Origin of the sequence: Nocardia sichangensis, from assembly GCF_047200615.1 — a bacterium.
Lineage (GTDB): Bacteria > Actinomycetota > Actinomycetes > Mycobacteriales > Mycobacteriaceae > Nocardia > Nocardia sichangensis.
On sequence record NZ_JBJZOK010000001.1, the window covers coordinates 1 to 111,350 of the forward strand.

At 68.8% G+C, this 111,350-nt stretch carries 120 protein-coding genes (1 of these 120 running past the window's edge); 47 read left to right on the top strand and 73 right to left on the bottom strand.

Going from position 1 to position 111,350, the window contains the following annotated elements; translation table 11 throughout:
• Positions 1–129: 129 nt before the first annotated feature.
• The 9 genes from ACL03I_RS00005 to ACL03I_RS00045 all read right to left on the bottom strand — a co-directional run bounded on the left by ACL03I_RS00005 (position 130) and on the right by ACL03I_RS00045 (position 8,692).
• Positions 130–1,137 (bottom strand): lysophospholipid acyltransferase family protein, encoded by a 1,008-nt coding sequence (locus ACL03I_RS00005; RefSeq protein ID WP_355071927.1) that lies wholly within the window; start codon positions 1,135–1,137, stop codon positions 130–132.
• Positions 1,134–2,207 carry an NAD-dependent epimerase/dehydratase family protein gene (locus tag ACL03I_RS00010; protein WP_355071925.1) on the bottom strand — a complete coding sequence of 358 codons (1,074 nt, stop codon included), beginning with the start codon at positions 2,205–2,207 and terminating at the stop codon, positions 1,134–1,136. Before ACL03I_RS00010 ends, ACL03I_RS00005 begins: the two co-directional genes overlap by 4 nt.
• Before the next feature lie 209 nt (positions 2,208–2,416).
• Positions 2,417–2,518 carry a 30S ribosomal protein bS22 gene (locus ACL03I_RS00015; protein ID WP_003402602.1) on the bottom strand — a complete coding sequence of 34 codons (102 nt, stop codon included), beginning with the start codon at positions 2,516–2,518 and terminating at the stop codon, positions 2,417–2,419.
• Between the two features lie 226 nt (positions 2,519–2,744).
• Entirely contained in the window at positions 2,745–3,047 is a 303-nt protein-coding gene (locus ACL03I_RS00020; protein ID WP_412804828.1) for a helix-turn-helix domain-containing protein, read from the bottom strand.
• A 145-nt stretch (positions 3,048–3,192) separates the two neighbouring features.
• Positions 3,193–4,011, bottom strand: coding sequence for a pyrroline-5-carboxylate reductase (gene proC / locus ACL03I_RS00025; protein ID WP_355071923.1), 819 nt, complete (start codon positions 4,009–4,011; stop codon positions 3,193–3,195).
• 32 nt (positions 4,012–4,043) lie between these two features.
• Complete coding sequence (locus ACL03I_RS00030; RefSeq protein ID WP_355071921.1) at positions 4,044–4,931, bottom strand: thioesterase family protein; 888 nt, start codon at positions 4,929–4,931, stop codon at positions 4,044–4,046.
• A 139-nt stretch (positions 4,932–5,070) separates the two neighbouring features.
• Positions 5,071–5,949 carry a sugar phosphate isomerase/epimerase family protein gene (locus ACL03I_RS00035; protein ID WP_355071920.1) on the bottom strand — a complete coding sequence of 293 codons (879 nt, stop codon included), beginning with the start codon at positions 5,947–5,949 and terminating at the stop codon, positions 5,071–5,073.
• 110 nt (positions 5,950–6,059) lie between these two features.
• Positions 6,060–7,664 carry an ABC transporter permease gene (locus ACL03I_RS00040; protein WP_412804829.1) on the bottom strand — a complete coding sequence of 535 codons (1,605 nt, stop codon included), beginning with the start codon at positions 7,662–7,664 and terminating at the stop codon, positions 6,060–6,062.
• Positions 7,661–8,692, bottom strand: a complete 1,032-nt coding sequence (locus tag ACL03I_RS00045) for a Ppx/GppA family phosphatase (RefSeq protein ID WP_355071917.1) — start codon at positions 8,690–8,692, stop codon at positions 7,661–7,663. The genes ACL03I_RS00040 and ACL03I_RS00045 overlap by 4 nt, the downstream gene beginning before the upstream one ends.
• A gap of 65 nt (positions 8,693–8,757) precedes the next feature.
• Between ACL03I_RS00045 and ACL03I_RS00050 the strand changes: the two genes are divergently transcribed.
• Both ACL03I_RS00050 and ACL03I_RS00055 read left to right on the top strand, forming a co-directional pair.
• The gene (locus ACL03I_RS00050; protein WP_356962593.1) at positions 8,758–9,630 is read left to right on the top strand and encodes a hypothetical protein; all 873 of its coding nucleotides are present in this window, start codon (positions 8,758–8,760) and stop codon (positions 9,628–9,630) included.
• A gap of 109 nt (positions 9,631–9,739) precedes the next feature.
• Positions 9,740–10,069, top strand: a complete 330-nt coding sequence (locus tag ACL03I_RS00055; protein WP_355071913.1) for a hypothetical protein — start codon at positions 9,740–9,742, stop codon at positions 10,067–10,069.
• A 73-nt stretch (positions 10,070–10,142) separates the two neighbouring features.
• Here ACL03I_RS00055 and ACL03I_RS00060 read toward each other — a convergent pair whose 3' ends face one another.
• The 3 genes from ACL03I_RS00060 to ACL03I_RS00070 all read right to left on the bottom strand — a co-directional run bounded on the left by ACL03I_RS00060 (position 10,143) and on the right by ACL03I_RS00070 (position 12,613).
• Positions 10,143–10,832 (bottom strand): response regulator transcription factor, encoded by a 690-nt coding sequence (locus ACL03I_RS00060; protein WP_355071912.1) that lies wholly within the window; start codon positions 10,830–10,832, stop codon positions 10,143–10,145.
• Positions 10,829–12,064, bottom strand: a complete 1,236-nt coding sequence (locus tag ACL03I_RS00065) for a sensor histidine kinase (protein WP_355071911.1) — start codon at positions 12,062–12,064, stop codon at positions 10,829–10,831. The genes ACL03I_RS00060 and ACL03I_RS00065 overlap by 4 nt, the downstream gene beginning before the upstream one ends.
• A 111-nt stretch (positions 12,065–12,175) precedes the next feature.
• Complete coding sequence (locus tag ACL03I_RS00070; RefSeq protein WP_355071910.1) at positions 12,176–12,613, bottom strand: winged helix-turn-helix transcriptional regulator; 438 nt, start codon at positions 12,611–12,613, stop codon at positions 12,176–12,178.
• Positions 12,614–12,704: 91 nt separating this feature from the next.
• Here ACL03I_RS00070 and ACL03I_RS00075 point away from each other — a divergent pair, with 91 nt between their 5' ends.
• A complete protein-coding gene (locus tag ACL03I_RS00075; RefSeq protein ID WP_364424332.1) occupies positions 12,705–13,364 on the top strand; it encodes an NADPH-dependent F420 reductase in 660 nt (219 codons plus the stop codon).
• A gap of 87 nt (positions 13,365–13,451) precedes the next feature.
• On the opposite strand, the gene ACL03I_RS00080 is transcribed toward ACL03I_RS00075, so the two are convergent.
• The 6 genes from ACL03I_RS00080 to ACL03I_RS00105 all read right to left on the bottom strand — a co-directional run bounded on the left by ACL03I_RS00080 (position 13,452) and on the right by ACL03I_RS00105 (position 20,348).
• Entirely contained in the window at positions 13,452–15,506 is a 2,055-nt protein-coding gene (locus ACL03I_RS00080) for a CocE/NonD family hydrolase (RefSeq protein ID WP_412804830.1), read from the bottom strand.
• Positions 15,507–15,713: 207 nt separating this feature from the next.
• Positions 15,714–16,451: a phosphoglyceromutase gene (locus ACL03I_RS00085; protein ID WP_412804831.1), complete on the bottom strand. Its 738-nt coding sequence runs from the start codon at positions 16,449–16,451 to the stop codon at positions 15,714–15,716.
• Positions 16,452–16,533: 82 nt separating this feature from the next.
• On the bottom strand, positions 16,534–17,436 hold the full coding sequence (locus ACL03I_RS00090; RefSeq protein WP_412804832.1) for an ROK family protein: 903 nt from the start codon (positions 17,434–17,436) through the stop codon (positions 16,534–16,536).
• Between the two features lie 67 nt (positions 17,437–17,503).
• Entirely contained in the window at positions 17,504–18,007 is a 504-nt protein-coding gene (locus tag ACL03I_RS00095; RefSeq protein WP_355071902.1) for a type III secretion system chaperone family protein, read from the bottom strand.
• Positions 18,004–19,449 carry a D-inositol-3-phosphate glycosyltransferase gene (gene mshA / locus ACL03I_RS00100; RefSeq protein WP_379254021.1) on the bottom strand — a complete coding sequence of 482 codons (1,446 nt, stop codon included), beginning with the start codon at positions 19,447–19,449 and terminating at the stop codon, positions 18,004–18,006. The genes ACL03I_RS00095 and mshA overlap by 4 nt, the downstream gene beginning before the upstream one ends.
• A gap of 77 nt (positions 19,450–19,526) precedes the next feature.
• On the bottom strand, positions 19,527–20,348 hold the full coding sequence (locus tag ACL03I_RS00105; protein ID WP_355071900.1) for an alpha/beta fold hydrolase: 822 nt from the start codon (positions 20,346–20,348) through the stop codon (positions 19,527–19,529).
• A 70-nt stretch (positions 20,349–20,418) separates the two neighbouring features.
• On the opposite strand from ACL03I_RS00105, the gene ACL03I_RS00110 reads away from it, so the two are divergent.
• Positions 20,419–21,156: an SDR family NAD(P)-dependent oxidoreductase gene (locus ACL03I_RS00110; RefSeq protein WP_355071899.1), complete on the top strand. Its 738-nt coding sequence runs from the start codon at positions 20,419–20,421 to the stop codon at positions 21,154–21,156.
• Positions 21,157–21,266: 110 nt separating this feature from the next.
• On the top strand, positions 21,267–21,755 hold the full coding sequence (mscL, locus tag ACL03I_RS00115; protein ID WP_355071897.1) for a large conductance mechanosensitive channel protein MscL: 489 nt from the start codon (positions 21,267–21,269) through the stop codon (positions 21,753–21,755).
• Between the two features lie 6 nt (positions 21,756–21,761).
• Here mscL and ACL03I_RS00120 read toward each other — a convergent pair whose 3' ends face one another.
• Together ACL03I_RS00120 and ACL03I_RS00125 are read right to left on the bottom strand one after the other, a co-directional pair.
• Positions 21,762–22,985, bottom strand: coding sequence for a L,D-transpeptidase (locus ACL03I_RS00120; protein ID WP_412805059.1), 1,224 nt, complete (start codon positions 22,983–22,985; stop codon positions 21,762–21,764).
• An 83-nt stretch (positions 22,986–23,068) separates the two neighbouring features.
• Positions 23,069–24,163 (bottom strand): UDP-N-acetylmuramate dehydrogenase, encoded by a 1,095-nt coding sequence (locus ACL03I_RS00125; RefSeq protein ID WP_412804833.1) that lies wholly within the window; start codon positions 24,161–24,163, stop codon positions 23,069–23,071.
• Between the two features lie 201 nt (positions 24,164–24,364).
• On the opposite strand from ACL03I_RS00125, the gene ACL03I_RS00130 reads away from it, so the two are divergent.
• The 3 genes from ACL03I_RS00130 to ACL03I_RS00140 all read left to right on the top strand — a co-directional run bounded on the left by ACL03I_RS00130 (position 24,365) and on the right by ACL03I_RS00140 (position 26,269).
• A complete protein-coding gene (locus tag ACL03I_RS00130) occupies positions 24,365–24,850 on the top strand; it encodes a DUF2505 domain-containing protein (protein WP_412804834.1) in 486 nt (161 codons plus the stop codon).
• Between the two features lie 121 nt (positions 24,851–24,971).
• Complete coding sequence (locus tag ACL03I_RS00135) at positions 24,972–25,493, top strand: DUF2505 domain-containing protein (protein ID WP_355071895.1); 522 nt, start codon at positions 24,972–24,974, stop codon at positions 25,491–25,493.
• Positions 25,463–26,269 (top strand): class I SAM-dependent methyltransferase, encoded by an 807-nt coding sequence (locus tag ACL03I_RS00140; protein WP_412804835.1) that lies wholly within the window; start codon positions 25,463–25,465, stop codon positions 26,267–26,269. The genes ACL03I_RS00135 and ACL03I_RS00140 overlap by 31 nt, the downstream gene beginning before the upstream one ends.
• 10 nt (positions 26,270–26,279) lie before the next feature.
• Here the strand turns inward: ACL03I_RS00140 and ACL03I_RS00145 are convergent, their stop codons facing one another.
• Positions 26,280–26,888, bottom strand: coding sequence for a hypothetical protein (locus ACL03I_RS00145; RefSeq protein ID WP_355071891.1), 609 nt, complete (start codon positions 26,886–26,888; stop codon positions 26,280–26,282).
• 99 nt (positions 26,889–26,987) lie between these two features.
• On the opposite strand from ACL03I_RS00145, the gene ACL03I_RS00150 reads away from it, so the two are divergent.
• On the top strand, positions 26,988–27,710 hold the full coding sequence (locus tag ACL03I_RS00150) for an LmeA family phospholipid-binding protein (RefSeq protein WP_355071890.1): 723 nt from the start codon (positions 26,988–26,990) through the stop codon (positions 27,708–27,710).
• Positions 27,711–27,752: 42 nt separating this feature from the next.
• Here ACL03I_RS00150 and deoC read toward each other — a convergent pair whose 3' ends face one another.
• Entirely contained in the window at positions 27,753–28,421 is a 669-nt protein-coding gene (gene deoC, locus ACL03I_RS00155; RefSeq protein WP_412804836.1) for a deoxyribose-phosphate aldolase, read from the bottom strand.
• Between the two features lie 154 nt (positions 28,422–28,575).
• Here deoC and ACL03I_RS00160 point away from each other — a divergent pair, with 154 nt between their 5' ends.
• A complete protein-coding gene (locus ACL03I_RS00160; RefSeq protein WP_355071887.1) occupies positions 28,576–29,118 on the top strand; it encodes a GNAT family N-acetyltransferase in 543 nt (180 codons plus the stop codon).
• Positions 29,119–29,192: 74 nt separating this feature from the next.
• On the opposite strand, the gene ACL03I_RS00165 is transcribed toward ACL03I_RS00160, so the two are convergent.
• The gene (locus ACL03I_RS00165; RefSeq protein ID WP_412804837.1) at positions 29,193–29,345 is read right to left on the bottom strand and encodes a PIN domain-containing protein; all 153 of its coding nucleotides are present in this window, start codon (positions 29,343–29,345) and stop codon (positions 29,193–29,195) included.
• 73 nt (positions 29,346–29,418) lie between these two features.
• Between ACL03I_RS00165 and purU the strand changes: the two genes are divergently transcribed.
• A complete protein-coding gene (purU, locus tag ACL03I_RS00170; RefSeq protein ID WP_355071886.1) occupies positions 29,419–30,309 on the top strand; it encodes a formyltetrahydrofolate deformylase in 891 nt (296 codons plus the stop codon).
• A gap of 22 nt (positions 30,310–30,331) precedes the next feature.
• On the opposite strand, the gene ACL03I_RS00175 is transcribed toward purU, so the two are convergent.
• The 5 genes from ACL03I_RS00175 to ACL03I_RS00195 form a co-directional block, all read right to left on the bottom strand.
• The gene (locus tag ACL03I_RS00175) at positions 30,332–31,375 is read right to left on the bottom strand and encodes an alpha/beta fold hydrolase (RefSeq protein WP_412804838.1); all 1,044 of its coding nucleotides are present in this window, start codon (positions 31,373–31,375) and stop codon (positions 30,332–30,334) included.
• 92 nt (positions 31,376–31,467) lie between these two features.
• Complete coding sequence (locus ACL03I_RS00180; RefSeq protein WP_040870424.1) at positions 31,468–31,758, bottom strand: DUF2516 family protein; 291 nt, start codon at positions 31,756–31,758, stop codon at positions 31,468–31,470.
• Between the two features lie 82 nt (positions 31,759–31,840).
• Complete coding sequence (locus ACL03I_RS00185) at positions 31,841–32,515, bottom strand: heparin-binding hemagglutinin (RefSeq protein WP_355071883.1); 675 nt, start codon at positions 32,513–32,515, stop codon at positions 31,841–31,843.
• Positions 32,512–33,018 (bottom strand): helix-turn-helix domain-containing protein, encoded by a 507-nt coding sequence (locus tag ACL03I_RS00190; protein ID WP_355071881.1) that lies wholly within the window; start codon positions 33,016–33,018, stop codon positions 32,512–32,514. Before ACL03I_RS00190 ends, ACL03I_RS00185 begins: the two co-directional genes overlap by 4 nt.
• A gap of 104 nt (positions 33,019–33,122) precedes the next feature.
• Positions 33,123–34,466 carry a DUF445 domain-containing protein gene (locus tag ACL03I_RS00195; protein ID WP_355071879.1) on the bottom strand — a complete coding sequence of 448 codons (1,344 nt, stop codon included), beginning with the start codon at positions 34,464–34,466 and terminating at the stop codon, positions 33,123–33,125.
• A gap of 249 nt (positions 34,467–34,715) precedes the next feature.
• Here ACL03I_RS00195 and ACL03I_RS00200 point away from each other — a divergent pair, with 249 nt between their 5' ends.
• From ACL03I_RS00200 to ACL03I_RS00215, 4 genes are all read left to right on the top strand, one after another.
• Entirely contained in the window at positions 34,716–35,384 is a 669-nt protein-coding gene (locus ACL03I_RS00200) for a TetR/AcrR family transcriptional regulator (protein ID WP_355071877.1), read from the top strand.
• Positions 35,385–35,597: 213 nt separating this feature from the next.
• Positions 35,598–37,010, top strand: coding sequence for an ABC1 kinase family protein (locus ACL03I_RS00205; protein WP_355071875.1), 1,413 nt, complete (start codon positions 35,598–35,600; stop codon positions 37,008–37,010).
• Between the two features lie 36 nt (positions 37,011–37,046).
• A complete protein-coding gene (locus tag ACL03I_RS00210; protein WP_355071874.1) occupies positions 37,047–38,297 on the top strand; it encodes a saccharopine dehydrogenase family protein in 1,251 nt (416 codons plus the stop codon).
• 13 nt (positions 38,298–38,310) lie between these two features.
• Positions 38,311–38,946, top strand: coding sequence for a class I SAM-dependent methyltransferase (locus ACL03I_RS00215; protein ID WP_364424360.1), 636 nt, complete (start codon positions 38,311–38,313; stop codon positions 38,944–38,946).
• Here the strand turns inward: ACL03I_RS00215 and ACL03I_RS00220 are convergent.
• Together ACL03I_RS00220 and ACL03I_RS00225 are read right to left on the bottom strand one after the other, a co-directional pair.
• Entirely contained in the window at positions 38,943–39,491 is a 549-nt protein-coding gene (locus ACL03I_RS00220; protein WP_412805060.1) for a TetR/AcrR family transcriptional regulator, read from the bottom strand. The genes ACL03I_RS00215 and ACL03I_RS00220 overlap by 4 nt on opposite strands.
• 124 nt (positions 39,492–39,615) lie before the next feature.
• Positions 39,616–40,386 (bottom strand): hypothetical protein, encoded by a 771-nt coding sequence (locus tag ACL03I_RS00225; RefSeq protein WP_412804839.1) that lies wholly within the window; start codon positions 40,384–40,386, stop codon positions 39,616–39,618.
• 318 nt (positions 40,387–40,704) lie between these two features.
• Here ACL03I_RS00225 and ACL03I_RS00230 point away from each other — a divergent pair, with 318 nt between their 5' ends.
• The gene (locus ACL03I_RS00230; protein ID WP_412804840.1) at positions 40,705–41,595 is read left to right on the top strand and encodes an SDR family oxidoreductase; all 891 of its coding nucleotides are present in this window, start codon (positions 40,705–40,707) and stop codon (positions 41,593–41,595) included.
• Positions 41,596–41,736: 141 nt separating this feature from the next.
• Here ACL03I_RS00230 and ACL03I_RS00235 read toward each other — a convergent pair whose 3' ends face one another.
• On the bottom strand, positions 41,737–41,928 hold the full coding sequence (locus ACL03I_RS00235; protein ID WP_356962625.1) for a hypothetical protein: 192 nt from the start codon (positions 41,926–41,928) through the stop codon (positions 41,737–41,739).
• Positions 41,929–41,989: 61 nt separating this feature from the next.
• On the bottom strand, positions 41,990–42,736 hold the full coding sequence (locus tag ACL03I_RS00240) for a GntR family transcriptional regulator (protein ID WP_355071865.1): 747 nt from the start codon (positions 42,734–42,736) through the stop codon (positions 41,990–41,992).
• Positions 42,737–42,913: 177 nt separating this feature from the next.
• On the opposite strand from ACL03I_RS00240, the gene ACL03I_RS00245 reads away from it, so the two are divergent.
• The 4 genes from ACL03I_RS00245 to ACL03I_RS00260 are packed head-to-tail and all read left to right on the top strand — an operon-like array spanning position 42,914 to position 45,615.
• Complete coding sequence (locus ACL03I_RS00245) at positions 42,914–43,306, top strand: hypothetical protein (RefSeq protein ID WP_355071864.1); 393 nt, start codon at positions 42,914–42,916, stop codon at positions 43,304–43,306.
• Between the two features lie 41 nt (positions 43,307–43,347).
• Positions 43,348–44,010: a hypothetical protein gene (locus ACL03I_RS00250; RefSeq protein WP_412804841.1), complete on the top strand. Its 663-nt coding sequence runs from the start codon at positions 43,348–43,350 to the stop codon at positions 44,008–44,010.
• On the top strand, positions 44,007–44,732 hold the full coding sequence (locus ACL03I_RS00255; RefSeq protein WP_355071861.1) for an ESX secretion-associated protein EspG: 726 nt from the start codon (positions 44,007–44,009) through the stop codon (positions 44,730–44,732). The genes ACL03I_RS00250 and ACL03I_RS00255 overlap by 4 nt, the downstream gene beginning before the upstream one ends.
• A gap of 34 nt (positions 44,733–44,766) precedes the next feature.
• Entirely contained in the window at positions 44,767–45,615 is an 849-nt protein-coding gene (locus ACL03I_RS00260) for a polyphosphate kinase 2 family protein (protein ID WP_355071859.1), read from the top strand.
• A 2-nt stretch (positions 45,616–45,617) separates the two neighbouring features.
• On the opposite strand, the gene ACL03I_RS00265 is transcribed toward ACL03I_RS00260, so the two are convergent.
• The gene (locus tag ACL03I_RS00265) at positions 45,618–46,481 is read right to left on the bottom strand and encodes an LLM class flavin-dependent oxidoreductase (RefSeq protein ID WP_355071858.1); all 864 of its coding nucleotides are present in this window, start codon (positions 46,479–46,481) and stop codon (positions 45,618–45,620) included.
• A gap of 194 nt (positions 46,482–46,675) precedes the next feature.
• Between ACL03I_RS00265 and ACL03I_RS00270 the strand changes: the two genes are divergently transcribed.
• Positions 46,676–47,455, top strand: coding sequence for a DsbA family protein (locus ACL03I_RS00270; protein WP_355071857.1), 780 nt, complete (start codon positions 46,676–46,678; stop codon positions 47,453–47,455).
• Positions 47,452–48,018 (top strand): vitamin K epoxide reductase family protein, encoded by a 567-nt coding sequence (locus ACL03I_RS00275; protein ID WP_355071856.1) that lies wholly within the window; start codon positions 47,452–47,454, stop codon positions 48,016–48,018. The genes ACL03I_RS00270 and ACL03I_RS00275 overlap by 4 nt, the downstream gene beginning before the upstream one ends.
• 6 nt (positions 48,019–48,024) lie before the next feature.
• On the opposite strand, the gene ACL03I_RS00280 is transcribed toward ACL03I_RS00275, so the two are convergent.
• Positions 48,025–49,149 (bottom strand): S1C family serine protease, encoded by a 1,125-nt coding sequence (locus ACL03I_RS00280; protein ID WP_412804842.1) that lies wholly within the window; start codon positions 49,147–49,149, stop codon positions 48,025–48,027.
• 158 nt (positions 49,150–49,307) lie between these two features.
• Between ACL03I_RS00280 and ACL03I_RS00285 the strand changes: the two genes are divergently transcribed.
• Both ACL03I_RS00285 and ACL03I_RS00290 read left to right on the top strand, forming a co-directional pair.
• On the top strand, positions 49,308–50,360 hold the full coding sequence (locus tag ACL03I_RS00285) for an NAD(P)-dependent alcohol dehydrogenase (RefSeq protein WP_364424378.1): 1,053 nt from the start codon (positions 49,308–49,310) through the stop codon (positions 50,358–50,360).
• A gap of 72 nt (positions 50,361–50,432) precedes the next feature.
• Complete coding sequence (locus tag ACL03I_RS00290; protein ID WP_412804843.1) at positions 50,433–51,629, top strand: AI-2E family transporter; 1,197 nt, start codon at positions 50,433–50,435, stop codon at positions 51,627–51,629.
• A 120-nt stretch (positions 51,630–51,749) separates the two neighbouring features.
• On the opposite strand, the gene ACL03I_RS00295 is transcribed toward ACL03I_RS00290, so the two are convergent.
• Positions 51,750–53,042, bottom strand: a complete 1,293-nt coding sequence (locus ACL03I_RS00295) for a phthiocerol/phthiodiolone dimycocerosyl transferase family protein (protein ID WP_412804844.1) — start codon at positions 53,040–53,042, stop codon at positions 51,750–51,752.
• 120 nt (positions 53,043–53,162) lie between these two features.
• Between ACL03I_RS00295 and ACL03I_RS00300 the strand changes: the two genes are divergently transcribed.
• Together ACL03I_RS00300 and ACL03I_RS00305 are read left to right on the top strand one after the other, a co-directional pair.
• A complete protein-coding gene (locus ACL03I_RS00300) occupies positions 53,163–53,729 on the top strand; it encodes a TetR/AcrR family transcriptional regulator (RefSeq protein WP_412804845.1) in 567 nt (188 codons plus the stop codon).
• Positions 53,730–53,841: 112 nt separating this feature from the next.
• Complete coding sequence (locus ACL03I_RS00305; protein WP_364424386.1) at positions 53,842–55,167, top strand: tetratricopeptide repeat protein; 1,326 nt, start codon at positions 53,842–53,844, stop codon at positions 55,165–55,167.
• Here ACL03I_RS00305 and ACL03I_RS00310 read toward each other — a convergent pair.
• From ACL03I_RS00310 to ACL03I_RS00345, 8 genes are all read right to left on the bottom strand, one after another.
• Complete coding sequence (locus ACL03I_RS00310) at positions 55,157–55,723, bottom strand: TetR/AcrR family transcriptional regulator (protein WP_355071845.1); 567 nt, start codon at positions 55,721–55,723, stop codon at positions 55,157–55,159. The genes ACL03I_RS00305 and ACL03I_RS00310 overlap by 11 nt on opposite strands.
• A complete protein-coding gene (locus tag ACL03I_RS00315) occupies positions 55,723–56,145 on the bottom strand; it encodes a VOC family protein (RefSeq protein ID WP_364424389.1) in 423 nt (140 codons plus the stop codon). Before ACL03I_RS00315 ends, ACL03I_RS00310 begins: the two co-directional genes overlap by 1 nt.
• Positions 56,146–56,251: 106 nt before the next feature.
• Positions 56,252–58,558, bottom strand: a complete 2,307-nt coding sequence (gene metE, locus ACL03I_RS00320) for a 5-methyltetrahydropteroyltriglutamate--homocysteine S-methyltransferase (protein WP_355071842.1) — start codon at positions 58,556–58,558, stop codon at positions 56,252–56,254.
• 286 nt (positions 58,559–58,844) lie between these two features.
• A complete protein-coding gene (locus ACL03I_RS00325) occupies positions 58,845–59,717 on the bottom strand; it encodes a 3-hydroxybutyryl-CoA dehydrogenase (RefSeq protein WP_355071840.1) in 873 nt (290 codons plus the stop codon).
• Between the two features lie 222 nt (positions 59,718–59,939).
• On the bottom strand, positions 59,940–61,229 hold the full coding sequence (gene aceA / locus ACL03I_RS00330) for an isocitrate lyase (protein WP_355071838.1): 1,290 nt from the start codon (positions 61,227–61,229) through the stop codon (positions 59,940–59,942).
• Positions 61,230–61,744: 515 nt separating this feature from the next.
• On the bottom strand, positions 61,745–61,876 hold the full coding sequence (locus tag ACL03I_RS00335; RefSeq protein ID WP_355071836.1) for a hypothetical protein: 132 nt from the start codon (positions 61,874–61,876) through the stop codon (positions 61,745–61,747).
• 206 nt (positions 61,877–62,082) lie between these two features.
• Positions 62,083–62,454, bottom strand: coding sequence for a hypothetical protein (locus tag ACL03I_RS00340; RefSeq protein ID WP_355071835.1), 372 nt, complete (start codon positions 62,452–62,454; stop codon positions 62,083–62,085).
• Positions 62,454–62,843: a hypothetical protein gene (locus ACL03I_RS00345; RefSeq protein ID WP_412804846.1), complete on the bottom strand. Its 390-nt coding sequence runs from the start codon at positions 62,841–62,843 to the stop codon at positions 62,454–62,456. Before ACL03I_RS00345 ends, ACL03I_RS00340 begins: the two co-directional genes overlap by 1 nt.
• A gap of 255 nt (positions 62,844–63,098) precedes the next feature.
• Here ACL03I_RS00345 and ACL03I_RS00350 point away from each other — a divergent pair, with 255 nt between their 5' ends.
• From ACL03I_RS00350 to ACL03I_RS00360, 3 genes are all read left to right on the top strand, one after another.
• Complete coding sequence (locus ACL03I_RS00350) at positions 63,099–63,932, top strand: helix-turn-helix domain-containing protein (RefSeq protein ID WP_412804847.1); 834 nt, start codon at positions 63,099–63,101, stop codon at positions 63,930–63,932.
• Positions 63,929–64,138, top strand: coding sequence for a DUF397 domain-containing protein (locus ACL03I_RS00355; protein WP_397279632.1), 210 nt, complete (start codon positions 63,929–63,931; stop codon positions 64,136–64,138). Before ACL03I_RS00350 ends, ACL03I_RS00355 begins: the two co-directional genes overlap by 4 nt.
• Positions 64,139–64,242: 104 nt before the next feature.
• Positions 64,243–64,641, top strand: coding sequence for a hypothetical protein (locus ACL03I_RS00360; RefSeq protein WP_412804848.1), 399 nt, complete (start codon positions 64,243–64,245; stop codon positions 64,639–64,641).
• An 84-nt stretch (positions 64,642–64,725) separates the two neighbouring features.
• Here the strand turns inward: ACL03I_RS00360 and ACL03I_RS00365 are convergent, their stop codons facing one another.
• On the bottom strand, positions 64,726–65,574 hold the full coding sequence (locus ACL03I_RS00365; protein ID WP_412804849.1) for an alpha/beta hydrolase: 849 nt from the start codon (positions 65,572–65,574) through the stop codon (positions 64,726–64,728).
• Between the two features lie 72 nt (positions 65,575–65,646).
• On the opposite strand from ACL03I_RS00365, the gene ACL03I_RS00370 reads away from it, so the two are divergent.
• Complete coding sequence (locus ACL03I_RS00370) at positions 65,647–66,087, top strand: MarR family winged helix-turn-helix transcriptional regulator (protein ID WP_412804850.1); 441 nt, start codon at positions 65,647–65,649, stop codon at positions 66,085–66,087.
• A gap of 87 nt (positions 66,088–66,174) precedes the next feature.
• Here ACL03I_RS00370 and ACL03I_RS00375 read toward each other — a convergent pair whose 3' ends face one another.
• The 10 genes from ACL03I_RS00375 to uraD all read right to left on the bottom strand — a co-directional run bounded on the left by ACL03I_RS00375 (position 66,175) and on the right by uraD (position 77,110).
• Positions 66,175–66,366, bottom strand: coding sequence for a hypothetical protein (locus tag ACL03I_RS00375; protein ID WP_412804851.1), 192 nt, complete (start codon positions 66,364–66,366; stop codon positions 66,175–66,177).
• A gap of 207 nt (positions 66,367–66,573) precedes the next feature.
• Positions 66,574–67,476 (bottom strand): allantoinase PuuE, encoded by a 903-nt coding sequence (puuE, locus tag ACL03I_RS00380; RefSeq protein ID WP_412804852.1) that lies wholly within the window; start codon positions 67,474–67,476, stop codon positions 66,574–66,576.
• A 157-nt stretch (positions 67,477–67,633) separates the two neighbouring features.
• The gene (gene alc, locus ACL03I_RS00385; protein WP_412804853.1) at positions 67,634–68,611 is read right to left on the bottom strand and encodes an allantoicase; all 978 of its coding nucleotides are present in this window, start codon (positions 68,609–68,611) and stop codon (positions 67,634–67,636) included.
• Positions 68,612–68,655: 44 nt separating this feature from the next.
• Positions 68,656–69,870: a DUF6986 family protein gene (locus ACL03I_RS00390; RefSeq protein ID WP_355071819.1), complete on the bottom strand. Its 1,215-nt coding sequence runs from the start codon at positions 69,868–69,870 to the stop codon at positions 68,656–68,658.
• Positions 69,867–72,629 (bottom strand): molybdopterin-dependent oxidoreductase, encoded by a 2,763-nt coding sequence (locus ACL03I_RS00395; RefSeq protein ID WP_412804854.1) that lies wholly within the window; start codon positions 72,627–72,629, stop codon positions 69,867–69,869. Before ACL03I_RS00395 ends, ACL03I_RS00390 begins: the two co-directional genes overlap by 4 nt.
• A complete protein-coding gene (locus tag ACL03I_RS00400) occupies positions 72,629–73,471 on the bottom strand; it encodes an FAD binding domain-containing protein (protein WP_356962653.1) in 843 nt (280 codons plus the stop codon). The genes ACL03I_RS00395 and ACL03I_RS00400 overlap by 1 nt, the downstream gene beginning before the upstream one ends.
• A 564-nt stretch (positions 73,472–74,035) precedes the next feature.
• The gene (locus ACL03I_RS00405; protein WP_412804855.1) at positions 74,036–75,397 is read right to left on the bottom strand and encodes an 8-oxoguanine deaminase; all 1,362 of its coding nucleotides are present in this window, start codon (positions 75,395–75,397) and stop codon (positions 74,036–74,038) included.
• Positions 75,385–76,290 (bottom strand): factor-independent urate hydroxylase, encoded by a 906-nt coding sequence (pucL, locus tag ACL03I_RS00410; protein WP_412804856.1) that lies wholly within the window; start codon positions 76,288–76,290, stop codon positions 75,385–75,387. The genes ACL03I_RS00405 and pucL overlap by 13 nt, the downstream gene beginning before the upstream one ends.
• A 2-nt stretch (positions 76,291–76,292) precedes the next feature.
• Complete coding sequence (gene uraH, locus ACL03I_RS00415) at positions 76,293–76,610, bottom strand: hydroxyisourate hydrolase (protein WP_355071813.1); 318 nt, start codon at positions 76,608–76,610, stop codon at positions 76,293–76,295.
• Positions 76,607–77,110: a 2-oxo-4-hydroxy-4-carboxy-5-ureidoimidazoline decarboxylase gene (gene uraD, locus ACL03I_RS00420; RefSeq protein WP_355071811.1), complete on the bottom strand. Its 504-nt coding sequence runs from the start codon at positions 77,108–77,110 to the stop codon at positions 76,607–76,609. The genes uraH and uraD overlap by 4 nt, the downstream gene beginning before the upstream one ends.
• A gap of 136 nt (positions 77,111–77,246) precedes the next feature.
• Between uraD and ACL03I_RS00425 the strand changes: the two genes are divergently transcribed.
• Entirely contained in the window at positions 77,247–77,843 is a 597-nt protein-coding gene (locus tag ACL03I_RS00425) for a nucleotidyltransferase family protein (RefSeq protein ID WP_355071810.1), read from the top strand.
• 13 nt (positions 77,844–77,856) lie between these two features.
• A complete protein-coding gene (locus ACL03I_RS00430; RefSeq protein ID WP_355071809.1) occupies positions 77,857–78,888 on the top strand; it encodes an XdhC family protein in 1,032 nt (343 codons plus the stop codon).
• Here ACL03I_RS00430 and ACL03I_RS00435 read toward each other — a convergent pair whose 3' ends face one another.
• From ACL03I_RS00435 to ACL03I_RS00450, 4 genes are all read right to left on the bottom strand, one after another.
• Entirely contained in the window at positions 78,889–79,977 is a 1,089-nt protein-coding gene (locus tag ACL03I_RS00435; protein ID WP_412804857.1) for an ABC transporter substrate-binding protein, read from the bottom strand.
• A 69-nt stretch (positions 79,978–80,046) separates the two neighbouring features.
• Positions 80,047–80,844 carry an ABC transporter permease gene (locus ACL03I_RS00440; protein WP_355071806.1) on the bottom strand — a complete coding sequence of 266 codons (798 nt, stop codon included), beginning with the start codon at positions 80,842–80,844 and terminating at the stop codon, positions 80,047–80,049.
• A 49-nt stretch (positions 80,845–80,893) separates the two neighbouring features.
• Positions 80,894–81,637 (bottom strand): ABC transporter permease, encoded by a 744-nt coding sequence (locus ACL03I_RS00445; protein ID WP_412804858.1) that lies wholly within the window; start codon positions 81,635–81,637, stop codon positions 80,894–80,896.
• Positions 81,638–81,752: 115 nt separating this feature from the next.
• Entirely contained in the window at positions 81,753–82,556 is an 804-nt protein-coding gene (locus ACL03I_RS00450) for an ABC transporter ATP-binding protein (RefSeq protein ID WP_355071802.1), read from the bottom strand.
• A 143-nt stretch (positions 82,557–82,699) separates the two neighbouring features.
• On the opposite strand from ACL03I_RS00450, the gene pnuC reads away from it, so the two are divergent.
• From pnuC to ACL03I_RS00465, 3 genes are all read left to right on the top strand, one after another.
• Complete coding sequence (gene pnuC / locus ACL03I_RS00455; protein ID WP_356962661.1) at positions 82,700–83,395, top strand: nicotinamide riboside transporter PnuC; 696 nt, start codon at positions 82,700–82,702, stop codon at positions 83,393–83,395.
• Between the two features lie 258 nt (positions 83,396–83,653).
• A complete protein-coding gene (locus tag ACL03I_RS00460) occupies positions 83,654–84,130 on the top strand; it encodes a hypothetical protein (protein WP_412804859.1) in 477 nt (158 codons plus the stop codon).
• Positions 84,127–84,945: a hypothetical protein gene (locus ACL03I_RS00465; protein ID WP_355071797.1), complete on the top strand. Its 819-nt coding sequence runs from the start codon at positions 84,127–84,129 to the stop codon at positions 84,943–84,945. Before ACL03I_RS00460 ends, ACL03I_RS00465 begins: the two co-directional genes overlap by 4 nt.
• 4 nt (positions 84,946–84,949) lie before the next feature.
• On the opposite strand, the gene ACL03I_RS00470 is transcribed toward ACL03I_RS00465, so the two are convergent.
• The 5 genes from ACL03I_RS00470 to ACL03I_RS00490 form a co-directional block, all read right to left on the bottom strand.
• Positions 84,950–85,741, bottom strand: coding sequence for a DeoR/GlpR family DNA-binding transcription regulator (locus tag ACL03I_RS00470; protein ID WP_355071795.1), 792 nt, complete (start codon positions 85,739–85,741; stop codon positions 84,950–84,952).
• A gap of 111 nt (positions 85,742–85,852) precedes the next feature.
• A complete protein-coding gene (locus tag ACL03I_RS00475) occupies positions 85,853–86,587 on the bottom strand; it encodes a TetR/AcrR family transcriptional regulator (RefSeq protein WP_364424434.1) in 735 nt (244 codons plus the stop codon).
• A gap of 92 nt (positions 86,588–86,679) precedes the next feature.
• Entirely contained in the window at positions 86,680–87,573 is an 894-nt protein-coding gene (locus tag ACL03I_RS00480) for a carbohydrate ABC transporter permease (protein WP_412804860.1), read from the bottom strand.
• Positions 87,570–88,451 (bottom strand): carbohydrate ABC transporter permease, encoded by an 882-nt coding sequence (locus ACL03I_RS00485; RefSeq protein WP_412804861.1) that lies wholly within the window; start codon positions 88,449–88,451, stop codon positions 87,570–87,572. Before ACL03I_RS00485 ends, ACL03I_RS00480 begins: the two co-directional genes overlap by 4 nt.
• A 1-nt stretch (position 88,452) precedes the next feature.
• Positions 88,453–89,703 (bottom strand): extracellular solute-binding protein, encoded by a 1,251-nt coding sequence (locus ACL03I_RS00490; protein ID WP_355071787.1) that lies wholly within the window; start codon positions 89,701–89,703, stop codon positions 88,453–88,455.
• 160 nt (positions 89,704–89,863) lie between these two features.
• On the opposite strand from ACL03I_RS00490, the gene ACL03I_RS00495 reads away from it, so the two are divergent.
• The 6 genes from ACL03I_RS00495 to ACL03I_RS00520 all read left to right on the top strand — a co-directional run bounded on the left by ACL03I_RS00495 (position 89,864) and on the right by ACL03I_RS00520 (position 96,535).
• Positions 89,864–90,775, top strand: coding sequence for an SIS domain-containing protein (locus ACL03I_RS00495; RefSeq protein WP_355071785.1), 912 nt, complete (start codon positions 89,864–89,866; stop codon positions 90,773–90,775).
• A 160-nt stretch (positions 90,776–90,935) separates the two neighbouring features.
• Entirely contained in the window at positions 90,936–92,006 is a 1,071-nt protein-coding gene (locus ACL03I_RS00500; RefSeq protein ID WP_412804862.1) for an ROK family protein, read from the top strand.
• A 385-nt stretch (positions 92,007–92,391) separates the two neighbouring features.
• Positions 92,392–93,549, top strand: coding sequence for an N-acetylglucosamine-6-phosphate deacetylase (locus ACL03I_RS00505; protein WP_412804863.1), 1,158 nt, complete (start codon positions 92,392–92,394; stop codon positions 93,547–93,549).
• Entirely contained in the window at positions 93,546–94,499 is a 954-nt protein-coding gene (locus tag ACL03I_RS00510) for a hexose kinase (RefSeq protein WP_355071779.1), read from the top strand. The genes ACL03I_RS00505 and ACL03I_RS00510 overlap by 4 nt, the downstream gene beginning before the upstream one ends.
• Positions 94,500–94,742: 243 nt before the next feature.
• The gene (locus ACL03I_RS00515) at positions 94,743–95,570 is read left to right on the top strand and encodes a class II fructose-bisphosphate aldolase (protein ID WP_364424451.1); all 828 of its coding nucleotides are present in this window, start codon (positions 94,743–94,745) and stop codon (positions 95,568–95,570) included.
• Between the two features lie 98 nt (positions 95,571–95,668).
• A complete protein-coding gene (locus ACL03I_RS00520) occupies positions 95,669–96,535 on the top strand; it encodes a DUF559 domain-containing protein (protein ID WP_412804864.1) in 867 nt (288 codons plus the stop codon).
• A gap of 237 nt (positions 96,536–96,772) precedes the next feature.
• Here the strand turns inward: ACL03I_RS00520 and ACL03I_RS00525 are convergent, their stop codons facing one another.
• On the bottom strand, positions 96,773–96,985 hold the full coding sequence (locus tag ACL03I_RS00525; RefSeq protein ID WP_412804865.1) for a DUF397 domain-containing protein: 213 nt from the start codon (positions 96,983–96,985) through the stop codon (positions 96,773–96,775).
• Between the two features lie 9 nt (positions 96,986–96,994).
• The gene (locus ACL03I_RS00530) at positions 96,995–97,855 is read right to left on the bottom strand and encodes a helix-turn-helix domain-containing protein (protein ID WP_412804866.1); all 861 of its coding nucleotides are present in this window, start codon (positions 97,853–97,855) and stop codon (positions 96,995–96,997) included.
• A gap of 185 nt (positions 97,856–98,040) precedes the next feature.
• Between ACL03I_RS00530 and ACL03I_RS00535 the strand changes: the two genes are divergently transcribed.
• Both ACL03I_RS00535 and ACL03I_RS00540 read left to right on the top strand, forming a co-directional pair.
• Positions 98,041–98,343, top strand: a complete 303-nt coding sequence (locus ACL03I_RS00535; protein WP_355071772.1) for a hypothetical protein — start codon at positions 98,041–98,043, stop codon at positions 98,341–98,343.
• 49 nt (positions 98,344–98,392) lie between these two features.
• Positions 98,393–98,833, top strand: coding sequence for a DUF4254 domain-containing protein (locus ACL03I_RS00540; RefSeq protein ID WP_412804867.1), 441 nt, complete (start codon positions 98,393–98,395; stop codon positions 98,831–98,833).
• Here ACL03I_RS00540 and ACL03I_RS00545 read toward each other — a convergent pair whose 3' ends face one another.
• The 6 genes from ACL03I_RS00545 to ACL03I_RS00570 form a co-directional block, all read right to left on the bottom strand.
• The gene (locus tag ACL03I_RS00545) at positions 98,834–99,118 is read right to left on the bottom strand and encodes a DUF3349 domain-containing protein (RefSeq protein ID WP_355071768.1); all 285 of its coding nucleotides are present in this window, start codon (positions 99,116–99,118) and stop codon (positions 98,834–98,836) included.
• A 15-nt stretch (positions 99,119–99,133) separates the two neighbouring features.
• Positions 99,134–99,469: a DUF3349 domain-containing protein gene (locus ACL03I_RS00550; protein WP_355071767.1), complete on the bottom strand. Its 336-nt coding sequence runs from the start codon at positions 99,467–99,469 to the stop codon at positions 99,134–99,136.
• Between the two features lie 11 nt (positions 99,470–99,480).
• Complete coding sequence (locus ACL03I_RS00555) at positions 99,481–99,759, bottom strand: hypothetical protein (RefSeq protein ID WP_412804868.1); 279 nt, start codon at positions 99,757–99,759, stop codon at positions 99,481–99,483.
• 11 nt (positions 99,760–99,770) lie between these two features.
• A complete protein-coding gene (locus tag ACL03I_RS00560; protein ID WP_355071763.1) occupies positions 99,771–101,009 on the bottom strand; it encodes an inorganic phosphate transporter in 1,239 nt (412 codons plus the stop codon).
• Between the two features lie 90 nt (positions 101,010–101,099).
• Positions 101,100–102,356, bottom strand: coding sequence for a lipase family protein (locus ACL03I_RS00565; RefSeq protein ID WP_412804869.1), 1,257 nt, complete (start codon positions 102,354–102,356; stop codon positions 101,100–101,102).
• Between the two features lie 156 nt (positions 102,357–102,512).
• Positions 102,513–104,024, bottom strand: coding sequence for an ATP-dependent DNA ligase (locus ACL03I_RS00570; protein WP_355071759.1), 1,512 nt, complete (start codon positions 104,022–104,024; stop codon positions 102,513–102,515).
• Between the two features lie 93 nt (positions 104,025–104,117).
• Between ACL03I_RS00570 and ramB the strand changes: the two genes are divergently transcribed.
• Together ramB and ACL03I_RS00580 are read left to right on the top strand one after the other, a co-directional pair.
• Positions 104,118–105,524 carry an acetate metabolism transcriptional regulator RamB gene (ramB, locus tag ACL03I_RS00575; protein WP_355071757.1) on the top strand — a complete coding sequence of 469 codons (1,407 nt, stop codon included), beginning with the start codon at positions 104,118–104,120 and terminating at the stop codon, positions 105,522–105,524.
• A gap of 26 nt (positions 105,525–105,550) precedes the next feature.
• Positions 105,551–105,835, top strand: coding sequence for a hypothetical protein (locus tag ACL03I_RS00580; protein ID WP_412804870.1), 285 nt, complete (start codon positions 105,551–105,553; stop codon positions 105,833–105,835).
• Positions 105,836–105,888: 53 nt separating this feature from the next.
• Here the strand turns inward: ACL03I_RS00580 and ACL03I_RS00585 are convergent, their stop codons facing one another.
• Positions 105,889–107,112 (bottom strand): MFS transporter, encoded by a 1,224-nt coding sequence (locus ACL03I_RS00585; protein WP_412804871.1) that lies wholly within the window; start codon positions 107,110–107,112, stop codon positions 105,889–105,891.
• A gap of 74 nt (positions 107,113–107,186) precedes the next feature.
• On the opposite strand from ACL03I_RS00585, the gene ACL03I_RS00590 reads away from it, so the two are divergent.
• Positions 107,187–108,032: a TetR/AcrR family transcriptional regulator gene (locus ACL03I_RS00590; RefSeq protein WP_412804872.1), complete on the top strand. Its 846-nt coding sequence runs from the start codon at positions 107,187–107,189 to the stop codon at positions 108,030–108,032.
• A gap of 237 nt (positions 108,033–108,269) precedes the next feature.
• Here ACL03I_RS00590 and ACL03I_RS00595 read toward each other — a convergent pair whose 3' ends face one another.
• Positions 108,270–110,099, bottom strand: a complete 1,830-nt coding sequence (locus ACL03I_RS00595) for an acyl-CoA dehydrogenase (RefSeq protein ID WP_412804873.1) — start codon at positions 110,097–110,099, stop codon at positions 108,270–108,272.
• Between the two features lie 373 nt (positions 110,100–110,472).
• Here ACL03I_RS00595 and urtA point away from each other — a divergent pair, with 373 nt between their 5' ends.
• Positions 110,473–111,350: the 5' portion of an urea ABC transporter substrate-binding protein gene (gene urtA / locus ACL03I_RS00600; RefSeq protein WP_355071748.1), read on the top strand. It continues 397 nt past the right edge of the window; the window shows 878 of its 1,275 coding nt (coding positions 1–878); it begins with the start codon at positions 110,473–110,475; the stop codon falls past the right edge of the window.

Genomic DNA, 111,350 nt, shown 5'->3' on the forward strand with positions numbered 1-111,350 from the left:
GACCCGCCACGTCCGAACCGCCCCCACGGCGGAAAACCGCGGCGACCCCCCCGCCCGGGCCCGCGGCCCGGCGGGGGGGGCGGGCGGGGCGGGGTTACCCCCCCCCCGCGACGGTCACTAGCGCATCCGCTACCCCGTGAAAACGTTGCGGCGTTTGGTGAGCAGTTTGTAGAGCGTCTGCTGGATGGTCTCGCGCACTTGGTCGGTGACCTCGAACATGGTCATCGGGTCGTCGGCGGCCTCGGGCTCGTACGGCGCGGTCGGGATGGGGGCGCCGAATTCGATGTACCACTTCGACGGCAGCGGCACCGCCCCCAGCGGGCCGAGGTGCGGGAAAAGCGGCGTCACGGGGAAATACGGGAGACCCAGGAGTCGGGCCAGCGGCTTGAGGTCGGCCAGCTTCGGGTAGATCTCCTCGGAGCCGACGATGGAGCACGGGATGATCGGCACGCCGGTGCGCACCGCGGCGGCGACGAAGCCGCCGCGACCGAAGCGCTGCAGCTTGTAGCGATCGGTGTACTGCTTGCCGACGCCCTTGAACCCTTCGGGGAACACGCCGGTCAGCTCGCCGGAGCGCAGCAGCCGTTCGGCGTCCTCCCGGCAGGCCAGCGTGTGGCCCGCCCGGCGAGCCAGCACCCCGAGCACGGGCGTCTCGAAGATCAGGTCGGCCGCCAGCAAGCGCAACGCGCGCTGCTTGGGATGCCGATCGTGCACGGCCAGCTGCAGCATCAGACCGTCGATCGGCACGGTGCCCGCGTGGTTGGCCACGATCAGCGCGCCGCCGGCTTCCGGGAGATTGTCCATGCCGCTGACCTCCACCCGGAACCACAGGTCCGACAGCGGACGCAGGGCGGGCAGGATGACCGACTCGAGCAGATGCTCGTCGAAACCGAACTCGTCGACCTGGTAGTCGCCGGTGAGCCTGCGGCGCGCGAAATCCGCGGTCTTGGAGATCTGCTTGCCGAGCGCGCCGCGCAGCATTCCCGACAGCGACTGGGGCGCGGCGGGCGCGACCGCCGCGCGCCGCTCCACCAGCGACGTCACCGGACTCGGAGCGGCCAGCCTGCGTGGCGCCGGCCGCTGGCGCGCCTCGGTCTGGAGGTCGTGGAGTCGGATGACTTTCGCTACGTCGTTCATTGGTGTGCTCCCGTACCGGCCCCGAGCAGGCCGAGCAGTTTGTGTTCTGCGGCGTCGATCCACGCTGGATCGACCACGGGCCGCAACGCTGCGCCCCCGATGAAGTCGTCGAATGCCTGCACGGTCGTCCAGCGCGGCACGAACCCGAATTCGGTGCGCATGCGCGTGGTGTCCAGGCCACAACCGAAGTGGAAATAGTCGAGCTGTTCGGCGGAGAACTCCCGCAGCACCGGGCCCATGAGCAGGCGACCCGCGGTGCGGAACACCGTGAAGGGAACGGGCAACTCGATCCGGCCCGCCCGCCGGACCGCCTGCGACAGCGACAGCGCGCCGTCGCCCGCGATGTTGTACGTGCCACCTGCCGCGCCGCGCGCCGCGTGGGTCAACGCGGCCACCGCGTCCTCCTCGTGCAGCAGCTGCATTCTGGCGTCCCGGCCGAATACGGTTGGGGTCACCGGCGAACGCAGATATTGCGCGCCGCGGGCGGCCAGCCGCGGGCCGACGATGGGTGCGAATCGCAGAATTGACGTGGCGATATCGGGGCGCCGCCGGGCCAGCCCGCGAACATAACCCTCTATATCGATCATGTCCCGCGCGAAGCCACCGCGCGGCGGTGTGCGCGCGCTCATTTCCTCGGTGAATTTCGCGGGATCCTTGGCGCTGCAACCGTAAACCGCCGACGAGGAGCGCAGCACCACCCGGCGCACCGAAGCCACCTTCTGGCACACCGCGAACAGCTGCATCGCGCCGAGGACGTTGTAATCCTTCATCACCGCGCGACCGCCGCCCGCGGGCGGGCGCGTCAGCAGCGCGGTGTGCACCACGGTATCCACCTCGCCACCATCGATCACCTTACGGATCAACGGATTTCGAATGTCCGCCCGGACGAATTCCGCGCGGCCCATGCGCCGCTGCAACTCTCGGCTCGGCGTCATCGTGTCGACGGCGAGGATCCGTTCGATCGCGGGTTGCTGGGCGAGGCGGGCGACGACCGTGCCGCCGAAGAACCGGCTGGCCCCGGTGACCAGCACGACCTTCGGCGCGTACACTTCCCGACCCTCAGAACTCACCGGCACCCGCTTTCCCTTGCCAGCCGCCCTTGTGATTATTCCCAGTGCCCAGCGTAGCGGTTACCTACCCGCGCACCGAGAGTATTAACCAGGATCTAACGATGACTTCAGTCACGTGATACAAACGGTGATTCCAAAATTTCAAGTTTCAAATAAAAGAGCCCGTCACCTATTGGTGACGGGCTCGCGCAGCTACCACGCAGCGATGCCTACTTGCCGAGTTTGCGCCGCTGAACACGCGTGCGGCGAAGCAGCTTGCGGTGCTTCTTCTTCGACATGCGCTTGCGGCGCTTCTTGATCACAGAACCCATAGGGTTGTCCTCGCGTTCTCTCTACTCGGCGCGCACGCTGCCCGTGCGCGATTGCCGGACGCCCGTCTGCCGCGCCCCGGCCGACGGGCCGGGGTCACTCGGCAAGCCTCACGCCCCGTGTTCGCGCCGCCGGATACCACGGGGCAACGAACTACGATGCCACCGGCGGGCGAACACGAACCGAGGAGCTATCGTACCGTCACGCCCCAGCGGTACCGAAACCGCCTCATCCGGCGTCGAAATAGGACGTTTCCAGATAGTCGTGCACCGCCTTGGCGTGCACCCGGAACGATCGTCCGACACGCACGGCGGGCAACTCGCCCGAGTGCACGAGCCGGTAGACCGTCATCTTGGACACCCGCATCAGACTCGCCACTTCGGCGACGGTGAGAAACTGGGTGCCGCCGCCGAGCACAGGTTGCCCCTGTGTCGCGGCTTCACGCTGTGCGCGGGAATTCCCCCGACTTGCTGCGGGACCGGAGCCGCCGGACGCTCCGGAATTCGCAGACATCTTGTTCGCAGACATCATTGCACCATTGACCTCCGGCACGTCCGCGCCGCCGGCTTCCCCACCGGCGGAACAGACACGCACGTGCTCCTTGAAGCTTAGCGGGACCAGTGGTGTTACTGCGACGGGTGTGAGAAATCGGGTTTTCCGATTTTAAACAGACCGGTCACTCCGCTGATGCGCCCTGTTCGACCGACCGTTCCTTCGATGCGAAGAGGGCTTCCCAGAATGCCGAGCGTAGTCCTCCGCGCTCGAGTTCGCGGATCGCGGCCGCGGTGGTGCCCGCGGGCGAGGTCACCGCGGCGCGCAATTCCGCCGCGGTCTGGGTCGAACTGTCCAGCAGGGCGGCCGAGCCGACCATGGTCTGCACGACGAGCTGGGTGGCCACATCCCTGGTGAGCCCGAGCCCGACGCCCGCGTCCACCAAGGCCTCGACGACCAGGAAGAAGTAGGCGGGCCCGGATCCGGACACCGCGGTGACGGCGTCCATCTGGCTCTCCGCCACGGTGACCACCTTGCCGACCGCGCCGAGCACCTCGGTCACCAGTTCCAGATGCCGCTCGCGCGCATAGCGCCCCGGCGCGATGACGCTCATCCCCTGCCCCACCAGCATCGGCGTATTCGCCATCACCCGCACCACGGGGAACCCGGCGGGCATTTTGCCCTCCAGTCGAGCGGTCGGCACACCGGCGGCAAGCGACACCAGCACCTGATCGCGGTCGCTGCCGATCTCCGCCTTGCCCAGCGGCGCGAGCACGGCGTCCACATCGCCCGGTTTCACCGCGATCACCAGCAGATCCGCGCCGACCGCGGCATCGGCGAGGTCGTCGGTGACCCGGACGCCGAAGCGGTCGGCGAGCTGATGGGCCCGTTCCCGATGCGTCTCCACGACGACCAAATCCTTGGTCAGCCGCCCGGACTCCAGCAACCCGGCGACCAACGCCTCCCCGATGCGCCCGCCACCGATCACCGCAATTCTCGTCATGGGCCTCAAGGCTAGACGGCGCGCGCGGCGGCTCAGCGCTGGGGAACGAGCGCCAGCTGACGACTCTGCGCCACGACCGCGCCGGTCGAGTCCAGCACCAGCTGATCTTCGTCGAACATGCGCTCGCCCACCTCGTGCGTGGTGGCGACGATCCGCAGCCAGCCCGGCGCGGGCCTACGACGCAGGTAGGTGGTCATCTGCACGGTGGGCGCCCAGCCGAAGTGGCCGAGGTTCATCGGGACCGGCGGGCTCATGTCGGCGCTCATCATGGCGAAGTACATCGCGACGTCCGGGTCCTGCTCGTCGCCCGGTCGCGGACGAATCCACAGCCGCAGGCGCGGCTCGCCCTTCGCGCCCGCGAGGAAGCGGGCCCAGTCGCGGTCGAGATAGATGTCGGCGCCTCGGCCGACGTGCACGATGTCGCCCATCTGGGAGCCGGGCTCGTAGCCGATGGCATCGGCGGGCGGCTCCGTGGGCATGTCGGAGTGCTCGGGCGCGTAGATCGGGTTCGCGTCGTCGAGGCGGCTGAACGTCAGCGCCGTGCGCACCAGGACGCGGCCGTTCTGGACGAGGTCGGCGTCGGCCAGGCAGATCTGGCGACCGATCTTCCGCAGGCGCACCTCGTATTCGACCTCGCCGGGGTTCGGCGCGCCGAGGAAATCGGAACTCGCGGCGACCGGCGCCATCCCGACCAGCGCGGGATCGGCGGCGCGCAGCCAATTTGTCGCCGCGGCCGCGCTGCCCGCGACCATCGTCCCGCCGTGCACCTTCGGGCCGATGGTCCAGATGTCGTCGATGAAGCCCAGGTAGCGGCCGGTGTCCGGCGTCCGCGGCGGCGCCGGTTCCAGCGCGCACACCTGGCTGAACGGTGCGTCGGTCGTGGCCGCCGGGCCGAATTCGGCCGTCAGCTCCGTCGTCATCCTCACTCCTGTCCTGCGTCGACCGCACCCGATGGCGTCGTTCGCGGCCTCGCGACCACACTGTCGGCAACGGGTTCGTACAACGTACAACGCAACCGGCGACCAACCCCATGGCCACATACCGGAGTAGCGACGAGCGTCACATCGGCGGTTCGGGCGAGCTGTGCCGCGCGCCGGCGGGAGTGGGCGCGGCGGCCTCGGTCAGATGCTTGCGGGCGAAGGCCAGCGTGCGATGCAACATCTCGGCCCGCTCCTTGGTCGTGCGCGCGTTCTGCGTGTTGATCTCGGCGACGACCTGGCCGGTGAAACCGCTGCGGACCATGCTCGCGCACACTTCCACGCACGGCTGGGTGCCATCGCCGGGAACGAGATGTTCGTCGTGCGCGGCGCCTCGGCCGTCGGCAAGGTGCAGATGGACCAGACCCGCGCCCATGCGGGCCGCCAGCGCCAATGGGTCGGCTCCTGCGGTGGCGGTATGGGACAGGTCCAGGGTGTAGTGGCGGAACCCGGTGTCGGTCGGGTCGTAGGAGGGGCTGAAGGCGGTGAGCGCCGGACCCGGGCCACCACGGCGCTCCAGTCGGCGCACCGCGCCTTCGCGTCGACCGAACAGCGTGTCCGCCCGCATCGGGAACATGTTCTCCACTGCCACGATCACCGGGCTGCTCTCCTCGAGCTCGGCCACTTGCGCCGCGAACCCGGCCGCATAGCGGCGCTGCCAGCGGAACGGCGGGTGCACGACGACAGTGCCCGCGCCGAGCGCCTGGGCGGTGTGCACGCTGCGCTCGAGCTTGGCCACCGGATCCGAACCCCATACCCGCTGCGAGATCAGCAGGCACGGAGCGTGCAACGCGAGCACCGGAACGCCGTATCTGCGCGAATACGCCTGCACGGTGGCGATGCTCTGGCTGGCGGGCTCGGCCCAGACCATCAGCTCGACGCCGTCGTAGCCGAGTTCGGCGGCGTAACGGAACGCGGCCTCCGTGTTCTGCGGGTACACCGAGGCGGTCGAGAGCCCCACCCGGATCTCCTTCGGCCGGGATGCGCCCCCGGTATCTCCTGGCGATCCCTCGCCCGTACGCGACCCGGTCTCGTTCGCCTGCCCGATATTCGCCACGACTTGCTCCATGCTCAGTTCGTGCTGAGAAGAAAGGCCAGTGGCCCCAGGGTGACGAAGATGCCCACGACGACGGCGATCACCGTGCTGAGGATGTCGTCGGTCCTGCGCAGGATCCGCACGAGGGCCACCAGGCCGAGAATCACGATCATCGCCAGGGCCAGCGCGACCCAGGGCAGCATCTCCCACATCCGCTCGAAGCCCTTGAACAGCAGCATGCCCGCGACGGCGGCGCCGGTGCTCTGGCCGCCGAGGATCATCCACTGGCGCCGGTTCTCGTCGTCCTCCGCCTTCTTGACGGCCCGGGACCGGCGCGAGGTGGCCCGGCTGGTGACGCGAGGTTCGTCGACGATGTCGTCCTCGTCGTCTTCGTCCTCGTCCAGCGCGATCGGCTCGTAGACGTCGGTGACGCCGTCCAGTTCCGCGGCCTCGGCCGCGGCACGCCTACCGCGACCGCCTCTGCCGTTGCGCGCCGCCGCGCCGCGTTCGGCCCGGTCGACGCCGTCGCGCAGCAGGTCGCCCGCGACCGTCTGGCCGGAGAGCAACTGCTGATCCTGGCTGGCCAGCGACCACGCGGCGGTCGGGATGCCGACGGATTCCGGCGCGGAATCGGCCTGCGGCTTGTGCCGGCGGGCCGACCAGGCCGGTAGTCCGTTCTCGCCGACGCCCTCGCGGCGGGCTGATCTTCGATGTGCCTCCTGCTGCGGCTCGGGCGGAGCGGGCCTGGTCGGCTTCGGTCTCGGATCGGGCGGCGGCGGAAGGGGCAGCGGTTCCGATTCCGGGGCGAAACCGCCGGTGGACGGGGACCAGGCCGCGGTGGACGGACCGAGATCCTCGGCGGCTTCCGCGGCCTCCGCCGCTCTGCGCCTGGCCGCGCGCCCTCCCCTGGCGCCGTTGCGTTCGGGCAGCGGCGAACGGCCGAAGCCGGGTGCGTCCCGCTCTCCGTGGCCGTTGCGGCCCGGTTCACCGACCCCGCGGTCGGACAGCGCGTCCCGGCCGAACGGCTCGTGCGGGGCCTCGTGCCAGGACCGTACCTGGGTGGCCTCTTCTTCGGGTTCCTCCCGCCTGCGCCTGCGCCCCGAGCGCGGGGGCGTCTCGGGCACACCCGCCAGTGGGTCGGGGGCGTACGGACCGGGCGCGACCGAGAACAGATCGGACACCGGAGTATCCGGCGACAGCGGATCGAAGGACGTGCCGTGCCGCGAAGAGGGCATCTCCCGGCCGGGCATGACCCGGTTGGATCGCCCGGGCGGCGGATCGGCCTGCGGCGGGTCCGGCTGCGCGTAACCGGCCAGCGGGTCGTACATCGAAATCGGGCCCGACATGGGCGAATACGACGACGGATCGGGCTGTGGCTCGGGCGAGTAGGAAACCGGTTCCGGCGCGGGCGGATCGAACGAGGGGGGCGCGTAGGCGGGCTCCTCCGCGTCGGAATCCGGCGCCGCGTGCGCGGAGTGGCCACCGCCGTCCCGGATGACCGGCAGGTCGCCGGTCAGTTCGGCGACGGAGATGCCACGGCCACTGCGGCGACGTCTGCCACCGCCGGACGAGCCTCCGCTCTGCTGGCCGTTACGCGCCAGCAGTTCCGCGACCGACAGCTGTTTGGAATCCTCGCTCATGACGACACCGTCCCGATCGAGCCCGGCGAAGGCGCGCCGCCGGGCGCGGGCCGACCGTCACCGGTCGCCGTGCCCGCTGAGTACGTTGCTTCGGGTCCACCATTCATATCGGTATCCAGTTTGCGCAGGATCAGCCCTTCACGCAGCGCCCACGGGCAAATCTCCAAAGTATCGAGCGAAAGTGCCCGCATACTCGCCTCCGCGACCAGTGCGCCGGCCACCAATTGCTGTGACCGATCGGAACTTACGCCTTCCAATTCTGCACGGTCCGCCGCCGTCATCCGCGAGATGAACGCAATCAGTTGGCGCAGACCCGAGCTCGTGAGTGTACGACGCACCCGCGGACCCGCCGCGGAGGGTGCCGCTCCGGTGAGCCGTGCCAGCGACCGGAAGGTCTTCGAGGTGCCAACGGCGAGATCGGGCTTGCCCGGCTCGAGCAGCTTCTTCGCCGGTACCACCAGCTCGGCGTCGAGCCAGTCCCGCAGCACGGCGACCCGGCGCTTGCCCGGCGGGTCCTCGCGCAGCCACTCCCTGGTCAACCGGCCCGCACCCAGCTGCAAGGACAGCGCGACGTCGGGTTCCTCGTCGCCGCCGTTGGTCATCTCAAGCGATCCGCCGCCGATGTCCAGGTTGAGAATGCGCCCGGCGCTCCAGCCGTACCAGCGGCGCACCGCGAGGAAGGTCAGCCGCGCCTCGTCGACGCCGGACAGCACCCGCAGGTCGACTCCGGTCGACTCGCGCACGCGACCGAGTACCTCCTCGGAATTGGCCGCCTCCCGCAGCGCCGAGGTGGCGAACGGCATCAGTTCGACGCATCTGGACGTCTCGGCGATGCTGGCGAATTCGGCCACGGTGTCGATCAGCCGCTGCGCGCCCGCCTCGGTGATTCGACCGGCGACGTCGATGTTCTCCGCGAGCCGCAAGGTGGCTTTCGTCGAGCTCATCGGCAGGGGGTGACCGCCACGATGCGCGTCCACCACGAGCAGGTGAACGGTATTGCTTCCGACATCGAGTACCCCAAGCCGCACATGAACACGGTACTGGGTGGTGTGGCACTTCAGCCCAGGCGACTGAACTGTTAGCGTCCTATTTCGTGACGGTAGGCGCATCACCGAGCAGCCCGACCCGGCCCCGACCAGCGGGGAAGATCGACCCGGCCCCGGAAGTCGATCCGGACTTTCCCCGTGAGTGGATCGAGTTCGTAGATCCGGCAAATGACGAGCATCTGATCGTCGCGGATCTGACTTGGTTGCTGTCGCGGTGGACGTGCGTGTTCGGCACCCCAGCCTGTCAGGGCATCCTGGCCGACCGGCCGGACGACGGCTGCTGCTCGCACGGCGCGTTCCTCTCCGACGAGGACGACCGCAAACGACTGAGCCGCGCTGTGAAGATGCTCACACCCGAGGACTGGCAGCTGCGGGACGAGGCGACCAACGCGCAGGGCAAAGTCACCAAGAGCGGCTACCTGGAACTCGACGAACTGGACGACGAGCCCGCGCTGCGCACGCGCCGGTTCGACGGCGCGTGCATCTTCCTCAACCGTCCCGGCTTCGCAGGAGGCATCGGCTGCGCCCTGCACTCCATGGCGCTGCGGCGCGGCATCGAGCCGCTGGAGGTGAAGCCGGACGTGTGCTGGCAGCTGCCGATCCGCCGCACCCAGGACTGGGTGGACCGGCCCGACGGCGTGCAGATCCTGCGCACCGTGATCACCGAATACGACCGCCGCGGCTGGGGGCCGGGCGGCGCCGATCTGGACTGGTACTGCTCCGGCTCTCCCGACGCCCATGTCGGCAGCAAGCCGGTGTGGCAGTCCTACGCACCGGAGCTGACCGAACTGATCGGCGCGCCCGCCTACGCGGAGCTGGCCAGGCACTGCAAGCGCCGCGAGGGCCTCGGCCTGATCGCCGTCCACCCGGCGACGGTGCACGCCGAGCGGATGCGCGAATCCACGGATCCGTTCGCCTGACCAGTTTGCCGGTCGGGCGCTCGGTCGGCCGCGGTCGGCGGACCGATTCGCCGGGCGGTTCACCCCGTCGCCATGCGAGCTTTACCCGGATCGGGTTTGATGTGCCGTTATGTCCAAGAAAGTTCTCACCGCGGCCACCATCGCCCTGGGCGCCGCCCTCTCGCTGACCGGAGTAGCCCACGCCGAGCCGAACGGCGACCCGCACAAGTTCTTCGACTTCACCACGGAGTTCGTGTCGGCCACCGATCCGGCCGCGGTCAACGCCAAGGCCGCGGGCAAGCTCCTGATCGCGAGCCCGTACGGCACCTCCCACACCATCGCCTGCCGCGGTACCAACACCGTCGATCTCTACGACTGCATGCAGGAAGACGATCTGGGCTGGATCACCCTGCAGAAGACCGAGACCCCCCTCGGCACCACGTGGATCTACGTCCCCTGACACACCGCTGAACGCAACGGCCGAGAGCACCGCAGTGCTCTCGGCCGTTTCGGGTTCTCGCCGCGCGGAGCGCTCACGCCTCCAGTTTGTAGCCCAAGCCGCGCACGGTGACCAGGTGTTCCGGCTTGGCCGGATCCGTCTCGATCTTCGAGCGCAGCCGCTTGACGTGCACGTCGAGGGTCTTGGTGTCGCCGACGTAGTCGGCGCCCCACACGCGGTCGATCAGCTGGCCGCGGGTGAGCACCCGCCCGGAGTTGCGCAGCAGGTATTCGAGCAGGTCGAACTCCTTGAGCGGCAAGGTGACCGGCTTGCCGTTCACCATCACGGTGTGCCGGTCGACGTCCATCCGGACCGGACCCGCTTCCAGCACGCCGCTCTCGTTGGAGCCCTCCAGCTCGTCGCCGGCGCCCCGGCGCAGTACGGCGCGGATGCGCGCGATGAGCTCGCGGGCTGAATACGGTTTGGTGACATAGTCGTCGGCGCCCAGCTCCAAGCCGACCACCTTGTCGATCTCGCTGTCGCGCGCGGTGACCATGATCACCGGGACGCCGCTGCGGGTGCGCAACTGCTTGCACACGTCGGTGCCGCTCATGCCGGGCAGCATCAAGTCGAGCAGGACGATGTCCGCACCGGACCGGTCGAACTCGGCGAGCGCGGATGGCCCGTCACCGACGACGGTGACCTCGAAACCCTCCTTGCGCAGCAGGAACGCGAGCGGATCGGCCAGCGACTCCTCATCCTCGACGATCAGAACACTCGTCATCTGCGTGCCTCCACACCATTCGGTCGGCCCGGTCCCGGAGGACGCGGGCTTGTTTCATTCGTGCCAACCACGGCGTCGTCGTGGTCGTCGTCGGCGCCTGCTTCGTGATGGGCGGGTATGCGCAAGGTGAACGTCGATCCGGTGCCCAACTTGCTCCACAGGGTGATTTCCCCGTTGTGGTTGGCGGCCACGTGTTTGACGATAGCCAGGCCTAGACCGGTGCCGCCCGTCTGGCGCGAACGCGCCTTGTCGGACCGGAAGAATCGCTCGAACACCCGCTCCTGGTCCTCTTTGGCGATGCCGATGCCGCGGTCGGTGACCGCCATCGCCACGTGATCGCCGCGCAGTGAGCGGCTCACCGACACGTGGGAACCGGCCGGCGAGTAGGCGATCGCGTTCTCCACCAGGTTGGACAGGGCGGTGACCAGCAGGGTTTCGTCGCCGAGCACCTCGAGCCCGCTCGGGCGGTCGGTGCTGACCGTGATCCCGGCGGCTTCGGCGGCGGTGCGGGAACGGTCGACCGCCTGCATCACCACGGTGTCCACGTCCACCACCTCGAGTTCGGGCAGTTTCTCCGCGCCTTGCAGGCGGGAGAGCGCGATGAGCTCGGTCACCATCTTGCCGAGGCGGCGGGATTCACCGAGCACGCGCTGACCGAAGTGTCGCACGGCGTCGGGGTCTTCGGCGGATTCCAGCAAAGCTTCGGCCAGCAGGCTCATGGCGCCGACCGGGGTCTTGAGTTCATGACTGACGTTGGCCACGAAGTCGCGCCGGGTGGCCTCCATGCGCGCCTGTTCGGAATCGTCGTCGGCGAACAGCACGGTGAAGGTGGTCTCCTCGCGCGACAGTTGCCTGGCGACGCCGCGCACCGCGATGCGGCCGCGGCCGGGGACCGGATTCTTGGCGGTGAGGTCGAACTCCGCGGATTCGCCGGTGGCCAGCACCTTCTCCACCGCGGCCCAGGCCCGCTCGTCGAGCAGGCGATTGCGGACCAGGCCGAGTTCCTCCGCGCGCGGATTGACCAGCACTACGTCGCGGTACTCGTCGACGACCGCGATCCCGCTCTCGGAGGCGAGCACGATCAGGTCGAGAACCTGGGACATGGTGAGACCGGAGTCGGCCTGCCTGCGCGCGGCCTGCCTGGCATTCACATACGGGATCAGTAGCCCGCCGACTGCCAGGCCGACGACAGCCGCCAAGATGGCCAGCAGCACGGCCTGGGGAACACTCACACTTGAATCGTACGGTCGCCGACCGGTCGGCCAACGCGGGGTACACGAAGTTTCGCGCAGGTCATAGGCCCTTCCGGCCCCGTTAGCCGCATGTTTACGCGCTGTTCGACGTCACGTATCCGCCTCGTATTCACCGAGCGGTCGGTTTTCTTCGTCGTCGGCCTCGGCCTGGGCCGCGTTCACCGACGCACCGTGCTTGTCCACCCACTCGCCCAGGGCGTAGATCGGGGTCAACAGGTCCACGCCCGCCTCGGTCAGCTCGTATTCGACCCGCGGCGGGGCCTCGGCGTAGCGGTGCCTGCGCACCAGCGTCATCTGTTCCATCCGGCGCAGCGTCTGCGTCAGCATCTTCTGACTGATGCCGCCGATGGCCGCGCGCAGCTCGCCCGGACGCATCGGCCCCTCGCGCAGCAGGTAGACGAGCACCGGTAGCCAGGAGTTGCCGAAGATGTCCACACCCATCCGGGCCGGGCAGTCGGATTCGAAGTCGCCGTAGGGCGCGTATTCCACCCGCTCGGCGCTGACCGGGTCGATCGGTGCTGCGTTCACGGCTCCAGCTTGCCAGCGCCGTTGCGCACCTCCGGGTGCCTTTCGGATTTCCTAGCGTCGTCGTCGAACACATTTCGAGTCAGGAGTTCGAATGCGAATCGGAATCATCGGTGCGGGCGCGATGGCGCGGGCGCTCGGCGGCGGCTGGAGCGCGGCGGGGCACGAAGTACTCATCGGCGCCCGCACCGCCGCCGCCGCGGCGGAATCGGCGGCCTCGATCGGCGGGCGCGCCGGGAGCATCACCGACGCGGCGACATTCGGCGACGTCGTGCTGCTCGCGTTACCGGTGCCCGCGCTGTCGGAGGTGCTGCACGCGACCGGAGAGCTGCTGGCCGGACGCACGGTGGTCGACTGCACCAACGCCTTCGCCCCGGATGCGGCGGCGCCGGAAGGAGCCACCGCCTTCGTCCTGGCGGAAGACGCTGTCGCGGAACGGGTCGCTGCGCTGGCGCCGGGAGCGCACGTGGTGAAGGCCTTCAACCTGTGCGCCGCCGAGGTGTGGCAGGCGAAGGCGCGCGTCTTCGACGAGCGCCGCCTGGCGGTGCCGCTGTGCGGTGACGACGAGGCCGCGCTGCGGGTGGTCGCGGGGCTGGCGGAAGACCTGGGATCGCGGGCGCTCCCGGCGGGCGGGCTGCACCGGGCCCGGTACCTGGAGGCGATGTCGGTGTTCACCGTCGGTCTCTGGTTCGCCGGGCACGACGCCCGCGCGATGTTCCCGCCCGTGGAGGCCGCGTTCGCCGTCGTCGACTGACCGCACGACGATGAGGCCGGAGCGTGCACCCTCGCCCATACCCCGCGACGTCGATGCGCGGGGTGCACGCCCGGACCCGCCCCGGATCTACCAGCCCGGATCGCCGCTGACCGGGATGTTGACGAAGCTCGGACGGCCGGGGTCCAGCTCCAGATGCTGAGGCCGCAAGCCGGTGTCGATCAGCATCGGCAGGATCGGCAAGCCCTTGGGGAAGTTGCCCGCGTAGACGTCGACGCGCAGACGGTGACCGGGTTGCAGGATCGCCTCGGTGGCGGGCAGCGCGATGTCCAGCGTGGTCACCTCGCCGGGGACCGTGGGCTGCCGCTGCTCCAGCGAGGTGTACGGCCGCGGATCGGTGTAGTCGCCGTTGGCCGACTTGCTGCTGTTCGCCTCATCGATCGCCCGCAGCGAAGCCATGAGCTGACCGGACGACAGCACGCTGGACTGCCCGTCCGGCGCGACATCGTTCACCGTGACCACCCAGTACCCATCGGCGGCATCTTGAACGGTGTTGAGCCGCACCGCGATCCGCCCCGAAATCGTGGTCGGCTCGCCGACCGGGGCGCTGGTGAAGGTCAGCCCGTTGAGTTCCTCGACCCTGGAGTCCTTCGCACAGCCGTCGATGACCGAAAGCACACCGGCACTGCCCTGGGCGGCGTCGTTGGAACACAGGCTGGTCAGGCCGGGCGCCACGGTCAGACGCGCGGGCTCGCCGGTGCCCGTGGCATCGAGCGAACCGTCGTAGCGGCTGTTCGCGGTGCCGCTGGCGGCGGCGGACAGGTACATCCTGCGATGCACCGCCTGCCCCGGATTCGCGGCGGTCGACGCGGCGAACGAGTCGGTGGTGATCCAGCCACCGCCCTGCTGACGCAGGGTGATCGGGCCGTACTGCTCGATGCCGTTGTCGATGTCTTTGAGCCACCGGTCGAACCACGCGCGCTGCAACACGTCCAGCCGCGGCGGCAGGCCCGGCTTGCCGTACTCGTTGCCCGAGTTGAGGTGATAGGTGTTGCCCATCAGCAGCTGCTTCTGGCCCGGCGGCAGCGGAATCTCGTTGTAGATCTTGGATTCCGAGTAGGTGAACAGGTCGTGCCAGCCGCCGGTGACGAAGGTCGGCGTCCGGATACCGCTGGGATCACCGAGCCAGTCCTGGCGCGGGCCGGAGCCGTCGGTCAGCAGTTCCTTGGCGCGCGGGTCGAGATCCTCGATGCGCGCGGTGGTGTAGACGTTGAGCAGGACGTCCATGAAGGTCAACGGATCGCGGGCGCGGTCGGCCAGCCACGTGGTGTCCAGTTGCCCGTTGAGCACCGAGGCGAGATCGGGAATCAGCTTGAGCCCGTTGACCGCGGTGAGCCACAGCGGGATGAAGTTGAAGCCGAAGCCGCCGCCGGGTGCGAGCACGTCGTTGACCAGGTCGCTGCCCGGCACGACCGGGAAGATCGCCTGCAAGGCGGGCGGGCGCTTCTGCGCGACCTGCACCTGATTGATCCCGGAGTAGGAGATGCCGTTCATGCCGACGCGTCCGTTGGACCACGGCTGCCGGGACGCCCAGTCGATCACCTCGAGCGTGTCCTGTTGTTCGCGTCCGCGCAGCATGTCCCAGACGCCCTGAGAGAAACCGGTGCCGCGCACGTCGACGACCACCTGCGAGTAGCCGCTCTTGATCAGTTGCCGGTCGACGGTGAAGTTGCGCAGTTCGCCCCCGCCGAACGCCTTCGTCAGGTCGGTGACGCCGGACAGCGGCGTGCCGCTCATGTCGATCCGCCGGAAGAATTCGATCAGCGCGTCGGACAGGCCGGGGATCGACTGCGCGTGATCGGCCAGATTCGACACCAGCTTGGTGTACGGCGTGAGATTGACGATCGTCGGCGTAGGGGTGTCGACGGGGCGGCCGGAGGCGTCCGCGGGCCGGTAGACGTTGCCCTTCAGGACCGTTCCGTCACTCATCGTGATGGGGACGTCCCACTGGATGTTGATGTTCGGGTACTGCTGCGGATCATCTTGGGTGGCAGTCCAAGCCGCTCCGGCAGCGCCGCCGTCCGGGCCGGTGGGCGGCACGACGGCATCGGCGCCGGCGGCGAGCAAGGGGACGAGCATCGTGACGGCAACCGCCGCCACCGTGGCCCGCAGCGCGTTCTTCATCGGACGTGATCCACCTCTCGGCTGGTCGAACGACCAGAGTGTACCTACTTACTTGCCGGTAGAAATAGTGGGTAACTTAAATCGCCGACATAGCGCCGCGGATCGACCGGCATCCCTCCGGCGTGTCGCACGGCAACACCTCATCGAAACGACGACGCGCTGCCACCCGGGCGGGTGACAGCGCGTCGAGAGTGCTCGGTATGCGGGTTACTTGCCGCCCTGACCGGCGACGGCGGCGGCGCCCGCGGCGGCCGCCTCCGGGTCGAGGTACTCGTGCGGGCGCACCGGGCGCAGGTTCTCGTCCAGCTCGTACCGCAGCGGGATGCCGGTGGGGATGTTCAGGCCCGCGATGTCCTCGTCGGAGATCTGGTCGAGGTGCTTGACCAGCGCGCGCAGCGAGTTGCCGTGCGCGGCGACCAGCACGGTCTTGCCGGACAGCAGGTCCTTGGAGATGGTCGACTCCCAGTACGGCACCATCCGGTTGACCACGTCGAGCAGGCATTCGGTCTTCGGGACATCGATGCCCGCGTAGCGCGCGTCGCCCTCTTGGCTGTACTCGTTGGCCGGGTCGATCGGCGGCGGCGGGGTGTCGTAGCTGCGGCGCCACAGCATGAACTGCTCGTCGCCGTACTTCTCCCTGACCTGCGCCTTGTTCTTGCCTTGCAGCTCACCGTAGTGGCGCTCGTTGAGCCGCCAGTCCCGGATCACGGGGATCCAGTGCCGGTCGGCGGCGTCCAGCGCGATGTTCGCGGTGGAGATCGCGCGACGCAGCAACGAGGTGTAGACGACGTCCGGCAGGATGCCGTGCTCGGCCAGCATTTCCCCGGCACGCTTGCCCTCGGCGATGCCCTTGTCGGTCAGGTGCACGTCCACCCAGCCGGTGAACAGGTTCAGGGCGTTCCATTCGCTTTCGCCGTGGCGCAGCAGCACGAGGGTGTACGTCATGCGGCCATCCTCCCATGCGCGCTGCGCCGGGTCGCATCGGTTCCCGCCTCCACCGCCCCGGTCCTGGCGCGAAAGCGCGATGTCAGACCGGTTCGTCGGCGGTGCGCTCCGCGGCGAGCACGCCCGCGCCCGCCAGGGTGGCCCCGTGGGTGATCTCGGAGAGTTCCACGCGCAGTCCGCGCAGGAATTTCAGCCCGGCGTGCGCGTCCACCGCGGCCCGCAACGGATCCCACAGCGGCGCACCGGATTGCGCGAACCCGCCGCCGATCACCACCCGGTCGACGTCGAGCAGGGCGGCGGCCGAGGCGACCGCCGCGCCGAGCGCGGTGCCAGCCCGGTGCAGCGCGGCGACGGCGATCTCGTCGCCCGCGTGCGCGTCCGCGGCCAGCCGCACCCCCGTGGCGCCGGGCCAACCCTGCTCGCGCGCCCAGCGCACCGACGACATGCCACTCGCGACCGCCTCGACGCAGCCGCGGCCGCCGCAGCCGCAGGGCGTGTCCCACCCGGGCACGACGATGTGACCCACGTGCCCGGCGTTGCCGGTGCGCCCGAGCAGCACCTTGCCGCCCGCGACGATCCCTCCGCCGATGCCCGACGACACCGTCATGCCCAGCGCGTCGGGCACCCCGCGCAGCGCGCCGAGGCGATGTTCGGCCAGCGCGAGACAAGCGCCGTCGATGGCGAAACGAATCGTGGCGGCGGGAAAGAGTTCCCGCACGGCGGCGACGATCGGGAATCCCGTCTTCCACTCCGGGATGTTCAACGGACCCGTGACGCCGGTGCGCACATCCACCGGCCCGGCCGCACCGATACCTACGGCGCTGACGCGTTCCGGCCCCGCGACCGTGCGCAGCAGTTCGCGACAGACGTCCCACACACCCGCGTCCGGCACGTCCACCCGGCGCACGTCGCGCACCTCGGCACCGGGGCCGACCACCCCGGCCGCGAACTTCGTCGCGCCGATGTCCAGAGCAAGAATCGCCAATGCCGTCCCTTCGCCGATCCGAGCCACCTGCGATTGTCACCCGGGAACCGGACGGGGCGACGACCGGCTACGGCTTGTCGGCGGAATCGACCAGATGCTCGAAGGCGCGCAGGTTCTGCAGCGACTCGCCGCGCGAGACGCGCCACTTCCATTCCCGCCGAATGGATTCGGCGAAGCCGAGTTCCAGCAGCACGTTGAAGTCGGCGTCGACGGCCTCGAGAATCTGGCCGAACACCCGGTCCAGTTCGTCGGCGGTGACGGCGTGCGCGGACATCCGGCCCACCAGATAGATGTCGCCGACCCGGTCGAGGGTGTACGCGACGGCGTAGAGCCTGCGGTTGCGGCGCAGCAGGAACTTGTACACGCCTTCGAAGTTCTCGTCGGGCTTGCGGCAGACGAACGCTTCGAAGCGGACCCCGTGCTTGCCCACCGTGACCATCACCGTGGTCTTCAGTTTGCGCTCACCGGGCAGGACGACGACGAAGGTCTCCTCCCCCGGCCGGGTGTATTCGATCTCCCTGTCCCGCAGCGTCTCATCGATGAGCCGCGCGGTCGTCTGTACCTCGTTCACCGGCGCACTCCCATCCGGCGCCGCCACAGCGCCCGCGATCTCGCCTGACTGTTCTCGCCGAGCAGGGCGGCCGTCCGCTCCGCGGCGAGACCGGTGTGGTCGTCGGACACCCGGTCGTAGGCATCCTCCCGCACAGCGCTGTGCGCCAGGCCGCGTCCGCCGAAAGCCGCCCGCTCGTCCCGGAAACCGGCCATGGCCGCGGCGTAGCTGGCGAGCAGCCCGTCGGCCGTGTGCGCCCAGGAGAAGTTGGCCGCGTGCGCGACGGCCTGCTCGCCCATCCGGTGCAGCCGGTCCGGGTCGTCCAGCAGGTGGCGCAGCGCGTTCGCCCAGTCCACGGTGCGGTGGCCGGGGACGAGCAGGCCGGACACCTCGTGCCGTACGGCCGTGCCGAGACCGCCCACGTCGGCGGCGAGCACCGGGGTGCCACTGGCCTGCGCCTCGATCGCGACCAGGCCGAAGGACTCGTTGTAGCTCGGCACCGCGACCAGATCGGCGGCGCGGTAGACCAGCACCAGCCGTTGCGGCGGCTGCGGGGGCAGGAAACTGACCCGCTCGGCGATGCCGAGTTCGGCGGCCAGATCGATCAGCGCGTCCGGCCGCTCCAGCCCGCTGCCGGACGGGCCGCCCACGATCAGCACGCGCAGTTTGCGCTCCGGGTCGGCGCGCAAGACCTCGGCCGCGGCGCGCACCAGCACATCGGGCGCCTTCAGCGGCTGGATCCGGCCGACGAACGCGACGATCCGCTCGTCGGCGGCCAGCCCGAGCGCGGCGCGGGCGGCGGCCTTGTCACCGGGGCGGTAGCAGGTCAAGTCGGCACCCGGCGGGACGACATCGATGCGCTCGGGGTCGGCGCCATAGAGTTCCACCAGCTGGCGGGCTTCCTCAGCGGTGTTGGCGACCAGGCGGTCGGATTCGGCGATCACCTGCTTCTCGCCGATCTCGCGGGTCGCCGGTTCGGGACAGTCGCCCTCGGCCAGCGCGGCGTTCTTCACCGCCGCCAGGGTGTGCGCGGTGTGCACCAGCGGCACCCGCCACCGGTCCCTGGTCAGCCAGCCGACCTGGCCGGACAACCAGTAGTGCGAGTGCACCAGGTCGTAGTGGCCGGGCAGGTGCCTGGCCTCCTGACGCAGCACCTCCGCGGTGAAGGGGCACAGCTGGGTGGGCAGATCGTGCTTGTCCAGCCCCTCGAACGGGCCTGCCACCACGGTGCGCACCAGCACGCCGGGCGCGGCCTCCTGGACCGGCGGGACGTTCGACGCGGTGGCCCGGGTGAAGATCTCCACCTCGGTGCCGCGCCGGGCCAGCTCGACGGCCGTTTGCAGGACGTAGACGTTCATGCCGCCCGCGTCGCCGGTGCCCGGCTGAGCGAGTGGTGAGGTGTGCACCGATAACACGGCGATACGGTTCGGCCGTAGGTCCAGGCGCTGACTCACACTATCCATAGTGCACGTTGCGTTCCCCGGCCCAGACACGCTATCCGCGGCAAGTGAGAGCTATCACAGAGCAGACATGAATCCGATCACAGACTCTCGATGAACGCGCGCACCTCGGCGACGAACCGGGAACGGTCCTCGATGAACAGGCCGTGCTGGGCGTCCTCCCAGAACGACACACGCGCGTCCGGCACGGCCTCGGCGATGTAGCGGCCGTTGTCGACGGGAACGACCCGGTCGGCGGTCCCGTGCAGGACGAGCACCGGAACGTCCAGTGTGCGCAGGGTCTCGGTGTTGTCGACGGTCCGGTAGAACAGCGCTTTGCGCACCGCGGGCGGGGTGGCGAGACTGGCCCCGAACAAGCGCTGCGCGTCCGGCCCCTTGTCCGCGCCCGGTCCGGTGTTCGCATTGCCGAACACACCGAAGGCGCGCACCGCCCGCCCCGCGCTCTCCTCGAAGACGCCCGGAATCGCCTCCCGCATCATGCTGCCGGTCGCCGCGCCGGGCACACCGGGGCCGATATTCGCCATCGAGCCGGTGTAGACGACGCCCGCCACGGCGCCGGTGCCATAGGCGGTCAAGTAGTCGGTCAGCACGATCCCGCCGTAGGACCAGCCGAGCAGCACCGCCCCGGACGCGATGCCCTCGGCCGCCAGCACCGCCGCGACGTCGGCCGCCCAGTTCTTCGGATCGTCGTAGCCCGCCGCGGGCGCGTCGGAGTAACCGTGGCCACGCAGGTCGACGGCGACCACCCGCATGTGCGCGGCGAGGTCGTCGGCGGCTCCACCCCAGCAGCGCAGATTCGCCGACCAGCCGTGCAGCAGCACCAGCGGCCTGCCGTGCGCCGGGCCGCTCACCCGGTAGACGATGTTGGTTCCGTCCGCGCTCACCACGTCCCGAATAGCCATGCACCGAGGCTAACCGTGCTCGCGGGACCGCCAGGACCCGGCAAACCTCGCGCACCTAGGATCTGTTCGCATGAGCACTCGCACCGCCGTCGTGACCGGAGCCAGCTCGGGGATCGGGGAGGCCACCGCCCGTGAGCTGGCCGAGCAGGGCTATCACGTCTACGTCGGTGCGCGCAGGCTCGATCGCCTGGGCCGCCTCGCCGACGAGATCGGCGGCACCGCACTGGAACTCGACGTCACCTCGGACGAGTCGGTGCGGGCGTTCACCGAAGCGGTCGAGCGCGTCGACGTGCTGGTCAACAACGCGGGCGGCGCGAAGGGCCTGGCTCCGGTGGCCGAGGCCGACCTGGACGACTGGCGCTGGATGTGGGAGACCAACGTGCTCGGCACACTGCGCGTCACCAAGGCGCTGCTGCCGAAGCTGATCGCCTCCGGTGACGGGCTGATCGTCACCGTCACGTCGGTGGCCGCGTTCACCGCCTACGACAACGGCGCCGGGTACACCTCCGCCAAGCACGCGCAGGCCGTGCTGCACCGCACGCTGCGCGGAGAGCTGCTCGGGCAGCCGGTGCGCCTCACCGAGATCGCGCCCGGCGCGGTGGAGACCGAGTTCTCGCTGGTGCGTTTCGGCGGCGACGCCGAACGCGCGGCCAAGGTGTACGAGGGCATCGATCCGCTGGTCGCCCAGGACATCGCGGAGGTCATCGGGTTCGTCGCGTCGCGACCGGCGCACGTCGATCTGGACCAGATCATCATCAAGCCGCGCGACCAGGCCGACGCGGGTCGGTTCGCCCGCCGCACTTCATAGCTGAAGCGCATTACTCGTTCGGCAGCGCTGGCCCGGCCGCGAATCGCTGGGCCTTCGCTGTTCGCCCGTAGCCGTTAACATCCGAGAAGCCGCACGCGTAAGGACATCGGATGGGAGTGATTCGGCTCATGTTCAAGGGCTTCAAAGAGTTCCTGATGCGCGGGAACGTCATCGATCTCGCGGTCGCCGTCGTCATGGGCACCGCGTTCACCTCCGTGGTGACCTCGGTGACGAAAGGTGTCGTGAATCCGCTGCTCGCGGTGTTCGGCAGCACCAACCAGCTGGGCCTCGGCGTGCAGCTGATCCCCTCCAAGCCCGCCACCTTCATCGCCGTCGGCCCGATCATCACGGCCGCCATCGATTTCTTCATGGTCGCCGCGGTGCTGTACTTCGTGCTGATCCTGCCCATGAAGACGATCAAGAATCGCTTCGGCACGCCGAAGGCGGCCGAGCCCACCCAGATCGAACTGCTGACCGAGATTCGCGACCTGCTCGCCGAGCGGCACGAGGCGGTCCGCGCCCAACGCCAGGCCGACCGAGAGGTCGAAGAGGAACACGCCGACGACGCGACCGAAGAACAGAACGTGAAGGTGCGCTAGAACCGGTCAGCGCGCCCCCGCGGGCTGCGGGGGCAGGGGTGTGGCGGAGACCACGGCGGACGGCGCGCCCCGCAACGCCGTCATGGTTTTCCAGGTGTCCCAGTCGATGGTCCAGTCGTAGAGGTCGCCGTCGGCGGCCGAGAGCGGGATCGAGGTTCCGGTCACCTCGACCGGATCGCCGTACAGGGACGTGGGGAAATAAGCCTGGGCATCACCGGGCGACAGATTGATGCAGCCGTTGGTGACGTTCGCCGACCCTTGCGCCGACAGCGATTCCGGGTTGGCGTGGATGAATTCGCCGTTGTTGGAGATGCGTACCGCCCAGCGTTCGCGAACATTGGTGTAGAACGGCGGGTTCGACATCATGAAGTCTTCGTACTTCTCGGTGACCACGTGGACACCGGAACGAGTCACGTTGCGCGCCTCGTTGCCCTCGCCGTAACTGACGGCGAAATCGAAGACCGTCCGTCCGTCGCGGACGACCTGCATGCGGTGACTCGGGGCGCTCGCCTTGACGATCTGGCTGCGGCCGATGCGGAAATCGGTGGTCAGATCGGAATCGCCGTAGTTGCCGCCACCGAGGTCGAGGCCGTAGAGGCGGGCCGAGACGTGCACGGCGGTCCCCGGTGTCCAGTAGTTCTTCGGACGCCAGTGCAGGCGGGAGCCGCCGTCGTCCGGGAACCAGGCCCACGCGCCCTCGGTGGGCGGGTCGGTGGTGATCGTGAGCGCCTTCTCCACCGCCGCCTTGTTCGTGACGGAGGACTTGAACTGCAGGATGATCGGCGCCGCGATGCCGACCTCCTGGTTGTCGCCGATGTTCAGGGTCGCGGGGACGGTGCTCTTGGGCTTCAGGGTGTGGAACGAGCCGTCGATCGGGATCGGCTTGCCGTCGGCGCCGACGGCGGTGCCGGACCAGGCGTAGGTGGCGTCGTAGCCGAGCGGCTCGGTGATGGTGTAAGCGCGCCGGTCCGGCGCGAGTTCGCCGCGGACCTGCTTGCCCGCGACGTTGGTCAGCGCGACCTGATCGATCGTGCCGTCGCTGATCGTCACCGAGACCGGCGTTGTCGGGTTGACGTTCGTGGCGTCGGCGGCGGGGGTCAACGTCGCTTTGGCGATCGGACCGGCAGCGGCACGCGGCTTTCCGGAGCCGCGGTCTATCGTGCAACCGGCCACCAGAGCGACGACCACGAGCAGGAGGGCCGACACCACGGCAACCGATCGGCGGATCATCGTGCGGTGGTTCACTTCGTCGAATCTACGCGCGGCGCGCGCGCCGACCCGTCGACGCAGCGTGTGGTGTCGGCCTCAACGGGTCAGAGGGTGAGACCCACCGTGACCGGTTCGGGTTCCAGCCGGATCCCGAAACGCTCGGCCACGCCGTCGCGGACCGTCCTGGCCAGCGCCACCACATCGGCCGCACTGGCGCCGCCGCGATTGGTCAGCGCCAGTGTGTGTTTCGTCGACAGCCGGGCGGGCGCACCGTCGCCGGGGAAGCCCTTGGCGAAACCGGCCCGCTCGATTAGCCAGCCCGCGGAGAACTTGACTCCGTCCGGCGCCGGATAGGTCGGGACCGCGACGTCGCCCAGATGAGCGGCGATCGCGGCGCGCACCTGGGCCACCCGCTCCGGCGCGACCACCGGATTGGTGAAAAACGAACCCACGCTCCAGGTGTCGTGGTCGGCCGGATCGAGAACCATGCCCTTGCCCGCACGCAACCGCAGCACCGCTTCCCGCACCTCGGCCGCGGGGCGGGACTCGCCGTCCGCGGCGCCCAGCGCCGAGGCCAGCTCGCCGTAACGCAGCGGCACGCTGGAACCGTCTGCGCGCAGCGCGAAATCGACCGCGAGCACGACGGCCTCGTCACGGTGCTTGAGCACGCTGGTGCGGTAACCGAAACCGAGTTCCGCGGGCTCCACCCACCGGATCTCACCGCTGGCGCGATCCAGCAGGCGCACCCGGCGCAGCAGATTCGCCACCTCCGCGCCGTAGGCGCCGACGTTCTGCACGGGCGTCGCACCCGCCGAACCGGGAATGCCGGACAGACACTCCAATCCTCCGAGACCCGCCTCGACCGTCGCCCGCACCACGGCGTCCCAGTCCGCGCCCGCCTCGGCGACCACGCCGCCGTCGCCGATCTCGACGCCGCCGGTGGCGATCCGCACCACGACGCCGTCGAAGCCGTCGTCGCCGATCAGCAGATTCGAGCCACCCGCGAGCAGCAGCACCGGGACACCCGCCGCGTCCAGCGCACGGACCGTCGCGACCAATGCTTCGGTCGTCGCGCATTCGGCGACCAGGGCGGGTCCACCCACTCGCAGCGTGGTCAGCTCCGCCAACCGCACGTCGGCGCATAGCCGCGCGCCGGTATCGGCGAGGAGATCCGACGGCACCACTCGTGAAGTTCGCACGATGCTAAACGGTAGCGTGCGCGCCGACAGCTACACGCTGGTGTATCAGCCCGCGAGCGGATCGGATAGCACCGCTCGGGTAGCTCGAATGCCGAACAGCAGCGGGTGCGCTGACAGCTACACGCTGGCATTCTCCGCCCGCGAGCAGATCCGACAGCATGACTCGTGTGACTCGAGCGCCACACGGTAGCGTGTGGACCCATGGCTACACCGCTGGCGTACACGGCCCGCTACACCCATCCGACCGCCGCGGTGCGCGCGGCGTTCGCGAACGACCAGTACTGGAAGGATCGCATCGCGGAGGTCGGCGGCCCCAATGCCCGGCTGGAGTCGGTCACCATCGGCGGTGACGAGGTGCGCGTCGAGATGGTGCAGGCCATCCCCGCCGAACAGCTCCCCGCCGCGATCACCGCGGTGCGGCCCGGCGATCTGATCATCCCGCGCGTCGAGCACTGGACCGGGGACCAGGCCACCTTCGAGGCCCGCGTCGAGGGCGCGCCCGCCGAGGTCCGCGGCGCCATCGCCTTGGCCGCCGACGGCTCCGGCGCCGTCACCACGGTCGACGGCACCATCGAGGTGAAGATTCCGCTGTTCGGCAGCAAGATCGAGAAGGCGATCGCCGAGCACCTCACCGAGCTGCTGAAGAACGAGGCGGAGTTCACCGGCAAGTGGCTCACGGCGCACTGACCGGCCTCGAGAGCACGGTCACTGTTCGACGTCACATCGCGCGGTCTCGGCCTTCGTGTCAGTTCCGCACTCCACCCGCCCATCGAGGTCGGCGCCGCCGGACCCAGTAACGTGTGAGCCCATGGCACGCCGATTGGACTACTCCGCCCGCTATCCGCTGCACACCACAAAAGAGCTGTACGCGGCGCTGTCGAACCGCGATTACTGGGACGCGCGGATGGGCGAGATGCGGAAGTACACCCCCGGCAACGAGGTGGTCCGGCTGGAGGCGGGCGACGACGGGATCACGGTCGAGCTGCACCACGTCCTCCCCCGCGACATGCTGCCGGAAATCGCGCAGACGGTGATGCGCAAGGACATGGTGATCACTCGCAAGGAGTTCTACAGCCCGTACGCCGCGGAGGAGACCACCGGCAAGTACTCGGCGTCCATTCCCGCAGGCCCCGGCAGCCTCGGCGGCACCATCCGCCTGTTCCCCACCGACACCGGCTGCACCATGCGCTTCTCGTCGGAGGCGAAAGTTTTCATCCCCATGGTGGGTCCGCGCCTGGAACAGCTGATGCTGGTGAACCTGGTCGACCTGTTCCGCGGCGAGGCCGAGTTCACGGTTCAGTGGCTGGAAGAACAACACCCCACTCGCTGACCAAACCGGTCGGCAATATCACTCGTGGCACCACCGCCGTCAATCGTCTCCGCCGCAGCGACCGCTGGCTGATCAACGACGAATTCGTCGCCGACCGGTTGCGCGGTGCGCCCGATCCGCTGGTCGTCGATCTCGGGTACGGCGCGAGCCCGTGGACCACGTTCGAGCTGGCCGCTAGGCTGCGCACGATCCGCGCCGACGTGCGCGTGGTCGGATTGGAGATCGACCCGCAGCGCGTGGTGGCCGGCCGCGACGGCGTCGCCTTCGCACGGGGCGGATTCGAATTGGCCGGGCTGCGGCCGGTCCTGGTGCGCGCCTTCAACGTCCTGCGGCAGTACCCGGAAGCGGCGGTCGGCGAGGCATGGTCGACGGTGCTGGCCGGGCTGGCGCCGGACGGGGTGCTGGTCGACGGCACCTGCGACGAATTGGGCAGACGCTGCGCATGGATCCTGCTCGACCGGCACGGACCGCGCTCGCTCACGCTGGCCTGGGATCCTTTCACCGTCGAGCGTCCCTCCGACCTCGCCGAACGCTTGCCGAAAGCGTTGATCCACCGCAACGTTCCCGGTGAGCCGATTCACGCGCTGCTGACCGCCGCCGATCGCGCGTGGGCCCACGCCGCGCCGATGGCACCATATGGCCCCCGGGTCCGCTGGCGCGCGGCGGCGCGGGCGCTGCACGCGGAAGGCTTCCCGATCCGCCACTACCGCCGCCGCCTGCGCGACAACGTGCTGTCGGTGCCGTGGTCGGCGGTCGCGCCGCTCGGTACGAGCTAGCGCGGTTTCGTCACGCTACGGCAAGCGCCTGATATACCCGTCGCGCGGCGCGCGGCGACAAGCGCGCACCCGCGTCGGTGATCTCCTCGCCCGCGCACCGGTGGATCGCGACCGCGTCGGCCACCACCTCGTTCAAGGCGGACTGCCCGATATCGGCCTCCGCCAGGTCGAGCACCGTGCGGACCGGCGTCGTCACCAGGAACGCACCCGCCGATTCCACGTCGGCGCCTGCCAGCGTTCGGCGCACGACCACCAGCCGCGGCGTCACCGGCGGACGTCCCGCACGCGCCGACAGGTGCAGGAACCGCGGGCACAGGCTGCCGAGCCCGTGCAACTCCGCCGCACTCTGATGGGAGACGACCGCGGCGCCGTCGAACCAGGCCGCCCACATCGCGTATTCGTCGAGCGGGCCGTCCGGCCACCCGGCCAACCGGAGCATGCCGACTCCGGCCCTCGTCACCGAACCATCACCAAGGGCTGCTCGCACCCGCGCTCCGCACCCGGTGCGCAGCACCTGGCGAGTCGTGAAGAAACCGGCGTGCCGACCGGCCCAGCGGCGCAGAACACGCCATCCTTGTTCCGCGGATCCGATCGCGCGGCTTGCCTCATCGCCGGCCATGGGCATCAGGCTACGCTCGATTTTTGTGCTTCATGTCACATTCGAACCCCTCACGACCTCCTCAGAGACGGCACAGAAAGGTCGGGAAGAATTTTGGCCATGAGTACGAACGCAACCTCGCCCTCGACGATCAACCGGCGGACCCTGCTGATCGCCCTGACCGTGGTAGCGATTCTGCTCGCCACGGTCTTGGTCGGCGGCGAGGCCTACGCCAGGCACACGGTGTCGAACTGCATCAGCTCGCAGTTCGAGAAGGAGATGGGGTCGAAGATCGACGTGAGCTTCGGGCCCAAGCCGATGCTGCTCACCTGGATCGACGGCAAGGTGCCGACGGTCAAGGTGAACAGTGCCGACACCAAGTTCGGTCCCGCCGTCGGGATGGTGGTGCACGCCGTCTTCCGCGACGTCGACGTCGCCGACCAGAACGGCAGCGAGATCGGCAGTTCCTCGGCCGACGTCACCTGGAGCAACGAGGGGATCAAAGAGACCCTCGGCGGCATGGTCAGCGGGGTGAGTTCCTCGGCGAGTACCGGCATGCTCACCCTGTCGGTGCTCGGCGGCTTCGCCGAACTCCAGTTGAAGCCGCAGATCGTGAACGGCATGGTCAAGGTGGAGACGATGTCGGCGGAGTTGCTCGGCATCGGCCTGCCCTCCGACCTGGTGCAGAGCATCGTCGACCTGTTCACCAAGAGCCTGCAGAGCTACCCGCTCGGCATGGCGGCGACCGACCTGAAGGTCACCGACTCCGGCGTCGACGTCCACCTCTCCGGCGGGCGTACCCAGCTCGAGCAGGCGGGCAACGGCTCCGACACGCGCTGCTGAACGCGCACCGCCGCACGGCCTCCGGGCCTTGCGCTTTGACGGTCAGCTCGGGAAACCATCGAGCACTTCACGCGATTTCGACAGCCCGAGCCGGGTCGCGCCCGCCGCGATCAGCTCCGCGGCCGCCTCGGCGGTCCGGATGCCGCCACTGGCCTTGACGCCGAGCCTGTCGCCGACCGTCTCGGCCATCAACCGCACCGCGTGCGCGCTCGCGCCGCCCGCGGGGTGAAATCCCGTGGAGGTCTTCACGAAATCGGCGCCCGCGCGTTCGGCGACCCGGCACACCTGCACGATCGCTTCGTCCGGCAGCGCGGCGGACTCGATGATCACTTTCAACAGCGCCCGATCCCCGATCGCCTCGCGGACCGTGACGATGTCGGACAGCACCGCCGTGTAATCACCCGCGCGAGCCGCGCCGACATCGATGACCATGTCCACCTCGGCGGCGCCCTGATCCACCGCGAGCCGCGCCTCGGCGCCTTTGACCAGCGAATGATGCTTCCCCGAAGGGAATCCGGCGACCGTCGCGACCACCAGTCCCGGCGCGCGCACCGGCAACATGGACGGCGACACACAGATCGCCAGGACGCCAAGCATCCGTGCGTCTTCGATCAACGCGCCGACCTGCGCGGGCGTCGCCTCCGGGGCGAGCAGCGTGTGATCGATCATGGCGGCCACTTCGGCCCTGGTCAGCGACGTGGAACTTGCCATGGGGTGAGAGTCTGGCACACCGGAATCGAATTCCGTTGCGCGCCTGGCGGCAGTTCGCGCACACTCGTAGCTGATGGCGCATCGGACAACGTGACGCCACGGTCGCTGACTAACGTGTGCGGATGGGCCCTACTTCGTTCGGGAGGAGACGACCGTGCTGATCCGTCGCGAACGCGTCGACGACGCCACTGCCATCGCGGCGGTGCATCGCAGCGCATTCGCACCGCGCTATGCCCCCGCCGCCGCGTCCGGTGGCCGCCCCGGCGCCGACCCGCCCGAGGTCGACCTGGTCGCCCAGCTGCGCAGTGACGAGGGTTGGATCCCGACGCTCTCGCTGGTGGCGATCGAGCACGACAGCGTGGTCGGCCACCTGTGCTTGACCAGAGCCGCCGTCGGCCCGTTCCCCGTGCTGGCGCTCGGCCCGATCGGCGTTCTCGCCGACCATCAGGGCGCCGGAGTCGGTTCCGCCCTCATGCACGCGGCGCTCGGCGCCGCGGACGCCCTCGACGAACCACTGATCGGCCTGCTCGGCAGCCTGGAGTTCTACCCGCGCTTCGGTTTCGTCCCCGCCGCCCGCCTCGGCATCACCCCCGACGACCCGTCGTGGATCAGCCACTTCCAGGTCCGCTCCCTCTCGGCCTACGACTCCCAGATCGCCGGCGAATTCCACTACGCCGAACCGTTTTACAACCTCTGAGCACCACCGCTCGACTCGGACGCATACTGCACAGACGACCTGCGCCGCAGCCGACCTGATGCTCAGCTTCCGGCTCACCCTGCGGGCGAACGGTCCCGGCGCGAGTCCCACGGGTCGATGACGGACACCCCGGCTGCTCGGAACGGCGCGGTATCGCGAGTGGCGACGGCCATCCGAGCGGCGCCGGCCGTCGCGGCGATATAGCCGTCGGCAGTCGGCGATCGCACTTGGGGACACCTTGTCGAGCGCTCGGCGAAGGCGCGGCAAATGCCCGGCGGTGCACCTGGGAGGATGAACCCCATGAGTTCCGCTCCACCCGTCTCGGACGAACGCCGCTACGTGCTGACTCTCGGCTGCCCGGATCGGCCGGGCATCATCGCCCGGATCACGTCGTTCATCGCCGAGTTCGGCGGCTCGATCGTGGAGGCGGGGTATCACTCCGACGCGGATACCGGCTGGTTCTTCACGCGTCAGGCGATCAGGGCCGCGACGGTGCCGTTCGGCATCGCGGAGCTGCGTGACCGGTTCGCCGGGGTGGCGGCGGAACTGGGGCCGGAGAGCGAATGGCAACTGCTGGACTCCGGCGCGCGCCGTCGCGCGGTCCTGCTGGTCAGCAAGGACGGCCATTGTCTGCACGATTTGCTCGGACGCGCCGCCAGCGGTGAACTGCCCGCCACCATCGAGGCGGTGATCGGCAACCATCCGGATCTGGCGGCGATGACCGAGGCGCACGGGGTGAAGTTCCATCACGTGCCGTTCCCGAAGGACCCGGCCGAGCGCGGTCCCGCGTTCGAAGAGGTCCGCGCCCTGGTGGACGCGCACGATCCGCACGCGGTGGTGCTGGCGCGGTTCATGCAGGTGCTGCCGGCCGAGTTGTGCGAACACTGGGCGGGCAAGGCGATCAACATCCATCACAGCTTCCTGCCCTCGTTCGTCGGCGCTCGCCCGTACCACCAGGCTTTCGCCCGTGGCGTGAAGCTGATCGGAGCAACCTGCCACTACGTGACCCCGGAACTGGACGCGGGCCCGATCATCGAGCAGGACGTCATCCGCATCGACCACGCGGACGAAGTGCGCGACATGGTCCGCCAAGGTCGCGACATCGAGCGGGTGGTTCTGGCGCGCGGGCTGCGCTGGCATCTGGAGGGCCGCGTCCTGGTGCACGGCCGCCGGACGGTCGTCTTCTCCTGACCGGCGCGAGCGTCTGGGCGCGTCAGCCCGCGAGGTCGGCGCGGCTGGACTTGCGCGTGGCGGCGAGGACGCGCGCGAGTTCCTCGTTGAACCGCACGTAGGCCTCGGCATTGCCGAGATGCCCCGTGGGCAGCACCTGATAGCGCGCGAGACTGCCGGTCTGCCGGAGCATTTCGACGATCCGCTCGGAGTGCACCGGCGGCGTCATGTCGTCGAACTGCCCCGAGATCACCGTCGTGGGGACCACCAGATTCCGGGCCGACTCCCCGACATCCATCGTGGCCAGCAGGAAACCGAACTTGGCGCGCACCCGCGCGGGACACGACCGCACGATGGCCATGCTGAAATCCAACAGCTCGCCTTTGGCCGCGGTGCTGAGGATCTGACGCGCGAACAGCCAGCGCACCGGCGCGATGGGCGGGAAGACCATCGGGGCGCCGAGCCCGAGCCTGCCGAACAGGAACGGCAGCGGCACCTTCAACTGCAGCAGCCGCAGCGGACGGTTCAGCAGCGGCACGACCGTCGTCTCCAGGATCAACCGGTCCGCCGCGGTATTGGTCAGCAGCACCGCGAGCGCCTGATGCGCGACCCGCTCGGGATAGCGTCCCGCCCAGGCCTGCAGTGTCATGCCGCCGAGGCTGTGGCCGACGAGCACGGCCCGCTGCCCGGGCGCGAGCGCGGCGTCGAGCACGGCGGCCAAGTCGTCGGCCAGCAGCTCCATGGTCAGCTCGCTCGACCCGTATTCGCTCTCGCCGTGGCCGCGCTGGTCGTAGGCGATCACCCGATAGTCACCGGCGAACGCGTTGATCTGCGGATTCCAGTATTCGAGGCAGCAGGTCCACCCGTGGACGAGCACGATGGCGGGGGCATCCGACGGGCCGTAGGCGTGTACGCGCAGTCGGACGCCGTCACCGGTCTGGACCGGAATCACCTCGCGAGGCGCGGTCGGCGCGTTGAACGCGGCGGTCTGGTAGGTACGCGACCGCAAGTCGGCGCTGTGCGCGTCGCGCCAGCTCCGGAGCAGGCCCCGGAAGCTCGTCAACGCGGTCGGCAGCATGGCACGCATCGGACACTCCTTTGTGTTACTGCTAGATACAGTAACCCCGATTTGCGCCGCTTGCTAGTGCAAGCACCCTTACCTGTCGGCGAACTCCGCCCTCACCAGCGCGGACCCCGCTGCACCTCGTCCACCTTGGGCCGGACGTCGGCCAAGTAGACGCCCGTGGCGATGATCGCCGCGAAGGAGAGCAGGCCCAGACCCGCGGGGGAGAGCAGGAGCACGAGCACAGCCGCCCCGAGAATCGCCAGCCAGATCGGCTTGGTCAGTTTGTCCACCGCGGTGAACGCGTCCGGACGCTGACGCACGGCGTGGATCAGCGCGAAAATCGTCGCACCGAGCGCCGCCAGCCACAGCACCAGCAGGATCATCCCGGTCAATCCGTGCACCATATTCACCTCACCCATCATAGAAGCAACGCCCTCGCACACCAGGGGTGCGCGAGGGCGTCGAATCGCTTCAGCCGCGGGCCGTTCAGGGCTTCTTGGGAGCGGCCTTCTTGGCCGGAGCCTTCTTGGCCGCGGGGGCCTTCTTGGCCGGAGCCTTCTTGGCCTCACCGTTCACGACCGGAGCCGGGGTGGCCTCGGTGGTCACCTCGACGACCTCGGCCTCGACGACCGGCGCCGGGTCGATCTCTTCGTCGGCCGCGAGCTCGGCCTCCTTCGCCGGGCGGCCGATCAGTCCGTTGACGCGCCCGAGCACGTCCTCGGCGCGGCTGACCGCGTCGCCGTACAGCGTCTCGACCTTGCCGATCCGCTCGTCGACGACCTGGTTGGCGCGCAGCCGCTCGATCGTCTCCTCACCGCGGACGGCGAGGTCGGCGTAGATGTCCAGCGCCTGCCGGTAGTACTTCTCGGCCAGCGCCCGCAGCTCCTCGGCGGTGAACCGCTCGCGCAGTTCGGCGAGGTCGTCCGGCAGCTCCGACGGCAGGCCGGACAGCCGCTCACGCAGCGACTCGAACCGGTCCTGGACGTCGGCGGGAACGTTGGCGAAGCGCTCGCGCGCCTCCTCCACCCGGGCCTGCACCTCGGTGGCGGCCGCACGCTCGCGCACCTGCGCGAAAACGTCGTTGACGGCGGCGTAGAGGGCGTCACCCGCGCCGACGGTGGCGAGCAGGGGCTTGGTGACGGTGGCGTTCTTCTCGGTCATGGTGTTTCGTTCTCCTGGCGTGGCGGAGTTTCGGTTGTCGTGCGCGGAACGTCGCTGTCCCATACGTCCCCCCCTACCTCGTTTCCTCCGTTTTCCCGGCGAAACGATTCATAGATGTCCAGCAGCACCTGCTTCTGCCGCTCACTGATGAACGTGTCGGCGAGCAGTGCGTCCCGGACCGGACTGTGCGGCCGCTGCTCGAGATAGCCAGCCCGTACGTACAAGACCTCCGAGGAGACCCGCAGCGCTTTCGCGATCTGCGTGAGCACTTCGGCGGATGGATTTCGCAGTCCGCGCTCGATCTGGCTGAGATACGGATTGCTCACCCCCGCCAGCTGGGCGAGTTGACGCAACGAGACTTGCGCGGCTTCCCGCTGCGCCCTGATGAAGCCTCCGATGTCGTGCGCCGCACTGACGACGCGACCCCCTCGTTCGCCGATGCCGGACGAATGCTCGTCCGATCTCTCGGTGTACTCGGCGGAAACCTCGGGCTGGTCAGCCATCACTCACCTTCTGGCGGTTGTACGAATTCGATTCTAGGTCAGGGTGCTAGCTATTGCAAGCAGTCTGCTAGCAGCGTTTCGGCAAACGTTCCGCACGCCGCGGATCAACCGCCGAACATCAAGTGGGAAATCGTGTAGATCGTCAGTCCGGCAAGCGAACCGACGACGGTTCCGTTGATGCGGATGAATTGCAGATCCCGGCCGACCTGCAATTCGATCTTCTTGCTGGCTTCCTCGGCATCCCACCGGGCAACCGTGTCGGTGACCAGGGTGCTGATCTCACCGGCATAGTTTTCCACCAAGTAGCGCGCGCCGCGATCGATCCAGTTGTCGACCTTGGCCCGCATGTCCGCGTCGTCGCGCAAGCGCTCGCCGAGCTGCTGCACGTTTTCGGCGACCTTGCGCCGCAGCGTGCTGCTCGGATCGTCGGCGGACTCCAGGATCAGCCGCTTCGCCGCGCGCCAGGTGGCCGACGCGAGTCCGGTGATCTCCTCCCGGCCCATGATCTGCGCCTTGATCCGCTCCGCCTTTTTGATCATGGCGTCATCGAATTGCAGGTCCTCGGCGAATTCCTCCAGGAACCGGTTCGCGGCGAGACGGACCTCGTGCTCCGGATTGGAGCGGACTTTCCAGGTGAACTCGACCAGTTCCCGGTAGATCCGTTCGGAAAGCAAGATGTTGACGAATTTCGGCGCCCACTGCGGCGCGTCCCGCAAGACGATCCGATCGATCGTCTCCTGGGATCCGAGCGCCCACTGGTGCGCGCGCTCGGCGAGCAGATCCAGCAACGCCAACTGCCGGTTGTCGGCGAGCAGTTCCGCCAGCACCCTTCCGATCGGCGGACCCCACAGCGGCTCGGCGATCCGCTTGACGATGGTGTTGTCGATGACCTGCTCCACGTCCTCGTCGCGCAGTACGCCGACGACGGCGCGCAGGATGGTCGAGCTCTCCTGCGCCACGCGCGCGGCATGACCCGGATCGGCCATCCAGCGCCCGACCCGCCAGGAGATCTGCGCCGAGTTCACCTTGGCCGACACCACCTCGGGCGCCAGGAAGTTCGTGCCGACGAACGTACCGAGACTGGCGCCGAGCTGGTCTTTCTTCCGCCGGATGATCGCCGTGTGCGGGATGGGCAGGCCGAGTGGATGACGGAACAGGGCGGTCACCGCGAACCAGTCCGCCAGGGCGCCGACCATGCCCGCCTCCGATGCGGCCCGCAGGTAGCCGACCCAGTCGCCGCCCGCCCCGCGCGATTCGGTCCAGCGGCAGAACAGATAGATCGCGGTGGCCAAGGCGAGCAGCCCGGTGGCGAACGCCTTCATCCGCCAGAGGTCACGACGCTTGGCCGCCTCGTCGAGCACGGCGGCGAAGCCGAGGGGCGCGGCGGCGTCTCCGGCGCGGTCGCCCCGGGCGTTCAGCACCGCGGTGTTGCCGGGAGCTTTCTCCATGCCTCCCATTCTGCTGTGCGCGGCGAAGTGAGCGAGCGGGGTGAGTGCCTGCGCACAAACCGGACGTGCCGGGCGCCGGACACGCCCGGACTGTGGTTCCTACCGCATCCGGGCTCAAAAGCGCATATCACGGGTATCGGGGACCTAAGCTGGTAGCTACCGGAGCACTTACGAACGAGGGAGCCCACGCTGTCCACCGAAGACCTTGTCGATGTCGGCGAGCGACCGTCGGCGGTGCGCGGCGGCCGGATGGACGGCCGCAAGCGCCGGTGGCGGCAACACAAGATCGACCGCAGGGAGGAACTCGTCGACGGCACTCTCGCCGCCGTGCGCGCGCGCGGCAGCAACGCGGGCATGGACGAGATCGCCGCGGAGATCGGCGTCTCCAAGACCGTGCTCTACCGCTACTTCTCCGACAAGAACGACCTCGTCCACGCGACCATGCAGCGGTTCATCGAGACCACGCTGATGCCGCGGGTGTACGGCGCGATCAGCCTGGACGCGGACGAATACCAGCTGGTGCGCTCGGCCCTGGCCGAGTACGTCGGCACGGTCGACGAGGACCCCGAGGTCTACCGCTTCATCATGGGCAACGGCTCGGCCGACCAGTCCTCGCTCGCGGAGTTCGAGAAGCTCTTCGCCGAGGTGGTGTGCGCGGTGATCACCGATCGCGCCAAGGACCGGGGCGTGGCGACCGAGGGCGCCGCGCTGGCGTCGTACGTGCTGGTCGGTGGCATCCAGCTGGCCACGCACTGGTGGACCACCAACAAGTCGCTGTCCCGCGAGGACGTGATCGATTACCTCACCATGCTCGCCTGGAGCGCCATCGAGGGCATGGCCCGCGCGGGCGGTTCGCCCGCCGCGTTCAACGCGCAGCAGCATGTGCTGCCCGCCCCCGAGACGCCGGCGCAAGACTGAATCGAGCCATCGACCCTGGTGCTAGCTGGAGCGCTTGCAAAAGTTCACCAGCACTCTCGACTTTGCCGAATCCTTGGCTAGTCTGAACCCGAGCGGTGCGCCGAGTGCGTTGCGTCACCGCAGGCGCCGTACTCGACGGCGGTCCGTGCGGGTGTCCCGCACGCTGCCGCCCGCGTCCGTCGCTCCGACCGCGGCACCAACGGAGGTACCTCGATGGCGAAGCAAGTACCGACCTCTCGGCTTGCTCGTGGCACGAAGCTGGGCGCGGTGGCAGCCAGTTCGGTGCTTCGCACCCAGCGCGCGCGGTTGACCATGCGGGGCAGATCCGAGGCCGTCCGGGCGAAGATGGCCGAGGAATCGATGATCCGCACCACCGAGCAGGTGGTCACGGTGCTGGGCACCATGAAGGGCGTCGCCATGAAGCTCGGCCAGATGATGTCGGTGCTCGATCTGGATCTGGTGCCAGAGGACCATCGGGAGCGGTTCCAGAAACGCCTGGCCGTGCTGCGCAACGCGGCCCCGACGGTCTCCTTCGCGGCCATGCGCCAGGTGATCGAGGACGATTTCGGAAAGCCGCTCGACGCGGTCTTCGCCGAGTTCGACGCCGAGCCCGTCGCCGCCGCCTCGATCGGCCAGGTGTACCGGGCGCGACTACACGACGGCCGCCAGGTCGCGGTGAAGGTGCAGTATCCGGGCATCGATGCCGCGGTGCGCGCGGATCTGAAGAATCTCGCGATGTTCCGGCGCGTGCTCCAGTCCGCGATGCCGTGGGTGACGCCCGCGGTGCTGGACGAGCTGCGGCTGAACATGGAGGCCGAGCTGGACTACCGGGCCGAAGCGGCCACCCAGTTGCAGATCGCCGAGTTGTACGCCGGGCATCCGTTCGTCATCGTCCCGCGCTCGCTGCCGGAGTTCTCCACCACGCGGGTGCTGGTCACCGAATACGTGGAGGGCAAGGGCTTCGAAGAGATCCGGCAGCTGCCCCAAGCGGAGCGCAACCGGATCGGCGAGATCATCTACCGGTTCTACGTGGGATCGCTGTTCACCTTCAACGAATTCTGCGGCGACCCGCATCCGGGCAACGTGCTGCTGGCCGACGACGGCCGGGTCGGCTTCCTGGATTTCGGATTGTTCAACCGCATGGACGCCGAGCACGTGCAATTCGAGCTGGTCTGTCTGCGTGCCGCGGCGGAAGATCGCGCGGAAGACCTGCGCGAGTTGATGATCCAACGCGGCGTCATCGATTCGCCGCAGGAGATCGGCGCCGAGGAGTGCCTGGAATACGTACTGGCCGCCTCGGAATGGTGTCTGATCGACGAGGAACTGACCATCACTCCCGAGCTCGCCAGCGGCGCCTTCCTGCTCGCGGTAGATCCGAGGGCCAGCGAGTTCACCGGTATGAAGCAGCAGAATCTGCCGCCGGAGCACCTCTTCTCCCGCCGCGCCGACTTCCTGACCTTCGGCATGCTCGGTCACCTCGGCTGCACCGCGAACTGGCATCGCATCTCCAGGGAATGGCTCTACGACGAACCACCGGTCACCGAGCTCGGCCGGGCCCATCACGCCTGGCTCGCCGACCGCCCGCGCGCCGCGCCGCAACGGCCGCGCAAGAAGACCACCAAGTAGCCGCCGAACGGCGGCACGACCGCAGAACGGAAGACCATGGCAGACACACGGGAATTCGACCTAGTGCTCTTCGGCGCGACGGGTTTCGTCGGCAAGCTGACCGCGGAATATCTCACCGAGGCCGCGCCGGAATCCGCGCGAATCGCGCTGGCGGGACGATCGCTGGACAAGTTGACCGCCGTACGCGACGACCTCGGACCGACGGCCGCGAACTGGGGTCTGGTGGTGGCCGACTCGACAGACCAGAGCTCGCTCGACGAGCTGGCGGCGCGCACCAAGGTCGTGGTCACCACCGTCGGCCCGTACCTGCGCTACGGGATGCCGCTGGTAGCGGCGTGCGCGAAGGCGGGCACCCATTACGCCGACCTCACCGGCGAGCCGCTGTTCATCCGCGACGCCATCGACAACTATCACGAACAGGCCGTCGCCACGGGCGCGAAGATCGTGAATTCCTGCGGCTACGACTCGATTCCGTCCGATCTGAGCGTATATCAGCTCTACCGCCGCACGGTCGAGGACAACACCGGTGAGCTCGTCGACGTCACGCTGGTGGCTTCGCTCAAGGGCGGCGTCAGCGGCGGCACCATCGATTCCGGCCGCGCGATGATGGAGGCGATCGCCGCCGACCCGGCCAAGGGCAAGGTGATGTCGCACCCGTACTCGCTGAGCCCGGACAGGTCGATGGATCCCGACGTCGGCCGCCAGTCCGATCAGGCGCTGTCGCGGGCGAGCGCGATCGACCCCAGCCTGGACGGGTGGGTCAGCACGTTCGTCATGGCCGCGCACAACACCAAGATCGTGCGCCGCAGCAACGGCCTGCTCGGCTGGGTGTACGGCAAGAACTTCCGCTACCGCGAAGTGATGAGCGCGGGGAAGTCCCGGGTGGCGCCGCTGGTAGCGGCGGGCATGGCGGGCGGCATCGTGGCGGGCATGACCGCGGGGGCGCTGTTGTCGCGGGCATCGGCGGGTCGCAAGCTGCTCGATCGCGTGCTGCCCAAGCCGGGCACCGGACCGAGCGAGCAGGCCCGCAAGAGCGGCTGGTTCAGCATGAAGACGTTCGCGCACACCACCTCGGGCGCGAAGTACGTGGCCACCTTCTCCGGCACCGGCGACCCGGGATACCAGGCCACCGCCGTACTGCTCGGCGAGAGCGGTCTGTGCCTGGCGTTCGACACGGAGAAGCAACCCGAGCTCGCGGGCATTCTCACCCCGGCCGCGGCGATGGGCGACGCCCTCACCGAGCGACTGCGCGCGGCGGGCATGACGATCACCGTCGACCGCGCCTGAGGGACGCGCTCCGGTGAATCTCGCACGCAAGACGATGAATGCCCCCGCGCTCGCCGCGGTGTACGAACGCGCCTGGCGGCCGGCGCTGTTCTATCTCGCCAGTGGGCGGACGACCGCGTCCGACCGCCGCGACGCGGTCACCGCCCTGCGGCTCGGCGGCGCGCAGAAGGTGCTCGACATCGCCTGCGGACCGGGCAATTTCACCAGATACCTGAGTGAGGCGCTGTCCGGCGAGGGCTATGCGATCGGCGTGGACTACTCGGAGCCGATGCTGGCGCGCGCCGTCGCGGACAACGCCGGACCGCGCGTCGGGTATCTGCGCGGCGACGCGCGCAGGCTCCCGTTCGCGGACGGAACCTTCGACGCGGTCTGCTGTTTCGGCGCGCTCTACCTCATTCCGGACCCACTCGTCGCCGCTCGCGAGATGATTCGCGTTCTCGCTCCCGGTGGCCGGATCGCCATCACCACCAGCCACCGGGCGGCCAACCCCATCGGTGAGATGAGCCGCGTGGTCGGCGGTTTGAGCGGGCTGCGGGTGTTCGGCGCCCGGACCTTTCCCGCCCTGTTCGCCGAGGAGGGTTTGGTGGAGATCGACCAGCGGGTCCATCGCCTGCTCCAGTACGTCAGCGCGACGAAGCCCGCGCACTAGACCTCCGCGGTGACGGCCCGGATCAGGAACTCGAGCTTATCCACGGTCCGATCGAGCGGAAGGGTGCTGCGCTCCACCCGGCACATCGCCACCGTGCCCTCGACCGCGGCGACGATCAGGGTGGCGGTCCGCTCGGCGTCGGCCTCGCTCGCGCCGTGGTCGCGCAACGACCGCGTCAGCAGGCCGGTCCAGTTCTCGAACGCGGCCGCGGCGGCCCGCTGCGGCTCGTCGTCGTCCCCCGGGCCCTCGATCGCGACCGCGAGCACCGGGCAGCCGGCCTGGAAATCATTGTCCACCAGAACCTTCCGCCACATGTCGACGAACGACCGCAATCCCGCGACCGGCCCGGCGGGCAGCCCTTGCGCGAGTTTGCGGGCGGCCAGCGCATCGGCGAAGCGCACGGCTTCGGCCGCCAGCTGCGCTTTGCCGCCGGGGAAGTAGTGGTAGGTGGATCCCAGCGGAGCCTGGGCGTGCTTGGCCAGTTCCCGCACGCTGGTCGCGTTCAGACCGCGGCGGCGGATCATGTCGGCCGCGCCTGCCACCATTCGATCCCGCGCCTGCGGCGTTTCGGCCACCTTTCTCCTCCCATGTTCATGACGACTGTCATAGCCTATCGCGCGCAGGCGTGCGCGCGGCCGTGCGCGGTGGAACGTGACCCGCCGCGCGCGGTCAGCCGATGTCCTGCAATACCCGGCGCTGCGGGTCACCGGTATCGCAGCCGGTTCCGACGACCAATGCGGTGACGGCGGGCGGGTGCGGGCCATTGAGCAGGATGAGCACCGCGTCGCCGCCCTGGAACGCGATGTCGGCCGAGCCGAGGACGGTGCGGTCGAGCCCGTTCGCGTGGACACAGCGTTGCAGCGCTTCGGGGTCGGCGAGGGAGCCGCTGACGGTGTGGCGGCCCAGCGCGCCGAAGGCCATGGTGGCGGTGACTTCGTCATTTCCGATGGCGGGTCGCGCGGTGGGGGCTGGGCAGTCACGGCCGTCCATCGTCGAGATGGCCGAGCCGGCTGCGGCAAGGGCGACGATCGCCGCGGCTGCCGCGGCGAACCAGCGCGCCCTGGCGCGGCGATGCTCGTCGACAGCGACCGAAGGAGCCGCGCCGCGTTGGGAATATCCGATATCGAGCCGGGCCTCGCCCGTCCGCCCGCGCGCGATCGCGTGGACCGTGGTGTCCTGGGGTGATCGGAGCGCTTCGATGAATTCGGTCAGCCGGGCGGTGACGTCCTCGGGCATGGAGTGGATGACGCGTTCCTCCCGGCTCAGTGCACCCAATTCCGCGCTGATCTCATCCAGCCCGCGCAGATACCGCACCGCCTGCGGATCACGCGAGACGATCGGCCACAACTGCTCGCGCTGCGCGGCCGTCACATTGCCGGCATGCAGATCGGCCAGCAACCCCGGCGGGAACGGAGGCTGCGGCACCGTCCGGGTCGCCATCGCACCTCCGTTGTTAGCGTCCGACATCGCACCGATCCCCTCACCCCCAGGCCCGCCTGTGCATCGTTCAAAAGGTCGTCACTGTTATTGGACGCATCCCGACTGCTCTCGGTTCCCCGGATCGCCGAGAAAATCCAATTGCATTTTCAACCACTGCCGCGTATGAACGCACCGTCTTCGATCGTCCCATCGGGCACGGCGAGCAACCGCCCGCAAGCCGCTGTAAACAGCTCGGGGACAACGGATCTGTCACGCTCCCGGCGGATGCCAGCTAGCCTCACTCCACAAGATCGCGTATTCCAGCCAGAGGACCCCGCCATGAACAGTCCCCTACCCACGCCCGCGTCCACCCGAGGAGAGGCCACCGGGGATCTGCTCGCGGGAAGGACCGCCGTTGTCACCGGGGCGAGCCGTGGCATCGGCCTGGCGATCGCGATCAGGTTCGCGTCGGAGGGGGCGAACGTCGCGATGATCGCCCGCACCCAGGAGCCGCACCCCAAGCTGCCCGGCACCATCCACACGGCCGCCGCGGAGGCGGAGGCCGCGGGTGGCGCGGTACTGCCGCTGGTGGCGGATGTCCGCGACGACAAGGCGATGGCGGAGGCGGTCGATCGGATCGCCGAGCGCTTCGGCGGCATCGACATCCTGGTCAACAACGCGGGTTCGGTCGATCTCACCGGCGCCGAGCAGATCGGCATGCAGCGCTACGACCACATGCAAGCCGTCAATCTCCGCGCGCCGTTCCTGCTGTCCAAGCTGGCGCTGCCGCATCTGCGCGCCTCGGCGACGGCCGGGCGGAATCCACATATCCTCACCCTCTCTCCGCCGCTCAACATGAACCCCGAGCACGTGGGCAACGGCGTGGCCTACACCGTCTCCAAATACGGTGTCAGCATCGCCACCGTCGGTCTGGCACACGAGTTCCTGCCCTACGGCATCGCCGTGAACTCCCTGTGGCCGCGCACGAAGATCGACACCGCCGCGGTTCGCAATCTGCTCGGCGGCGCGGAAGCCGTCGCCGCGTCCCGCAACCCGTTCATCTGCGCGGACGCCGCTTTGCTGATCGTGACCAGCCCCGCCGCGACCTACACCGGCCGGCTCCTCCTCGACGAGGATGTCCTCGCTTCCCATGGCCGCACCGACCTGGACCACTACCGAGTCGTACCGGGCTCCGGCGCGCTCGCCAACGACCTTTTCATCGACGCGTAGAACACAACCGCGGAGATAGCCGAAGCACGCACCCGCACTGACTTTTCGGCCTCGAGATCAGCTTGTTCCGCAGGCGTCGGCAGGAACCGCCGCGACCACGGTGCGCGTAAGGCGATCCGCCGCGGTGGTGGCTCGCCGATGTCACGGCGCGGACGGGGCGGTCCCGAGATCGACCATGCGGTGCAGGATCGCGGGCGCCAAGGCCAATTCGAATTCGGTTCCGCTGCTTTCGAACACGAAGGCCAGGAAGTCGTCGCGCGGTACCGGGGCCAAGCGGACCGAGCACTGCTCCCCCACGACCACCCAGCCGCCGACGGTCAACTGATCGGACATCGCCCCTCCCACCCTTCGATACTTCCGACAAGTGGACTATGCCAGTTGCGGCACAGGGGTGTCAACGGCGGAAATCGGTCGCTGACCTGGCCGGATACTCGTGCTCCATGATCGGGCGGCCGGGCGGGTGGACGCTCTGGCGGTACTCCAGCGCGACGCCTCGGACGTCCAGACCGATGCGGTGCACGACCAGCACCGCCGCCGGATGCGGGAGCGCGAGACGGCGGCGTTCGTCATCCGTGGCCAGCCGGGCGCCGACGCTCTCACGCACGACTGCGGCGGCGCGGCCGATCACGGCCTCCAGATACCGCACGACTCCGCCCGGCACGGGCACCGTCCCGTGCACCAGCGTGGCGGCCGCGGCGAATTCACCGGGATACCAGCATGCGACCAGCCGAACTGCCCCGGAGCCGTTCTCGTACAACAGCTTCACACTGATCACCGGACTCGCCGTTGGGAGACCGAGCGATTCGGTGACCTCCTGCGGTCCTTCCACCATTTCAGCTCCCAGCACGGTCACCGAATCGGGCTGGGACGCGGACGGTCCGTATCGGGGCGCGCTCTCGCGCATCAGCGCCGAGCGTTCGGCCACGTAGGTGCCCGACCCACGACGTGACGTGACGAATCCCTGCTGCCGCAGCGTGTTCAGCGCCTTGGCGGCGGTGGGCCGGGCGACCTTCCAGCGGACGGCGAGTTCGCGCTCGGACGGCACCTCGGCGCCGGGAGCCAACTCCCCGCGCTCGATCAGATCCCGCAGATGCCCCGAGATCTGCAGATACTTCGGGACTACGCCATCGATTCCGGCCACCGGTCGCCTTCCCCGCACCGCCCCTCGGACCGCTGGTCAGTGTAACAACGGCGGAGACGGGCGCAGAGGCCTTCACACAAGCCCGTACCGAGGCGGTCCGCCGCGCTGAACCGCCCGGTAAAGTGCGAATCCAGTACAGCGCGGTACGAACAGGACCGAGCGGAAGGGGGCTTCCACGTGGCGGTACCCGATACCGGACAGGGGACGGCGCGCGAGCTGTACGCGGCGGCCATCGGCGCGGGCGGGAGCGAAAGGTTCGAGCTGGACACGGCGGTCGCGGAGAATCTCGCCGCCGCGTGCGACCAACTGGTCGACGATCTGGGCCGCGCGATGGCGGGCGAACACCTCGTCACCGAGGTGACCGGCTTCCCCGATCTGCCGACCGGGCACGGCCTCACCCGCGGGTTCTCCGCCAAGGGAAGGCAATACCTGGACACCCTGGCCGCGTTCCAGGAAACGGCGCTGCTGTTCAAGGCCGCGTATCTCGCCGCGGCCAATCGGCTGGCCGACGCCGAGGCGGCGAATCAGGCCGCACTGCGGCTGGTCGCCGACTATCTGGAGCCCCGTTGAGCGCGCACCCGCGCGCCGGGACCGACTGAGGGGGACGACGGATGGCAGACTCCACGGCACGCGCCGCCGCCGACGGCATCCGGCGGGAACTGGCCGGATTCACCGACGACGCAACCGATCCCGCCTACGCGCCGGATCGGGAACTGTTCGGCGCCTACACCCACCAGCAGATCTGGGAGCTGGTGCACGAAGCGCTCGATCCAGCGGCATTGGGCCGGATCGCCGCGGCATGGCAGGCCAACGCGACCGCGGTGGCCGAAGCGTTCCAAGCCTTCTCCGATGCCACCAACCGGGAATTCGCGCGCTGGTCGGGCCGGGCAGCCGACGCCGCGGTGAGCGCGACCAGGCAGTTCGTCCGCGCGGGCGGGGATACGCACGACGTGTGCCGGGCGGTCGCTCGGCTGATGGAGTTGAATAGCGATGCCGCGCAGACGGTCCGGGGCGCGATCGCGCCGCCGCAGCGGTATCGGCCGCTGGCGGACCCGGCCGCAGAAGCGGTTTACGGTGGAAAACGTAGGATGGAACACGATAGTGCGGCGGCAGACATCGAAGCGGATGTCCGGGACACGATGACTTACGTCTACACCCCGACGATGCCCGCCACCGGCGACCGCGTTCCCCGATTCCCCCGGCCGCAGGAAGGTTCGGCGGCCGACAACGCACCCGGCGATCCGGATTCCGCGCGCGGAGGCGGCGCACGGTGAAATGGGTGCTCACCCCGGACGAGTTCACGCATGTCTGGACGAACGAAACGAGCCTGGACCGTAGGCCCTACCCGGTCAACATGGTCCCTTCGGCCACCGCGCGGACCGAGTCGGAGTACCACGCCCTCCATCTGCCGCAGCGCTTCGCCCGCCAAGCCGATCCTGATCTCGCCGCCGCGCTGGTGCTCTGCGCGCGCAACGACGCGACCACCATCACCGTCTCGGGCGAGCGTTCGGCGCTCTCGCGCAACGGCAGCGGGTCCGAGACCGAACGGATCCTCGCGTTCGCCGCGGTGGTGCACAACCACGCGGGCATCCTGGTCGCCACACCGGACCGGGTGACCGTACAGATGTGCCACGCCCGTGCCGTGGGCGAACGCTTGGTGCAGATCATCGGCTCGGCGCGACCGGGCAAGCTCGCCCCGATGCGGGAGCCGCAGGACGCGGTGCTGAATCCGGATCGCACCGAGCCGTTCGTCACCAACGGTCATCGCGGCGCGGCGAAGTTCCGCCAAACCCTGCGTAAGCCGGTGGACGGGCGTGGCTTCATCACCGTCACGGTGGAGCCGGAGAACCCGATGTCCCCGCCCACCCGCCATCGCACCTGGCTGGACTTCACCGGCGACGGTCGCTACTTGCTCACCACCGCGCACGATCTCATCCTCACCCCGGTGGCGGACGAGGAATTCGCCACCCAGTTACTGCGGCTCGCGCAAGTGTGACGTGGCCGAACCGCCACGCGGTTAGGTTGGAGCCATGCCGAAATTGTGGACGGTGCCGCCCACCGAGGCCATGCGAGCCGATGGCTTGCGCGTAGCCGAGCTGGACACCTCCGGGACGCCGGGGTTCACCGGCGGCAAGAAGGCGGGCGTGCCCTTGCTCGCCGAACGCGCCCAGGTGCTGTCGGATCTGCAGGAGAAGCTGTACGCCAACGGCCGGGCCGGCGGCGACCGGCGCAACGTGCTGCTGATCCTGCAAGGCATGGACACAGCGGGCAAGGGCGGCATCGTCCGGCACGTCATCGGATCGGTCGATCCGCAGGGCGTGGACCACGCCGCGTTCGGGGTGCCGACGCCGGAGGAGAGCCGCCATCACTATCTGTGGCGCATCCGGAAGGCACTGCCGCGCGCGGGTCAGCTCGGTGTGTTCGATCGCTCGCATTACGAGGACGTGCTCGTGGTGCGGGTACACAATCTGGTGCCGCCGACGGTGTGGGAGCCGCGCTACGACGAGATCAACGCGTTCGAGCAGGAATTGGTGGACGAGGGCACCTCGCTGGTGAAGGTGGCCATGTTCGTCTCGCTCGACGAACAGAAGCGGCGTCTGGCCGAGCGGCTGGAACGCACGGACAAATTCTGGAAGTTCAACCCGTCCGACATCGACGAGCGCGCGTTCTGGCCCGCTTACCAGGACGCGTACCAGGCGGTGCTGGACCGCACGTCCACCGAGTACGCGCCCTGGCATGTCGTGCCCGCCGACCGCAAGTGGTTCTCCCGCCTCGCCGTCACCGAGTTGCTGATCGCGGCCCTCGAGCGGCTCGACCTCGACTGGCCCCCGGCGACCTTCGACGTCGAACAGCAGAAGCGGCGGCTGGCGCGGGCATAACGTCAGCGGACCAGCGGCCTGACCTCCTCCGCCACGAAGCGGATGAACGCGGCCGGGTCGGTGTCGTCGGCGGTGGTCTGCAGGACGACCGTGTCGGCGCCCGCCTCGGCCAGCCGCGTGACGGCTCCGGCGACCGCGTGCGCGTCACCGGCGACGCCCGCGCCGGGCGCGTGCTCCGGCGTCCGTTCGGCGGCCAGGCGAGCCTCGGCGTCCGGACCGGTCACCGCGAGTAGATTCGCGATCACCTCGTGCCGGTCGGTGCGGCCCGCGGCGGCGCGACCCGCATCGATCAGCGTGCGGGCGGCGCGTACGCCGTCGGCGTCGGTGACGGAATCGAGCAGGGTGCCGTCGGCGTGCTCGCCGGACAGCCGGATCGACCGTGGGCCGCGCGCGCCCGCGTAGACCTTCGGCGCTCGAGCGGGCGGCCAGTCCAGCGCGACGGCGTCGAGGTGCACGTAGCGCCCCGAGGTGGTGACCCGCTCACCGGCCAGTAGCGCGCGCAGCGCGGACAGGTGCTCGCCGAGCAGGGTCACCGGCGACTCCACCCGTGCGCCGACTTGCCCCATCCAGCTCTGGACGCCGTGCCCGACACCGAGGATCAGCCTGTCGGGGAACAGCCGATGCAGCGTCGCCGCTTCCATGGCGGTGAGCGCGACGTTGCGCAACGGTACGGGCAACAGCCCGATGCCGACGCGCAGCCGTTCGGTCCAGGCCAGCGCGGCTGCGGCGGTGGCGATCCCGCTTTCCAGAAAGCAGTCCTCCCACAGCCACAATTCCTCCAGCCCCGTCGTCTCGGCCACGCGGGTCGCCTCGCGGAGCAGTTCGGGGGGATTTTGCGGGCGGAACACAACACCGAGAACAGTCATCCCACCATTCATACCGCCTGCCCCCGGCCGGTATCGGCGCCTTCCGAAGCGCCGCTACGCCCTGTTTTACGGAATCTCTCAGGTAGGCCGACGATGATGGCGGCTGTGGGCCGATCACGCGGGGAGATGGTCGGCGGATCTACGATCGTGGCGGCAGAAACCGTCCGGCGAGCGAAAGGCGTGGTGAGCGCACGGTGAGCAAGAACCAGGGTGGGAAGTCGAACCCGCTGCTGGCGGCGGAACGCGCCGACCGCAACCGCAAGATCTTGATCCAGGTGGGCGTCGCCGCCGTGCTCGTCGCGCTGATCGCGGCGATCGGCATCGGCATCGCGGTGAAGAAGGCGCACAAGGACGATCCCGGCCCCGCTCCGTCCATCGCCGCCACCGGCACCGCGAATGCGGGCCCCGTACCCGCCTCGATCACCGACAACGGCGCCGTCCGCGTCGGCAAGCCGGACGCGAAGGTCACCGTGCGGGTCGTCGCCGACCTCCAGTGCCCCGCGTGCAAGGCCTTCGAGGCGGCCAATGGACAGGTGCTCGAGGACGCGGTGGCCAACGGCACCGCGGTGGTCGAGTACAACATCATCGCCTTCCTGGACAAGGCGTCCACCACGCGCTACTCCTCGCGCGCGGCCAACGCCGCCTACTGCGTCGCGGAGGCCGACCCGTCGAAGTACCAGGCCTGGCTGAAGACGATGTTCGCCCAGCAGCCCCCGGAGGGCGGCGCGGGCCTGACCGACGATCAGCTGGTCCAGATCGCCAAGAGCGCCGGTTACACCGACGACGCGATCGCCCAGTGCATCACCGACCACAAGTACGACAAGTACGTCCAGGCCCGCACCAAGGAAGTGCTGGACAGCGGTATCCAGTCGACCCCGTCGGTGTTCGTCAACGGCAAGAAGGTCGAGTCCAGCCAGCAGGTCTTCGGCGCAGGCGGTCTCGCACCCGTGATCAGCGCCGCCGCGGGCCAGTGATCACCGCGGGGCCCCGGGCCGCGTGGGTCCTGTTGATCGGTGGGCTGGCCGGCTGGCTGGCCGCCGTGGCGCTGACCGTGGAACGGTTCAAGCTGTTCACCGATCCCGGCTACACGCCGTCGTGCAGCATCAACCCGATCCTGTCCTGCGGGTCGGTGATGGTGACCGATCAGGCCGCGGTTTTCGGGTTCCCGAACCCGCTGATCGGCATCGTCGGGTTCACGGTCGTCGTCACGCTCGGCGTGCTGTCGGTAGCCGGGGTCGGCTTCCCGCGCTGGGTCTGGGGCGGGCTGTGGCTGGGCACCCTGCTCGGGGTCGGCTTCATCTGCTGGCTGATCTTCCAGAGCCTGTACCGGATCAACGCGCTGTGCCCGTACTGCATGGTGGTGTGGGCGATCATCACGCCGCTGCTCGCGGTGTGCACCGATCAGCTGTGGGGGCGCTCGCGCGGTCCGCTGGGGGTGCTCGCCGAGTGGCGCTGGACGATCGTCGCGCTGTTCTACGCGGTCGTGCTGCTGCTGGTGTTCCTGCGCTTCCAGGACTACTGGCTGTCGCTGGTCTGATCCGGATCAGTTCGGCGGCCCCGCGATCAGCGCCACCGGCACCGTGCGCGCGCCGCCCGCGCCGGTGACGCCCAATCGGACGGTCTCGTTGGGCTTGCGCCTGTTCAGCGCGATGCGCAGCGACTGCGCGTTGCTGACGGTGTGGTCGTCGAGCGAGGTGATCACGTCCCCGGCGGCCAGACCGGCGGTATAGGCGGGCATGCCGTAGATCGCCATGTCCACACGCGCTCCGGTACCGGCCGGAAGCGCGTTGGAGACGAGCACGCCGAGCGTGGCCGTTGGGCCGATGTGCACGGTGTCGGTCGGGGTGCCGGAGCGAATCTGCTGGACCACTCGCATCGCGGCATCGATCGGCACCGCATAGCCGTTGGCCGGGTGGTCGGCCGTGCGCGCCCCGTCGCCCGACGCCGCCGCGATGACGCCGACGACGGACGCCTTGTGATCGACCAGGGCTCCGCCGGACTGTCCCGGCGTGACCGCCGCCGCGACCTCGAGCATCCCGTTGAGCGCCTTGCGCGACAGATCGGCGGCGTTGATCGCCACGATCGCGCTGTCCAGGTCGGTGAGCGGGCCGTGCACCGCGGTGGGCGTGCCGCCGGTCCCGCCCGCGTTGCCGATCGCCAAGAGCTCCTCACGCAGCCGCAATCCGGTCGAACTGCCGATGGTCGCGGTCGGCAGCGCGTTGGCCGCGGCCAAGTCCAGCAGGGCGATGTCGGCGTCGGCGTCGTAGCCGAGCACCGCCGCGTCGTAGACCTTGCCGTTGCCCACGTCGGTGACGGTCACGGTGTCCGCGCCCTTGACCACGTGGTGGCTGGTGAGCACCTCGCCGTCGGCGGTGAGGACGATGCCGGAGCCCGCGGCACCTGGCCCGGATCGCTCGGCAGAGGCGTTGATGTTGACCAGCGCCGGGCGCACCGCCGCGGTGACGAGTCCCGCGTCGAGCGGCTCGGGCGGGACGAACGCGACCGAGGCCGCCGTCCCGGCGGGGCCGGGCCGGTCGCGGTCCGGGAGATCGCCGCGATACCCGAGGAACGCGGCGACCATGAGCATGAGGGTGACGACCAGCACGAACACCCGGCCACCACCGGGCGCGCGACGCGCCCCGATCCACTGCTGCCGTTTTTCGTCCATGGCTCTCCCGCCTCGGCCGAACCTCCCGAATCCATTGTCGCCGGTGCGCGCCGCCGAAGATCATCGAACCGTGCAGCCCGACGGAAAAATAGCTCGTGAGCGTGCCTTTTCCGTGTCACAGTTGGCAACCGCACCCATGCGACGGTAGGCATGTCCTCATGAGTACTGCCGCCGCCTATGCCCTGTCCACCGCCGATGGCTCGTTCGAGAAGGTCACGATCCACCGCAGGGACCTGGGTCCACGCGACGTGCTGATCGACATCAAGTTCGCGGGCATCTGCCACTCCGACATCCACACCGCCCGCAACGAGTGGGGCAGAACCCGCTACCCCTGCGTGCCGGGCCACGAGATCGCGGGCGTGGTCGCCGCGGTCGGATCCGCGGTCACCAAGCACCGGGTCGGCGACCGCGTCGGCGTCGGCTGCATGGTCGATTCCTGTGGGGTCTGCGCGCCCTGTCTCGCCGACGAGGAGCAGTACTGCACCGCGGGCGCGACCATGACCTACAACACCCCGGTCGATCCGGCGGTGGAGCCCGGCGGCCACACCCTCGGCGGGTACGCCACGCAGATCGTGGTGACCGAGAACTTCGTGGTCGCCATCCCCGAAGGGATCGGCCTGGACGTCGCGGCGCCACTGCTGTGCGCGGGCGTCACGCTGTACTCGCCGCTGCGGCACTGGGGCGCTGGGCCGGCCAAGAAGGTCGCGATCATCGGCATGGGCGGACTCGGCCACGTCGGGGTCAAACTCGCGGCCGCGATGGGCGCCGAGGTCACGGTGCTGAGCCACTCGCTGAGCAAACAGGACGACGGCAAGCTCTTCGGCGCCACCAACTACTACGCGACCAGCGACAAACAGACCTTCCGCGAGTTGCGCGGCCGGTTCGACCTGATCCTCAACACGGTGTCGGCGAACCTGCCCATGGACGACTATCTGCGCCTGTTGAACCTGGACGGCACCCTGGTGGTCCTCGGCCTGCCCGAGAAGCCCCTGAGCGTCAAGGCGCTCAACCTCGCCGGGTACCGCCGCTCCCTGGCGGGCTCGATGATCGGCGGCATCGCGCAGACCCAGGAGATGCTGAACTTCTGCGCCGAGCACGGCATCGGCGCCGAGATCGAGCTGATCGCCGCCGACGAGATCGACGGCGCCTACGACCGGGTGGTGGCCAGCGACGTGCGCTACCGGTTCGTCATCGACGTCTCCACCATGTGAGCCCGCTCGCTCCACCGGTGCGGCCGCGCGGTGTCGTGCGCGAACCGGTCGTCGCGTGGGTACCTTGGCCTTGTGCCTGCGGAGGACGAAGACGAGACGCCACGACCGGCCATCGCCGCAAGCGGCATGCCGCCGTGGCTGCCGCGCGCGTTCCTGCTCGCCGCGGCGACGGTCACCGGGTTGCTGGCGGCCTTCTGGGTGCTCGAGCGACTGCGGAGTCTGCTGACGATTCTGCTCGTCTCGCTGTTTCTCGCCTTCGCGATCGAACCGGCGGTGAACTGGCTGGCGCGGCGCGGCATGCGGCGTGGTCCGGCGACCGGATTGGTGTTCCTCGTCCTGACCGCACTCGTCGTCGGCTTCTTCTGGACGCTCGGAGCGCTGCTGGTCGAGCAGGTCACCACGTTGGTGCAGCACGCCCCCGAATACGCCGACCGCGGCGTGGACTGGATCAATCACACCTTCCACAAGGACCTGTCCAGTACGGACATCCAGAAGTACGCCACCGACTGGAGCTCGACCCTGGAGGGCTACCTCACCGGATTGGCGGGCAACGTCTGGGGCATCGGCACGGCCGCGATCGGCGCGCTCTTCCAGATCCTCGGCATCCTGCTGTTCACGTACTACTTCGCCGCCGACGGCCCCCGGATCCGCACCGCCGTCTGCTCGCTCCTGCCGCCGCGCCGCCAGCGGCATGTGTTGCGCGCCTGGGACATCGCGGTGGACAAGACCGGCGGCTACATCTACTCGCGCGCACTGCTCGCGCTCGCTTCGACACTCGCGCACTACGTCATGCTGCGGCTGCTGGACGTGCCGTCGGCGTTCGCCCTCGCGCTGTGGGTCGGTGTGGTCTCGCAGTTCATCCCCACGGTCGGCACGTATCTCGCCGGTGCGCTTCCGGTGATCGTCGGTCTGGTGCACGGGCCGAGCACGGCGCTGTGGATCCTCGGCTTCATCGTGCTCTACCAGCAGTTCGAGAACTACGTGCTGCAACCGCGCATCACCGCGACCACCCTGGACATGCACCCCGCCGTGGCCTTCGGCGCGGTGCTGGCGGGCGCGGCGCTGCTCGGCGCCACGGGCGCGTTGCTCGCCATTCCGGTCACCGCGACGGTGCAGGCGTTCTCCGGCGCCTACATCCGCCGCTATGACGTCCCGGCCGACGTAGAGGCCGACATCGATCGCCGGACCGGCTCACCCAAGCGCCGCCGGAAGTTCGCCAGGAAGTTGACCATTCGCCTGGCCGACCGTCACGAGCCGCCCGCGCAGTGAGACCGCGACCGGAGCCGATCGCGGGCGTCGCCGGCCTGTCGAGTTCGTACCCGCCCCATCCCGGTTGCGTCGTGGCATCTGCACTGGCAGGCCATCGGAGGGACCGGCGACGGCGCGTGGCTAGGCGGCGCGAACGGCGGCCAACGTCCGGGTCAGCGCCTGGCTCACCGCGCCCAGCTGCGACCGGCTGTGCCGTGCGGTGTCGTACTCCACCTGGATGGTCATCCGGTCGCCGACCGTGAACACCGTCAGCTTCGGCGGCATGCCCACCGTCATGGCGAAGACGTCGTTGCGGACGATACGCAGTCCCGGTGGGGTCGAGAACGCGGGCAGGCGACCGATATTGGAGATGGCGAAGGTGTTCGGCGAGGAGAACAGCGCGGCGGTCACCGGGTCGGTGACCCGCTGGGCGGCGAGCATCACCAGCAGTGCTTCTCTGCGCTCGACCGAGGCGCGCATGCCCGACGCCACCGTATGCGCCAGCGCGATCGGATCGGCTTCCGGTTCTACGAGCGCGTAGGTGCCCACTCCCGACACGCAGTTCAGCACGGTGCTCGCGGGCAGCCGCGGCACGAGTTCCGCGCGCACGTCGACCGCGTGACCGCAGATCATCGGCAGCGCTCCCGCCGACGGCTCCAGCTCCGCGCGGAAGGCGGCGAGCGCCGCTCCGGTGACCAAGCTGTTCACCGAGACACCGTGGAGGCGGGCGGCGGCGATCACCGCGGCGGTCTCGCTCTCGTCCAGTTCGATCCGGTCCAGGATCAACCGGTTCGGCCGGTGCGCGCCGTCGCCGAGCTCGGGCAGGTGCCGCGGCGCGAGATCCGGGCTCATCATGGCCACGCCCGCGCTCATCAGGTCGAGCAGGCCCGCGACCTCCTCGTCGGAGACGATCCGCGCCAGCCTGGTGTCCATTGCCTCGGGCAAGCGTTGATCCGGATTCGCCTGTGGCGCAGGCGCGCCCGTCACCTGCGCGGTGTAGCGCTCCCACAGCTCGGCGAGCAGCGCGAAAGCGGATCTGCCGTCGGCGATTCCGTGGTGGATGACCAGCACGATCCGATCGTGGTCGCCGTCGCGCAGGAGATGCGCGTGGAACAACCCGCCGGTCCAGTCCTGGGGAATGTTCACCAATTCCAGGTACTCCGGCTCGCCGCCCTCGGTGATCGTCAAGCGCGGCCGATAGGACTCGTCGCGCCGGAAGCATTTCGCGCCTTCGGCGTCGATCACCTGGCTGCGCAGTAGTGGGTGCGCGGCCGCCAGTTCGGCGAGGACGCGGCGCAGCGCGGACACGTCGAGGACGCCTTGCACGGTCGAACCGATGAACAGCGGCATGCCACCCACCGGGATGCTGCCGATTCTGGTGTCGGAGCCGAAGTAGCTGCTTTCGAAGGGGGACAGGGGGCGGTGATCGGTCATCATCTCGTTCCTTCTCGTGCGGACGAACCCCACCATACGTACGTTTAAAACGCTTGTCACATACGGCTGTTTGAAACGTACGTTATAAACGCACGTATGGCTCCTTGCTAAGGTGCTGGAGTGGGAACCCGCGAAGACCTGCTCGCCGCGGCCAAGCAATGCTTGGCCGAGCGCGGCTACGCACGCACGACCGTGCGCGAGATAGTCGCCGCCTCCGGCAGCAACCTGGCCGCGATCAACTATCACTTCGGCACCCGGGACAAGCTGCTCAACCAGGCGATGATCGAATCGAGCGCGGAGGCGGTGCAGCGAATCGCCGAGGCATTGCCGCAGGACGACCTCGTTACGCCCGCGGCGCGCCTGGAAGTCTTCTGGCGCAAGCTCATCGCGTCGTTCACCGAGGACCGGCCGCTCTGGTCGGCGAATATCGAAGGCCTCGCGCAGGCGCTGCACTCCCCCGAGGTACGCGCGGAGCTGGCGACCGCGGAGGAACACGCGCGCCAGCAGCTCTGGCAGTTGTTCGGCCCGAGCCGCGGCGCGGAGGCCGACCGCGCCGTGGGCGCGGTGCTGCACGCGTTGATCGGCGGTCTCATGGCCCAGTGGCTGGTCGATCCCGACCACGCGCCGTCGCCCGACGAGCTGATCGCCGGATTGCGCACGTTGGCCACCGAGATCGCCCCCGACTGAACCGTCTCGCACCGGGCCTATCCCACGCCACGGGTAGCCATGAATCGCGCGCCGATGTAGAACTCTCGGAAAAGGATCCGCACCACTCGGTGCCGAGGCTGGAATGGGAACAATGCTGAAGCGGCCGCCGGACCTGGCCTTCGACCTCGGCAAGATGCACCGCAGGCGCAACGACGTGGCGGCCGCGCGCGAGGCGTTCCAGATCGCGATCGCCTCCGGCCATCCGAACTGGGCGCCGCTGGCCGCCGCGGAGCTGGGCGGACTGCTGAGCGCGGCGGGTGACAAACCGGCCGCGGAAGGCGCCTACCACGTCGCGGTCGATTCCGGCCATGAGGACGCCGGGCCGCGCGCGGCCTACAACCTGGGCCTGCTGCTGGCCGAGCGCGGCGACACGGCGGCAGCCGAGGCGATGTACGAGCGCGCCGCCGAATCCGGCCATCCCGACGCGGCGCCGCGGGCGTGGATCAATCTCGGCTACTCGCGCGCCAAGCGCGGGGACTCGGATTCGGCGCGCACGGCCTACCAGCACGCGATCGACGCGGGCCCCGGCGACATCGCCCGGCTCGCCTTGTCCAACCTGGCCTACCTTCTGCGCTCCGAGGACGATCTGGACGGCGTGAAGGCCGCCTACCGCGCCGTCATCGACGGCTGGCCGGAGGATCAGTCGCTCATCGTCGCGGGCGATCTCGTCCAGCATCTGAGCGAGGCGGGCGATCTGCCGGGGGCCAGGGAGGTGAGCCGGTCCCTGGCCGGTTCGGACGATCCCGCGGTGGCCGCGCGGGCCAGTTTCGATATCGGGGTGTTCAGCGAACAACTCGGCGAGCCGGACGTGGCGCTGGCGGCCTTCCAGCGCGCACTCGATTCGACGGACGCGGAAGCTCGCGTCCGGGCGGCGGCCGCGCTCGCGCCGATCTACCACGAACGCGCGGCGACCGTGCTGCGCGAGACGGACTGGGCCGGGCTGGCGCACGCCCACGGATCCGCGAGCGATGCCCCCGCCATGCTCGCCGACCTGATCAGCGCGGCTGTCGAGGACCAGGCGCGCGGCATCGTCTTCCTGTACTCCGCGGTGCTGCACCAGGGTTCGATCTACTCGGTCACCGCGCCCGCCGCCGAAGTCGTGCTCGGCGCCCTGCTGCACGAGCGCACCGACGTGACCTATGTCCGCGCCTGGCTGCGCGATCCGCAACCGCTGCGCTTGGAGCTGCTCAACTGGTTGCACGAGGTGATCGCCACCGCGGCATGGCAATCCGCCGCCGAGGACGACGCCGAGCTCGCCCCGGCCGACCGTACCGCCGCAGCGGCCTGCTTGGCACTGCTGCCGCGCGTGCGGGCCGCCACGGCGGCCGCGCTGGCGATGGCCGAGGTCGAAGCGGTGGCCAATGCCGCGACCGAGGTGCTCGCGACGCTCAGCGCGCTGCCTGCCGTCAACGAGTGATCGCGCGCAGCACTGCCGTGACCGACTGTTCGGCGAGTTCATCAGTCAGCGGTAAGTGTCCGAACAACGCCCGGTAATAGATCGGCGCGGCGACCGCGTCCAGCACGAAATCCGGATCGATGCCCGGGTCCACTTCGCCGCGCGCGATGGCCGAGCGCAACGCCGTCGCCGTGGTCCGCCGCCGCGGTTCGAAGACCGTGGCCAGGAAGTGGGCGCGCAACCGCTCGTCACCCGCCAGGTCCGCGACCAGCGCGGGCAACACCCGGTGCAGCGACGTATCACGCAGTGCCGCGACCAGATCCCGCATGGCGCGGTTCAGGTCGGCGCGCAGGTCGCCGGTGTCCGGGGTCGGTCGCAAGCCGAGCATTTCGGCGACGACGTCGACCACCAGGTGCCGCTTCGACGGCCATCTGCGGTAGATCGCGGGACGGTGCAGACCCGCACGGGCCGCGACCTGCCCGATGGACAGGTCCGCGTATCCCACCTCGTCGAGCAGTTCCCGCGCGGCGGCGAGCACCGCGGCGTCGATGCGGTCGTCGCGGGTTCGTCCCGCCATCAGAAGACCGGTCGCGGCATCAGCACGACGCGCCAACCGTCCGGATCGGGAAAGGTCAAGCCGCCGTTGGCCGCCCAGAACGGATTCTCGGCGGGCACCGGCTCGACGCCGAACTCACCGAGCCGCTGCGCCACGTCGTACATGTGCGACTCGCTTGTGAAGTAGAGCACCAACAGGTTCTCCCGGCTCGGCGCATCGCCGGGGCTGCCGTCCACATGCGTGGTGAATTCCAGGTGGTATCCGGCCCCGGGCAATCCGAGCATCACGCCGTCGTAGCCCGCGTGGTCGCGGAATCGGTAGAGCTCGCGCAGGCCGAGCCCGTCGACGTAGAACCGCACCACTTCCTCGAGCCGGTCGGTCGGGCGGGCGATCCTGACCTGCGCGACGCGCAGTGACTCCGGCCAGCCGTTGTCGGTGTCCATAGTTCAACGATACAGTACGAACTGTACTGAAATATGTCTCGGAAAACACCGAGGGCCGCCCCCGTTCGATCGAACGAAGACGGCCCTCGGCGCGTTCTGCCTCAGCTCACTCGGCGGACTCCACCCGTCTGCGGATGCGGCGCGCCGCCGCGACCAAGTTGCGCAGCGACGGCTCGAGCTGCCAGTAGTGCCTGGTCTTCAGGCCGCCGTCCGGATTCGCCCACAACCGCTGCGGCGTCACCGCTTCGGCTGCCGCCGTGAGCAATTCGTCCAGCTCGTCGATGTCCGGGATACGGGCGGACCGGCTCTCGTACACGCCGGGGCCGACGCCGTGGCTGAGCCCGTGCCCCGAGCCGCAGTCCTCCTTCAACGCACGCAGCACCCATTCGATCGAGCGCGTCGCGACGATGGCGGTGACGTCGGCGTCGAGTTCTTCGATCGCCTCGACCACCTCGGCGCGGCCGGAATACCCGATGTGCGTGTGGATCTGCGTTTCCGCCTGCACCCCCGAGGTGGCCAGACGAAACGCGCCGATCGCCCAGCGCAGGTACTCGGCGCGCCCCTCCGGGCGCAGCGGCAGCATCTCCCGGATCGCGGGCTCGTCGACCTGGATGATCGCGATGCCCGCCTTCTCCAGGTCCACCACTTCGTCGCGGATGGCCAGCGCCACCTGGTCGGCGGTCTCGTGCAGCGGCTGGTCCTGCCGGACGAACGAGCGGGCGATCATGGTGACCGGCCCGGTCACCATGCCCTTGACCGGCCGGTCGGTGAGCGACTGCGCGTAGGTGATCCACTCCACCGACATCGGCGCCGGGCGCGACACGTCGCCGTAGATGATCGGCGGCCGCACACAGCGCGATCCGTACACCTGCACCCAGCCGAAGCGGGTGGTCGCGAAACCGTCGAGCAGCTCGGCGAAATACTGGATCATGTCGTTGCGCTCGTGCTCGCCGTGCACCAGCACGTCCAGGCCGATGTCCTCCTGCAACCGGATCGTCGCCTCGATCTCGGCTTCGATCCGCTTGCGGTACTCCTCGTAGGACAACCTGCCCTCGCCGAGCTCGTAGCGCGCCTGGCGAATCCGGGCGGTCTGCGGAAAGGAGCCGAGCGTGGTCGCGGGCACCGGAGGCAGGTTCAGCTTGCGCTGCTGGGCTTCCCGGCGCACCTCGTAGGGCTCCCGCGAGCGCATGTCCGAGGTGATCGCGTAGACCCGTTGCCGCACCGCGTGCTTCTGCTTGAAGTGCACCTCGGTCGGCCGCTTGCGCCACTTGTCCGACGGGCCTTCGGTGAGCGCCTTGGCGAGCGAGACCACCTCGCCCACCTTCTGTTTCGCGAACGCGAGCCGATCGGCGACATGCCCCTCGATGTCGTATTCGACCAGCAGGTCGTAGGGCACGTGCAGCAGCGTGGTCCCGGTCGAGACGACCAGGTCCGGACACACCTGCGCCAGTTCGTTCAGGTATTCCAGCGTGACGTAGCGGTCGGCGCGCCACACGTTGCGGCCGCTGATCACGCCCGCGTACAAGCGCTTGCGGCGGATGCCGGGCACCTCGGCCAGATCCTCCGGGCGCATCCGGTGACTGGCGAGGTCGAGGCCGATCGCCTCGATGTTCGTGCTCGCGAGAATGGCCAGCGCCTCACCGAAATCGCCGTACTGTCCGGTGACCAGGATGCGCGGACGCAGCGGGGCCCTGCCCAACCGGTGATAGGCCGATTCGAACGCGGCCAGTTCCGCGGGCGTGCGCTCGCTGGTGAACGCGGGCTCGTCCAGCTGCACACAGGTGGCGCCGCGCTTGGCGAGGATCTCGAACAGTTCCTCGTAGACCGGCAGCAGCTTGTCCAGCAGGCTCAGCGTGTCGAATCCGCCCGACTCGCCGGGGATGTGCCCGGCCTTGGACAGCAGCAGCAGCGACACCGGTCCGAGGACCACCGGCCGCAGTTCGATGTCGACCGCCTTCGCGCGGTCGAATTCGTCGAGCAGCGCCTCGGGGTGCAGCGAGAACTCGGTGTCGGCGTCCATTTCCGGCTGGCGGTAGTGGTAGTTCGTACCCAGGAACCGGACCAGCTCGAGCGGCGGCAGGTCCGGACGGCCGCGCGCCATCAGAAAGTAGAAGTCCAGCGGATGCAGGCCCTCGCGATACGGCTCGAACCGCTTGGGCACCGCGCCGAACAACAGCGCGTTGTCGAGCACGTGATCGTAGAACGAGAAGGTATTGCCCGGCACCTGGGTCAGTCCGGTAGCGGCCAGCTCGTTGAACTGGGTCTCCTGGATCTCACGGCCGACCGCGAGCAACTTCTCTCGGTCGAGCGAACCGTGCCAGTAGGCCTCCAGGGCCCGCTTGAGTTCGCGGTGCGGCCCGATCCTGGGATAGCCGAGGATGCTCGACCCGTAGCCGTCGGTCACGTTCACCATGAGCGGGATACCTTCTTTCGATCACCTGCGCGGCCCTTGCCGGGATCGACGGATCGACCCGGCGCTGCGCTCCGGATACCCAGCCGAGCCGTCACCATGGCCCGGCTGTTGTGCAGCTTATGCCGATTGCCGTCAACGGCCCGGCGACACCGATTTCTGGTCGACTCCGCGTCGAGGTTCGCCGGTGCCGTTTCCTACCGGTCGCGGCCCGTCTCACGTCCGAGTGTCCGTTGCGCCTTCGCCACGGGCGCGGGCAACGGACACTCGGACGCGAGACTTCAGAGATCTAGCGATTGTTGTATTGGTAGAAACCCGCGCCGGTCTTCTTGCCGAGCAGTCCCGCCTCGACCATGCGCATCAGCAGCGGCGGTGCCGAGTACAGCGGCTCCTTGAACTCGCCGTACATCGAGTCGGCGATGGACTTCACGGTGTCCAGGCCGACCAGGTCGGTCAGCGCCAGCGGGCCCATCGGGTGGGCGCAGCCGAGCACCATCGCCTTGTCGACGTCCTCCTTGGTGGCGAAGCCGGACTCGACCATCCGGATCGCCGACAGCAGGTACGGCACCAGCAGCGCGTTGACAACGAAACCGGAGCGGTCGGCCGAGCGCACGACCTGCTTGCCGAGCACGTCGCCCGCGAACGCCTCGGCCCGCGCGGAGACCGACTCACTGGTCTTGAGCGTGGTGACCAGCTCGACCAGCGGCAGCACCGGGACGGGGTTGAAGAAGTGCATGCCGACCACGCGCTCGGGGTTCGCCGTGGCGACCGCGATCTTCATGATCGGGATGGAGGAGGTGTTGGAGGCCAGCACGGCCGAAGGGTCGGTGACGACCTTGTCGAGCTCGGCGAAGATGCTCGTCTTCACCTTCTCGTCCTCGAGCACCGCCTCGACCGCCAGCTGACGGTCGGCGAAGTCGCCGAGGTCGGAGGTGAACCGCAGCCGCCAGGCGGCCTGCTCGCGTTCGCGCTCGGTGATCTTGCCGCTGCTCACGCCGCGATCGAGGGACCGCAGGATGCGCGCGCGGCCCGCCGCGGCCAGTTCCCGGGTCTGCTCGTACACCAGTACGTCGACGTGCGCCCTGGCACACACCTCCGCGATTCCGGCGCCCATCTGGCCGGCGCCGATGACACCGACGCGTTGGATCTTTTCGCTGCTCACGTCCCGCTCCTGCTGGGTTGTCTGGCTCTGGGGTGGCTGGTCTGCGAAGGTGTCGCTCCGGTGTGAGCGCGCCCTTCGATGGTCCAAGGTATAGGGATGCCCTCCCCGCCGGGGCTGTTCAGCGGGGAGGGCAGTACACCCCTACCGGAGTAGAGGATTGTCGGTTTTCACGTCGGGAACCTCACTTCCCTTGGCGAGCACCAGTTGTATTTTTCGAACGGCTCAGTGGAACTGGCCCTCTTCGGTGGAGCCCTTGAGCGCCGCGGTGGAGGTGTTCGGGTCCACGGTGGTGGCGATGGTGTCGAAGTAACCCGCGCCGACCTCACGCTGGTGCTTGATGGCCGTGAAGCCACGCTCGGCGGCGGCCTTGAACTCGCGCTCCTGCAGGTCGACGAAGGCGGTCATGCCCTCGCGGGCGTAGCCGTAGGCCAGGTCGAACATGCCGTAGTTGAGCGAGTGGAAGCCGGCCAGGGTGATGAACTGGAACTTGAAGCCCATCGCGCCGAGCTCACGCTGGAACTTCGCGATGGTCGCGTCGTCCAGGTGCGCCTTCCAGTTGAAGGACGGCGAGCAGTTGTAGGCCAGCAGCTGGTCCGGGAACTCGCCACGGACGGCCTCGGCGAACTTGCGCGCGACCTCGAGGTCCGGCACGCCGGTCTCCATCCAGATGAGGTCGGCGTAGGGGGCGTAGGCCTTGGCACGCGCGATGCAGGGCTCGATGCCGTTCTTCACACCGAAGAAGCCCTCGGGGGTGCGGGTGCCGTCCAGGAACTCACGGTCGCGCTCGTCCACGTCCGAGGTGATCAGGGTGGCGGCCTCGGCGTCGGTGCGGGCGATGATCACCGACGGCACGTCGGCGACGTCGGCGGCCAGACGCGCGGAGGTCAGGGTGCGGATGTGCTGCTGGGTGGGGATCAGCACCTTGCCGCCCAGGTGGCCGCACTTCTTCTCGGAGGCCAGCTGGTCCTCCCAGTGCACACCGGCGGCGCCGGCGGCGATCATGGCCTTCTGCAGCTCGTAGGCGTTCAGCGCGCCACCGAAGCCGGCCTCGGCGTCGGCGACGATCGGGGCCAGCCAGTTCTGAACCGAGGTGTCGCCCTCGACCTTGGCGATCTCGTCGGCGCGCAGCAGCGCGTTGTTGATGCGGCGGACCACGGACGGAACCGAGTTGGCCGGGTACAGCGACTGGTCGGGGTAGGTGTGGCCGGACAGGTTCGCGTCACCGGCGACCTGCCAACCCGACAGGTAGATGGCCTTCAGGCCGGCGCGGACCTGCTGGACCGCCTGGTTGCCGGTGAGAGCGCCGAGGGAGTTGATGTAGTCCTCGTTGTTGACGAGATCCCACAGGATCTCCGAGCCGCGGCGGGCGAGGGTGGCCTCCTCGACGACCGTGCCCTGGAGCTTCGACACCTGCTCCGCGGTGTAGTTACGGGTGACGCCCTTCCAGCGCGGGTTGGTGTCCCAATCCTTCTGGATTTCCGCGGTGGTCCTCGGGGTGCCGGTGGTCGACATCTGTGACTCCACTTCCTCGTTCGGTGCTGCCGCCCGGTCGAGCTACGAAACAGCTCGTACTGCTGGAGCGGCAATTTGCAGGCTTGCTAGGCCCTTGGGGTGTACTTCCACACGATGGCACATGAAGAAATAGGCGTCTACCTGTTGTTAGTGTGAATCTGAGCTAGGTTTTCGCCCCTCTTTGCTAAGTCTGCAAAATTTGCCCTCGAATTGCAGTAGTGCAATCTACCGGCCGGTAGCTCTGACGTGGGATTTTAGCGTAACGCTCGTACTGTTAGCGATCGGCGAGCGGCCCCCTTATCCCGGCTCCGCCATTCCCAACTGTGAGGACCTTCACAGGACCACTGTGGCCTACGCCACGCGTCGATCACCGGCTCCGATCGCCCGGCTTCCTCGGTTCCGAACCCGGAGCGTGTCTCTCCGCCCGCCATGCGCGCTCCACAGCTGCCCGCCATGCGCGCTTCGGCACCCGACCATGCCCGCTTCGGCACCCCACCATGCGCCCCCAAAAGCCGTCAGTCGGATTCCTCGGACCATCCCCATAGCCGGTGTCGTCGCGCGGAGTCCGGCGTCATCCGCCCGGCCGCGACCAATGCCGCGAAGGCGGCGCGCTTGCGGGGACAGTCGTGTTCACGATGCAACTGCATCGCGCGATGAGCGTCCGCGAGCGTGAATGTTCGCCCCGGCCGGTTACACGTCCACGCCTCTGGCCAGGTCACCGACCGCAACGAACAACGGGCTCGGGTGGCCCCGCGCGCGGGGCCGGGACGGCGCGGCCGGGCGATCGGCCAGACACACGCGATCCCGACCGCGGCGAACGCGCCACCCCCGACCACGGCGAGAACGCTCTGCACTATGTGCCACACGCCCACGGCCGCTCGCCTTCCACGGCGCAGCTGTTGTCTGCGTCCGGTGTAGACAGCGCCGGCCGCGCGAGCCCGTCGAGCACCTGTTGAAAGGTCACCACGTCCGGCGTCCCCTCGAGCGCCGGTCCACGCTCGCTGTGGTCGATGGGGAAGGCGATACCGCGACGATGAGCCCGCTCTCGCGGGCTGAACTGCTGCGGCACCATCCGGCCGCTCTGCACCAACGTGCAGTAGGCGACCCACTTCCAGGCGCACTGCTCGATCCGGCAGGCACGATGACGCCGCATCTGCTGGTGCGCCACCTCGAGATCAGCGGATGCGCAGGCGCGCGGCGGAACGACGATCACGTGTCGATTCATCACGCCGCCCCTGCTCCGACCCTCGGCCCAGCCTGCGCGGACCGCGCCCAAGTGCACTGCGGGCAAACAGTTTCCAGATCGAACCCCGCGTCACAGACCAACGCGGGCCGGTTGTCCACATGCTCGAGATCGAAAACAACGATCACCTCGATCTCTAGCCCGCCCGCGATCGCGAGCACGTACCCGATCGGATCATCGACATCGACCGGTGGACGAACCGTGTAGACGTATCGGTAGCCGAGTGCGAGAGCATGCCGCTGCACTGCATCGGCATGCCGTAGTGCGTCCGAGCCGGACACGTCGTTGCGAACGAGCCCGATGGCCTTCGGCACTTCCCCGCTCACGGTCGAGCGGAGAGCCGACCCGACATTCACAAGCTGCGTATTCATCGGATACCCCCAATATCTTCGAAGCGATTCGTCTGATTTGCGGCACCGGCGTGGCTACCTCGCTCATCCCAGCCGCCTGCCGCACACCGAGTACAGCACCATCAGGCTCGAAAATGGAGTAATAACAATATGATTGGCATCGGATGGATTCACTCCAGATCAACTGGAATGATCACGTAGCACTGCTAACGAAAGGTGGGGGTTCGCATGGCAGCCCAGACGACGACTCTTCCGCGCAGACTGCTGGCTCGACGCTTGCTCGAGTTGCGCGAGCACGCCGGACTCACCAGGGACAAGGCGGCGAAGCTGTCGGAGATGAGTTCACAAACGTTGTGGCGCTTGGAGAACGGCCAAGTCGCCATGGTCAAGAAGATGGTGATCCGAGCACTGTGCGATGTGTACGACGCGATTGACGACGACCGGCAGGCGCTGCTCTGGCTGGCGGAAGAGGCACGTAAGACCGGCTGGTGGCAGTCCTACAGCGACGCGATGTTTGCCAACACAGACCTGTTCGTCGTGCTCGAACAGGCGGCCTGCCATGTCACGTCGTTTCAATTGACGTTGCTGCCAGGTTTGGTGCAGACAGCCGACTACCGACGTGCCGTCGCCAAAGCCTTCATCCCAGCGTTGACCGATGACGCGATCGAGCGGCACATAGAGTTGCTCACCAAACGACAAGCGCGCCTTCAGGAACCACCCGACCGATTCAGCCTCGACGTGAGACTGAGCGAGGCGACGTTGCGCCACCAGATCGGCGGCACTGCGGTCATGGCAGCCCAGTCCAGTCATTTGGCGGAGCTGAGCCGCTTGCCGAACGTATCCATCCGAATCGTTCCACTGAACGCCGGTTCCTACCTCGGATTGGAAGCAGGTTCCTTTGTCTTGCTGGAGTTTCCCGAACACCCGAACCCGTCGTTGACCGAGCCGCCCGTGGTCTACGTCGAGGGCTACACTGGGGCCCTGTACCTGGACAAACCCGACGAGATCGAGCAGTACCAGACCGCGCGGTCAAGTGTCGAGAGCGCGGCACTGAGCGAGGACGAGTCCCGGGCGCTGCTGGTGGCAATTGCAGAGGAGTACGGAGCGTGAGTGCCGACCTATCGACGGCGAAGTGGTTCAAAAGCAGTCGCAGCGGCACTGGCAAAGACTGCGTCGAGGTCGCACATCTCACCGGGGGCATGGTCGGTGTCCGTGACTCCAAGAACTCCACCGGCCCAGCGTTGATCTTCACGCCCTCCGATTGGGACGCCTTCACGGCAACCATCACCGATGGCGGGTTCGATTTCTCAGAGTGAGCACGCTTCCTGCTCGCCAAGACGCGGCCCGTACTTCAATATGCATTCTCGGGTACGGGCCGCTGTGCGTCGCGAGAACTCCGTAGAACTCGCACGATGAGGTCATGGACGTAGACGAAGCAGTCCGAGGTGCCCGGCTGCTGGCCGCTGATATCGAAGAATCCGTGGGGTTCTCGGCACAGATCAGCGCCGAGTACACCGAGGACTGGCGGAGATTCGGCGAGCAGTCCGGTCGCCCGGTACCGAAAGCTTGGGTGAGCATTGGAGTGCCGGACGCAGGCACCTCCGCGGCGCTCGACCCCACCAAGTCGGGCAGCGGCACGGCAGAGGGCTTCGCGATGGAGTTGGTGCGAATCCTTCAGGACGACATTCAGATTCACATACGCGAGCCGTGGCCGAAGGACCCCACTGCCAGCGGCCGGGCGCTGGAACCGACCGAGCGCGGTTGGCGAAGCCGAACGGATCCCGGCTATCTCGTGCCGTACGGCAGGCTGGGCCGCTGAGCGGGCATGCGCACGGGCATTCTCCCCAGCCTGGGCGCAGGATCAGTCCGTCTGCGGCAATGACGTAGCGAGCCGGACCAGGCTCTATCCCGCCAATGCCGTGTGGTCTGACAAGATTTCGCCGACCCGCGCGGCCCATCCGGCCGGATGCGTCAGATTCCCGTTGTGGCCGCCGGGAAATTCCATCACCGGCACGCCGCGCAGTGCCGCCAACTCGTGGGCGGCCTTGTAGTCGAAGACGTGCTGTGGGGTGGTGTGCCCGCAGGCCGGGACGACGCGCACCGGCGAGTGGCGCAAGGCCGCGACGTCGAGGTGGTCGGCGCGGATCGCGGCGAAGTCGTGCCCGAGGAAATATTCGAAATTCGCGGCGCGCTCGGGGCCGAGCGGCGGTGCGGTCACGTCGGGTTCGCGATCCTGGCTCTTCGGATCGATCCCCAGCGTCCGCACCATCGGAGCGAGCGCCGCCTGCCAGCCGAGCTCGGCGAACACCTGCTCGCAGTGTTCGAGTTCGCCCATCTGGGCGGCGCGGTCGGCGGCGGCGAGCAGCCACGGCGTGACGGGCTCGTGCGCGACGAGAGTGTGCAGCCGGTCCGGGTGCTCGACCGCCAGATGCAGTCCGATGGCCGCGCCCATGCTGCAACCGAGCATTGCCACGGGCTCGTCGGTCAACGTCGAGAGCAGGCGGCTGACATCGTCGGCGTGCATCGCAACCGAGGCGGGAGCGCCCGGATCGCGAAGGACGCTGCGGGACAGTCCGCGCCGGTCGTAAGTGACGACGGTGAAACGCCGCTCCAGATGACCGACCAGATCTTCGCTGCGCCGCGCGTCCCCCTCGCCGCTCTGCGAGATCAGAAGCATCGGGCCGCTGCCGCGAACTTCGTAGTAGAGGTCGGCTCCGGGGACTTCGAGAGTGCCGGTGGCAATCGTGTTCATGCGGACAAGGCTAATCCATCAATTCAGATACATCAAGTCTGATGCATCTGAATTGATGTAAAGTTCTCCGTCGTGGACGGAGTCGAACTGTTCCTGCTGGGCCGGACGTTGATGAAGATCGGCGAGGAGGCGTTGCCGACGGCGGGACTCAGCGGCGGACACCGCCCCGTGCTCGTCGTGTCGAGCGACATCCTCGAGCACCCGGACAGCACCGTGGGCGAGATCGCCACCCGCACCGGATTACCGCAAAGCGCGGTATCCACCGCCGTCGCCAGACTCAAGGAGGCCGGTGCGGTCACCTCGACGGTCGACCCACGCGACCGCCGCCGCACCCTCGTCCGCGCGGCCGACCAAGCCTCACCCCGAGTCGCCGAAATACGAGCAACACCCGTGGACGACGCGGTGGCAGCGGCACTGGCCGACAACGACCCGGCCGCACTACGCGAGGTGCTCGACGCGCTCACGACGCTGACCCGCCACCTCCGACCACGCGAACCCCGCGCCGACCTCTGACGCCCGCCACGAGCCCGACGGCTGCGAGCGGCACATCACCGAGAGGTCTTCTCGCGTTTCGCCACAGCATGTGCCACTCGCGACGCGTCAGGGAAGGTAGACGCAGCCGCCCATGCCGAGGTAGCTATGGATCGAGCAGATCAGATTGTTCACTGTTTTGCCCGAGCCGGAGGATGAACCAGTGCTGAGCGGGTCGGCTATCGCGGCGGGCGCGGTGGCCATGACCGGCAGTGATAGGGCGGCGGTGACCAGCACGGTGGCCGCGATTTTCTTCGTCATGTTTTTTCCTGCCGTCATGAACGCGAGAACTAGTTCCGGCACTCGTCTTCACTGTCGCCACGAAGCATATGAATGACTGAATGCCGGTGATAGCCCCCACTTTTCGCGTCTCACCTCGGCGTGCGCACCTATCGCTTTCCGGCTCTGAAAGCCAACGCTCATGTGATGGTTCGGCTACTTTGTCGCTGGGTTGCGGTCCGGGCGAACTCAAAAGGATGAAACCGGCGGGTGCACCGCGCGCCAATGTCGCGCTATGTCGATGCGGCGGGTGATCCAGACCTGGTCGTAGGACTGGATGTGGTCGAGTAGGCGTTCCAAGGCGGCGGTGCGGGCGGGGCGGCCGATGAGGCGGCAGTGCAGGCCGATCGACAGCATTTTCGGATTACCTTCCGCCCCTTCGCGGTAGAGGACGTCGAAGGCGTCGCGGACGTGTGCGAAGAATTGTTCGCCGGTGGGGAAACCGGCGGGCGAGGCGAATCGCATGTCGTTGGTGTCCAAGGTGTAGGGCACCACCAAGTGGTCGCGGTCGAGCACGCGCACCCAATAGGGCAGGTCGTCGGCATAGGAGTCGGCGTCGTAGGCGAAACCGCCGTGCTCGACCACCAGCTCTCTGGTGTTCGGCGAATCGCGGCCGGTGTACCAGCCCAGCGGCGCGGAGCCGGTCAGTTCGGTGAGGACGCGCACCGCCTCGGCCATGTGCGCACGCTCGGTGTCGCGGTCGGTGAGCTGGTAGGACTTCCAGCGCAGACCGTGGCAGGCGATCTCATGGCCAAATTCGCCGAAGGCGGCCACCGCCTCCGGGTTGCGTTGCAGAGCTCGGGCGACCGCGAAGATCGTCAGCGGCAACGCGCGCCGTTCGAAGACGCGCAGCACTCGCCACAACCCGGCGCGTGAGCCGTACTCGTAGAGCGACTCCATGCTCATGTGGCGGTTCGGAAAGGCTTCGGCGGGAGTCATTTCCGACAGGAACGTCTCGGAGAACTCGTCACCGTCGAGGACGTTGTTCTCGCCGCCCTCCTCGTAGTTGAGCACGAACTGGACCGCGATCCGCGCCTCTCCCGGCCACTGCGGGTCCGGCGGACGCGGGCCGTAGCCGACGAAGTCCCTCATCAGCGCGCCTCACGAAAACACTGCTCGGTACGCGCTGCCGATGCCCGCGTGTTCATGTGCCGAGCTCGCCCCGCAGGCGCAGCTCCACACCGTTTGGACGCCCACGCGTACATACGCCGAGCAGGCGCGGCCCGACACACTGCCGACGTTTGCCCGCTCATGCGCCGAGCTCTCCGTACAGGCGCAGTCGCGCCAGCCCGCCGTCCGGGTAGATGTCCAGCCGCACCTCCTCCACCGACGCCGCCATCGGCGCGATCGGGAACCGGTGCCTGGTGTCGGGTTGGAGCGGGGTGCGCGGCAACAACTCCAGCTCGGTGCCGTCGTTGGTGCGACCGGTCAGCCGGGCGGCGCCCGGACTGTTGCCCAGGAAGTAGGACGTATCCAGCTCGGCGAGCCGGATCAGTCCCGGCCCGGCCAGGCGGATGCGCACCCAGTCGTTGCCGTCGTCCCTGCGGCGGGCGGTCTCCCAGCCCTCACCCATGGACCGGGCCCAGCCGGGATACAGCAACTGGTTCGGCGAGCTGTAGAAGCGATTGGAGCAGTCCAGCACCAGCGCGCCGTTCTCCAGCGCGGCCAGGTCCAGCGGACCGAGGCCGAGCAGGCGGGGGTCGGGCCGTCCTTCGCCGTGCACCCGCAGCCTGGCCACGCCGCCGTCGGGGTGCATGGTGAGTTTCACATGCGTCCAGCGCTTCTCGTTCTCGACGGCGAAAGGATTGCGGTAGTCGCCCGCAATCGGCGAGCGATCGACCAGCATCACCCAATCGTCGCGTGCGGCGAGGGTTTCCGCGGGCGGATAGTCCTCGACCTCCAACGCGGACACCGAGACGGCGGGCGGGTAATTGCCCTTGAACCACGCCGTGTCCACCACGATCCCGCGGATCACGCCGGGCACGCCGAGCCGCACGATCGCGGCGTCGTCGCCGGGTTGCCCGCGGTGTCGGCGGGTCTCCCAGCCGTCGTAGATCTGTCCTTTGTGCCCGAAGTCGGACGGCCGGTACTGGGCGGGCCCCGGATTGATCAGATTCTCTTTCTCCGCGAAGAATTCGTCGTTCGCCCAGATCACCGAACCGCCCAGCGGCCGGACCGCCAGGTCCGGCAGCAGCGTGAATTCGTCGTCGTCGCCCCGGTCACGCATCGCGTCTCCTGTGTCGTGCGGGATCGTCCCGTTCGGATGGCCGATCACGGCGCCTCCGGTATCGGCGCGCGTGCCGCCAGGGCTCGCAGAACCGTCTCGGTGAGTTCCGGAGTCCCCGCGTCCGGGCGGGCACCGCAATCGATGCCACGGAGCACCGTGGCGGCCAGCGCTTCCGCGGTGGCGGGCTCGTCGACGATGTCGCCGCCGCGTCGAGCGAGGTAGTCCCGCAGGCGCGGCACCGCGACGTCGATCGCCCGGCGGAAGAAGTCGTAGGTGGCCAGCCAGCGGGTGACCAAGTGACCCGGATGCATGTCCCAGCCCTGGTAGTACCCGCGCCGCAACGCCCGGGCAACCAATCGGTGGTGGTTGCGCAGCGCGGCCTCCGGGTCGGCGTCGGGCACGATCTGGGTGGAACCATCGCATACCCACACCCCGGTCTGCGCGGCCGCGACTTGCATGACCGCCTTGGCGTAATCGGCGGCCGGGTGGTCGAGCGCCTGATCCGGTGCGGCGACCCCACAAGCGGCGGTGTAGTCGTACGTACCGAAATGCAACGCGCTGCATCGTCCTTCGGAGAGGGTGAGCATGGCGGCCACCGGCGCGGTGCCATCCGCGGCCAGGATCGCCTGCGGGCTCTCGATCTGTAGTTCGAAGCACAGGCTGCCCTCGGCGATGCCGTACCCGCGTTCCAGCCCTACGCACAGCTGCACCAGGGCGGGAACCTGCTGCGCCGCACGGATCTTCGGCACCGTGAAGACGAACCCCTCGGGCACGCCGCCCGCGCCCTCCAACACGAGGCCGAGCGTGCGCAGCGCGCGGCGACGCTCGCCGCCGCCCAAACCCTTCATCCGGATGCCGCTGCTCGCCGGGCCTCCGGGGCGCCGTGCCCAGGCAGCCAGCACCGCGCCCGCCGCCGTGGCCGCGCGGTCCTCCTCGGCGTCGGCGCGCAGGCCGTAGCCGTCCTCGAAGTCGATGCGCAGATCCTGGACCGGGTCGGCTTCCAGCCGTTTGCGCACGTCGGGAAGCGAATCGGTGCCGTCGAGAGTGGTCAGCAGATCGTGGTGGCGGTCGAGTAGTTCGACCGCGGTCGCGCCCCATTCCCCGGGAGTCTCCTCGGTGACCCGGTCGGCCGGGACGTACACGGTGTGGATCGGTTGCGAGCGACCGTTCGAGCCGGGGTATCGGCGGCGCAGCTCGGTGTCGACCGCGTCGAGCATCGCCTCGATCCGGGCGCGGACGTTCTCCGGCACCTTCGTCATCGTGATCCCTTCTCCCGCAGGGCGGCCCAGACCCGGTCCGCGGTCATCGGCAGCCCGTACAGCCGCACGCCGACCGCGTCGCGGATCGCGTTGGCCAGCGCGGGCGCGACCGGGTTGTACGGCGATTCGCTCATCGACTTGGCCCCCAACGGACCAAGCGCGTCGGACGTCTCGGCGAAGTAGACCTCCGTGCGCGGTACGTCGGCGAATTGCGGTATGTGGTAGTGCCGCAGGGTCTGCGCACCCACCACACCGTGCGCGCTGCGCATGTCCTCGTACAGCGCCGTGCCGATGGCCTGAGCCGCGCCGCCCTCGATCTGCCCGCGGCACTGCACCGGGTTGAGCACCGTCCCCGCGTCGGCGGCCTGGATCGATTGGAGGATGCGCACCGCCCCGGTGTCCGGGTGCACGGCGACGCGGAAAGCGTGCACGTTGAAGCTCACCGACCTGGGACTGCCGTCGTGCTCGGCGCGCGCGGTGAGGTCGCCTCCGGTCAGCAGTTCGGCGGCGGTGAGCAGCCGGTCGCCGCAGTGCACGCCGCCGGAGTTCAGCGCGCAGTCCCGCTCGGCGACGCCGGTCAGTTCCGCCGCCCTGGCCAGCAGAAGCCCGCGCAACGCGCACGCCGCCGCGTAAACGGCCTTGCCCGCGACCACGATGCCGGTGGAGCCGAACGCGCCGGTGTCGTGGTCCACCAGGTCGGTGTCGCCGTGCCGGACCACGATGCGGTCCACTTCGGTGTCCAGCGCGGTAGCGGCGAGCTGCGCGTGCACCGTCGTCGTTCCGTTGCCGAATTCCGCCGTGCCGACCCGGATCTCGTAGCGGCCGTCGGGCAGCAGCGCGGCCGTCGCGGTCGACCGGTGACCGCGCGGCGGGACGGTCGCGATCATCGCGGCGGCCATGCCCGTACCCACCCGCCACTCCGGGCCGGGCGCGTGCACGTCGTTGCCGCGCAGCAGCGCTCGTTCGGCGAGGTCGAGGCATTGGTCCAGGCCGTAGCTGCCGAACATGAGGTCGCTCTCGTTCACCGCGGCGCCGACGAACCGGTCGCCCGGCACTACCGCGTTGCTGCGGCGCAGTTCGAACGGGTCCATGCCGAGCGCGTGCGCGAGTTCGTCGAGAGCCGACTCCACCGCGAAGATCACCTGCCCGAGGCCGTATCCGCGGAACGCGCCGGAGGGAACGTTGTTGGTGTACACCGCCTGCGCGTCGACCCGCTTGTTGGCACAGCGGTACAGCTCCACCGACTCACCGACGCCGTGATACATCACCCCGCCGCTGTGATTGCCGTACGCGCCGGTGTCGGCGAGCACGTCGACCGCCAAGGCGGTCAGCACACCGCGCGCGTCGGCCCCCGCCGTCACCGCGACCCGCATGGGATGGCGGCAGGTCGCGGCGGTGAATTCGTCGGAGCGCGTGAACTCGTATTGCACCGGTCTGCCGGTGCGCAGCACGGCCAGCGCGATCAGGTCCTCGGCCAGCATCTCCTGTTTCGCGCCGAACCCGCCACCGACCCTGGCCGCGAATACCCGCACCTGCGCGGACGACCGGCCGAACAGGCGGCACAATTCGTCGCGGACCAGGAACGGGACCTGGGTGCTGCACCGGATGACCAGGCGTCCGGCGTCGTCCAGCCAGCCGACGCCGCCGTGTGTCTCCAAGTGCACATGCTGACCCCGCGGCGAATCCCAGACGCCGCGTACGACATGCGCCGCGGCAGCCAGACCCGCGGCGACGTCACCCACCTCGCCGTGCAGTTCGGCGACCAGGTTGCGGCCGGGATCGACGATCCGGGCCGAGGGGGGCTTGTCGCCGTGCAGTTTCGGCGCGTCGGGGCGCAGCGCGTCCTGCGGATCGAACACCGCGGGCAGGACCTCGTAGTCGACCTCCAGCAGACGGCATCCCTCGCGGGCGATCGCGACGCTGTCGGCCACCACCGCGGCCACCCGCTGCCCCACGAAGCGAACCGTGTGGTCGAGCACGTAGGTGTCGTCGGGGTCGTCGGTGCGCAGCTCGTGCCGCGCGGTGGAGAACGGCACGTCCGGCGCGTCGGCATGGGTGAGCACCGCGTGCACGCCGGGTAGTGCCTCGGCGGTGGTGGTGCCGATCGAGCGGATTCGCGCATGCGGGTGCGGGCTTCGCAGCACCGCGATGTGCAGCGGCGCGGACGGTGGCGCGGTGTCGGCGTCGCCCGGTCGCGGCAAGTCGAAGGTGTACGGCTCGCGTCCGGAAACGATGCGCGGCCCGGCCGGGGCGCACGCTCCTACGATCGCCGCGGCCGGATCCGGTGCGACGGCGGCAGGATCGTCCGGAGTGAGCTGCTCGCCCAGCGCGGCGCGGATGGCGCGGTAACCCGTGCAGCGGCAGAGGTTGCCCTTCATCAGCTCGGCGAGTTCGTCGCCCGACACGCCGGCCTGCTCGTCGGCGGCACACCCGAGCCCCGCGGCCGTGACCACCATGCCGGCGGTGCAGAACCCGCATTGGAACGCGGCGTCGGCGACGAACCGGCGCTGCACCGGGTGCGGATGCTCGGGCGTTCCGAGTCCGGCGGCGGTGGTGACAGCGCGTCCGGCGGCGCGAAAGGCGGGAAAGACGCAGGAGTGCACCGTCATTCCGTCGACCAGCACCGAGCAGGCCCCGCAATCGCCCGTGTCACAGCCCTTCTTCACCGCCAGGTTGCCGCTGTCGCGCAGCGCCGTCCGCAGGCACTGCCCCGGCCGCGCCGCGATGTCGACGGTCCTGCCGTCCACTTCGAATCGCATCAGCTTCCCCGCAGTTCCGCGGCGACCTCGTCGGCGAGCACTCCCGAGACATGCCTGCGCCACTCCGGCGACCCGTGCGGATCGTCGAACCACAACGCCGAGTCGATCGTGTGCATGGCATCGCGCATCTCGCCCTCGGAGGGCGGGGCGGCGAAGTCCAGGACGACGGGCCTGATCGTGGCGGCTGTGATCGTGACCGCGCTACGGCCACTGCCTTCCCTCCGCCCCATCACGACGGCGCCGGATCGGCCGAGCGGGGCGAGCGCGATCTTTCGAAAGCTGGTGCGGGCCAACAGACTCGAGCGCGGTAGGCGAATCGAGCGCAGCACGTCGCCGGGGCGCAGCGCCGTACGACCCGGACCGAGGACGAACTCCCGCATCGGAATCTCCCGATCGGCGCCGTCCGCGGCCCACACCAGCGCCGTTCCGTCGAGCGCCACCAGCGCGCCGAGCACCGCACCCGCGGGCAACGCCAGGCAGACGTTGCCCCCGACGGTCGCGGTGCGCCAGATCTTGTGCGAGGCCAGCAGCGCCCGGCAGGACCGGGCGAACAGCGCGGTCCCCGGCCACGGGTCGCGCAACACCCCCGTCCCCAACTCACGGCCCGGCGCGGCTCCGGCGAACTCGGCCAGGGTGCAAGTCGCGGCGATGTCCAGTCCGCCATCCACGATCTCGAACGCGGGCCACCCCAGGCCGGTGATGTCGACCAGGCGCAGCAGCTGATCCTGCGGCTCGGAGAACAGGAAGGTTCCTCCGGCGAGCACCGCGGTGGACGCACCGAGCACGGCCAGGTCTTCGCGCTCGCGAGCGACCACCACCTCGCGAATCGTGTCCAGGTCCACGTCTCACCTCGTTCCTGCCTCTCCGTCACCGTAGAGCCAGTCGGTTGCCGCCGTATTGCGCGCGACGCACGTCAGATTGCGCGGCCGTTACCTCGCCGCGCGACGGCCCCCGCGACCGGGAAACCGTCCCGGCCGAGCGCTTACGCGGGCGTGCCGTCCACGACACCACGGCTCGCGCCCGCCTACCGGCCGTCCGAGCCGACACTGCTTCAGTATTGCTCGTCCGGCCTGACCAGGCACGACACCCCGCCCAGATCAGCGTGACGATTCTCCTCGACGAACGGCTGGGCGACGATATCGCCACCGCACCCGGCATTCCCGCCACGCCCAACTACGCGGCTGGGCGAGAGTGCCGCGCGCCGCGGCACCAACTCCCGGCCCGGCCACACCGACAGCACCGCCCGGTTCCCGATGCTGCTCGCGGCACAGTAAGGCAGGTGGGCGAACTCCCCCGGCCCGCGTCCCCGCCTCGACCGGCACAGGCCGTCCGCCGACAGCACCGGCTGCCGGTAGGCCGATCCCGCACTCCGGCAGGGCCGGCGGCGGCTGCTCCGCGCGAGTCGCTCACCCCGCCTTCGCGAGCAGCTTCGCCTGCGCCCGTGCCACCTCGGCGGCGACCACGTCGGTGTCGACCGTCCGCACCTCGCCGTCGCGCACCACCTCGCGCCCGTTCACCAGCAGCGCCGCCAGCGGTGGAGGCGAGCCGAGCACCAGTGCGGTCACCGGATCCGCGATCCCGGCGTGCGCGGCGGTGTCCAGCCGCCACAGCGCCAGGTCCGCCAGCTTGCCGACCTCGATCGAACCGATGTCGGCGGCGCGGCCGAGCACCCGCGCGCCGCCCATGGTGGCCAGTTCCAGCGCGGTGCGCACGGTCATCGCGTGCGGGCCGCCCCGATTGCGCGCCCACAGCAAGGCGTGGCGCGGCTCCTCGATCATCGAACCGGCCTCGTTGCTCGCCGCGCCGTCCACGCCGAGCCCCACCGCAACGCCCGCGCGGACCAGGTCGGCCACGCGGGCGATGCCCGCGCCGAGCCGCGCGTTCGACGTGGGGCAGTGCGCCACGCCGGTACCGGTCTCCGCGAGGGCGGCGAGCGCGTCGTCGTCCAGGTGGACGGCGTGCGCGTACCAGACGTCCGGACCGAACCAGTCCAGCCGCTGCAGGTACCGCGCGGGCGTACAGCCGAAAGTCGCCAGGCAATAGTCCTGCTCGTCGATGGTCTCGGCGAGGTGGGTGTGCAGCCGGACCCCGAGCTCGCGGGCCAGCGCCGCCGACTCGCGCAGCAGGTCGGGGGTGACCGAGAAGGGCGAACACGGCGCGAGCGCGATCCGCAGCATGGCGTCGGACGACGGGTCGTGCCACCGCGCGACGGCCTCCGCGCTCGCGGCGAGGATGTCGTCCAGGCGTTCCACCAGGTGATCGGGCGGCAGGCCGCCCGCGCTCGCGCCCAGATCCATCGAGCCGCGACAGGGATGGAACCGCAGGCCCACCCGCGCCGCCGCGGCGATCTCGGCGGCGAGCGGGTCACCGCCGTCGCGCGGGAACACGTAGTGGTGATCGGTGGTGGTGGTGCACCCGGTGCGCGCGAGAGTGGCGAGCGCACCGGTGGCGGCCACGCGCACCCCGTCCTCGTCGATGCCCGCCCAGACCGGGTAGAGCGTGGTGAGCCATTCGAACAGCGTGTGGTCGGTGGCCAGGCCGCGGGTGATCCATTGGTAGAGGTGCTGGTGGGTGTTCACCAACCCGGGCGTCAGCAGGCAGCCGCGCCCGTCGACGTGCCGCGCGTCCGCGCCGAGGTCCGGCGGATCCCCCGCGCCGACCGCGTCGATCCGGTTGCCCCGCACGACGACGTACCCTCGGGCGTACTCGGTCCCCTGGGCGTCGACGGTCGCGACGGCGCAGTCCGCGATGACGGTCACCTGCTCCACGCGGGACCCGCTTCCGGCGCGTCGGCCCGCGCAACGGTGGCGTGGATCAGCCCGTAGGGGCGGTCGTCGGCGTGGTAGACCTCCCCGTGGTTCTCGATGCCGAAGCGGCCCAAGTCGTAGTCGAAGTGATGCTTGTTCGGGGCCGCGAGCCGGATCTCGGCCAGCACCGGATACGCGGTCAGCGCGGCCTTGCCCATCTCGAACAGCGTCTGCTGCAACGCCTTCGAATGCAGCGTCGCGAAGGTCTCCACCAGCCGCGCCCGCACGCCGGTGTAGACCTCGTCCCAGTCGATGCCCGCGCTGCTCGCGAAACGCCATTCGGCGATCAGTGACGTGGCCAGCATTCGATCACGGGTCGGGGCGAGCACGGTGAACTCGTCGTTCAGGAAGTCGGCGAACTCCGAGCCGGTCGACTTGAGGATGGTCAGGTCCTTCACCCCGCCGACGACCCAGGCCCGCCGCTCGGCGCCCTTCCCCGCCACGGTGACCGCCGCGGTGCGCACTTCCGGTCCCTGCCGCACCCAGGTGTGATCATGTTCCACACCGTCGACCGTCACGCGCTGCCAGGCGTACTCGTCGACCTCGATACGCGCGCTGCGCACCGGTTCGATCTCGGCGACGAAATGATCGGCCAGCGCGAGCGCGTAGTCCTCGATGGCCCGCAGCCCGGGCCGTTTCGCGAAGGCATAGGCCGTCTGCTTCTGTGAGTCGGTGGGCAGGACCTTCGCCTGGTCGCCCGCGACGTACGCGGCGGCGAAATCGCCGCGCAGCACCGTGGACACGTTCACGTCGCGAATCTCGTGCCGTGCGCTCTGCCGGTGGATCCGGACGACCCGGTTCTCCGCCTTCCCGTATCGGTGGTCGGTCAGCACGATGGGCCCGGTCAGTTCCATGCTCAGCTCCCTCGATAGGTGGAAAAGGCGAAGGGCGACAACAGCAATGGGACGTGATAGCGCCGTTCCTCCGTCACGGCGAACGCGATGCTCACCTCGGGATAGAAGGTTTCCACCCCCTGACCCGCGAAGTAGGCGCCGGTGTCGAAGACCAGCCGATAGGTTCCGGCTTCGAGCGCTTCGCCCAATGCCCGGATTCGCCCGTCCGCGCCCGTTTCGCCCGAATCGAGCTGCCGCTCCTGCTGGTACAACGTCACCGTGACGCCCGCGGCGGGCACGCCGCGCACCGCGTCCAGCACATGCGTGCTCAGCGTGCTCATGACAGCTCCGCCAGCAGCGCCCGCAGCCGGATCCGATTGATCTTGCCCAATTCTGTTCGCACGACCTGCCTTTCGGTCTCGGGATCATTGCGTAACCGGGCAGTGAGCAGCGCGAGCAGCTCCTCACCCGACTTTCCGCTCGCACACACCAGGTAGATGTGCCCGAACCGTTCCTCATAAGCGCGGTTGCCCTCGGCGAGCGCCGCGCGTACCGCGTCGGCCGCACCCGCCACTCCGGCCTGCTCCCGTGCCGAAGCGGCGGAGTGCGGTCGTTCGCCGATCCTGGGGTGACCTGCCAGGGCCGAGTCGAGCTCGGACTCCGGCAGCCGTGCCAACGCTCCGTCCGCCGCATCGAGCAGCGCCTCGACGCTCCGGTACGGACGGCCCGCGACCAGCGACCGCGCGAACTCCGGCGACGAGCAGCAGCCGAGCGCCGCCCGGTAGGCCGCGTCGGCGGACAGCGCGTCGAACGCCGCGATACCGCGTCGCTGATCCGTCATCGGACCAGCATCGAATACGACCGGACGAGCCGCCACCGGAAGCGGAGGGATCGCCTTCGGCGTGTCGCTCCGGAACCACGCCTGAGCACCGGTTTCCCATCATGCGGCGCAGACCGGCCGGTATTACCTTTGAGGCATGGCCGACCCTGATCGCCCCGCCGTCGCACCCTGCGCGGGCGTCGTGCTCGCCGCGGGCGCCGGAACCCGCTACGGAAAACCCAAAGTGCTCGCCGAGGACGGCGCCTGGCTGCGGTCCACGGTCGCCGCGCTGCGCGGCGGAGGTTGCGACCCGGTCATCGTGGTCCTCGGCGCGACCGGCCCGACGCCGGGGATCGTCGACCTGCCGCCGGGCGTACGGCACGTCTGGGCGGCGGACTGGGCGACCGGACTGAGCGCATCGCTACGGGCGGGCCTGATCGCCGCGGCCGGCACCCCCGCGCGCTACGCCGCGATCATGCCGGTGGACACCCCCGATGTCGGCGCCGACGCGGTCGCCCGGGTGCTCGCCGCCGCGCTCGCGGCACCCAGCGGTCTGGCACGCGCTGTGTTCCACGACACACCTGGACACCCTGTTGTTATAGCCCACAAGCACTGGAATGCGGTTTGTGGGTCGGCTGCAGGAGATTCCGGCGCCCGCACCTATTTGACCGGCAGAAACGATATGGTGTGCGTCACGTGCGACGATTTGGCGACGGGCGTCGATCGTGACTTCCCGGCCACGACCGCACGGTGATCGGAGCTAGCTGATGCGGGACATCGTCGACGACCTGTTGCGGGTGTGGTACTCGGGCCGGACCGGCGGACTCGGCACCATCGTGCGCACCGTGGGCGCCGCGCCCTTACCGGTGGGCTCGGCGATGCTGGTCGACCCGGACGGGGGCGTCTACGGATCGGTCGCCGCGGGCGGGCTGGAGGACATCGCCTACGAGTCCGTGCTCCAGGCCGCGCGGACCGGCCGCCGCGCGATGCACCGTTTCGGCGTGGCCGGCGGCGTGGACGGGGGCGCGCACGGCGAGGGGATGATGGACGTCTTCACCGAACCGTTCTCTCGAAGACACTTCCCGGAGTTCCCGGAGGTCGCCGCCGAGATCGCGGCGCACCGCAGGGTCACCGTCTTCACGGTGGTGTGGAACTCCGATGCCGACCTGATCGGCCAGCACCTGATCACCGACAAGCGGCACGCCACCGAATTGGTCGCGCTACCCGATTCCGATGTCTTCGTCGCCTCGTTCGCTCCGCCGCCGCGCCTGATCATCTTCGGCGCCAATTCCTTCGCCGCCGCACTCACCGTGCAGGCCAGGTTGCTCGGTTACCGAGTGACCATCTGCGACTCTCGCCCCAATTTCGCTACGCCGGAATCGTTTCCCGGCGCCGAGGTCGTGGTCGACTGGCCGCACCGCTACCTCAACATCCTCTCCTCGGCAGGTGAAATCGACAGCAGCACGGCCATAGTCGTGCTGTCGCACGATCCCACCTTCGAAATTCCACTACTCACCGTGGCGCTGCGACTACCCGAGGTCGGCTATCTCGGCGCCATGGGGTCACGCCAGGTGCACATCCGGCGCATGGAGGACCTGCGCGCAGGCGGTTTCGGCGAGGAGACGCTGTCGCGGCTGCACTCGCCCGCGGGATTCGACATCGGCGCACGCACCGCGCCCGAGATGGCCGTCGCGATCGCGGCCGAACTGCTGGCCGCCCGCGCCGCGCAGCCGGTGCGAGCGGTCGATCCGTACAGCGGCGAAATCCCGATCACGCCGAAAACCGCTGTGGGTCTCTGATCATTTCAGGCCGGGGTGCTCGGCATACACCTCGCGCAATACGGACAGGTCGAACAGTTGCGCGGCCTTGATGTCTATTTTCGCGGCACGCAGCGCGGCGATGTTCTGTTCGATCAGGGCGTCGGTCATCGAGAGCAGTCCGCCCGTGGCGGTATCCGCCGAAACGACTAGATCGTTCTGCGCGACAGCCTCTTTCGTCTGCTCGGCGAGATCGAGCTTCTGATCCTTGCCGTACACCCCGACCGCGAGCCGGGCCGCTTCGGCCGGATCGGCCACCGCGTCCTTCCAGCCCTTGATCTCGGCGGCCAGGAACGCTTTCAACTTGTCGCGCTCTTTGTCGATGGTGGACTGCGCGACCGTGAGCGTCTCCGCGACCAGCGGCAGGTTGAAGTCGGCGAACAAGAAGTGGGTGTTCTGAAAGCCCTTTGCCGCCAGCGTGATCGGTTCGTTCGTCACATAGCTGACCCATCCGTCGACCTCTCCGTTGGCCAGCGGGGTCGGGTCGAATTGGGCGGGCACGACGGTGACATCGCCCGGCTTCAGCCCGTTGGCGGTGAGCAGCGCGTTGAAGATCAACTGGTTGGTGTCCTGCACACCGATCTTGCGGCCCTTCATGTCCTCGGGCGTCTTGATCGGTTTCGCCGCGGAGGACACGATCGCGAACGGGTTCTTCTGATACGTGGTGGCGACGATCTTGGCGGGCAGGCCCTCCAGGATCGCGGGTGCGGTGGTCTGCGGCGCGGACAGGCCCAGCCACACCTTCCCGGTATCCAATCCGGCCTCTACCGACGTGCTGGCCGCGCCGCCCGCGATCAAGTCGACCGAGCCGAAACCCGCCTCCTTGAAATAGCCTTTCGAGTCGGCGAAGTATTCGCCCGCGAATTCGATGTTCTTCAGCCAGGAAAGCTGCACCGCGACGCCGCCGTATTTCGATCCGTCCGCGATGGTGCCGCCCGGCGAATCACCGGAGCTCCCTCCGCAGGCGGCCAGTGCGCCCGCACCGCCGAGCGCGGCGCCGGCGAATGCGGAGTAACGGAGGAAGGAGCGTCGGTTCAGGTGCCCGAACGTGGAGCGGTGCGCGGGTGTCATGGGCCGAATCTAAGCGCAGTGCGTTTCATTTTCTTTACTTTGGCGTTCCGAGCGAGGAATTCGGTTCGGTCAGAGTCGTCCCGCTTCCGGTCCGAACCGGGCCAGCACCAGGTTCTCCACGACACCGACGATCGCGTAGAGCGCCACCGAGACCAGCGTGACGATGACGATCGATGCCCACAACTTGCTGTACTGGAACGTGGGGATCGCCCGGATCAAGCCGGCGCCCAGGCCGGTGCCGCTGCCGAGCCACTCACCGAGCAACGCGCCGATCAGCGCACCCGGCACCGAGATCCGCGCGGCGGCGAACACCGAGGGCAGCGCCGCGGGCACGGCCACCATGCGCAGCCCGGTCCACCGCGATCCGCCGTACGCGGCCACCAGTTCCAGCGCCTGCCGCGGCGCGTTGCGCAATCCCGCCATGATCATGACCAGCGCGGGGAAGAACACCACGATCGCGGCGAGCACCGCGACCCCGGCCTGGCCGCGGCCGAACACCAGCACGATGATCGGCGTGAGCGCCACCAGCGGAACCGAGCGCAGCAGCATCGCCACCGGCAGGAAGGTCTGCTCGATCGCGGCGAACGACACGAACAGCGCGGCGACCACCAACGCGGCGAGCATGCCCGCGCCGAACCCGAGCGCCGCGTCACGCAGCGTGATCTGCAGGTCGTCCAGGATCGCCTGCCGCGCGGTCGCGGCGTTGGGCGCCGTCACCAAGTAGGTCCAGATATCGCCGGGCGTCTTGCCCACCCGCGGGCCGACCTGCGGAAACGCTTTCAGGAAGACGTACCAGATCACCAGCATCAGCACCAGCGATGTGCACAGCGGGAAAAGGAAGATCCCGATCCGTCGCAGCAGATTCATCGGACCTCCCCCGTGACCTGGTGCAGCGCAACGCGCGTGGAGATCTTCATCACGCCTCCCGGACGGTCCAGGGCGCGGCCAGGCGGGCGGCCAGCGCCACCAGCGCGTAGCCGAGTCCGGCCAGCGCGGCGGCCGCCAGCGCCATGCCCCAGGTGCGTGGCACGTTGTAGGAGGTCTGGGCGGCGGTCAGCGCCACCCCGATGCCGCTGTCCACGCCACCGAGGTACTCGCCGATGATCGCGCCGAGCACGGCCGACGGCGCGGCGATCTTCAACGCCGCGAACGTGCTCGGCAGCGCCGAGATCGCCTGCACCCGGTACAACTGCTGCCAGCGTCCGCCGCCGTAGGCGCGCACCAGCTCCAGGCTGGTCCGGTCGGCCGAGCGCAACCCGGCGACGGTGCCGACCATAGTGGTGAAGAAGCAGTACATCGCGGCAAGGAAGACCGTCGGGGTGCGTCCGCCGAACACCACAAGGATGATCGGGCCCAGCGCGAGCAGCGGAGTGCAATAGCTCAGGATCGCCAACTGGGTCGCCAGCGACTCGATCGGCGGGACCAGCACGATCAGGACGGCCAGGGCGATGGCCAGGCCGTTGCCCCAGACGAATCCCTGCAGCGCGCCGAGCGCGGTGATCCGGAAATTAGGGCCGTACAGGCCCCATCCGTCGGAGTACATGGTGTGCAGCACCTGCCAGGGACTCGGTATGGTGCCGCCCGCTACCTCGAACGCCGCGAGCGCCCACCACACCGCGACCAGCCCCAGCACGCCGAGCACGCCGCCGAAGCGCTTCACGCCGTATCCCCTGTCCGCCGGACGCACGGCTGCCGCCGCAGCGGCCCAGTGCGCACGCTCGCCCGCTGCCAGCCCGGCTTACGGTGCCGCACACAGCGTTCCGGTTGGTGCTCGTTCATGCGACGCCTCCTTTTCCGGCGGTCCCGAACAGCAGCTCGGACAGATAGTCGTGCAGCTTGTGGAATTCCGGTGTCCGCATCATCTCGGGCAGCCGTGGACGCGGCAGATCGATCTCGACCAGTTCCAGCACCCGCCCCGGCCGCGGGCTCATCACGGCCACCACGTCGGACAGGAACACCGCCTCCGCGATGCCATGGGTCACCATCAACGTCGTCGCGGGCTTCTCGGTCCAGATCCGCAGCAACTCCAGATTGAGCCGCTGCCTGGTCATGTCGTCCAGCGCTCCGAACGGTTCGTCCAGCAGCAGCACGGTGGGCTTCACCACCAGTGCGCGCGCGATCGAGACGCGCTGGCGCATGCCGCCGGACAGCTGCGCGGGCTTGGCCTTCTCGAAGCCGTCCAGCCCGACCAGGCGGATCAGGTCATCGATCTGCCCCGGCTCCGGCGTGATGCCCGCGACCTGGAGCGGCAGCGCGATATTCGACGCCACCGATCGCCACGGCAGCAGCGCCGAATCCTGGAAGGCGATGCCGAACGCGTGCTTGCCGCGCAGTTCGGCGGGCGTCGAGCCGTCGATCAGCGCCTTGCCCGCCGTCGGCGTCTCCAGGCCAGCGAGAATGCGCAGCACCGTCGACTTGCCGCAGCCGGACGGACCGAGCAGCGACAGGAACGCGCCCTGCTCGGTGTGCAGATCGACGCTCGCCAGCGCCTGCACGGTTTTCCGCCCGACCCGGAAGGTCTTGGTCAATCCGCTGAGATGAATTCCGGTCCCCCCGGCGGTATCGCTCTCCGTGCTCATGACGGCCACCATAGGAGCACCCCGTTGCACGGACATTGCGAATGGTGTCGCCAGATTGCGCAATCGTTACGGTCCGCACCGCGCATTTCCGATCGCGGCGATCCGAACGGATGAGATACGCCCCGCCGCGGGTTACACGACAGGTGAACCCGATCCTCACGCTGCTCGACGCCAAGCTGCACATCGCGGGCTCGGAGATCCTCTGGCGCGAGGTGGTCGGCAACGGCTTCGGCTTGGCTTCCGCGATCGGCGGCATGCGGCGGCGGGTCTGGGCCTGGCCCGTCGGCATCGCCGGGAACGCGCTGCTGTTCACCGTATTCGTCGGTGGGGTGTTCCACACTCCGCAGCAGCTGAACATGGCCGGACAGGCCGGACGCCAGCTGATGTTCATCGCGGTCAGCGTGTACGGCTGGTGGAGCTGGTACCGGCACGCGGCACGCGGGACCGCGCTCGAGCACCGCGGCGTCGACCCGCGCTGGGCGAGCACGCGCGAACGCGTCGTCCTGGTGGTGGCGATGCTCGCGGGCACGGCCGTTTTCGCCCAGCTCTTCGAATGGCTCGGTTCCTACGGCCCGTGGGCCGAGGCATGGATCTTCACCGGCTCGGTGCTGGCCACCTACGGCATGGCCAGGGGGCTGGCCGAGTTCTGGTTGATCTGGATCGCGGTCGACCTGGTCGGCATTCCACTGCTGGTGCGTGCGGGCTACTACCCGTCGGCGACGCTGTATCTGGTCTACGCGGGATTCGTAGCCTGGGGATTCCTCGTTTGGGCGCGAGCCATGCGCCGACCCACTGGCGCCGATGCGCCGCTGAATCGGTTCAGCACCGCCGATCGGTAACCGACCGACACTTGGTCCAGCTATCAGTAATTCGTTCGCTACCAGCCTGATCCGGGCTTCAATTTATTCCCAATGGTGGGAATAACTGTGGTGCCACGTGTTTGCCACACTTGCGAAGAAGCCCAAAACCGCACAGAGCCCGAGCTGCTCGACATCCTGATGACCGCGCCACACCACCGCTGGTAGGAACGATTTTCCGGCATGTGAGCGTCATGATCCGCGGGCCTGAGCACTTCGGCCCGCGGAGGAACAGCCAGCATGACATCGCCATACATCCGCGAGATCCGACTGATTGCCGATCATGTACTGGCGGTCCCGGAATGCTTCACGCCACACTATGTCTCCTCGGCGTGCGGGACGGAGTTCAGTGCAGTACCCTGCGCCGATCCGCAGGCACGCGAATTCGTGGCATACCCGGACGGCGGGCCGTTCTCGTCAATCGTGTTCCGCGGCCCGCGCACGGGGGCAGTCGGTTCACATGCCCTGGTGATCATGCACGTCGCGATGGACATCCGCATCACCCGCGCGGATATGGCCGGGATCTTCGAACTCCCGATGGAAAACACACGGGTCGACCCGAGGATTCCGCCCGAAGGAGCGGTTTCGTTCACCTCTGAGCATGGGGCGAGAAAGCTGCGCATCAGATTCCATGCCCGCTCGCAACTCCTCAGAGACATATCCGTACACGAGAACCGTGGACGAGCTCGGAGCCTCGGCAGCGGTAGCCCGGAATGAGACGTCTCCGCGAACTGTTCCTGAACCTGACGACCGGCCTACGCCGCGATCTATCGAGATACGCGAATGCCGCATCGCACAATGTCCATAATCTCAGCGGAGAAGTCAACCTGACCGTCGCCAAGACAATTGACGCCGATCTCGCCGGTCGGGATGCCATCCGAAGGGAAACCCTGGAAATCCCGGAATACCAGAAACGCCTACAGCGGCTCGGCTACTCGACGTCCGTAGAGACCGGGCTGGGCGGAGAAGTCGACGAAATCGCCGGGTTGTCCGAGGACCTCATTCGTCAGATCCAGGACGTACAGCAGTTCGGATGGACCATTCGCTACGGAAAGAGAGGGGACGGAACCTATGCCGACTACGACGAGAAGGCTGTTGTTCTCGATCGCAATATGGAAGGCAACGCCAGAGCCTCCGCCGATGCGCTCGCACATGAGATCGACCATGCCCACCCCGGTAATCCGCATAACGACGCCCCCTCGCCGCCGATGGGCCGAACGCGGGAGCAATGGGTGGTCGATCATGTGGACCGGTCGCTGCGGAACGAGGGCCATGCCGTCATGTCACAGCTCGCCATACGCCGCCAGATACTCGAAAATGGCGGGCCGGACATCAATCACAGCGTCTCGGGGAAATACCGCAGGATTTATGAGAGATATCGCGGTGGAGAGTTCTCCCACGACGAGGCGGTACAACGAATAGCTGATCACTATCGCTTCGAGAGAGGAAGCCACAGCAATATGTCGTACGGCCAGAACTTCCGTCAGTGGTACGAAGATTATTGGGACACTTGGATCGCGCAGACGGCGTGAGCGCCTACACCACGTCGACCCGCACGCCCGCCGCCCGGATCGCCTGCACCGCCCCCGGATCCGCGCCGGTATCGGTGACCAGCACCTGCACCTGCTCGATGCCGCAGATGCGGGCCAGTGCGGTGCGCTCGAGCTTGTCCGCGGTGGCCACCACCAGCACCCGGCCGGAACGCCGCACCATCTCGGTGGTCACCCCGGCCTCGTCGATGTGCCTGCACTGGGCGCCGCCCTCGACGGAGATCGCGTTCACGCCGAGCACGAGATCGTCGAGCCGCAGTTCGGCCAGCGCCCGTTCGGCCAGCGGCCCGTGCAGCTCATAGGACTCGCGCCGGGCCACACCGCCGAGAACGATCGTGCGCACGTGTGGCCGCAGCACCATCTCCCCCGCGATGTTCAGCGCGTTGGTGACCAGAGTGAGCTGCTCGTCACCGGCCGATCCGAGATCCGTGCGCACGGCCAGCGCCCTGGCCACCGCCGTGGTGGTGGTGCCGCCGTTCATCCCGACCACCGCGCACGGATCGACCAGCGACGCGGCGTGTTCGGCGATGCGCTGCTTGGCCTCGCCCGCACTCTGCCGGTAACGCGCGGGCAGATCGTAGGCCACCGAGGTCGCCACCACACCGCCGTGTGTCCTGGTGGCCAGCTGCTGTTCGGCGAGCGCGGTGAAATCGCGACGCACCGTAGCGGCGGACACACCGAGCCGCTCGGCGGCCTCCTCCACCGAAAGCCGCCCGGATTCGGCGAGCAATTCCAGCAACCGGTTCCACCGTTGCGGACGATCCGACGGCCCGGTCATCTCACACCGCCCCGCTCGCGCGGGCAACCTGCTGTTTCGGCGAACACGCGAACAATATGAACACACGCACCCACCGACCGCGGAAATCCGCACGGCCGACACCGACCCCGCTCAGAACACATCGGCCTCGACGGTGGGCCGGGCCGGAAGCGCCGCGGTAGCGGGAAGACGCCCGTCTTCCGCACCCGGATCGCGCGCCTGGGAAAGACCGGAATTCACGAAGTAGGCGATCTCTTCGCAGATCTCGTCCAGACTCACCGCCGAACCCGGCGACGTACCCTGCACCAATTCCTGAGCGAGTGAGGTGACCGCGCCGATCACGGCCAGCGCGAAGAGATCGAAACGCCGCGGACCGGTCTCGCCACGGCCGACAGCGCGTTCGGCCTCGCTGATCAGCAGCGCCGACAGCAGACCACGCTGCTGCCTGCGCCACTGCTCCACCGCCGTGCTCACGCCGACCACCTCGACATAACAGACCCGCGCGGACCGGGCGTCGGCGCACGTGACGCTCAGATAAGCGCGGAAACTCGCTACCACGCGGGTGGGCAAGGGCTCGTTCTCGGTGGCCGCCAGTGCGGTCAGCGCGCGTTCCAGCGCACGGGAGGTGATGCGATTCGCCAGGGCGATGAGCAGCGCTTCGCGGCTGCCCATGTCCTCGTAGAAGCTGCGCGTGGAGACGTTCGCCACGGCGCAGAGGCGCTCGATCGAGGTGGCCGCGTATCCCTGGGTGCCGAATAGTTCGAGAGCGGCATCGATCAGGCGGGTCTGCCGCTGGGCAACCCGCTGTTCCTTGGACAGCCCGCCGTAGCTGCGACCGTCCTTGGGTCCGTGATCCCGCCGTGTCACCTCTCGATGCTACCGCGCGGCTACCTTCCATCAGCGCGCCGAACGGTGGCGGCGCGGCGATTCCGTCATCCCGGTGCGCCAGTTCTCGCAGGCTATTTCACGCTTCCCGCGGTCAACCCCGCCACCAGACGCTTCTCGATGAGAGCGAACAGCAGCACCACCGGGACGATGCCGACGGTGGAGATCGCGAACACGTATTGCCACGCGGTGTCGTACTGGCCGACGAACTTGGTCAGCGCCACCGACAGCGGTTGGTTCTCCGGCGTGGTGAGCACGACCAGGCTGGCGGCGAATTCGTTCCAGCACGCCACCACGACGAAGATCGTCGCCGTCACGATGCCGGGCCACACCAGCGGCAGGCTCACCCGGACCAGGATCTGCCCGCGCCCGAGCCCGTCGAGCATCGCGGCTTCCTCGATCTCCACCGGGATCGCGGCGAAGAAACTGTGCAGGATCCACACCGCGAACGACAGGTTGAACGCGGCGTTCACCAAGATCATCGCCAGCCAGGTGTCGTTGATGCCGAGCGCGAAGAACTCCCGGATCAACCCGGTGACCAGCACCGTCGGCTGCAACATCTGGGTCACCAGCACCACGCCGAGAAACACCAGGCGCCCCGGAAAACGGTGCCGCGCCGTGTAATACCCGGCCGGAATCGCCACGGCCAGCACCAAAGCGGTGGCGCAGACCGCGATGATGATCGTGCTGGCCAGGTTGAACGGAAGCGGAGTCTCGGGGGTGTCCCACATCGTCGCGTAGTTGTCCGGATGCCAGGACTGCGGCAGATACGTCGGCGGGATGCGCAGGATCTCGGCTCTGCTCTTCAGCGAACCGAGCACCATCACGACGAACGGCAGCAGGAACACCGCGGCGAGCACCACGCCGACGGCGGTGAGCTCCCAGCGGCGTCGTGCACGCCGCGCGGGCGCCGCCGGGGCGGGCGGCGTCGCCGTGGCCTGCTCGCGTACCTCCACCCGCGTCGTCATCGGTCGATCTCCGCGGTCGGACGGACCAGCTTCACGTAGATCGCGATGACGACGACGATCAGCGCGAAGTTCAGCACGCTCATCGCCGCGGCGGTGTCGACCTGCTGGTTCTGCCGGATCAGCTTGAAGGTCAGCGTCGTCGTGGTGTCCGCCGAGAAGCCTGCGATGCTTCCGGTGATCACTTGCAGGATCGGCAGCGAGTTGAACACGTTGATGATGTTGATGATGGTCGCCACCGCGATCGCCGGACGCAGCTGCGGCAATGTGAGATGGCGGTAGCGCTGCCAGGCGCTCGCGCCGTCGACCCGCCCCGCCTCCTCGATCTCCGCCGGAATGGCTTGCAGTCCGGCCAGAATCGTGTAGGTGGTGAACGGCACCGAGACGAACACCGCGACGCCCATCGCCACGAGGAACGCCTGCGTCGGCTGCTTGGCGAACCCGTATCCGCGGTCGAGCAGGCCGATGTCCACCAGGAACCGATTGGCGATGCCCACGTCCGGATCGAGCATGTAGTAGAAGATCGTGGTCGTCATCACGACCGACGCCGCCCACGGCACCAGGATCGCCATCCGCACCGCGGCGCGGCCGGGGAACTCCTTGTTCAGGAATTGGGCCAGCGCCGCGGACAACGCCAGCGTGACCAGCACGACGCCGACCACCCAGACCACCGTGTGGACCAGCACCGAGCCGAGTTCCGAGATGTCGAACAGCGCCCGGTAATTGGCCAGTCCGGCGGCACCCCGGTCCTGGCCGTAGGCGCTGAGGTCCCTGGTGCTGGTCCACAGCATGTAGCAGGCCGGGAAGGCGACAACGGCCGCGATCAGGACCAGTGACGGCCCGATCCACGGCAGTGCCGCCAGTACTCCTCTGCGCCGCACGCTATTTCGTTGCTTCCTGGATCCGTTGCAACACCTGAGCGGGGTCGGCGCCCTGTGCGATGGTGCCCATCTGCTGGCGGATCACCCCTTGCGCCACGGCCCATTTCGGGTTGTTGCTCGGATAGAACCTCGCGACCGGAAGCGTGGCGGCGAACGCCTTCGTCACCGGGTCCTCGGCGAGGGCGGTGGCGGCACTGTGGGTGATCGGGATGAAGCCCTCGTGCTTGACGAAGTCCGCGTATACCGCCGCCGAATAGAAGTAGTCGAGGAACTTCTTGATCGACTCGGCCTTGGCGCCGTCCTTCTTGAACGCCATCAGATGATCGGCCACCCCGAGCGTGACCGGGTTCCCGGTCTTGGTCGGCGAAGGCGCGGTCGCGTACCGCAGACCCGGATTCTTCGCGGTGATCTGACCGATGGTGGGCGGCAGGGCTTCGATCATGCCGATCTTGCCCTGGATGAAGGCGTTGATCACGTCCTTGCGGTCGGTCGCGCCCGGATTCGGCTGCGTCGCACCGGCGTCGATCAGCTCACGCATGGCCCGCACCCCTTCCAGGTTCTCCGGGGTGTCCACGGTGACCCGGTCGCCGTCGGCCCACGAGCCACCCGCGCCGAAGGTCCAGATGGAGGTTTCGCCCTGCGCCTCCTCGCTGCCCAGCGGGAGCCCGTACCCGGAGACGCCGCCGCCCAGCGCCTGAATCTTCTTCGCCGCGTCGGTCAGCTCGGCCCAGTTCTTCGGCGGCCGGACGATGCCCGCTTTCTCGAACAGTTCGGTGTTGTAGAACAGGGTTCGGGTGGAGGCGAACAGCGGCAGCGCGTATTGCGTGCCGTTCAGCGCCGCGTTCTGCGCGAAAGCGGGCTGGATGTCGGCCAGCACCGGCGCGGAGACGATGTCGGTCGCCGGGTAGAGCAGGCCGTCGCCCGCGAAGCTGGCGTAGGCGTCGATGTTGAGGATGTCCGGGGTGGTCGACTGCGACTGGAGCTTGGTGCGCACCACGTCGTTGATCGAGTTCCACGACTCCATCTGCAGATTGACGGTGATGCCCGGGTTCTGCTTCTGGAATTCGGCGATGATGCCGTCCCACAGCGCCTTGGTGCCCGTGGCGCCGTCGCTGTAGGCGGGAGCGAGGAAATTGATCGTGGTAGCCGAGTCCGCACCACTTTTCGAACCGAACCCACAGGACGACAGGGCCAGCGCGACGCCGGTGACCATCGCGACTCCGGCAAGCACGCGGTGGAATGGTCTTTTCACGAGCAGAACCTTTCAGATTTACCCACCCGGCGCCAGCGGAGCCGCCGATGATGGGAGGACACACCGTCGGTGCACCTCAATCTAGCCCGAATTGTGATCATATGTGACCGTTTTGGAGCGAAATTTGACATAAACGATCATTCGGAGTGAAGCTGATTGCGTGCCTACGCCTGCCGACCACACGCCGCAGCCGCATCTGGTCACCGAAGTGGCCACCCAGCCGGACGATTGGACGCACGCCGCCGCCGTCGCGGCGGAACATCGCGCCGTACTGCCGAAACCGGGCGAGCGGGTCGCGGTGATCGGTTGCGGCACGTCGTATTTCATGGCGCGCGCCATCGCGGCACTGCGCGAGGGCGCGGGTCATGGCCTCACCGACGCCTGGCCCGCCAGCGCGGTCCGCGCTCGCGAGTACGACCGCTACCTGGTGATCTGCCGCTCCGGCACCACCACCGAAGTGGTGCGCGCGATGCGGGACATCCCGGCGCACGTCCCTCGGACGGTGATCTGCTCCAGTCCCGGCACGCCCGTCCTCGAACTGGGCGACCCGATCCTCATCGACCAGGTCGACGAGCGGTCGGTGGTGCAGACCCGCTTCGCGACGACCACCCTCGCCATCCTGCGCAACCACCTCGGCGAAGACCTCACCTCGGTGATCGCCCGAGCGCGCGCGGTGCTCACCGAGGATCCCGCCGCGTCGCTGGCCGCGGTCCGCCACGCCGAGCAGATCAGTTTCGTCGGTATGGGATTCGCGGCGGCCATCGCCGAGGAGGCGGCGCTCAAGCTGCGCGAATCCTGTCAGTCCTGGACGGAGGCGTATCCGGCGACGGAGTACCGCCACGGCCCGATCGCCATCTCGGCGCCCGGCCGGGCGGTCTGGGCGTTCGGCCCACTCGAGCCGGGCTTCGCCGACGACGTCGCCGCCACCGGCGCCCACCTGGAGCATCGCGACATCGACCCGATGGCGGACCTGGTCCGAGTGCATCGGCTCTGCCTCCTGCGTTCCGCCGACCTGGGATTGGACCCCGACCACCCGCGCGGCCTGAATCGCTCGGTGGTTTTGAAGTCGTGACCGAGGGCCTGCGGTGAGCATTCGCCGTACCGCGCCGGGTGCGGACGGCATCGTCGCGCCCGCAGCCACACCGTCGGCCTCGAGTCGACTCGAACTCGTGACATCACCACAGGCCGCATGCGCACCGTCGCGGGAGCCACCACGAACTACTGTGCCGAGGATGGGAACCGAGCAGCCGCGTGCGCCGTCGGGTGCGTCCGTGTCCGGATCGCGCGGCGCGGGGACGGACCGCGCCTGCCCCGGCGACCGGCCGACCGCGCGGCGAGGTTCGGCCGGGCAGCCCACGGACATACTCGGCGCAGCGGCGCGGGCGCTGCCGGACGACGTGCTCGTGCTCGGCATGGATGTCGGCGGCACCACCATCAAAGGCGAGATCACCGACGCGGGGGGCGCTGCGCTGGCCGTGGGCACCGTGGCTACACCGCATGGTCCGGCCGCGTTCGATGCCATGGGCGAGCTGGGCGATCGGTTACTCGGGGGACTCCCGGAATCCGACCGCCGCCGGGTACGTCGCGCCGCCGTCGTGCTGCCCGGCATCGTCGACACCGCCCGGTCGGTCGCCGTGTTCAGCAGCAACGTCGGCTGGCGGGACGTGCACGTGGGCGACCGCTTCCCCGAGCGCTGGGGTGTACCGACGCTGATCGAACACGATGTCGCCGTGGCCGGTTGGGCGGAATGGCGGTACGGCGCAGGGCAGGGCCACGAGAATGTGTGCGTCGTCATTCTCGGCACCGGTATCTCGGGCACGCTGTCGGTCGGCGGGAGGCTGGTGCGCAGCAGCTACGGCCAGGTCGGCGAGTACGGGCACGTGCCGGTGCGGCGTGCGGGCGGATTGCCCTGCCCCTGCGGCAATACCGGATGCGTCGAGACGGTCGCCTCGGGCGCGGCCATCGCGCGGGCCTACACCCGACGCACCGGACGCGAGACCAGCGGCGCGGCGGAAGTTTTCGCACTCATGTCCACCGACCCCGACGCCGCCGCCGTCGTGGCGGACGCGGTCGACGCGCTCGCCGACGGTCTGGTCGGCATCGTCCACGCGGCCTGCCCCGAACTCGTCGTCCTCGGCGGCGGGCTCGCCGGAGCGGGCGCGGCGCTCACTGACCCACTGCACCGCGCCCTGTCCGACCGGCTCCGCCTGGTCCCCGCTCCCCGAGTCGTCCTCGGCCGGTTCGGCGCACGCGCGGGCTTGGCAGGCGCCGCCCTCTTCGCCCGCAGCGGAGCGTTGACATGACGTCACCCGCGCGGCCGGCGAACCGAGGACCCCACGTCTCGCCGAGCGTGCCTCTCGACAAGGGCCCCGCGCGGGTCTTCAGGGCCGGATCGTCGTACGGGCGACCGCGCGGCGGCTCGATGGCAGCACAGCCCGGCCACATGGTCGGCACCGCGAGTAGCGCCCATGATCCGAGGTCGAATCCCGTCGAGACGGTTGCCGCCGGACACGGTGACCACCTGCGCGCCTCGAACCCGTGCGGCGCGGTCCCGCACCCGACGACGTACCGCTTCCGGATCATCCCGGCCGCCCGGCCGTTCGTCGACAGTCGCGCACGGCAAACTTCAGCCAGCACAGTGGACATCCCTATCCAGCAGCCGGTCCGCGCGAGCCGAGGGGCACTCGAATGACAGCACACACACAGCTCATCCGGGGGCGCATCGTCTCGGCGAGCGTCACGGTGGACGACGGCGTAGTGATGGTGTCCGGGGATCGGATCGACGCGGTGCGGTCGTTCGCGCAGTGGCGCGCGACGCATCGCGATTTACCTGAGCCGCCATTTTCGGGAACCGTGCTGCCGGGGCTTGTGGACATTCACAATCACGGCGGATTCGGGTACCGGTTCGATACCGTGCGCGGTGAGCAGGCCCGCGCGGCGGCGCAATCGCACCATGCGCGCGGCTCGACCACCGTGGTGGCGAGCGTGGTCACCGGCCCCGCCGCGGAAATGGTGGCGCAGACCGCCACCTTGCGCGAACTCGCCGAGGAAGGCGCGCTCGGCGGTATCCACGTCGAGGGACCCTTCCTGTCCGCGGCGCGCTGCGGGGCGCAGGACCCGCGATATCTGTGCGACCCCGATCTCGGGTTGACCGACCGGCTGCTGGAAGCGGGTGGCGCGCACCTGCGCGCGATGACGCTCGCGCCGGAACGTCCCGGCTACGCGGCCGTCGCGCGGCGGCTGACCGACAACGGCGTGGTGGTCGCGCTCGGCCACAGCGACACCGACTACGCGTCGTTCCGGAACGCGCTGGCTCCCAAAGGATCAGGAAGCCTCGTGACGCACTTGGCGAACGGCATGCCACCGCTGCATCACCGGAAGCCGGGCCCGGTCGCCGCGGCGCTGGCGGCCGCCGCGGGCGGTGACGTGACGGTGGAGCTGATCGGCGACGGCGTGCACGTGGATCCGGGCTTCGCCGCGCTGGTGTTCGCGACCGCGCCGGGGCGAGTCGCGCTGGTCACCGATGCCATGCAGGCCGCGGGGCTCGGCGACGGCGAGTACCAGCTCGGTCCGCAGCCGGTGACGGTCCGTGCCGGCGTGGCGCGCATCGCGGACGGCTCGATCGCGGGCGGCGTCAGCACCCTGCTGGAATGCGTCGCGCGGGCCGTGCGCGACGCCGGCGTCCCGCTGCGCGCGGCGGTCCTGGCGGCCACCTCCGTTCCGGCCGCCGCGCTCGGGCTCGCCGACGTCGGTGACCTGCGGCCCGGCTATTTCGCCGACATATTGACAGTCCGTGACAATCTCCACTTGCGTGGGGTGCTCAGACGTGGACAGTGGTTGAAGTGATCCTCACCGTGACAATGAATCCCGCGTACGACATGACCTATCGCGTCGAACGCTTCGAACGCGGGCAGGCCCACCGGGTCCGGTCGGTGGAGCAGCGCATCGGCGGCAAGGGCATCAACGTGACCCGGGTACTGAATCAGCTCGGCAAGTACGCCAGGGCCACCGGGTTCTCCGACCACGCCTTCGCGGCCGCCGCCGAACTGGAGATGCCGGTCGACTTCGTGCACGCGCTGCCCTGGGTGCGCCGCACCGTGGTGATCAGCGAATCCGAGGACGGCACGGCTACCGCGCTCTGGGAGCCGGGTGCGCGAGTCTCCAATCCGCATGCCGCCGAACAGTTGTCGGTCCGGGTGGCGGGACTGCTCCCGGAAATCGCCGGATTGGTCATCTCCGGGTCGCTGCCCGGCGGCATCGAACCCTCCCTGCCCGCCGAGATCGCCCGCACCGCCATCGCGGCCGACGTGCCCACCATCTGCGACGTCGACGGCGAAGCGCTGCGCTTGGCCGCCCAGGTGCCCGGCATCGTGCTCACTCCGGACGAGACCGAATTACAGCGCCTCATCGGCACCCGGCCGACGACCGCCGACGACATCGTCATCGCCGCGAAGCCGCTGATCGACAACGGAGTGCGCGCCCTGATCGCGACCCGCGGTCCCGAGGGGATCGTCGCGGTGACCGCCGACGGCGCGTGGACCGGGGCGCTCGCCGAACCGCTCGCCGGAAACCCCACCGGCGCGGGCGATGCCGCGGTGGCGGCGGTGATCGCCGCCCTTTCCTCCGAATCGCGCCCGGACTGGGCCGCCCTGCTCGCCGACGTGGTCGCGACCTCCGCGGCCGCCGTGGTGGTTCCGGTGGCCGGCGAGATCGACCGCTCCCTGCGCACCCGCCTCGCCCCGACCGTCCAGGTTCGGGAACTGGACATCTCCACACCGCAGAAGACTTCTCCATGACGGCCGAGCCGGTTCGCCGCTGCGCGCGAACGTGCGGAACGCTCCCGCGATGCGGGCGAGCCGGGCGATCCCGCGACCCTGGTCGCTTACGCGGCTCGCATGGCGAACCACATGCCGCGTTCACCCGCCGACGACCTCGGCATGCGGCGAGCCGGCCACGGACGCGCAAGCCGGTCCCCAACGCATCCGGTCGCGCCTCCGCCGTAAACCCTGTACGCCGCTCGCCCTTGAAAGCACGCAACCATGCCGCTGACCTCGATACCGGATCTGATCGCCACGGCCCGCCCCGGCGGACTCGGCGCCTTCAACGTGATAACCCTCGAGCATGCCGAGGCGATCGCGGCCGCCGCGGAATCGGCGAGAAAGCCGGTGGTGCTGCAACTGTCGGAGAACACCGCGCGCCATCACCGCGGCATCGCCCCGCTGGCACTGGCCTGCCTGCGCATCGCCGCCGACAGTGAGGCCGCGATCGCGGTGCATCTCGACCACGCCACCAGCACCGAATTGATCCATGCCGCCGTCGATCTCGGCATCCGCTCGGTGATGTACGACGGCTCGGCCCTCGACTACGCCGACAACCGCGCCGCCACCGCCGCGATCACCGCTTGGTGCCACGAGCGCGGTGTGCACATCGAGGCCGAGCTCGGCGAGGTGGGCGGCAAGGACGGCGCCCACGCGCCCGGCGCACGCACCGATCCCGACGAGGCGGTCGAATTCGTGACCGCTACCGGCGTCGACGCACTCGCGGTCGCCGTCGGCTCCTCGCACGCCATGCACACCCGCACCGCCGAACTCGACAACGACCTCATCGCCCACTTGGCCGCGAAGGTCCCGGTCCCCCTGGTGCTACACGGCTCATCCGGCGTCCCCGATCACGGCCTGCGCGCCGCCGTCGAACACGGCATGACGAAGATCAACATCGCCACCCGCCTCAACATCCGGATGACCGCCGCCATCCGCGCCCGCCTAGCCGCAGCCCCCGACCTCTCCGACCCACGCGAATACCTCACCCCCGCCCGCACCGCCATCCAGTCCGAAGTCGAACACTTCCTCCACCTCCTCGCCGGTTGACCGCCACGAGTGGCACACCATCGAGAGGCCTTCTCGCGTTTTGCCGCAGCCATGTGCCACTCGCGAGATTTGTCGGGGGTGGTGGGGAGGATGGGGGTATGGGGGAGATCGGGGAGGTTTTTCCGGGGAGTTGGGCGGTACGAGCGGGGGTGGTAAGCGCTTGGGAGTTGCGGAAGGACTTCGAGCGTGTGCTTCCGGATGTTTATGTCCGCAAGGGGATTCGGCTGGATGCGCGGGGGCGCGCGCAGGCGGTCGCGCATTGGGTCAAGGGCACCGGGATTCTGGTCGGGTTCTCCGCGGCGGCTATGCATGGGACGCAGTGGCTGGACGACAAGCCCGCCGAGATCGCGCTGTCGACTCGTGCCCGGCCGCCGCGGCACGTGCTGGTCTATCGGGACGCCATACCAGCGGACGAAGTATGCGGCGTCGGCGGATTCCGGTGCACCACACCAGCGCGGACCGCGTTCGACCTGGCCCGACGCCTCGACTTCGGCGAGGCGGTCGAAGTCGTCGACGCCCTCTGCAACGCGACCCGGCTGACCACCGCGGACATCGAGCGGTTGGCCGAACGGCACCCGCGCGCACGCGGCGCCACGAGCTTGCGCCGAGTTCTGCCCTACATCGACGGCGGCGCCGAGTCCATCCAGGAGACGCGTACGCGCTTGCTGCTGCGGCAAGCGGGACTGCCCGCGCCGGAAACCCAGATCCGTATCCATGGCCCGGACGGAATGACCCTCGCACGCCTCGACATGGGCTGGCGCAAATGGCGAGTCGCCGTCGAATACGACGGAGCCCACCACTGGACCGACCGCGACCAGCGCGCCTGGGACATCGACCGCAGCGCCGTCCTGGAATCCCTCGGCTGGACCCTCATCCGAGTAAGCGCCGCCCTCCTGACCCACCGCCCCCGCACCATCACCACCCGGGCCCTCGACGCCCTCCGCCGGCACGGCGCCGACCTCTGACGAGTGGCACACCATCGAGAGGCCTTCTCGCGTTCTGCCGCAGCCATGTGCCATTCGTGGACCTGAGCGGCCGGCGACGCATGCGAGGGGGCTGCGCCGCCGGCCGGTTCCAGTGGTGGGCAGGGCAGTTGCCCACCGGTGAGGCTGTCGATGGATCGCTTCGCATCGACGGAGACACTCTTCCGGATGGAGCTGTGTTATGGGTGTCGTGAAGCTGAGAGTCTGCTGGGAGACGTGTCAGGTGAGGTCGGCGGTGCGGATCGCGGAGGTGAATCCCGCCCACTGGGTCGGCGTGAACGCCAGCGTCGGCGATGCGTCCGATGGGCCCTCGAACTTGCTGTCCCGAACCAGCACTCGACCACTGTCGAAGCACACCGCTACGCATGCCTGACTGTCGCTGGAATAGGACGACTTGAACCAGCCCGCCACAGGGAAATTCGAGCTATCCACAATTCGAGCTTACAAGTCGTCCGCTTTGGCCTCGATCAAGCGGAGGGAATCCGTCCGGGACATGGCGTGCTCGGCGAGCGCGCTGTCGAACATCGTGTTGAGATGCCGCACCAGCTCGGTCTCCTCGATCAGCCCGAGCTGGACAAGAGTCTCGCTCCACGCGACATCCGGCAGCAGCGGGTTCTCGAAGCCGATCACGTGAAAGGTCGCGCCGCTGAGCAGTACTCCGCCCGGCGCATCGAACGGGATGACCCTGATGTCCACGCTTTCCGGGTAGCGCTCGATCAGCGATGCCAGATGGCGAAGTTGCCCGCGAAGCACGTCGCCGCCACCGGTGCGGTGGGTAATCGCCGCTTCGCCGATCACGGCGAGCAAGCGTAACGGATCGGGCCCGGCCAATCTTTCCTGGCGGCGCATGCGGACCTCGACCCACCGGTCGATCTCGACCCTTCGAACCCGCGCGAGGTCGTTCGTGAACAGCGCCTGTGCGTACTCGCGCGTTTGCAGCAACCCAGGGATCAAGACGCTCTCGTAAGTCCGAATGCTCTGCGCCCCGTGCTCCAACCCGTAGAGGCGGATCACCTCGTCCGACAACAACTCCGCGTACTCCGACCACCAGCCGCGTCGCTTCGCGATGTCGCGGAGCCGCAACATCTCCGCACGTTCGTCCTGGTCGAATTCGAGCAAGCTCATCAACTTTCGCAGCTTGTCCTCGGCCAGGACGCGTTCTTTCTCCACCTTCGACCAATACGACAACGTGAACCCGAGTTCCTTGGCGATGACGGACGCGGAGACGTCGAACTCGGTGCGGCGGCGCTTGATCCGGAGCATGAGCTCCCAGCGCGCCACCGTGGGCGAGAGTGGTGCCATCGTCCGATGCGTCCTTCCGGCTCCGGCTGTTCGTGCAGATGACCGTACCCGGATCCACAGGCGGCCGAGTTTGTCAAATTGACTGGTCAACTTGACCTCTCGCCACTGTGGCGCCTACGCTTCTTGTGTTGCGCATCACAGCGGGGGCTTTCGACGGAACCCGCTCCGGCGGGGAGGGGGTTCTGATGTCCGTGCACGTCGTCGACCGCATGTGGATCGTGAGCGATCGGACGCCGCATCAGGCGCGGCGGGTCAGCGACGACGCGTGGGTGGTGTCCTATCTGCGTGGCCGGATGGTGAACACCGAGCAGGCGACGGCGGCTATCCAAGCGGCGGAGATGGTTTCGCTGACGGAGGAGTTGGTGCGCCCAGTCGGGCTCACCGCGCTGGAAGCGGTCGGCCTCGTCGTCCTCGAATCGCCGTGGGACACCGCGCCGTTGCGCACTCGGTTCCGATTGCCGCGTCCGGGCGGGCGGCATCGCCGATGATCCTTCAGGTGACGCCCGGCGCGAAAATTCGATCCAGGGGGTTGACGCAGTGGAACCGCTGCCCACCAAAGAGCTCGTCCTGAAGGCTTGCCGCATGGCGCCGCATCGCGCCCACCCAGTCCTGGAGTCGGCTCACCTACTCGCGGGATTACACCAGCGCCGCCTGCGCTGTGCACCGGGCGGGACGAACGAGATCGACCAGCACCGCGCCCGCCTCGTGCTCGTCATCGACCGCTGGGTCGCCACCGAGACGTCACCGCCGCACGGCGGCGCACACATGCACACCGAAACCGTGGGCATGGTGGTCGATCGGCTCGCGCAGTTCTCCGCCAGCGCGTACGACATCCTCTCCGGCGCGCCGGAATGGGCCGTGCACAACGCCTGGGAGCGCCTCGCCGAACTGTCGCTGGGCTATGAAGATCTCGCCTACGAGGTCGCGGCGGGCGTGCGCCGCCTCCCCTATCTCAGCGGCCCGCGCGGACACCCGTGATCAGTCCTCGCCCGGCCACGCATTGGCCTCGACCCGGGCGCGCACCCGCGCCACGTCGGCTTCGGACGGCATGTCGTTGGTGATCTTGGTGATCATCACCTGGATGTCGGTCTGGTCGATGTCCGCGCCGCCGGAGCCGGCCAGCTCGGCGGCGATCCGGGCCACCTCCGCGTCGGACAGGCGGCGGCGCAGCAGGGCGAGCAGCGGGATGTAGTCGGCTTCCGGGACCCCGTCCGGGTATCCCACCCGCAGCCAGCTGATGATCGCGTGCAGGAAGGGAGGCATCGACGGCGGCTCGGGTCAGTCGGAATCGGCGGGCGGATCGGCCAACGGCCAGCCGCCGGCCGCCAGATGGGACGCGACGCGAGCCACGTCATGCTCGTCCGGCTGCTCCTTGGCGAGCCGCGCGATGGCCTCCTCGATCTCGGTGTGCGTGATCTCGCTGCCCGAGTTCGAAGCGACCAGTTCCTCGGCGATCGCGACCACCTCGTAGTCGGTGAGGTGCCGGTGCAGCACGGCGAACAACGCCACGTAGTCCGACTGCGGCACGCCCTGCGGGTAGCCCGCGCGCAGCCAACCCACGACTTTGCCGAGCAGTTTCGGCCGAACCGGGGCTGGTTTCACTGGATCGGTCACGCTGGCACTCCTTACGCCTGCCCGAACAGATGGATGCCGAATTTGGCCGCCAGGAACGCCTTCGCCGTGTACAGAATGCCGGTGACGATCGCAACGACGACCAGCACGAAGCAGGCAAGCGCGACCGCGAGGGCCGGATAGTTACGCCGCATCGTGCCCGCGTCGGTGGTCGCGGTCATCGACCAGAACCGCACCCCGAGCGCGAAGATCATCGGCAGACCGGCGCCCAGCACCAGCCCGGCCACGATGACTTTCCACAAGGCGTTCAGATTGGTGACGAGAGTGTGCACGCCTGGTCCTCCTACACCTGGGCGGAGCGGTTGGAGTCCGCCGACGTGGTCCGGCCGCCCGCAGGCGGCGCGGTCCGATCGTCCGTGACCGGCGTGACCGCGGACGGGTCGGCCCCCTCGCCCGGCCACTCGTTGACGTTGCCGGTGTGCACCGGATCGCGCCGCGACCGCAGGTACATCAGCGTCGACAACCCGACCAGCAGGGCGAAGACCACCAGCACCCCGGCCAGTCCGCCGATGACGTGGGCGATGCCCCAGCAGATCGCCCCGGCGACCGCCGCGAGCGGCAACGTGAGCAGCCATGCGACCACCATGCGCCCCATCACGGCCCAGCGCACCTCGGCGCCCTTGCCCAGGCCGGTGCCGAGGATGGAGCCGGTCGCGGTCTGCGTGGTGGACAGCGGCAACCCGAAGTGGGCCGAGGTCAGGATGATCGCGGCCGAGGCGGATTCCGCCGCGAGCCCCTGCGGCGAGTCGATCTCCACCAAGCCCTTGCCCAGCGTCCGGATGATCCGCCAGCCGCCGAGGTAGGTGCCCGCCGCGATGGCGAGGGCGCACGCGGCCATCACCCACAGCGGCAGGTCGTCGTCCTTGGTGAGCGTCCCGTGCGCCACGAGCGCGAGGAAGATCACGCCCATCGTCTTCTGCGCGTCGTTCGTGCCGTGCGCCAGCGAGACCAGCGAGGCGGAGCCGATCTGGCCCCAGCGGAATCCCTCGGTGACCTTGCCCTCCTCGGCGCCGCGCGTGATCCGGTACACCAGCCACGTGCCGATCGCCGAGATCAGCGCGGCGACGATGGGCGCGAGTACCGCAGGCAAGATGATCTTGGTGACCACGCCGTCCGACCCGGACGCCCAGATCACCCCGCTCCAGCCGAGCGCGGCCAGCGTCGCCCCGATCAGACCGCCGAACAGCGCGTGCGACGAACTCGACGGCAGGCCGAACAGCCAGGTGAGCAGGTTCCACAGGATTCCGCCGACGAGGCCGGCGAACACGATGACGATCAGGTCCTGGCCTCCGACGGCGTCGAGTCGCACGATGCCCTTCGCCACGGTGGCGGCGACGGCCACCGACAGGAACGCGCCGACCAGGTTCAGCGCCGCCGAGAGCGCGACCGCCACCCGCGGCCGGAGCGCGCCGGTGGCGATCGAGGTCGCCATCGCGTTGGCGGTGTCGTGGAAGCCGTTGGTGAAATCGAATGCGAGCGCCGTGACGATGACGATCAGGAGAACCAGTAATTCGACGGTCACGCCTCCAGTGTGCTGCACCCCCGGACGGCACAGTCATGCCGGTTACCGGAACTTCGTCCGGCCTCCGTGCACTAGTCTGATCCGTCCTGGTCAGCCGGTCCGGGTGCAGTGTGGGGCGACGGGCCGACCGGCGAACCGGTCATCGATCCACGAGTTGGCGCCGGGGATGCCGCTGAGTCCGACGAGGAAGTGCTCGCCGAAATGGACCTGGAAATCCACCTGCGTTCCGGCGCCACACCAGTCCGCGTAGAGCTTCTCCGCACCGGCCAGCGGCACCCACGGATCGTGCGTGGCGTGATACAGGAACACCGGCACCGTCGGCGCGCTCGCACCCAGCCGATTGGCGGCCAGGATCTCCCTGACCATCGGCAGGTCGGTGGGCGCGGCGGCATGGGTGAGCGCCTGCACCGGAATGGGCGCCACGGCGCCGCCGAACTCCTCCGCGGTCATGCACAGGTCCTTGCCGACCTGAGCCAGCCGCCAGCCGTCGTCGTTCATCAGGCCGAGCAGCTCGGGGTACTCTCGCGCCAGTCCGAGGGTGGCGGCCAGGAAAACTCCGGACGCGGCGTTGCGTCCGTTCATGGTGGACAGCAGCATGTCGAAGTCGGCGGGGACACCGCCGAACGCCGCACCCACCAGATTCAGCTCGGGCGCGTATCGCGGGGCCAGTTGTGCGGCCCATCCGCTCGCGATGGCGCCGCCGGAGTATCCGGTGACCACGGTCGGCGCTTCCGGTCGCAACCCGAACTCCGGCGTGTTCACCACCGCCCGGATCGAGTCGAGCACCGCGTGCCCGGCCATCAGTCCCGCCGCGTACGCCTGCCGCGGGCCCTGATGGTCGGGCACGAGCACGGCGTAGCCCTTGGACAGCGGAATCTGGGCGGCCCAGAACTCGGCTGTCGGCTCGTTCCTGAGTTTGTAGGACGGTGCGCACCGATGCCCGAGCGAGTCGATCGCGGCATTGAACGACAGCACCGGACGCGGCCCCGGTCCGTTCCACGGGGCCTGCGGCACGAGCAATGTCGCGACCACGGGCACCGGCAGGTCCTTCGAATCGGTGGACCGGATCAACAGTTCGGTCGACCGCAACGGGAACGCGGTCAGGCCCGTTCCGCCCGCACGGGACGCGAGAATCGCTCCCGGAGGCAGGCTCTCGAAGCCCGGCGGCGGCGTGTAGAAGGGATCGTCCAGCGGCGTGGGCAGGATTCCCGGATACTCGCGCGACGGCGTGAGGAACTGCTCGATCGGATTCGCCCGCACGGGCGTACCGACCGCACTCACCGCCAAGGCGCCCAGGAGTGCCGCCAACAGCAGGACATACCGTCCGCACAGCGATTTTCGCATCATCCCACCCGCCCGCCGATTCCTTGTCCGGAAGCACGAACCGGCCGGACCACTGCGTTGTGGGGGCCATCCGGAACCTTGCGCTGCCCATACTTACAGTGGCTCGACGTGCTCGGCACGCCCGACACGCGCCCGGCGCGGGAGCGACCACGCTTCACATCACGGCAGTAGTGCCCGAATGGTATCGATGGTGTCCGCGTCGGCGGGTTCTTTGTCGGGGCGATACCGCACCACACGAGCGAAACGCAGAGCGACACCGCCGGGGTAGCGGGAACTGACCTGCACGCCGTCCAGCGCGATCTCGACGACGAGTTCCGGCCACAGGTACACGGTGTGCTGATCACGCGAGCGCTCGTGGCGGGGGAATTCGTCGGTCTGCCACCGCAACAGCGCGTCGGTGAGTCCTTTGAAGGTCTTGCCCACCATGACCGGCTCGCCGCCCTCCGGGTCGCGCGCGCCGAGATGCAGGTTCGACAGATAGCCCGTGCGGCGGCCGTAGCCCCATTCCGCGCCGAGCACGACCAGGTCGAGGGTGTGCGTCGGCTTGATCTTCTGCCAGGCCCGGCCCCGTCTGCCCGCCGCGTACGGCGCGGTCAACGACTTGACCATGACGCCCTCGTGCCCCGCGGCCAGCGCGGCGTCGAAGTATTCCGCGGCCGCATCGGCATCCGGCCGCAGCAGCGCGGGAATGGTGTGCTCGGCGGCCACCTTCGTCAGCGCGGCCCGCCGCTCGGACAGCGGAGCGTCGAGCAGGTCCTGCCCGTCCAGGTGCAGACAGTCGAAGAAGTACGGATGCAGCAGCAACTCCCTGGTGGAGCTCACCTCGGCGAACCGGCTCATGGTCTCCTGGAACGGACGCGGCCGTCCGGCGTCGGTGAGCGCCAGCGTCTCCCCGTCCAGCACGACGCTCGTGCAGTCCAGGCCCGCGACCAGCTCGACGAGTTCCGGAACGCCTGCGGTGATCTCGCGCAGCGTCCTGGTGAAGATCCGGACCCGGTCGCCGTCCCGGTGCACCTGAATGCGCGCGCCGTCCAGTTTGTGCTCGACGCTCACCTCGCCATGGAACTCGAGCAGCGCCTCGTCCAGCGTCGCACCGGGCGAAGCGAGCATGGGCTGGATCGGACGACCGACTTCGAGCCGGAACTCCGCGAGCGCCGCGGCCCCGCCGGTGAGCGCCGCGACGGCGGTGACCGGCAGGCGGCCCGACAACATGTACGCCCGGCGCACCGCATCGGGCGGCACGTCCGCGGCGACCGCCACGGCTTCGGCGACCAGGGCGGTGAGCGCTCCTTGGCGCAGTTCCCCGGTGAGCAGGCGTACCAGGAAGCCCTGCTCGTTCGCCGTCGCCGCGGACCACAGCGCCGCGAGCAGCTCCTTGCGCCTGGCCGCGGAACCGGCGCCGGAGACAACGGCCAGCTCGCTGAGCGCCGCGTGCACCGCCGACACGGTGAGCGTGGGCACCGGCGCGGGTGCGTGGTCGAGCGTGGTGAGCGTGCGCCACCCCGTACCGATCCGCCCCTGTGCCAGTTCGCCGGACGCCCAGGCGACCACGGGCACGAGCTCCTCCGGCGCGGCCGCGGTCAGCAGCGCGGCGAGCGTCGCGATCTTCGTCTTGCGTGACCTGGTCGCCCGCACGGTCTCCGAGGCCAGCACGACATCCGAGAACAACACCCTGCCGACGGTAGCCGCCGGGTACGACACCTGTCCGCGAGGAGTGTTAATCGGAAATTGGCACGGATGCGAAAGCACCCATAAGCTGGACGCATGGCCAAGACTTACGTCGGCGCTCGGCTGCGTCAACTGCGGACCGAACGCGGACTGAGCCAGGTCTCGCTGGCCCAGCAGCTGGAGATCTCGGCGAGTTACCTGAACCAGATCGAGCACGACGTGCGCCCGCTCACCGTGCCGGTGCTGCTGAAGATCAGCGACGTGTTCGGCGTCGACACGACCTTCTTCTCCGCTCAGGACGACACCCGGCTCATCGCGGAACTGCAAGAGGTCGTGATGGACGAGGAGCTGGGCATCGAGGCCGACGCCCAGGAGATCGCGGATATCGTCTCGGCGCACCCGAGCATGGCCCGCGCGCTGGTCAACATGCACAACCGCTACCGCAACACTTCCGCCCAGCTGGCCGCCGCCACCGAGGACCGGTTCGCCGACGGCGCGGGCAGCGGCGCGATCAGCAAGCCGCACGAGGAGGTGCGCGACTACTTCTACCAGCGCCAGAACTACATCCACGAGCTGGACACCGCCGCCGAGGATCTCACCGCGCGCATCCGTTTCCACGGCGGCGACGTGAACAGCGAGATCGCCAGGATCCTGCGCGCCCACGACGTACGGATCATCGAGCGCATCGACCTCGGCGAAGGCGTGCTGCACCGCTACGACCCGCAGACCCGCACCCTGGAGATCGCGCCGCACCTGTCCGGCGGGCAGCGAACCTTCAAACTGGCCGCCGAGCTGGCCTACTTCGAGTGCGGCGAGCTGCTGGAGAAGCTGGTCGAGGAAGGCAATTTCGCCTCCGAGGACGCCCGCAAGCTGGCCATGCTGGGGCTGGCCAACTACTTCGCCGCGGCGACGGTGCTGCCGTACACGCATTTCCACGAGGTCGCCGAGGACTTCCGCTACGACATCGAGCGGCTGTCGGCGTTCTTCACGCAGAGCTACGAGACCATCTGCCACCGGCTTTCCACGCTGCAACGGCCGTCGCTGCGCGGCGTGCCGTTCTCGTTCGTGCGGGTGGACCGGGCGGGCAACATGTCCAAGCGCCAGTCCGCCACCGGTTTCCACTTCTCCGCCAGCGGCGGCACGTGCCCGCTGTGGAACGTCTACGAGACCTTCGCCTACCCGGGCAAGATCATGACCCAGATCGCGCAGATGCCCGACGGCCGCAAATACCTCTGGGTGGCGCGCACGGTGGAACGCCGCGCCACCCGCTTCGGCCAGCCGAGCAAAACCTTCGCCATCGGTCTCGGCTGCGAATTGCGGCACGCGGCCCGCGTGATCTACGCCGACGGCATCGATCTCGACGAAGTGCAGCCGACGCCGATCGGTGCGGGCTGCCGAGTCTGCGAACGCGCCAATTGCCCGCAGCGCGCCTTCCCACCCCTGGGCAAAGTGCTCGACATCAGCGAACACCGCAGCTCCGTATCGCCGTACGTGCTGAAGTAGTCCCACCGGTTCCGTAGGTTGTCGCTATGGCCGGTGATTCGCGGTACCCCATGCCCGCGTCGATCGTGCTGATCGCGACGCCGGAAGGTTGGCGGCACAGCGTCCTGGACACGCGGGGCGGGATGCTCTGCGGTCGGCTGGCGCAGATCGCCGCTGACGCCACACCGGAGCAGGCGCGCGCCGCGGCGGTCGCGATGCTGCGCGACGTGGCCCGGGAATATCACGACACCGAAATCGAAGTGGTCTGGAATGGTCCGGAGCCCGAAAAAATGCTGACAGCTCAGGTGATTTCGTTGCGGCACCGTCCCTGAACGAACATCCGGCCGGTATCGGAGCACCGATACCGGCCGGACATCCTGTTCGCTCAGGCGGCCGTCGACCCCTGCATGCGGAGACCGATCCCCGTCATACCCAGTGCGGCGACGAGCAACAGGGCCAGCGTCCAGGCGAGGGTCGCGAAGCCGTGGGGCGCCGCGGCGGCAGCGACCAGCGGGCCGATGGTCGCGCCCACGTAGAAGGAGAACATCGCGACGGACATCGCGGCCGCGCGGGATTCACCGCCCAGTTCACCCGCGCTCTGCAGCACGGCCGGCGCGATGATGCCCAGGCCGCCGACCAGAACGGCGAGCAGCACGGCCAGCACGGCCGGGTGAGTTCCCTCGAAGGTCGCGACCACCATCGCCGCGGCGGCGATCAGCACGCCCAGCGCGATCTGACCGTGCTTGGACAGCCGGGCCAGCGGCACCGCGAGCAGGGGAAGCGCCACCATCACCGGCAGCGCGCCCGCACGCAGCGCGAGTAGTTCGCCCGCGCCTCGAACCACTCCGGTCAGTTCGAGGCCGGTGTACACCCCGACCATCACCGCCATGCTCATCGCGCCCGCGATCAGCATCGGCACCAGCGCCCGGATGCGCAGCACCGCCGGAATGGCGGCGTAGCTGTGCCGCAGCGGCTTGTCCCGGCCGGTGGGCGCGTCGGCCAGCAGCGCGGACCGCAACACCAGCGCGAGCACGGCGAAAGCGGCCGAGGAGGCGACGAACACGGTGCGCCACGGCAATGCGGCGACCATCCACTGCGACACGATCTGCGCGACCACCGTCGCCGCGAGGAACGACGTGGCCACGGACATGGTGGCCACGGCACGGTGTGCGGGAGCGATGCGGGTCGCCACGTAGGCCATGATCGCGGGCGGGATCGAGCCGACCACCAGCCCCTGCGCCACCCGCAGGCCGACGGCCAGTGGAGCGCTGAACGCCAAACCGGTCAATAGTGTGACCGCTGCGGCCACCAGCATCCCGGTGACGAGCACCCGGCGGTGCCCATAGCGATCCGACAGCGGCCCGAACAGGACGAAGCCGCCGGCGTAGCCGAAGGCGAACGCGCTGATGATCCAGGTCATCACGGCGGGACCGACGCTCCAGTCGGCCCGCATGGCGGTGAAAAGTGGGATCGGAACGTACATCTGGCCGGTCGCCAGCAGTGCGGCCAAGACGAAGAAGGGCAGGGTGCGCCCGGTGTGGGCACGCGACGAGACGACTCGGGTGCGCGTCCGGACCGGAGCCACGGACTGAAGAGTGGGCATTGCCATGGGTCGAAGGTAGGCCCTGGCGAGCCGCGTTGTCAACCAAATAGTTGGTTTAATGGAATGGTAAAGTGTCCGTCATGACCGCCACGATGAAACGCAGTGACGCGACCAGGCAGGCCCTGTTGCGCGCCGCCCGCGACGAGTTCGCGCAGCACGGGCTGGCCGGCGCGCGGGTCGACCGGATCGCGGACGCGGCGGGTGTCAACAAGGAACGCATCTACGGACTGTTCGGCAGCAAGGACAAGCTGTTCGACGTCATCCTGATCGACACCCTGCGCGAGTTCATCGACGTGGTGAAGCCGCTGGCCGACACCGAACCCGGCGCGTACGTCGGCAAGCTGTACGACTACCACCGGGACAACCCCCAGCTACTGCGCCTGATGCTCTGGGAGGCACTGCATCGCGGCGCCGACGCGCACGACATCGACGGCTGGCGCGCCGCGCACTACGTGCGCAAATTCGATCGCGCGCAGGAACAGTTCGACGTGGACTCCGCGAACGCGGGCCGCCTGCTGCTGGCCCTGTGCGGCCTGGCCAATTGGTCACTCGCCGTTCCGCAGACCACCAAACTGCTGCTCGGCGAGGCCGCCGCGGAGGATGGGAACGCCACCCGCGCGTTCCTGATGGAGTTCGCCAGGGCGGCGATGCGCCGCTACGCGGCCCCCGGCGAACGGGAAGCACGCCTGCCCGAGGTCGAGCTGGTCAATGACTTGACCGCCGACGACGAGGCGGCCGGAGTCGACCGAGCCGCCCAGCGTCTCCGCGACGCCCAAGCCGCCGCCGACGCCGCCCGCGAAGAACTCGCTACCGCCCTACGCGCCGCCCACGCCGCGGGCGCGAGCGCCAACCACCTCGCACGTCAGGTCTCCGGCACCCTGTCCCGTCCCGTGGTGCTCAAACTCCTGTCCCAGCCCGAACCCTGAACCCGCCGCGAGCGACATCACCCGCCCGAACAGCGCACTCGATGCCGAGGCCCGAGACTCGACGCGCCCAGCGCACCACAACTACGTCTTTCGAGCGAAGCGAGACCGAGCATGCGCCGTTCGCGGCCCGGCTCGCGTTTGCGGGGCCGTCGCGTAGGCGACGAAGGAGCAAGCGGCGGCTGCGCAAACGCGAGCCACAAGAGGGCCGCGAACACGCCGCGACGAAGTCGCGGCCGACTAGAACGCACTTTCTTCGAGGTTCATGATGTCGTTGTCCAGCGTCGCGACGATTCCGCGCACCGCGCTCAGCGTCGGCAGCACGTTTTTGACGAAAAAGCTCGCGACGGCGACTTTTCCGGCGTAGAAAGCGCGGTCCTTCTCCGGTGCGTCGGCGGCCAGCGCGGCGGCCGCGATCTCCGCTTGGACCAGCAGCCGCCAGCCGATGAGCAGATCGCCGACCGCCAGCAGGAAACGCACCGAACCAAGACCCACCTTGTACAAGTCGGTGGGCTGCTGCTGGGCGGCCATCAGGAAGCCGGTGAGCGAGGCGGCCATGGCCTGTACGTCCTCGGCGGCCGTGCGCAGTAGTTCGCGTTCGGTGTCGAACCGCCCGGTCTTGGCGTCCAGGAACGCCGCGATCCGCGCGTTGACGTGGCCGAGCGCCACACCTTGGTCGCGAATGACCTTGCGGAAGAAGAAGTCCTGCGCCTGGATGGCGGTGGTGCCCTCGTACAGCGAGTCGATCTTCGCGTCCCGGATGTACTGCTCGATCGGGTAGTCCTGGAGATATCCGGATCCGCCCAAGGTCTGCAACGATTCCGTCAGGTACTGGTAGGCCCGCTCCGAACCGACTCCCTTGACGATCGGCAGCAGCAGATCGCTCACCCGGTGCGCCAGCTCGGGGTCGGCGCCCGAAACGAGCTGCGCCACATCGGCGTTCTGATGGGCGGCGGTGTACAGATACACCGCCCGCAAACCCTCCGCGTACGCCTTCTGCATGGCCAGCGAACGTCGGACGTCCGGGTGCTGGGTGATGGCCACACGCGGCGCGGCCTTGTCGGTCATCTGCGTCAGATCCGCGCCCTGAACGCGCTCCTTGGCGTAGGTCAGCGCGTTGAGGTAACCGGTCGACAGGGTGCCGGTGGATTTGACGCCGACCATCATGCGCGCGTTCTCGATCACCTGGAACATCTGCGCGATGCCGTTGTGCACGTCACCGACCAGCCAGCCCTTGGCGGGCGTGCCGTGGCCGCCGAAGGTCAACTCGCAGGTGGGCGAGGACTTCAGGCCCATCTTGTGCTCGACCCCGGTGACGTACACGCCGTTGCGGTCGCCGAGTGCCAAAGTCTCGGGGTCGAAGAGGAACTTGGGCACGTAGAACAGCGACAGCCCCTTGGTGCCCGGCCCGGCGCCCTCGGGACGGGCCAGCACCAGATGGAAGACGTTCTCTGCGGTGTCACCGACTTCCGCGCCGGAGATGAAGCGCTTGACACCCTCGATGTGCCAGGAGCCGTCCTCTTGCCTGATCGCCTTGGTGCGCCCGGCGCCGACGTCGGAACCGGCGTCGGGCTCGGTCAGCACCATGGTGCCCTGCCAGCCCTTCTCGAATCCGAGCGTGGCCCAGTGCCGCTGCTGCTCGGTGCCGACCTCGAACAGCACGGACGACATGACCGGGCCCATGTTGAAGAACGACGCCGACGGATTGGCGCAGGTGATCATCTCGGCGACCGACCAGACCAGCGTCGCGGGGGCCGGGGTGCCGCCCATGCCCTCCGGCATGCCGAGCCTGCTCCAGTCCGCGTCGCGCACGGCGGCGACGGTCCTACGGAGCGGCTCCGGAACAGAGATCGAGAAAGTGGCGGCGTCGTAGACGACCGGATCGCGGTCGGCCGCCGCGAAGGAGTCCGCTACCGGCCCCTCGGCCAAGCGCTTCACCTCGGACAGGATCTCCCGGACGGTGTCGGAATCGAGGTCGCCGTAGGCCCCGGTATCGAGCAGCTTGTTCAGCTCGAGCACTTCGAACAGGTTGAACTCGATATCCCTCAGGTTCGCCTTGTAGTGGCCCACCTGGTCCTCCTCGACTCGAGTCCGCGGCCCGCCGCCGCGGCATGGGACGGTTCAGACGTCGTACGAATCGAAGCGTGCCGTATCGCGGCGACGCTACGCAACCGTAGCCACATCCGCCCCGGCCAGCGGGTTTGCCGGGATCTCACAACTGTTCACCATCCGTTCACAGGAAAGGTTCACATCGGCGAAACAGACGAAACGGACTTGTCATCGAGAGATATTCCGGCGCAACAACTCCTGTCTACCGTTCCTTCACGAATACAGCCGTTGTATACAGCCCCGTCTACAGCCGTGAGCGGGGCGAAGACGGCGGTGTTCGACGCGGCGTCCTGCCGACGCCGCCGCGATACCTGATGAGGAAAGGGCTCGCCCCATGCCAAGTTTCCGTGCCACCCATCGCTCCGGGCGTTTGGTGCGAGCGATGGCGGTACCCACCGCGGTCGCGCTCGCCGGCCTGTTGCTGACCGCCTGCGGCGCGAAGGACGACGCCTCGACCACCGGCTCGGGCGCCGCGTCCTGCGTCGACACGTCGAAGGACACGATCAAGGTCGGTTCACTGCACTCCCTGTCCGGCACGATGGCCATCTCCGAGGTCACCGTCGCCAACTCGACCAAGCTCGCGGTCGACCAGATCAACGCCGCGGGCGGCGTGCTCGGCAAGAAGATCGACCTGGTGCTAGAGGACGGCGCCTCGGACCCGAAGACCTTCGCGGAGAAGGCCGAGAAGCTGATCAGCTCCGACTGCGTCGCCGCGGTGTTCGGTGGCTGGACCTCATCGAGCCGCAAGGCGATGAAGCCGAAGTTCGAGAGCCTGAACTCGCTGCTCTACTACCCCGTGCAGTACGAGGGCCTGGAGGACAGCAAGAACATCTTCTACACCGGCGCCACCACCAACCAGCAGATCGTCCCGGCCCTGGACTACTTGAAGCAGAAGGGCATCACCTCCCTCTACCTGGTGGGCAGTGACTACGTCTTCCCGCAGACCGCCAATCGCGAGATCAAGGCGTACGCCGCCGCCAACGGCATCGAGATCAAGGGCGAGGACTACACCCCGCTCGGCTCCACCGATTTCTCCACCATCGTGAACAAGGTTCGCGCCGCGAAGGCGGGCGCGGTGTTCAACACTCTCAACGGTGACTCCAACGTCGCGTTCTTCCGCGAGTACACCAACGCGGGCCTGAAAGCCGCCGAGATGCCGGTGGTCTCGGTCTCGATCGCCGAAGAGGAAGTGGCGGGCATCGGCGCGCAGAA

Bases quoted from the DNA above. Each gene is read 5' to 3' on its own strand.
- ramB (WP_355071757.1), top strand. From the start codon at position 104,118: ATGGCCAAGACTTACGTCGGCGCTCGGCTGCGTCAACTGCGGACCGAA.
- ACL03I_RS00185 (WP_355071883.1), bottom strand. From the start codon at position 32,515: ATGACCGAGAAGAACGCCACCGTCACCAAGCCCCTGCTCGCCACCGTC.
- ACL03I_RS00430 (WP_355071809.1), top strand. From the start codon at position 77,857: ATGCGGGACATCGTCGACGACCTGTTGCGGGTGTGGTACTCGGGCCGG.
- ACL03I_RS00515 (WP_364424451.1), top strand. From the start codon at position 94,743: ATGCCGCTGACCTCGATACCGGATCTGATCGCCACGGCCCGCCCCGGC.
- ACL03I_RS00150 (WP_355071890.1), top strand. From the start codon at position 26,988: ATGAGTACGAACGCAACCTCGCCCTCGACGATCAACCGGCGGACCCTG.
- ACL03I_RS00395 (WP_412804854.1), bottom strand. From the start codon at position 72,629: ATGCGATTCGAAGTGGACGGCAGGACCGTCGACATCGCGGCGCGGCCG.
- ACL03I_RS00175 (WP_412804838.1), bottom strand. From the start codon at position 31,375: ATGCGTGCCATGCTGCCGACCGCGTTGACGAGCTTCCGGGGCCTGCTC.
- ACL03I_RS00055 (WP_355071913.1), top strand. From the start codon at position 9,740: ATGTCCAAGAAAGTTCTCACCGCGGCCACCATCGCCCTGGGCGCCGCC.
- ACL03I_RS00030 (WP_355071921.1), bottom strand. From the start codon at position 4,931: ATGACGACGGAGCTGACGGCCGAATTCGGCCCGGCGGCCACGACCGAC.
- ACL03I_RS00260 (WP_355071859.1), top strand. From the start codon at position 44,767: ATGCCGAAATTGTGGACGGTGCCGCCCACCGAGGCCATGCGAGCCGAT.
- ACL03I_RS00280 (WP_412804842.1), bottom strand. From the start codon at position 49,149: ATGGACGAAAAACGGCAGCAGTGGATCGGGGCGCGTCGCGCGCCCGGT.
- ACL03I_RS00345 (WP_412804846.1), bottom strand. From the start codon at position 62,843: ATGAATACGCAGCTTGTGAATGTCGGGTCGGCTCTCCGCTCGACCGTG.
- ACL03I_RS00105 (WP_355071900.1), bottom strand. From the start codon at position 20,348: ATGGCTATTCGGGACGTGGTGAGCGCGGACGGAACCAACATCGTCTAC.
- ACL03I_RS00305 (WP_364424386.1), top strand. From the start codon at position 53,842: ATGCTGAAGCGGCCGCCGGACCTGGCCTTCGACCTCGGCAAGATGCAC.
- ACL03I_RS00075 (WP_364424332.1), top strand. From the start codon at position 12,705: ATGCGAATCGGAATCATCGGTGCGGGCGCGATGGCGCGGGCGCTCGGC.
- ACL03I_RS00085 (WP_412804831.1), bottom strand. From the start codon at position 16,451: ATGACGTACACCCTCGTGCTGCTGCGCCACGGCGAAAGCGAATGGAAC.
- ACL03I_RS00470 (WP_355071795.1), bottom strand. From the start codon at position 85,741: ATGACCGGGCCGTCGGATCGTCCGCAACGGTGGAACCGGTTGCTGGAA.
- ACL03I_RS00285 (WP_364424378.1), top strand. From the start codon at position 49,308: ATGAGTACTGCCGCCGCCTATGCCCTGTCCACCGCCGATGGCTCGTTC.
- mshA (WP_379254021.1), bottom strand. From the start codon at position 19,449: ATGGATAGTGTGAGTCAGCGCCTGGACCTACGGCCGAACCGTATCGCC.
- ACL03I_RS00120 (WP_412805059.1), bottom strand. From the start codon at position 22,985: ATGATCCGCCGATCGGTTGCCGTGGTGTCGGCCCTCCTGCTCGTGGTC.
- ACL03I_RS00315 (WP_364424389.1), bottom strand. From the start codon at position 56,145: ATGGACACCGACAACGGCTGGCCGGAGTCACTGCGCGTCGCGCAGGTC.
- mscL (WP_355071897.1), top strand. From the start codon at position 21,267: ATGGGAGTGATTCGGCTCATGTTCAAGGGCTTCAAAGAGTTCCTGATG.
- ACL03I_RS00585 (WP_412804871.1), bottom strand. From the start codon at position 107,112: ATGGCAATGCCCACTCTTCAGTCCGTGGCTCCGGTCCGGACGCGCACC.
- metE (WP_355071842.1), bottom strand. From the start codon at position 58,558: ATGGTGAACGTGACCGACGGCTACGGGTCGAGCATCCTCGGCTATCCC.
- ACL03I_RS00145 (WP_355071891.1), bottom strand. From the start codon at position 26,888: ATGGCCGGCGATGAGGCAAGCCGCGCGATCGGATCCGCGGAACAAGGA.
- ACL03I_RS00265 (WP_355071858.1), bottom strand. From the start codon at position 46,481: ATGACTGTTCTCGGTGTTGTGTTCCGCCCGCAAAATCCCCCCGAACTG.
- ACL03I_RS00450 (WP_355071802.1), bottom strand. From the start codon at position 82,556: ATGAGCACGGAGAGCGATACCGCCGGGGGGACCGGAATTCATCTCAGC.
- ACL03I_RS00340 (WP_355071835.1), bottom strand. From the start codon at position 62,454: ATGAATCGACACGTGATCGTCGTTCCGCCGCGCGCCTGCGCATCCGCT.
- ACL03I_RS00110 (WP_355071899.1), top strand. From the start codon at position 20,419: ATGAGCACTCGCACCGCCGTCGTGACCGGAGCCAGCTCGGGGATCGGG.
- ACL03I_RS00335 (WP_355071836.1), bottom strand. From the start codon at position 61,876: ATGCAGTTGCATCGTGAACACGACTGTCCCCGCAAGCGCGCCGCCTTC.
- ACL03I_RS00250 (WP_412804841.1), top strand. From the start codon at position 43,348: ATGGCAGACTCCACGGCACGCGCCGCCGCCGACGGCATCCGGCGGGAA.
- proC (WP_355071923.1), bottom strand. From the start codon at position 4,011: ATGACGAGAATTGCGGTGATCGGTGGCGGGCGCATCGGGGAGGCGTTG.
- ACL03I_RS00200 (WP_355071877.1), top strand. From the start codon at position 34,716: ATGGACGGCCGCAAGCGCCGGTGGCGGCAACACAAGATCGACCGCAGG.
- uraH (WP_355071813.1), bottom strand. From the start codon at position 76,610: ATGAGCACGCTGAGCACGCATGTGCTGGACGCGGTGCGCGGCGTGCCC.
- ACL03I_RS00235 (WP_356962625.1), bottom strand. From the start codon at position 41,928: ATGTCCGATCAGTTGACCGTCGGCGGCTGGGTGGTCGTGGGGGAGCAG.
- ACL03I_RS00530 (WP_412804866.1), bottom strand. From the start codon at position 97,855: ATGGCACCACTCTCGCCCACGGTGGCGCGCTGGGAGCTCATGCTCCGG.
- ACL03I_RS00500 (WP_412804862.1), top strand. From the start codon at position 90,936: ATGGGAACCGAGCAGCCGCGTGCGCCGTCGGGTGCGTCCGTGTCCGGA.
- ACL03I_RS00205 (WP_355071875.1), top strand. From the start codon at position 35,598: ATGGCGAAGCAAGTACCGACCTCTCGGCTTGCTCGTGGCACGAAGCTG.
- ACL03I_RS00580 (WP_412804870.1), top strand. From the start codon at position 105,551: ATGGCCGGTGATTCGCGGTACCCCATGCCCGCGTCGATCGTGCTGATC.
- ACL03I_RS00180 (WP_040870424.1), bottom strand. From the start codon at position 31,758: ATGGTGCACGGATTGACCGGGATGATCCTGCTGGTGCTGTGGCTGGCG.
- ACL03I_RS00295 (WP_412804844.1), bottom strand. From the start codon at position 53,042: ATGACCGATCACCGCCCCCTGTCCCCCTTCGAAAGCAGCTACTTCGGC.
- ACL03I_RS00520 (WP_412804864.1), top strand. From the start codon at position 95,669: ATGGGGGAGATCGGGGAGGTTTTTCCGGGGAGTTGGGCGGTACGAGCG.
- ACL03I_RS00375 (WP_412804851.1), bottom strand. From the start codon at position 66,366: ATGACGAAGAAAATCGCGGCCACCGTGCTGGTCACCGCCGCCCTATCA.
- ACL03I_RS00135 (WP_355071895.1), top strand. From the start codon at position 24,972: ATGGCACGCCGATTGGACTACTCCGCCCGCTATCCGCTGCACACCACA.
- purU (WP_355071886.1), top strand. From the start codon at position 29,419: ATGAGTTCCGCTCCACCCGTCTCGGACGAACGCCGCTACGTGCTGACT.
- ACL03I_RS00020 (WP_412804828.1), bottom strand. From the start codon at position 3,047: ATGATGTCTGCGAACAAGATGTCTGCGAATTCCGGAGCGTCCGGCGGC.
- ACL03I_RS00190 (WP_355071881.1), bottom strand. From the start codon at position 33,018: ATGGCTGACCAGCCCGAGGTTTCCGCCGAGTACACCGAGAGATCGGAC.
- deoC (WP_412804836.1), bottom strand. From the start codon at position 28,421: ATGGCAAGTTCCACGTCGCTGACCAGGGCCGAAGTGGCCGCCATGATC.
- uraD (WP_355071811.1), bottom strand. From the start codon at position 77,110: ATGACGGATCAGCGACGCGGTATCGCGGCGTTCGACGCGCTGTCCGCC.
- alc (WP_412804853.1), bottom strand. From the start codon at position 68,611: ATGCGTGACCGGGGCGACGACGACGAATTCACGCTGCTGCCGGACCTG.
- ACL03I_RS00365 (WP_412804849.1), bottom strand. From the start codon at position 65,574: ATGAACACGATTGCCACCGGCACTCTCGAAGTCCCCGGAGCCGACCTC.
- ACL03I_RS00225 (WP_412804839.1), bottom strand. From the start codon at position 40,386: ATGGCGACCCGGACGGTGCCGCAGCCTCCGTTCCCGCCGGGGTTGCTG.
- pucL (WP_412804856.1), bottom strand. From the start codon at position 76,290: ATGGAACTGACCGGGCCCATCGTGCTGACCGACCACCGATACGGGAAG.
- ACL03I_RS00505 (WP_412804863.1), top strand. From the start codon at position 92,392: ATGACAGCACACACACAGCTCATCCGGGGGCGCATCGTCTCGGCGAGC.
- ACL03I_RS00535 (WP_355071772.1), top strand. From the start codon at position 98,041: ATGTCCGTGCACGTCGTCGACCGCATGTGGATCGTGAGCGATCGGACG.
- ACL03I_RS00425 (WP_355071810.1), top strand. From the start codon at position 77,247: ATGGCCGACCCTGATCGCCCCGCCGTCGCACCCTGCGCGGGCGTCGTG.
- ACL03I_RS00080 (WP_412804830.1), bottom strand. From the start codon at position 15,506: ATGAAGAACGCGCTGCGGGCCACGGTGGCGGCGGTTGCCGTCACGATG.
- ACL03I_RS00005 (WP_355071927.1), bottom strand. From the start codon at position 1,137: ATGAACGACGTAGCGAAAGTCATCCGACTCCACGACCTCCAGACCGAG.
- ACL03I_RS00195 (WP_355071879.1), bottom strand. From the start codon at position 34,466: ATGGAGAAAGCTCCCGGCAACACCGCGGTGCTGAACGCCCGGGGCGAC.
- ACL03I_RS00480 (WP_412804860.1), bottom strand. From the start codon at position 87,573: ATGACGACGCGGGTGGAGGTACGCGAGCAGGCCACGGCGACGCCGCCC.
- ACL03I_RS00565 (WP_412804869.1), bottom strand. From the start codon at position 102,356: ATGATGCGAAAATCGCTGTGCGGACGGTATGTCCTGCTGTTGGCGGCA.
- ACL03I_RS00390 (WP_355071819.1), bottom strand. From the start codon at position 69,870: ATGACGAAGGTGCCGGAGAACGTCCGCGCCCGGATCGAGGCGATGCTC.
- ACL03I_RS00360 (WP_412804848.1), top strand. From the start codon at position 64,243: ATGGACGTAGACGAAGCAGTCCGAGGTGCCCGGCTGCTGGCCGCTGAT.
- ACL03I_RS00015 (WP_003402602.1), bottom strand. From the start codon at position 2,518: ATGGGTTCTGTGATCAAGAAGCGCCGCAAGCGCATGTCGAAGAAGAAG.
- ACL03I_RS00040 (WP_412804829.1), bottom strand. From the start codon at position 7,664: ATGAGCGAGGATTCCAAACAGCTGTCGGTCGCGGAACTGCTGGCGCGT.
- ACL03I_RS00220 (WP_412805060.1), bottom strand. From the start codon at position 39,491: ATGGTGGCAGGCGCGGCCGACATGATCCGCCGCCGCGGTCTGAACGCG.
- puuE (WP_412804852.1), bottom strand. From the start codon at position 67,476: ATGAGGGACTTCGTCGGCTACGGCCCGCGTCCGCCGGACCCGCAGTGG.
- ACL03I_RS00230 (WP_412804840.1), top strand. From the start codon at position 40,705: ATGAACAGTCCCCTACCCACGCCCGCGTCCACCCGAGGAGAGGCCACC.
- ACL03I_RS00060 (WP_355071912.1), bottom strand. From the start codon at position 10,832: ATGACGAGTGTTCTGATCGTCGAGGATGAGGAGTCGCTGGCCGATCCG.
- ACL03I_RS00590 (WP_412804872.1), top strand. From the start codon at position 107,187: ATGACCGCCACGATGAAACGCAGTGACGCGACCAGGCAGGCCCTGTTG.
- ACL03I_RS00465 (WP_355071797.1), top strand. From the start codon at position 84,127: ATGAGACGTCTCCGCGAACTGTTCCTGAACCTGACGACCGGCCTACGC.
- ACL03I_RS00460 (WP_412804859.1), top strand. From the start codon at position 83,654: ATGACATCGCCATACATCCGCGAGATCCGACTGATTGCCGATCATGTA.
- ACL03I_RS00435 (WP_412804857.1), bottom strand. From the start codon at position 79,977: ATGACACCCGCGCACCGCTCCACGTTCGGGCACCTGAACCGACGCTCC.
- ACL03I_RS00130 (WP_412804834.1), top strand. From the start codon at position 24,365: ATGGCTACACCGCTGGCGTACACGGCCCGCTACACCCATCCGACCGCC.
- ACL03I_RS00210 (WP_355071874.1), top strand. From the start codon at position 37,047: ATGGCAGACACACGGGAATTCGACCTAGTGCTCTTCGGCGCGACGGGT.
- ACL03I_RS00310 (WP_355071845.1), bottom strand. From the start codon at position 55,723: ATGGCGGGACGAACCCGCGACGACCGCATCGACGCCGCGGTGCTCGCC.
- ACL03I_RS00440 (WP_355071806.1), bottom strand. From the start codon at position 80,844: ATGAATCTGCTGCGACGGATCGGGATCTTCCTTTTCCCGCTGTGCACA.
- ACL03I_RS00545 (WP_355071768.1), bottom strand. From the start codon at position 99,118: ATGCCTCCCTTCCTGCACGCGATCATCAGCTGGCTGCGGGTGGGATAC.
- aceA (WP_355071838.1), bottom strand. From the start codon at position 61,229: ATGTCGACCACCGGCACCCCGAGGACCACCGCGGAAATCCAGAAGGAT.